The organism is Pseudochryseolinea flava (assembly GCF_003286915.1).
GTDB lineage: Bacteria > Bacteroidota > Bacteroidia > Cytophagales > Cyclobacteriaceae > Ohtaekwangia > Ohtaekwangia flava.
Genome location: NZ_QMFY01000003.1, coordinates 288,187 through 403,161, shown reverse-complemented (window position 1 = coordinate 403,161; position 114,975 = coordinate 288,187). Strand labels below are relative to the sequence as shown.

General features: G+C 42.9%; 116 protein-coding genes and 1 riboswitch (2 of these 117 cut by a window edge). Of the genes, 84 read left to right on the top strand and 32 right to left on the bottom strand.

What is annotated here, in order from left to right; genetic code table 11:
• The 6 genes from DQQ10_RS09445 to rsfS form a co-directional block, all read right to left on the bottom strand.
• Positions 1–870: the 5' portion of a sigma-54-dependent transcriptional regulator gene (locus tag DQQ10_RS09445; protein ID WP_112746650.1), read on the bottom strand. The gene continues 474 nt to the left of window position 1, outside the view; only the first 870 of its 1,344 coding nucleotides appear in the window; the start codon lies at positions 868–870; its stop codon lies off the left edge, out of view.
• 527 nt (positions 871–1,397) lie between these two features.
• On the bottom strand, positions 1,398–1,889 hold the full coding sequence (gene tnpA, locus DQQ10_RS09440) for an IS200/IS605 family transposase (RefSeq protein WP_245970350.1): 492 nt from the start codon (positions 1,887–1,889) through the stop codon (positions 1,398–1,400).
• A gap of 346 nt (positions 1,890–2,235) precedes the next feature.
• Positions 2,236–3,009: a hypothetical protein gene (locus tag DQQ10_RS09435; protein WP_112746598.1), complete on the bottom strand. Its 774-nt coding sequence runs from the start codon at positions 3,007–3,009 to the stop codon at positions 2,236–2,238.
• Entirely contained in the window at positions 3,006–3,779 is a 774-nt protein-coding gene (locus DQQ10_RS09430) for a UDP-2,3-diacylglucosamine diphosphatase (RefSeq protein WP_112746597.1), read from the bottom strand. Before DQQ10_RS09430 ends, DQQ10_RS09435 begins: the two co-directional genes overlap by 4 nt.
• Positions 3,780–3,992: 213 nt before the next feature.
• A complete protein-coding gene (ftsH, locus tag DQQ10_RS09425; protein ID WP_112746596.1) occupies positions 3,993–6,050 on the bottom strand; it encodes an ATP-dependent zinc metalloprotease FtsH in 2,058 nt (685 codons plus the stop codon).
• 63 nt (positions 6,051–6,113) lie between these two features.
• Positions 6,114–6,482 carry a ribosome silencing factor gene (gene rsfS / locus DQQ10_RS09420; RefSeq protein ID WP_112746595.1) on the bottom strand — a complete coding sequence of 123 codons (369 nt, stop codon included), beginning with the start codon at positions 6,480–6,482 and terminating at the stop codon, positions 6,114–6,116.
• A 99-nt stretch (positions 6,483–6,581) separates the two neighbouring features.
• On the opposite strand from rsfS, the gene DQQ10_RS09415 reads away from it, so the two are divergent.
• From DQQ10_RS09415 to DQQ10_RS09395, 5 genes are all read left to right on the top strand, one after another.
• A complete protein-coding gene (locus tag DQQ10_RS09415) occupies positions 6,582–7,292 on the top strand; it encodes a biotin--[acetyl-CoA-carboxylase] ligase (protein ID WP_165823869.1) in 711 nt (236 codons plus the stop codon).
• A gap of 13 nt (positions 7,293–7,305) precedes the next feature.
• Entirely contained in the window at positions 7,306–8,475 is a 1,170-nt protein-coding gene (locus DQQ10_RS09410; protein ID WP_112746593.1) for a THUMP domain-containing class I SAM-dependent RNA methyltransferase, read from the top strand.
• A 764-nt stretch (positions 8,476–9,239) separates the two neighbouring features.
• Complete coding sequence (locus DQQ10_RS09405) at positions 9,240–9,884, top strand: ABC transporter ATP-binding protein (RefSeq protein WP_112746592.1); 645 nt, start codon at positions 9,240–9,242, stop codon at positions 9,882–9,884.
• A gap of 4 nt (positions 9,885–9,888) precedes the next feature.
• On the top strand, positions 9,889–11,160 hold the full coding sequence (locus DQQ10_RS09400; protein ID WP_245970349.1) for an ABC transporter permease: 1,272 nt from the start codon (positions 9,889–9,891) through the stop codon (positions 11,158–11,160).
• Positions 11,161–11,176: 16 nt separating this feature from the next.
• The gene (locus tag DQQ10_RS09395) at positions 11,177–11,620 is read left to right on the top strand and encodes a hypothetical protein (protein ID WP_133259597.1); all 444 of its coding nucleotides are present in this window, start codon (positions 11,177–11,179) and stop codon (positions 11,618–11,620) included.
• A 38-nt stretch (positions 11,621–11,658) separates the two neighbouring features.
• Here the strand turns inward: DQQ10_RS09395 and DQQ10_RS27915 are convergent, their stop codons facing one another.
• Positions 11,659–11,826 (bottom strand): hypothetical protein, encoded by a 168-nt coding sequence (locus DQQ10_RS27915; RefSeq protein ID WP_165823845.1) that lies wholly within the window; start codon positions 11,824–11,826, stop codon positions 11,659–11,661.
• A gap of 6 nt (positions 11,827–11,832) precedes the next feature.
• Here DQQ10_RS27915 and hrpB point away from each other — a divergent pair, with 6 nt between their 5' ends.
• The 4 genes from hrpB to DQQ10_RS09375 all read left to right on the top strand — a co-directional run bounded on the left by hrpB (position 11,833) and on the right by DQQ10_RS09375 (position 17,277).
• On the top strand, positions 11,833–14,244 hold the full coding sequence (hrpB, locus tag DQQ10_RS09390) for an ATP-dependent helicase HrpB (protein ID WP_245970346.1): 2,412 nt from the start codon (positions 11,833–11,835) through the stop codon (positions 14,242–14,244).
• Between the two features lie 221 nt (positions 14,245–14,465).
• On the top strand, positions 14,466–15,254 hold the full coding sequence (locus DQQ10_RS09385) for a PhzF family phenazine biosynthesis protein (RefSeq protein ID WP_112746589.1): 789 nt from the start codon (positions 14,466–14,468) through the stop codon (positions 15,252–15,254).
• Between the two features lie 255 nt (positions 15,255–15,509).
• Complete coding sequence (locus tag DQQ10_RS09380; protein ID WP_165823868.1) at positions 15,510–16,544, top strand: tyrosine-type recombinase/integrase; 1,035 nt, start codon at positions 15,510–15,512, stop codon at positions 16,542–16,544.
• 157 nt (positions 16,545–16,701) lie between these two features.
• Entirely contained in the window at positions 16,702–17,277 is a 576-nt protein-coding gene (locus DQQ10_RS09375; RefSeq protein WP_112746587.1) for an adenylate kinase family protein, read from the top strand.
• A gap of 298 nt (positions 17,278–17,575) precedes the next feature.
• Here DQQ10_RS09375 and DQQ10_RS09370 read toward each other — a convergent pair whose 3' ends face one another.
• Both DQQ10_RS09370 and DQQ10_RS09365 read right to left on the bottom strand, forming a co-directional pair.
• The gene (locus DQQ10_RS09370) at positions 17,576–18,757 is read right to left on the bottom strand and encodes an IS91 family transposase (RefSeq protein WP_245970345.1); all 1,182 of its coding nucleotides are present in this window, start codon (positions 18,755–18,757) and stop codon (positions 17,576–17,578) included.
• A complete protein-coding gene (locus DQQ10_RS09365; RefSeq protein WP_245970353.1) occupies positions 18,754–19,593 on the bottom strand; it encodes a tyrosine-type recombinase/integrase in 840 nt (279 codons plus the stop codon). Before DQQ10_RS09365 ends, DQQ10_RS09370 begins: the two co-directional genes overlap by 4 nt.
• 559 nt (positions 19,594–20,152) lie before the next feature.
• On the opposite strand from DQQ10_RS09365, the gene DQQ10_RS09360 reads away from it, so the two are divergent.
• The 27 genes from DQQ10_RS09360 (at position 20,153) to DQQ10_RS09230 (ending at position 41,054) form a co-directional block, all read left to right on the top strand.
• On the top strand, positions 20,153–20,662 hold the full coding sequence (locus DQQ10_RS09360) for an SMI1/KNR4 family protein (protein WP_112746585.1): 510 nt from the start codon (positions 20,153–20,155) through the stop codon (positions 20,660–20,662).
• Between the two features lie 169 nt (positions 20,663–20,831).
• Positions 20,832–21,311 (top strand): hypothetical protein, encoded by a 480-nt coding sequence (locus DQQ10_RS09355; protein ID WP_133259596.1) that lies wholly within the window; start codon positions 20,832–20,834, stop codon positions 21,309–21,311.
• 178 nt (positions 21,312–21,489) lie between these two features.
• Entirely contained in the window at positions 21,490–21,840 is a 351-nt protein-coding gene (locus DQQ10_RS09350) for a hypothetical protein (RefSeq protein ID WP_112746583.1), read from the top strand.
• Between the two features lie 343 nt (positions 21,841–22,183).
• Positions 22,184–22,720, top strand: a complete 537-nt coding sequence (locus DQQ10_RS09345) for a hypothetical protein (protein ID WP_112746582.1) — start codon at positions 22,184–22,186, stop codon at positions 22,718–22,720.
• A 219-nt stretch (positions 22,721–22,939) separates the two neighbouring features.
• Entirely contained in the window at positions 22,940–23,272 is a 333-nt protein-coding gene (locus DQQ10_RS09340) for a hypothetical protein (protein ID WP_133259595.1), read from the top strand.
• 115 nt (positions 23,273–23,387) lie between these two features.
• Complete coding sequence (locus DQQ10_RS28390) at positions 23,388–23,690, top strand: CPCC family cysteine-rich protein (protein ID WP_112746580.1); 303 nt, start codon at positions 23,388–23,390, stop codon at positions 23,688–23,690.
• A 125-nt stretch (positions 23,691–23,815) separates the two neighbouring features.
• Entirely contained in the window at positions 23,816–25,717 is a 1,902-nt protein-coding gene (locus DQQ10_RS09330; protein ID WP_133259594.1) for an alpha/beta fold hydrolase, read from the top strand.
• Positions 25,718–25,763: 46 nt separating this feature from the next.
• Positions 25,764–26,315 (top strand): RNA polymerase sigma factor, encoded by a 552-nt coding sequence (locus DQQ10_RS09325; protein WP_262511765.1) that lies wholly within the window; start codon positions 25,764–25,766, stop codon positions 26,313–26,315.
• A 171-nt stretch (positions 26,316–26,486) separates the two neighbouring features.
• A complete protein-coding gene (lgt, locus tag DQQ10_RS09320; protein WP_112746577.1) occupies positions 26,487–27,314 on the top strand; it encodes a prolipoprotein diacylglyceryl transferase in 828 nt (275 codons plus the stop codon).
• 525 nt (positions 27,315–27,839) lie between these two features.
• Positions 27,840–28,415 carry a hypothetical protein gene (locus tag DQQ10_RS09315; RefSeq protein ID WP_112746576.1) on the top strand — a complete coding sequence of 192 codons (576 nt, stop codon included), beginning with the start codon at positions 27,840–27,842 and terminating at the stop codon, positions 28,413–28,415.
• Between the two features lie 176 nt (positions 28,416–28,591).
• Positions 28,592–28,918: an ArsR/SmtB family transcription factor gene (locus DQQ10_RS09310; protein ID WP_112746575.1), complete on the top strand. Its 327-nt coding sequence runs from the start codon at positions 28,592–28,594 to the stop codon at positions 28,916–28,918.
• Positions 28,919–29,103: 185 nt separating this feature from the next.
• Positions 29,104–29,604 carry an endonuclease V gene (locus DQQ10_RS09305; RefSeq protein WP_112746574.1) on the top strand — a complete coding sequence of 167 codons (501 nt, stop codon included), beginning with the start codon at positions 29,104–29,106 and terminating at the stop codon, positions 29,602–29,604.
• 92 nt (positions 29,605–29,696) lie between these two features.
• Positions 29,697–30,305, top strand: a complete 609-nt coding sequence (locus DQQ10_RS09300) for an NAD(P)H-dependent oxidoreductase (RefSeq protein WP_112746573.1) — start codon at positions 29,697–29,699, stop codon at positions 30,303–30,305.
• 182 nt (positions 30,306–30,487) lie between these two features.
• A complete protein-coding gene (locus tag DQQ10_RS09295; RefSeq protein WP_112746572.1) occupies positions 30,488–31,036 on the top strand; it encodes a hypothetical protein in 549 nt (182 codons plus the stop codon).
• A 39-nt stretch (positions 31,037–31,075) separates the two neighbouring features.
• Positions 31,076–31,732, top strand: a complete 657-nt coding sequence (locus DQQ10_RS09290; protein ID WP_112746571.1) for a hypothetical protein — start codon at positions 31,076–31,078, stop codon at positions 31,730–31,732.
• A gap of 7 nt (positions 31,733–31,739) precedes the next feature.
• Complete coding sequence (locus DQQ10_RS09285) at positions 31,740–32,111, top strand: SMI1/KNR4 family protein (protein ID WP_112746570.1); 372 nt, start codon at positions 31,740–31,742, stop codon at positions 32,109–32,111.
• Positions 32,112–32,145: 34 nt separating this feature from the next.
• On the top strand, positions 32,146–32,907 hold the full coding sequence (locus DQQ10_RS09280) for a hypothetical protein (protein WP_112746569.1): 762 nt from the start codon (positions 32,146–32,148) through the stop codon (positions 32,905–32,907).
• A gap of 73 nt (positions 32,908–32,980) precedes the next feature.
• Positions 32,981–33,520 carry a hypothetical protein gene (locus DQQ10_RS09275; RefSeq protein ID WP_112746568.1) on the top strand — a complete coding sequence of 180 codons (540 nt, stop codon included), beginning with the start codon at positions 32,981–32,983 and terminating at the stop codon, positions 33,518–33,520.
• The gene (locus DQQ10_RS09270) at positions 33,517–34,221 is read left to right on the top strand and encodes a CPBP family intramembrane glutamic endopeptidase (RefSeq protein ID WP_112746567.1); all 705 of its coding nucleotides are present in this window, start codon (positions 33,517–33,519) and stop codon (positions 34,219–34,221) included. The genes DQQ10_RS09275 and DQQ10_RS09270 overlap by 4 nt, the downstream gene beginning before the upstream one ends.
• Before the next feature lie 60 nt (positions 34,222–34,281).
• The gene (locus DQQ10_RS09265; RefSeq protein WP_165823867.1) at positions 34,282–35,157 is read left to right on the top strand and encodes a tetratricopeptide repeat protein; all 876 of its coding nucleotides are present in this window, start codon (positions 34,282–34,284) and stop codon (positions 35,155–35,157) included.
• 149 nt (positions 35,158–35,306) lie between these two features.
• Positions 35,307–35,672, top strand: a complete 366-nt coding sequence (locus DQQ10_RS09260; RefSeq protein ID WP_112746565.1) for a hypothetical protein — start codon at positions 35,307–35,309, stop codon at positions 35,670–35,672.
• Positions 35,673–35,747: 75 nt separating this feature from the next.
• Entirely contained in the window at positions 35,748–36,155 is a 408-nt protein-coding gene (locus tag DQQ10_RS09255; RefSeq protein WP_112746564.1) for an SMI1/KNR4 family protein, read from the top strand.
• Between the two features lie 171 nt (positions 36,156–36,326).
• Positions 36,327–36,713: a hypothetical protein gene (locus DQQ10_RS09250; RefSeq protein ID WP_133259593.1), complete on the top strand. Its 387-nt coding sequence runs from the start codon at positions 36,327–36,329 to the stop codon at positions 36,711–36,713.
• On the top strand, positions 36,713–37,141 hold the full coding sequence (locus tag DQQ10_RS09245; RefSeq protein ID WP_112746562.1) for a hypothetical protein: 429 nt from the start codon (positions 36,713–36,715) through the stop codon (positions 37,139–37,141). Before DQQ10_RS09250 ends, DQQ10_RS09245 begins: the two co-directional genes overlap by 1 nt.
• A gap of 17 nt (positions 37,142–37,158) precedes the next feature.
• Positions 37,159–38,145: an SRPBCC family protein gene (locus DQQ10_RS09240; RefSeq protein ID WP_112746561.1), complete on the top strand. Its 987-nt coding sequence runs from the start codon at positions 37,159–37,161 to the stop codon at positions 38,143–38,145.
• Positions 38,146–38,195: 50 nt separating this feature from the next.
• Positions 38,196–39,878, top strand: coding sequence for a tetratricopeptide repeat protein (locus DQQ10_RS09235; protein WP_133259592.1), 1,683 nt, complete (start codon positions 38,196–38,198; stop codon positions 39,876–39,878).
• A gap of 75 nt (positions 39,879–39,953) precedes the next feature.
• Positions 39,954–41,054 (top strand): DUF695 domain-containing protein, encoded by a 1,101-nt coding sequence (locus DQQ10_RS09230; RefSeq protein WP_112746559.1) that lies wholly within the window; start codon positions 39,954–39,956, stop codon positions 41,052–41,054.
• A gap of 443 nt (positions 41,055–41,497) precedes the next feature.
• Here the strand turns inward: DQQ10_RS09230 and DQQ10_RS09225 are convergent, their stop codons facing one another.
• Together DQQ10_RS09225 and DQQ10_RS09220 are read right to left on the bottom strand one after the other, a co-directional pair.
• The gene (locus tag DQQ10_RS09225) at positions 41,498–43,462 is read right to left on the bottom strand and encodes a KUP/HAK/KT family potassium transporter (protein ID WP_112746558.1); all 1,965 of its coding nucleotides are present in this window, start codon (positions 43,460–43,462) and stop codon (positions 41,498–41,500) included.
• 2 nt (positions 43,463–43,464) lie between these two features.
• Entirely contained in the window at positions 43,465–44,763 is a 1,299-nt protein-coding gene (locus tag DQQ10_RS09220) for an NAD(P)/FAD-dependent oxidoreductase (protein WP_112746557.1), read from the bottom strand.
• Positions 44,764–44,966: 203 nt separating this feature from the next.
• Between DQQ10_RS09220 and DQQ10_RS09215 the strand changes: the two genes are divergently transcribed.
• Positions 44,967–45,716 (top strand): hypothetical protein, encoded by a 750-nt coding sequence (locus DQQ10_RS09215; protein WP_133259591.1) that lies wholly within the window; start codon positions 44,967–44,969, stop codon positions 45,714–45,716.
• 213 nt (positions 45,717–45,929) lie between these two features.
• Here the strand turns inward: DQQ10_RS09215 and corA are convergent, their stop codons facing one another.
• Together corA and DQQ10_RS09205 are read right to left on the bottom strand one after the other, a co-directional pair.
• Positions 45,930–46,943, bottom strand: a complete 1,014-nt coding sequence (gene corA, locus DQQ10_RS09210) for a magnesium/cobalt transporter CorA (protein ID WP_112746555.1) — start codon at positions 46,941–46,943, stop codon at positions 45,930–45,932.
• Between the two features lie 2 nt (positions 46,944–46,945).
• Positions 46,946–47,797 (bottom strand): mechanosensitive ion channel family protein, encoded by an 852-nt coding sequence (locus DQQ10_RS09205; protein WP_245970344.1) that lies wholly within the window; start codon positions 47,795–47,797, stop codon positions 46,946–46,948.
• A gap of 184 nt (positions 47,798–47,981) precedes the next feature.
• Between DQQ10_RS09205 and DQQ10_RS09200 the strand changes: the two genes are divergently transcribed.
• Positions 47,982–48,956: a polyprenyl synthetase family protein gene (locus DQQ10_RS09200; RefSeq protein ID WP_112746648.1), complete on the top strand. Its 975-nt coding sequence runs from the start codon at positions 47,982–47,984 to the stop codon at positions 48,954–48,956.
• A 117-nt stretch (positions 48,957–49,073) separates the two neighbouring features.
• Here DQQ10_RS09200 and DQQ10_RS09195 read toward each other — a convergent pair whose 3' ends face one another.
• The 4 genes from DQQ10_RS09195 to DQQ10_RS09180 all read right to left on the bottom strand — a co-directional run bounded on the left by DQQ10_RS09195 (position 49,074) and on the right by DQQ10_RS09180 (position 52,712).
• On the bottom strand, positions 49,074–49,541 hold the full coding sequence (locus tag DQQ10_RS09195) for a hypothetical protein (RefSeq protein ID WP_112746553.1): 468 nt from the start codon (positions 49,539–49,541) through the stop codon (positions 49,074–49,076).
• A 186-nt stretch (positions 49,542–49,727) separates the two neighbouring features.
• Entirely contained in the window at positions 49,728–49,976 is a 249-nt protein-coding gene (locus DQQ10_RS09190) for a hypothetical protein (RefSeq protein ID WP_133259590.1), read from the bottom strand.
• A 43-nt stretch (positions 49,977–50,019) separates the two neighbouring features.
• Positions 50,020–51,189 (bottom strand): DUF5106 domain-containing protein, encoded by a 1,170-nt coding sequence (locus tag DQQ10_RS09185; protein WP_112746551.1) that lies wholly within the window; start codon positions 51,187–51,189, stop codon positions 50,020–50,022.
• 59 nt (positions 51,190–51,248) lie between these two features.
• Positions 51,249–52,712, bottom strand: coding sequence for a DUF5106 domain-containing protein (locus DQQ10_RS09180; protein ID WP_165823866.1), 1,464 nt, complete (start codon positions 52,710–52,712; stop codon positions 51,249–51,251).
• 175 nt (positions 52,713–52,887) lie between these two features.
• On the opposite strand from DQQ10_RS09180, the gene gldA reads away from it, so the two are divergent.
• The 6 genes from gldA to DQQ10_RS09150 all read left to right on the top strand — a co-directional run bounded on the left by gldA (position 52,888) and on the right by DQQ10_RS09150 (position 58,995).
• Positions 52,888–53,817, top strand: a complete 930-nt coding sequence (gldA, locus tag DQQ10_RS09175) for a gliding motility-associated ABC transporter ATP-binding subunit GldA (RefSeq protein ID WP_112746549.1) — start codon at positions 52,888–52,890, stop codon at positions 53,815–53,817.
• Between the two features lie 35 nt (positions 53,818–53,852).
• The gene (gldF, locus tag DQQ10_RS09170; protein ID WP_112746548.1) at positions 53,853–54,581 is read left to right on the top strand and encodes a gliding motility-associated ABC transporter permease subunit GldF; all 729 of its coding nucleotides are present in this window, start codon (positions 53,853–53,855) and stop codon (positions 54,579–54,581) included.
• The gene (gene gldG, locus DQQ10_RS09165; protein ID WP_245970343.1) at positions 54,545–56,257 is read left to right on the top strand and encodes a gliding motility-associated ABC transporter substrate-binding protein GldG; all 1,713 of its coding nucleotides are present in this window, start codon (positions 54,545–54,547) and stop codon (positions 56,255–56,257) included. Before gldF ends, gldG begins: the two co-directional genes overlap by 37 nt.
• A 2-nt stretch (positions 56,258–56,259) precedes the next feature.
• Complete coding sequence (locus tag DQQ10_RS09160) at positions 56,260–57,189, top strand: DUF4340 domain-containing protein (RefSeq protein ID WP_112746546.1); 930 nt, start codon at positions 56,260–56,262, stop codon at positions 57,187–57,189.
• 104 nt (positions 57,190–57,293) lie between these two features.
• Entirely contained in the window at positions 57,294–58,418 is a 1,125-nt protein-coding gene (gene dnaN / locus DQQ10_RS09155) for a DNA polymerase III subunit beta (RefSeq protein WP_112746545.1), read from the top strand.
• A gap of 52 nt (positions 58,419–58,470) precedes the next feature.
• Positions 58,471–58,995, top strand: coding sequence for a hypothetical protein (locus DQQ10_RS09150; RefSeq protein ID WP_112746544.1), 525 nt, complete (start codon positions 58,471–58,473; stop codon positions 58,993–58,995).
• On the opposite strand, the gene DQQ10_RS09145 is transcribed toward DQQ10_RS09150, so the two are convergent.
• The gene (locus DQQ10_RS09145) at positions 58,966–59,493 is read right to left on the bottom strand and encodes a metallophosphoesterase family protein (RefSeq protein WP_112746543.1); all 528 of its coding nucleotides are present in this window, start codon (positions 59,491–59,493) and stop codon (positions 58,966–58,968) included. The genes DQQ10_RS09150 and DQQ10_RS09145 overlap by 30 nt on opposite strands.
• An 88-nt stretch (positions 59,494–59,581) precedes the next feature.
• Here DQQ10_RS09145 and DQQ10_RS09140 point away from each other — a divergent pair, with 88 nt between their 5' ends.
• Both DQQ10_RS09140 and DQQ10_RS09135 read left to right on the top strand, forming a co-directional pair.
• Positions 59,582–61,537, top strand: a complete 1,956-nt coding sequence (locus tag DQQ10_RS09140; RefSeq protein ID WP_112746542.1) for a DUF3857 domain-containing protein — start codon at positions 59,582–59,584, stop codon at positions 61,535–61,537.
• A 139-nt stretch (positions 61,538–61,676) separates the two neighbouring features.
• Positions 61,677–62,297: a hypothetical protein gene (locus DQQ10_RS09135; protein WP_112746541.1), complete on the top strand. Its 621-nt coding sequence runs from the start codon at positions 61,677–61,679 to the stop codon at positions 62,295–62,297.
• A gap of 18 nt (positions 62,298–62,315) precedes the next feature.
• Here the strand turns inward: DQQ10_RS09135 and DQQ10_RS09130 are convergent, their stop codons facing one another.
• Both DQQ10_RS09130 and DQQ10_RS09125 read right to left on the bottom strand, forming a co-directional pair.
• Positions 62,316–63,095: a glycoside hydrolase family 16 protein gene (locus DQQ10_RS09130; protein WP_112746540.1), complete on the bottom strand. Its 780-nt coding sequence runs from the start codon at positions 63,093–63,095 to the stop codon at positions 62,316–62,318.
• 69 nt (positions 63,096–63,164) lie between these two features.
• The gene (locus DQQ10_RS09125; RefSeq protein WP_245970341.1) at positions 63,165–64,502 is read right to left on the bottom strand and encodes a glycoside hydrolase family 16 protein; all 1,338 of its coding nucleotides are present in this window, start codon (positions 64,500–64,502) and stop codon (positions 63,165–63,167) included.
• A gap of 292 nt (positions 64,503–64,794) precedes the next feature.
• Here DQQ10_RS09125 and DQQ10_RS09120 point away from each other — a divergent pair, with 292 nt between their 5' ends.
• Complete coding sequence (locus DQQ10_RS09120) at positions 64,795–67,734, top strand: ligand-binding sensor domain-containing protein (protein WP_112746539.1); 2,940 nt, start codon at positions 64,795–64,797, stop codon at positions 67,732–67,734.
• On the opposite strand, the gene DQQ10_RS09115 is transcribed toward DQQ10_RS09120, so the two are convergent.
• Positions 67,724–69,487, bottom strand: coding sequence for a sensor histidine kinase (locus DQQ10_RS09115; RefSeq protein ID WP_133259589.1), 1,764 nt, complete (start codon positions 69,485–69,487; stop codon positions 67,724–67,726). The genes DQQ10_RS09120 and DQQ10_RS09115 overlap by 11 nt on opposite strands.
• 351 nt (positions 69,488–69,838) lie before the next feature.
• On the opposite strand from DQQ10_RS09115, the gene DQQ10_RS09110 reads away from it, so the two are divergent.
• From DQQ10_RS09110 to DQQ10_RS09095, 4 genes are read left to right on the top strand one after another with little or no spacing between them, the layout of a single operon-like run.
• Positions 69,839–70,414: an RNA polymerase sigma factor gene (locus DQQ10_RS09110; RefSeq protein WP_245970339.1), complete on the top strand. Its 576-nt coding sequence runs from the start codon at positions 69,839–69,841 to the stop codon at positions 70,412–70,414.
• A gap of 14 nt (positions 70,415–70,428) precedes the next feature.
• On the top strand, positions 70,429–71,202 hold the full coding sequence (locus DQQ10_RS09105; protein ID WP_165823865.1) for a HEAT repeat domain-containing protein: 774 nt from the start codon (positions 70,429–70,431) through the stop codon (positions 71,200–71,202).
• Positions 71,203–71,207: 5 nt separating this feature from the next.
• Positions 71,208–72,080 carry a DUF4097 family beta strand repeat-containing protein gene (locus DQQ10_RS09100; RefSeq protein ID WP_112746535.1) on the top strand — a complete coding sequence of 291 codons (873 nt, stop codon included), beginning with the start codon at positions 71,208–71,210 and terminating at the stop codon, positions 72,078–72,080.
• A gap of 25 nt (positions 72,081–72,105) precedes the next feature.
• Positions 72,106–72,963, top strand: coding sequence for a DUF4097 family beta strand repeat-containing protein (locus tag DQQ10_RS09095; RefSeq protein WP_112746534.1), 858 nt, complete (start codon positions 72,106–72,108; stop codon positions 72,961–72,963).
• 57 nt (positions 72,964–73,020) lie between these two features.
• On the opposite strand, the gene DQQ10_RS09090 is transcribed toward DQQ10_RS09095, so the two are convergent.
• Both DQQ10_RS09090 and DQQ10_RS09085 read right to left on the bottom strand, forming a co-directional pair.
• Positions 73,021–73,887 carry a carboxylesterase family protein gene (locus DQQ10_RS09090; protein ID WP_112746533.1) on the bottom strand — a complete coding sequence of 289 codons (867 nt, stop codon included), beginning with the start codon at positions 73,885–73,887 and terminating at the stop codon, positions 73,021–73,023.
• Positions 73,888–74,315: 428 nt separating this feature from the next.
• Positions 74,316–74,425: riboswitch (TPP riboswitch) on the bottom strand.
• A 125-nt stretch (positions 74,426–74,550) separates the two neighbouring features.
• Positions 74,551–75,672 carry a glycosyltransferase gene (locus tag DQQ10_RS09085; protein ID WP_112746532.1) on the bottom strand — a complete coding sequence of 374 codons (1,122 nt, stop codon included), beginning with the start codon at positions 75,670–75,672 and terminating at the stop codon, positions 74,551–74,553.
• 232 nt (positions 75,673–75,904) lie between these two features.
• Here DQQ10_RS09085 and DQQ10_RS09080 point away from each other — a divergent pair, with 232 nt between their 5' ends.
• From DQQ10_RS09080 to DQQ10_RS09055, 6 genes are all read left to right on the top strand, one after another.
• Positions 75,905–77,089 (top strand): Gfo/Idh/MocA family protein, encoded by a 1,185-nt coding sequence (locus tag DQQ10_RS09080; protein WP_112746531.1) that lies wholly within the window; start codon positions 75,905–75,907, stop codon positions 77,087–77,089.
• A gap of 3 nt (positions 77,090–77,092) precedes the next feature.
• Positions 77,093–77,545 carry a hypothetical protein gene (locus DQQ10_RS28095; RefSeq protein ID WP_221409705.1) on the top strand — a complete coding sequence of 151 codons (453 nt, stop codon included), beginning with the start codon at positions 77,093–77,095 and terminating at the stop codon, positions 77,543–77,545.
• Positions 77,546–77,707: 162 nt separating this feature from the next.
• Complete coding sequence (locus tag DQQ10_RS09070) at positions 77,708–82,699, top strand: translocation/assembly module TamB domain-containing protein (protein WP_112746530.1); 4,992 nt, start codon at positions 77,708–77,710, stop codon at positions 82,697–82,699.
• Positions 82,680–85,070, top strand: coding sequence for a translocation and assembly module lipoprotein TamL (gene tamL, locus DQQ10_RS09065; protein WP_112746529.1), 2,391 nt, complete (start codon positions 82,680–82,682; stop codon positions 85,068–85,070). The genes DQQ10_RS09070 and tamL overlap by 20 nt, the downstream gene beginning before the upstream one ends.
• Positions 85,071–85,105: 35 nt before the next feature.
• The gene (locus tag DQQ10_RS09060; protein ID WP_112746528.1) at positions 85,106–86,185 is read left to right on the top strand and encodes a DNA topoisomerase IB; all 1,080 of its coding nucleotides are present in this window, start codon (positions 85,106–85,108) and stop codon (positions 86,183–86,185) included.
• A 347-nt stretch (positions 86,186–86,532) separates the two neighbouring features.
• A complete protein-coding gene (locus DQQ10_RS09055) occupies positions 86,533–86,697 on the top strand; it encodes a DUF1328 family protein (RefSeq protein WP_112746527.1) in 165 nt (54 codons plus the stop codon).
• A gap of 51 nt (positions 86,698–86,748) precedes the next feature.
• Here the strand turns inward: DQQ10_RS09055 and DQQ10_RS09050 are convergent, their stop codons facing one another.
• Entirely contained in the window at positions 86,749–87,918 is a 1,170-nt protein-coding gene (locus DQQ10_RS09050) for an AI-2E family transporter (RefSeq protein ID WP_165823864.1), read from the bottom strand.
• 164 nt (positions 87,919–88,082) lie between these two features.
• Between DQQ10_RS09050 and DQQ10_RS09045 the strand changes: the two genes are divergently transcribed.
• The 6 genes from DQQ10_RS09045 to DQQ10_RS09020 all read left to right on the top strand — a co-directional run bounded on the left by DQQ10_RS09045 (position 88,083) and on the right by DQQ10_RS09020 (position 91,195).
• Entirely contained in the window at positions 88,083–88,994 is a 912-nt protein-coding gene (locus tag DQQ10_RS09045) for a YihY/virulence factor BrkB family protein (RefSeq protein ID WP_112746525.1), read from the top strand.
• Positions 88,995–88,996: 2 nt separating this feature from the next.
• The gene (locus DQQ10_RS09040; protein ID WP_112746524.1) at positions 88,997–89,830 is read left to right on the top strand and encodes a glucose 1-dehydrogenase; all 834 of its coding nucleotides are present in this window, start codon (positions 88,997–88,999) and stop codon (positions 89,828–89,830) included.
• 170 nt (positions 89,831–90,000) lie between these two features.
• Positions 90,001–90,168 carry a DUF3606 domain-containing protein gene (locus tag DQQ10_RS28385; protein WP_112746523.1) on the top strand — a complete coding sequence of 56 codons (168 nt, stop codon included), beginning with the start codon at positions 90,001–90,003 and terminating at the stop codon, positions 90,166–90,168.
• A 1-nt stretch (position 90,169) separates the two neighbouring features.
• Positions 90,170–90,466 carry a hypothetical protein gene (locus DQQ10_RS09030; RefSeq protein WP_133259588.1) on the top strand — a complete coding sequence of 99 codons (297 nt, stop codon included), beginning with the start codon at positions 90,170–90,172 and terminating at the stop codon, positions 90,464–90,466.
• A 21-nt stretch (positions 90,467–90,487) separates the two neighbouring features.
• Entirely contained in the window at positions 90,488–90,862 is a 375-nt protein-coding gene (locus DQQ10_RS09025; protein ID WP_112746521.1) for a hypothetical protein, read from the top strand.
• A gap of 99 nt (positions 90,863–90,961) precedes the next feature.
• Entirely contained in the window at positions 90,962–91,195 is a 234-nt protein-coding gene (locus tag DQQ10_RS09020; RefSeq protein WP_112746520.1) for a hypothetical protein, read from the top strand.
• On the opposite strand, the gene DQQ10_RS09015 is transcribed toward DQQ10_RS09020, so the two are convergent.
• Complete coding sequence (locus tag DQQ10_RS09015; RefSeq protein ID WP_112746519.1) at positions 91,192–92,571, bottom strand: sensor histidine kinase; 1,380 nt, start codon at positions 92,569–92,571, stop codon at positions 91,192–91,194. The two genes, DQQ10_RS09020 and DQQ10_RS09015, sit on opposite strands and share 4 nt — an antisense overlap.
• Positions 92,572–92,746: 175 nt before the next feature.
• Between DQQ10_RS09015 and rpoN the strand changes: the two genes are divergently transcribed.
• The 4 genes from rpoN to DQQ10_RS08995 are packed head-to-tail and all read left to right on the top strand — an operon-like array spanning position 92,747 to position 98,751.
• Positions 92,747–94,183, top strand: a complete 1,437-nt coding sequence (gene rpoN, locus DQQ10_RS09010) for an RNA polymerase factor sigma-54 (RefSeq protein ID WP_112746518.1) — start codon at positions 92,747–92,749, stop codon at positions 94,181–94,183.
• 27 nt (positions 94,184–94,210) lie between these two features.
• On the top strand, positions 94,211–95,704 hold the full coding sequence (locus DQQ10_RS09005; RefSeq protein WP_112746517.1) for a sigma-54-dependent transcriptional regulator: 1,494 nt from the start codon (positions 94,211–94,213) through the stop codon (positions 95,702–95,704).
• A complete protein-coding gene (locus tag DQQ10_RS09000) occupies positions 95,701–97,275 on the top strand; it encodes a sensor histidine kinase (protein WP_112746516.1) in 1,575 nt (524 codons plus the stop codon). The genes DQQ10_RS09005 and DQQ10_RS09000 overlap by 4 nt, the downstream gene beginning before the upstream one ends.
• Before the next feature lie 3 nt (positions 97,276–97,278).
• Positions 97,279–98,751 carry a hybrid sensor histidine kinase/response regulator gene (locus tag DQQ10_RS08995; RefSeq protein WP_112746515.1) on the top strand — a complete coding sequence of 491 codons (1,473 nt, stop codon included), beginning with the start codon at positions 97,279–97,281 and terminating at the stop codon, positions 98,749–98,751.
• A gap of 6 nt (positions 98,752–98,757) precedes the next feature.
• Here the strand turns inward: DQQ10_RS08995 and DQQ10_RS27910 are convergent, their stop codons facing one another.
• The 4 genes from DQQ10_RS27910 to DQQ10_RS08980 form a co-directional block, all read right to left on the bottom strand.
• The gene (locus DQQ10_RS27910; RefSeq protein ID WP_165823863.1) at positions 98,758–98,928 is read right to left on the bottom strand and encodes a hypothetical protein; all 171 of its coding nucleotides are present in this window, start codon (positions 98,926–98,928) and stop codon (positions 98,758–98,760) included.
• 139 nt (positions 98,929–99,067) lie between these two features.
• Positions 99,068–99,460, bottom strand: a complete 393-nt coding sequence (locus tag DQQ10_RS08990) for a hypothetical protein (protein ID WP_112746514.1) — start codon at positions 99,458–99,460, stop codon at positions 99,068–99,070.
• Positions 99,453–99,815 (bottom strand): phage holin family protein, encoded by a 363-nt coding sequence (locus DQQ10_RS08985; RefSeq protein ID WP_112746513.1) that lies wholly within the window; start codon positions 99,813–99,815, stop codon positions 99,453–99,455. Before DQQ10_RS08985 ends, DQQ10_RS08990 begins: the two co-directional genes overlap by 8 nt.
• A gap of 52 nt (positions 99,816–99,867) precedes the next feature.
• Positions 99,868–100,137 carry a YtxH domain-containing protein gene (locus DQQ10_RS08980; protein WP_112746512.1) on the bottom strand — a complete coding sequence of 90 codons (270 nt, stop codon included), beginning with the start codon at positions 100,135–100,137 and terminating at the stop codon, positions 99,868–99,870.
• A gap of 139 nt (positions 100,138–100,276) precedes the next feature.
• Here DQQ10_RS08980 and DQQ10_RS08975 point away from each other — a divergent pair, with 139 nt between their 5' ends.
• The 10 genes from DQQ10_RS08975 (at position 100,277) to DQQ10_RS08930 (ending at position 105,997) form a co-directional block, all read left to right on the top strand.
• The gene (locus DQQ10_RS08975) at positions 100,277–100,612 is read left to right on the top strand and encodes a response regulator (protein ID WP_112746511.1); all 336 of its coding nucleotides are present in this window, start codon (positions 100,277–100,279) and stop codon (positions 100,610–100,612) included.
• A 154-nt stretch (positions 100,613–100,766) separates the two neighbouring features.
• Complete coding sequence (locus DQQ10_RS08970; protein ID WP_112746510.1) at positions 100,767–101,519, top strand: MlaE family ABC transporter permease; 753 nt, start codon at positions 100,767–100,769, stop codon at positions 101,517–101,519.
• Entirely contained in the window at positions 101,516–102,304 is a 789-nt protein-coding gene (locus DQQ10_RS08965; RefSeq protein ID WP_112746509.1) for an ABC transporter ATP-binding protein, read from the top strand. The genes DQQ10_RS08970 and DQQ10_RS08965 overlap by 4 nt, the downstream gene beginning before the upstream one ends.
• A gap of 10 nt (positions 102,305–102,314) precedes the next feature.
• Positions 102,315–103,325: an MlaD family protein gene (locus tag DQQ10_RS08960; RefSeq protein ID WP_112746508.1), complete on the top strand. Its 1,011-nt coding sequence runs from the start codon at positions 102,315–102,317 to the stop codon at positions 103,323–103,325.
• Between the two features lie 75 nt (positions 103,326–103,400).
• On the top strand, positions 103,401–103,547 hold the full coding sequence (locus DQQ10_RS08955) for a lmo0937 family membrane protein (RefSeq protein ID WP_112746507.1): 147 nt from the start codon (positions 103,401–103,403) through the stop codon (positions 103,545–103,547).
• Positions 103,548–103,624: 77 nt separating this feature from the next.
• Positions 103,625–104,107, top strand: a complete 483-nt coding sequence (locus DQQ10_RS08950; RefSeq protein WP_112746506.1) for a PA2169 family four-helix-bundle protein — start codon at positions 103,625–103,627, stop codon at positions 104,105–104,107.
• Positions 104,108–104,137: 30 nt separating this feature from the next.
• Entirely contained in the window at positions 104,138–104,722 is a 585-nt protein-coding gene (locus tag DQQ10_RS08945; protein WP_112746505.1) for a DUF4142 domain-containing protein, read from the top strand.
• A 36-nt stretch (positions 104,723–104,758) separates the two neighbouring features.
• Positions 104,759–105,046, top strand: a complete 288-nt coding sequence (locus DQQ10_RS08940) for a YtxH domain-containing protein (protein ID WP_112746504.1) — start codon at positions 104,759–104,761, stop codon at positions 105,044–105,046.
• Between the two features lie 11 nt (positions 105,047–105,057).
• Entirely contained in the window at positions 105,058–105,312 is a 255-nt protein-coding gene (locus tag DQQ10_RS08935) for a hypothetical protein (protein ID WP_112746503.1), read from the top strand.
• Positions 105,313–105,496: 184 nt separating this feature from the next.
• Entirely contained in the window at positions 105,497–105,997 is a 501-nt protein-coding gene (locus DQQ10_RS08930) for a low affinity iron permease family protein (RefSeq protein WP_112746502.1), read from the top strand.
• A 52-nt stretch (positions 105,998–106,049) separates the two neighbouring features.
• On the opposite strand, the gene DQQ10_RS08925 is transcribed toward DQQ10_RS08930, so the two are convergent.
• A complete protein-coding gene (locus DQQ10_RS08925) occupies positions 106,050–106,415 on the bottom strand; it encodes a hypothetical protein (protein ID WP_112746501.1) in 366 nt (121 codons plus the stop codon).
• Positions 106,416–106,645: 230 nt separating this feature from the next.
• Between DQQ10_RS08925 and DQQ10_RS08920 the strand changes: the two genes are divergently transcribed.
• The 3 genes from DQQ10_RS08920 (at position 106,646) to DQQ10_RS08910 (ending at position 109,099) form a co-directional block, all read left to right on the top strand.
• On the top strand, positions 106,646–106,876 hold the full coding sequence (locus tag DQQ10_RS08920) for a hypothetical protein (RefSeq protein ID WP_112746500.1): 231 nt from the start codon (positions 106,646–106,648) through the stop codon (positions 106,874–106,876).
• Between the two features lie 67 nt (positions 106,877–106,943).
• A complete protein-coding gene (locus tag DQQ10_RS08915) occupies positions 106,944–107,489 on the top strand; it encodes a DNA polymerase ligase N-terminal domain-containing protein (RefSeq protein WP_112746499.1) in 546 nt (181 codons plus the stop codon).
• A gap of 20 nt (positions 107,490–107,509) precedes the next feature.
• Positions 107,510–109,099 (top strand): FAD-dependent oxidoreductase, encoded by a 1,590-nt coding sequence (locus DQQ10_RS08910; protein WP_112746498.1) that lies wholly within the window; start codon positions 107,510–107,512, stop codon positions 109,097–109,099.
• 18 nt (positions 109,100–109,117) lie between these two features.
• Here the strand turns inward: DQQ10_RS08910 and DQQ10_RS08905 are convergent, their stop codons facing one another.
• Complete coding sequence (locus DQQ10_RS08905; RefSeq protein ID WP_112746497.1) at positions 109,118–109,903, bottom strand: HAD-IIA family hydrolase; 786 nt, start codon at positions 109,901–109,903, stop codon at positions 109,118–109,120.
• A gap of 100 nt (positions 109,904–110,003) precedes the next feature.
• Positions 110,004–111,029, bottom strand: a complete 1,026-nt coding sequence (locus tag DQQ10_RS08900; protein WP_112746645.1) for a LacI family DNA-binding transcriptional regulator — start codon at positions 111,027–111,029, stop codon at positions 110,004–110,006.
• Positions 111,030–111,215: 186 nt separating this feature from the next.
• On the opposite strand from DQQ10_RS08900, the gene DQQ10_RS08895 reads away from it, so the two are divergent.
• From DQQ10_RS08895 to galE, 4 genes are all read left to right on the top strand, one after another.
• Complete coding sequence (locus DQQ10_RS08895; protein WP_112746496.1) at positions 111,216–111,833, top strand: RNA polymerase sigma factor; 618 nt, start codon at positions 111,216–111,218, stop codon at positions 111,831–111,833.
• 92 nt (positions 111,834–111,925) lie between these two features.
• The gene (locus DQQ10_RS08890) at positions 111,926–113,014 is read left to right on the top strand and encodes a FecR family protein (RefSeq protein ID WP_165823862.1); all 1,089 of its coding nucleotides are present in this window, start codon (positions 111,926–111,928) and stop codon (positions 113,012–113,014) included.
• A 248-nt stretch (positions 113,015–113,262) separates the two neighbouring features.
• Entirely contained in the window at positions 113,263–114,447 is a 1,185-nt protein-coding gene (gene galK / locus DQQ10_RS08885) for a galactokinase (RefSeq protein ID WP_245970337.1), read from the top strand.
• Positions 114,448–114,457: 10 nt separating this feature from the next.
• On the top strand, positions 114,458–114,975 hold the 5' portion of the coding sequence (galE, locus tag DQQ10_RS08880; RefSeq protein WP_112746493.1) for a UDP-glucose 4-epimerase GalE. Its footprint extends 517 nt past the window's final position; the window shows 518 of its 1,035 coding nt (coding positions 1–518); its start codon is at positions 114,458–114,460; its stop codon lies off the right edge, out of view.

The following is a 114,975-nucleotide window of genomic DNA, read 5'->3' as shown; positions in this document are numbered from 1 at the left end:
CGGCATATTGGTCGCGCAAATCAAACGGATATCGACAGGGATAGCTTGATTGGCACCGACGCGTGTTACTTGTCGTGATTGCAACGCACTCAATAATTTGCTCTGCAATGCCATACTCAGATTTCCTATTTCGTCTAAGAAGAGTGTACCACCGTTGGCAAGTTCGAATCTGCCGGGTCTGTCTTCGCGCGCATCTGTAAACGCACCTTTCTTATGGCCAAATAACTCGCTCTCGAAAAGTGTTTCAGTTATCGCGCCCATATCTACCGATACAAAACTCTTGTCCTTACGGAGGGAGCGTTGATGGATAGCCCGCGCGATGAGTTCTTTACCTGTACCGTTCTCACCAAGAATCAATACGTTCGCATCGGTCTTGGCGACTTTGTCAATAAGGGTGAAAACTTCTTTTATGGTTTGGCTCTGCCCGATGATCTCAGCGAAAGGTTTGCTGATTTGCTCTTCAAGCATTTCCTTCGCTTTCTTCAGTTTGTCAACTTCATTGTACGACTGCTTCAAGCGAATCGCTGTAGAGATCGTCGCGATGAGTTTTTCATTTTGCCAAGGCTTAAGAATAAAGTCGGTTGCACCTGCTTTCAAAGCGCGTACAGCCATCTCCACGTCACCAAATGCAGTGATCATGATCACTACCGAATTCGGTTCATGCGTGAGTATTTGTTCAAGCCAATAGAAACCTTCTTTACCGCTCGTGATGTCTTTGCTGAAATTCATATCCAGCAGGATTACATCGTAGGTGTCGTTGTGGAGGAGAAAAGGAATTTTTTTTGGATTCTTTTCGATGATCACGTGATGCCCTTGCTTCTTAAGCAACATCTTGGCCGCTAATAGCACATCTTCGTCATCATCGATCATGAGAATTTTACCGCCTTCTGAATTCACGAGTAAGAGTTAATATTTAGGTGAACGCTATTGTGTATGAAATACTGTGCCAGAATAAGAAAAGTTGATTATTAGCTCAACATCGAGGTTTTCTGACATTTTAAGGTTACAAATATGTTCAAAAATGAACACTGGCGAAAGGCAATGGACAAACTTTTGATCGAAAACTGGCGGTTTCGGTCGGTCGTTCCGGGTTCACCGGGTTGAAACCCGGTGTAATGTTTTTGTTTGTTTCTTTTTTCAGTTTCACCGGATTGAAACCGGTGTAACGTTTTCGTTTGTCTCGGTTACTGTTTCACCGGGTTGGAAACCCGGTGAAACGTTTTGTTTGTTTCGTTTTCAGTTTCACCGGATTGAAACCGGTGTAAGGTTTTCGTTTGTCTCGGTTACTGTTTCACCGGGTTGGAAACCCGGTGTAACGTTTTGTTTGTTTCGTTTTCAGTTTCACCGGATTGAAACCGGTGTAACGTTTGTTTGTTTCGTTTTCAGTTTCACCGGATTCAAACCGGTGGAACGTTTTCGTTTGTCTCGGTTACTGTTTCACCGGGTTTAAACCCGGTGAAACGTTTTGCCAACGTTCCTGCGGTAAAACCTCCTCTTTTCAAAAATGTACTCAATACCCGGTGTCTATGTTTTTGCTTTTGGTTTTTTATATATCTAGTCACCACCGGTACTATCCCAGGTGACACTGTGATAGCATAATAATCCGTCTGCCATTGAAATTTGTTAGTTGTTAGCTTGTTGTTATTAATCCAGAATGCGCTCTCGCCTTTGATCTGCTTTACAACATCCGCGAGATTTTGAGTGGCGCGTAACTTGAGCAATGCATGCATATGATCAGCATATCCGTTAATACATCGCAGGTCTATTTGCTTATCATGACACATGTACTTGATATGATTGATCAGCAAGTCAATCAATGAATCAGAAAGCGTCACATTTCTGTATTTGGTAGTCCACACCACGTGAACCCAGATTTTTGTAAATGACATACAACGAAACGAATGTCATCGAAAATAATGAATCTCAGTTGACGTAGTCAATCCAATTTTCCAGACATAAATCCTTTTTTTATGTTTCCCCGGGTTTCAACCCGGGGCTTGGCTTTGCCGTGGGAAACCCGCTTTTTGTTTCACCTGGTAATCGCGGCTTTTATGTTTCCCAGGTTTCAACCCGGGGCTTTTTTTTGCCAGTGGGAAACGGCTTTTGTTTAGCCTGTTAACCAATGGCTTTTGGGTTCACCAGTAACCGCGGCGTTATCGCCGGGTTGAAACGCCGGCGAAACATTAACGATTTGATTTCGGGTTTAGCTCAGAGAGAAACATCGTAATGGAAAACCTATCGTTTCACTTCAATACTTTTATTGCCAACAACGAAGGTACGCTCATCGGTTAGTAGCAGGAATGGAGAATGGATGGGTAATTTTTCTTCTCGAGCTTCGCCATAAAAGATGTCGACGCGTTTCAGTAGATCGCCTTCTACGTAGTAGAGGTCGCTGCCCATGAAGTTGAAATAACGAATACTTTTCGAAGCAATGGTCTTCACGAGCTTACCCATACCGTTGTAAATCAAAATACCTTTTCCTTTTTCTAGAATGAACAGGAAGTTCTGGTAGTCGCGCATGTACAGAAAATTCTCTTTTGCACTCGTCGTGTTCATCGAGACATCAACAGGCACTGTGTTGGTGCGCGTGTTGATCTTCTTCAAGGTGTTATCAGCGCCATCGAGAATCCAGAAGTTTGTTTCGCCAGCAGGACAAATCAGCCAAGGCTCAATTGCAAAAGAGGCGTCGAACGTATGCGCTGCAGTCACTTCAAATGATGGATTAAAGATCCAGTATTGTTGCAGGTCGCGATAGTAAGCGAAGATTCGTGCGCCATCGCCAGGCTCAAATAGGGTAGGTCGTCGTTCTCCTTTGTAGAGTGAAAGAAGCTTCCCGTCTTGATCGAATTTTTGTATTTGATTTCCTTGCGTCAGGATATACAATTCACCGGGCCGGTCCACCGCAGCATAAACAATTGTATCGCTTATGGCGATGCTCGTGCTCTTACTGCTCTGCGCAAATGCAGACAGATTCATCAATGCGATGGTGGCAATCAAAATGACTTTCATCCTTCGAATGTCTTTAATGTTACAGCGTGTCCGTCGTATTCAGCATAGCAACACTGTGTTACCCATTCGCCCATGTTGATGTAGCGACTGTTATCGCCAATCTGCAGGTCCAGCACCAAATGACGATGACCGAAGATGTAGTAGTCGAAGTGTTCTTGTTTTTCACGATCGGTGCAATACACCCACAAGAATTCGTTCTCCTTGCTGATAAACTTGGCGTCTTCGCGTTTAATGTTGCTGATACGACTCTTCTTCGACCACAAGTTTGCAATGCCTATGCCAAGATTCGGATGAATTCTAGCAAAGAGCCACTGGCAGACCTTACTGTTGAAAAACTTCTTGAGCACTTTATAGGTACGATCGCCCGGACCAAGGCCATCGCCGTGGCCAATCAGTAGACGCTGTGTGCCTACTTGCAGCACCTGAGGATCGCGGTAGATCGGGATATCAAGCTCCTTCGTAAAGTAGTCGAACATCCACATGTCGTGATTCCCCGTGAAGAAAACAATAGGCACACCGGCATCGCGTAGCTCGGCTAACTTTCCTTGCAGACGCATATAACCCTTGGGAATAGTATGTTTGTATTCAAACCAAAAGTCAAAGATGTCGCCCATCAAATAGATTGTGTGTGCATCGTGACGGATAGATTCCAACCAGCGAACGATCTTTTTCTCGCGTGCTAAACTGCTGGCATGATCAGGAACACCGAGATGGAAATCAGAGGCAAAGTAGATTTTCTTATTGTTTAAGCTTTCAATCGGCGGAATCATTGATCAGTTATCAGTTATCCGTTATTGGTTAACGGTATTGCTATCAAATAAAAAACTCAGGCACTGGGTTGTACCTGAGTTTCAAAAATAGTTATTAGTTATCAGTTATCGGTTAATAGTGAATGCTCTTTAGCGGGTCTATTATGCAATAACTAACACCTTTGATCGCTTTAACTACACAGCTGAAGCTTGTGGCTAGTAGCCTGAAGCTTTTCAGCTTGCTTGTTCCTCGGGCTTTTCACCTTCTAATGTTGGAGTAGGATCAACGCCAGGTTGTTCTTGTTCGTGCTGTTTCTTTTCATATTTGCCCGAACCGTTTGTGAACTGTTGGTAAGTTGTTTGTCTTTCAAATGGACGCTTGCCAATGAGTCGCTCAAGATCTGCTTGGAAAAGAATCTCTTTCTCAAGAAGTTCTTTCGCGATGATATCCAGGTACTCGCGGTGAAGTGTTAACAGTTTCTTGGTGCGGTCATACGCTTCATCGATGATGTTCTTTACCTCTTGATCGATGCGTTCTGCCGTTGCATCAGAGTATGGCTTCTGGAAGGAGTAATCATTCGCCTTCGAATCGTAGAAGGAGATGTTACCGATCTTTGGATTCATACCATAAACCGAAACGATACTGTAAGCAAGCTTTGTAATTCTCTCAAGGTCACTTAACGCACCTGTAGAAATTTTGCCGAACACGATATCTTCTGCAGCGCGTCCACCGAAGGCCATACACATTTCGTCTAAGAGCTGTTCTGTCTGATAGAGGAATTGCTCTTTCGGGAGATATTGCGCATAACCGAGTGCAGCGACACCGCGTGGTACGATACTTACCTTCACCAATGGATCTGCGTGCTCCAGGAACCATCCTGCAACGGCGTGACCCGCTTCGTGAAAGGCAACGATCTTTTTCTCTTCAGGAGAAATGATTTTATTTTTCTTCTCCAAACCACCGATCACGCGATCAATGGCATCTTGGAAGTCTTGCATGTCTACAGCTTTCTTGTCGCGACGTGCGGCAATGAGTGCAGCTTCGTTACAGACATTGGCGATTTCAGCACCAGCGAATCCTGGTGTTTGTGCAGACAATTTCTTAGGGTCTACACTTGGATCAAGCTTGATCGGTTTCAAGTGTACTTTGAAGATTGCTTCACGACCAACGATATCTGGCTTATCGATACTGATCTGACGATCGAAACGACCCGGACGCAACAATGCTGAGTCGAGTACATCAGGTCTGTTGGTTGCCGCCAGGATGATAACACCCGAATCCGTTGCAAAACCATCCATCTCAACGAGGAGAGAGTTCAATGTATTTTCACGTTCGTCGTTTGCTCCCGGCAATTGACCACGTCCGCGTGAGCGACCGATAGCATCGATTTCGTCGATGAAGACGATACAAGGTGCTTTTTCTTTTGCTTGTTTAAAGAGATCGCGTACACGTGCCGCACCCACACCCACGAACATTTCGACGAAGTCGGAACCGGAAAGAGAGAAGAACGGTACACCAGCTTCACCGGCCACGGCTTTTGCGAGCAATGTTTTACCTGTTCCTGGAGGGCCGACAAGAAGGGCGCCTTTTGGAATTTTACCACCAAGTTTCGTGAACTTCGATGGGTTCTTAAGGAAGTCTACAATTTCTTTAATCTCTTCTTTTGCTTCATCGAGACCGGCAACGTCAGAGAAAGTGATCTTTACTTTATTCTCAGCATCAAACAATGCAGCTTTCGATTTGCCGATGTTAAAGATTTGTCCGCCGGGGCCACCGCCGCCAGTCATGCGCTTCATCAACATCCAGAAGCCGAAGAGTAGAAGGAAAAGCAATCCCCAATACACAATCTGACTGACGTAGCTGTCGCTTTTATCGAGATCGTACTCAGGGCGTTGTTTGCCTGATATTTTTTCGGTTTTTAAGAAATCATTGTAGTCGCGTTGAAAGCCATACGGATCAACAACATCGACGGTAAAGTGCGGGCCGCTGTTATTATTATTCCAAGCTGAATTGTTGAGCCTGCCTTTGTATTTCGCGTTTTCTACTGCATCTTTCTTCAGGGTTACTTCAACATAGCCAGCTTTGCTGAGCAACGTGATCTTGCTGACATCTCCGCTTTTTACCATTTGAAACAACTCTTCCTGGTCGATCTTCTTCAGACCAGATACGGTTTGCATATAAAATACAACGAAGATTACCGCGAGCGTCGCCAGGATAACCCACACTTGATAATTGCCGCGTGGTGGTTTGTTGGGGAGCAGCGGTTTGTTATTTTCTTTCTTGTCAGCCATTTCTTTTTATCTCTCCTTAAATTTAGCGTATTCGAAACATTAACGTGCTAATGGTTCATTAGTTTATTCAATTTCCGTTATCTCGGCATCGCCCCAAAGACGCTCTAGTGCGTAAAACTCACGGCGGTCTTTACGGAACACATGCGCGACAACATCAATATAGTCGAGAAGCATCCACTCTTTATTGTTTTTTCCTTCAACATGCCAAGGATTTTCTTTGAGCGCTTTGAACACTTGCTCATCAATAGAGTCTGCAATTGCATCCAGCTGTTTGTCTGAACTTCCAGAGCATACTACAAAAAAATCAGCTACTGCATTCTTAACTTTTCTCAGGTCCATGACAACGATGTCAGTCGCTTTCTTTTCCTGCATGCCTTTGACGATCACATCACTAAGCTTTTCTGCGCTGGCACCCTTCCTTTTTTTTGCCATTAAACTATCTTCGTTTTTGATTAACCCACAAAACTAATCAAAATTAACTTGTATAAAATCCCTGCCAGTACCCTTTTCACGGGCAAAAACCTTGTTTTCGTGCCGGAATGTCGTTCGACTAACGACCTCGCCCTGCAACTCTGCCAGCAATCATCAGTCACCGAAGGTACGCTCGTGATCACCACCAACCAAACAAAAGGTCGTGGACAACGCGGGAATTCATGGCTTTCATCGCCGGGACTGAACCTTACCTTCTCACTGATCTTTAAGCCTACTTTCCTTTCTGTCGCCAATCAGTTTTATCTCAACATCTTTACAGCGCTCGCAGTTCATGACTACCTGAAAGCGCGCATCACCAATACGGTAGCTGTAAAATGGCCCAACGACATCCTTGTCGATGATCAAAAAATATGCGGCATCCTCGTCGAGAATCAAATCCAAGGATCTCATTTTCAGGCCATCATTGCAGGAATCGGTGTAAACATCAACGAACACAATTTTTCGGCACCGGTGAAAGCGACTTCGTTGAGTCTCAAAACACAACAGACCCACGATTTGCAGGAAGAACTCGAACTTTTACTTCATAAAATAGAGATTCGCTACCTGCAATTGAAGGAAGGAAAGCTCGCACAACTGAAAGAAGACTATATTCGCGCTTTGTTTTGGCGCAATGAACAACACACGTTTGCTGCGTTCGACAAACAATTTCAGGGAAGCATTATCGACATCGACGATACCGGCCGTCTTTTGGTTGATGTCGATGGAAACGTAAGAGCGTTCGACCTGAAAGAAATTGCTTACATAAGATGATTTTCTGAACCACATGAGTGTTTTTACTACCCGCAGCCGCATTGTTATAACTTGTAACAAAAGACTTTCTCCATACTTAGAAAGTGAAGTGCGTGCACTCGGCTTCGAACCGGAACGAACTTTCATGACGGGAATCGAACTGTTTGGTACGCTTAACGACTGCATCACACTAAACTTGAATTTGCGCTGTGCCAGCCAGATTCATTACTCGTTGCAAGAGTTTAAAGTGAAGAACCCGGAGGACCTGTATGTGAAGGTGATCAACTACCCGTGGGAAAATCTGATTCAGAAGGATGGATATTTTTCGGTTACCAGTAACGTAAGTCACCCGACGGTGAATACAGAGCTTTTTGCCAATGTAAAAGTGAAAGATGCAATCGCAGATCGCTTCCGCAGACAGGTGGGCACGCGCCCGAACTCTGGACCAGAAGTAGATCAAGCGGTGATTCATTTGTATTGGAAAGATGAGCGTGCCGAGATATTTATCGATACGTCAGGAGCAACGCTAGCGAAACACGGCTATCGGAAAATTCCAGGCAAGGCGCCCATGCTAGAAGCACTCGCAACGGCTACGCTAATGGCCGGGAAGTGGGATCGTCAATCGCCTTTTGTAAACCCAATGTGTGGATCAGGAACGGTAGCCATCGAAGCTGCACTCCTGGCAACCAATCGTAAACCTGGATTGTACCGTGATAACTATGCGTTCATGCATATCATCGGCTATGATGATGCTGTTTATAAAGAAGCGCTTCGAAAAATTCGTACTGAAATAAAAGAAGTTCCAGGACTTAAGATTTATGCTTCCGATATCAGCGAAGATGCTGTTCAGGTTTCTCAGGTGAATGCCGGCATCGCTGGTATTGAACAATACATTGAATTTTCATTGTGTGATTTTGCAGAAACACCCGTACCAGAAGGTGTTAGTGGTGTGGTCTATTTCAACCCAGAATATGGTGAACGCCTTGGTGTGCTCCAAGAACTAGAACATACCTATGCGCGCATTGGCGATTTCATGAAGAAAAATTGCAAAGGTTATACAGGCTACATCTTTACCGGAAACATGGACCTCGCGAAAAAGATTGGACTGAAAGCTGCACGACGCATTGAGTTCTACAGCGCCAAGTTAGATTGCAGATTACTGGAGTATGAGTTATACGCAGGCACACGCCGCGTCGAAAAATAGTTATTGGTTATCGGTTGTCTGTTATTGGTTCAGTGAACCGTGATCCGTGAACTGAGAACCGTGAACCAAAGGACAATAAGACTTAGATAAGACCTACATAAGACCTACGATATGCCTTGAGCGGAGGGAGAGTGGAGAGAGTGTGGAGGTAGAGTGGAAGCAGGGCGGAAAAACCAACATTACTAATCTAACTTTACCAGGTTGCTGGCGCTTGCGTCGGAAGGAAAAATCCTACAAACATCGTTACCGAAGATACATCAATTTTGGCATAGCCGCATACTCAATAGCAACCCCTGCGAAACCGTGTCACAAGTTGTCATCCGATTACAGTAACATCTTCGACTTTCTTGCCTTGAGCTTTAAATTGGTTTAAAAGCGACCTGAATTTATTAATGGACAACGAATTTAGGAATGAGTAACTGCGGGGTGCCCAACTTAAACGCGGGGTAGCCCCGGCATGTGTGTGAGGCAGCATGTTTAAGTTTCCCCTTTTCTTTTGCTTCGTTTTCTTTTGGGGAAGCAAAAGAAAATGAAGGAAGATACGGATGTACGAACTTCTCGCACGAATTATTTTAGCTCTACGTACTTAGCCGAATGCGTGAGTCGGGCCATATTGTTGAATCGGTATGTGATTTACCGGATACTAGTAGTTCTGAGCTCTAAAGAGCTTTTCCCGCTCTTCCCTTCTTTCGAACGTCCGGACTCTATTCTGTTTTTTTATTTCGCTCACAACCTTAAATTGTCGCCCATCTAAACTGAGCTTCATGATTTCCATTCGAAATCTATCCTTCCAATATAACAGCAAGGCAACGATTGCGTTTCCTGATTTTACCATACCCCGTGGACAACATTGTCTACTTCTTGGTGAGTCGGGGAGTGGTAAAACGACATTACTCCACTTGTTGGGTGGACTTCTCCGTGGTTACGAAGGCTCCGTACAGGTTGATAATACAGAACTCTCTACGCTATCGGAGAAAGCCCTTGATAAATTTCGCGGACAGCATGTCGGATTTATTTTTCAGAAGAACCACCTGATCAATGCGTTCACCGTGGAGAAGAATATATTGCTCTCGCCGTTTTTGGCGGGTCTGAACCCTGATTTGGAAAGATTCAATACCATACTTTCAAGTTTGGGACTTGCCGAGAAGAAGCAATCACCAGTATCGGCGTTGAGTCACGGACAAGCGCAGCGGGTAGCCATTGCGCGGGCGGTGATTAATCATCCGTCAATCATCTTTGCTGATGAGCCAACGTCAGCGCTAGACGACAGCAATTGTAATCGCGTGATCGATCTGCTGCTGCAAGTAGCGAAAGCACAAGATACCACACTCGTTGTGGCGACGCATGATCAGCGCTTGAAAGACAAAATCAAAAATCAGATTGTTTTATCATCTCCATTAAAACGATAATTCCATGGCGATATCACTCTTTACACTTGCGTGGAACTATCTAAAGGCAAAGCCGCTCAATACCATCATCAACATTGTGTTGTTGTCGCTGGGAATTGCTGTCATCACCATTCTGCTGCTGTTCAATAAACAGCTTGAAGAAAAAATCGCCGACAACACGAAGGGTATCGACCTTGTGATTGGCGCAAAAGGATCGCCATTGCAATTGATACTCTGCAATATCTTTCATATTGATTTTCCTACGGGGAATATTTCGTTGAAAGAAGCTGAACGCTTCGCGAAGAACCGGTTGGTGAAGCAGGCAATACCGCTCGCGCTAGGGGATAGTTACAAGTCGTATCGTATCATCGGTACCAATAAAGAATATGCAGCTTTATACAATGCCGAATTAGCGTCGGGCGATTGGTGGGGAGCACCGTTGTCTGTAAACCTTGGAAGCAATGCTGCTGCGTTGTCGGGACTGAAGCTCGGCGATACATTTGCCAGCGCACACGGTTTGGCCGAAGGCGGACATTCACACAATGAACATCAATATAAAGTTGTCGGGATTTTTAAGCCCACGCATAGCGTGCTCGACAATCTTATTCTCACCAATGTAGAAAGTGTTTGGGAGATGCATGAAGAAGCTGATGAATCAGATTCTGTTCATCATCACGAGGAGCATGCCGAAGAACATCATGCGCCGCTAAAACCATCACCACTTGTAGCGTCGGTGGAGAAAGGCGACAGCACCAAACAGATTACTTCATTGTTATTGCTTTACCGTTCGCCGATGGCCGCCATACAAATGCCTAAAATGGTGAATATGCAAAGTAGTTTGCAGGCCGCATCACCCGCATTTGAAGCAGCGCGATTGTTTTCTATCATGGGCGTCGGCGTAGAAATTTTAATGGCATTTGCATACGTGCTGATTGCCATCAGTGCATTGAGTATTTTTATCGCCTTGTATAATTCATTGAAGGAACGTCGCTATGAAATGGCCGTGATGCGCTCGATGGGCGCCACACGCAGCAAGTTGTTAACGCTTGTATTGCTGGAAGGAAGTTTGCTTACACTATTGGGAAGTCTCGTGGGACTAGCCTTGGCACATGGTGTGCTGATCGTATTAACAAGTGTCTCACCTGAAATGCAGAAAGCAGGAATCAGTGGATTCGTTTTTTATTCGCAAGAGTGGATAATTTTGGTTGGAAGTTTGTTGTTGGGATTGTTATGCTCGGTTATCCCTGCCGTGCAAGCGTATAGAACAGATATTTCAAGGGTTTTGGCAGCACAATAAAATTTTAGCAGTGATCATGAAAAATATATTTTTTGTCGTAGGTCTTTTAATGATAGGTACCTCATCTTTTGCACAAGCAAAATGGGATGCGTGGAATGAATTCGCGAAAACAAAATTTGAACCCAAATACGATGAAAAACTTGAGGAGTATATTTTTTACCCGAGTTTCCCGGAAGGGTTGCTTGCGATGGTTGGGAAAGAAATAACCGTGCAAGGCTTTTATGTGCCCTTCGCACCAGAAGACGGCAATTACATTATTCTTTCAAAGTTCCCCATGAGCCAGTGCTTTTTCTGCGGTGGCGGAGGCCCCGAATCAATTGCTGAAGTTACGTTTGCCAAAGGTGCGCTTAAATTTCAAGTCGATGACCTCATCACTGTAAAAGGCAAATTGAAACTTAATAAAGATAATGTTGAACACGGTAATTTTATTCTTACAGAAGCAGTGCTAATATCGAAGTAGGGAGTAAGGAGTAAGGAGTAAGGAGTAAGAATTAAGAATTAAGAATTAAGAATTGACTTCTGACTCCTACCTTTTGACTCCTGACTTCTGTCTCCTGACTCCTGACTTCTGTCTCCTGACTTCTTACTACTTACTTCTACTTCTCCCCCTTGCGCTACCCTGTACTCGATATCGTCACTTCTCTCAAGGAGACTCTCACTAACCATCCCGTTGTGATTCTTCAAGCACCTCCCGGGGCAGGGAAATCTACGGTATTGCCTTTGCAGCTTATGGATGAACCTTGGCTTGGGGGAAAGAAGATAATTATGCTTGAGCCGCGCAGGCTTGCTGCGAAGTCGGTAGCAGAGCGTATGGCCGATCTTCTGGAAGAAGATGCTGGACAACGGATAGGCTACAGTGTACGCTTTGATTCGAAGGTGAGTAGCAAAACGAAAATTGAAGTTGTCACCGAGGGAATTCTCACGCGGATGATTCAATCTGACAACACGTTGGAAGATGTGGGGATGTTGATCTTCGACGAATTTCATGAGCGCAGTTTGCACGCTGATCTGGCGCTTGCATTGAGCTTGCAGATGCAACAAGTGCTGCGCGACGATTTGAGAATCTTGATTATGTCGGCCACACTGGACAGCGAAAATCTTTCTTCGATCTTAGGCGGCGCACCCATCATCACTTCATCTGGACGACAATATCCAGTTACCATACACTATACACCCGACGAAGACGGACCAGTCGTGCCCCGTGCTGTTCACGCGATACGAAAAGCGGTGCGCGATGAGCAGGGCGATCTCCTCGTGTTCCTTCCTGGCGCAGGCGAGATCAAACGTGTCGAAGATATTCTGCGCGAGGAATATTTTGCTGACGTAAGTATTCATCCGCTGTTCGGTGATCTTCCGTTCAAACAACAACAGCAGGCGATTCTCCCACGACAAGATGGTGGTCGAAAAATTGTACTCTCAACGTCCATAGCAGAGACGTCACTTACAATAGAGGGTGTTAGAGTCGTGATTGACGCAGGACTCGCACGTGTTCCAAGATTTGACCCACGGAGCGGTTTAACAAGATTAGAAACCATTCGCGTTACACGTGATGCCGCAGATCAACGTGCCGGACGTTCAGGTCGTCTTGGTCCTGGTGTCTGTTATCGCTTGTGGTCGGCGTCGACACAAACGGCACTTGCTGCACAGCGTAAACCGGAAATACTTGAAGCAGACCTTGCGCCACTCATGCTCGAACTTTATGCATGGGGTGTGAAAGAACCTAAAGAACTCACGTGGATTACATTGCCAACGGCAGGCGCTGTGGCTCAAGCAAAAGAATTGCTATTGCAACTTGACGCGATCACCATACAAGGCATAACACCACGCGGGAAACAGATGCTTTCCCTTCCTACACATCCACGCATTGCACATTTGCTGCTAGAAGCCAACGCTTCGGAGAAATCGTTAGCAGCCGATATTGCAGCATTGATTGAAGAGAAAGATCCATTGGCGAAAGAATCTGGCGCTGATCTCGCGTTGCGACTAGAAGCACTGCGTAAATGGCGCGGCGGACAAAAGTTTTATGCTGACAAAATCATTCTTGAGCGGATTGAAAAAATTGCGCAGCACTGGCGACGACTGCTAAAGACAGAGGTGTCGAATAACATGGTCGCCGACACGGATATCGGAAAACTTCTTGTGGCGGCGTATCCTGAACGTATTGCTCGCCAGCAAGAGAAACATAGTGAACGATTTAAGCTTGCCAATGGGAGAGTGGTGAAACTTCCACCGCATGATCCATTGATGCGGGAGCCTTGGCTTTGTGTAGCGCAATTGGACGCTGGAAGCGGTGAAGGAAAAATATTCTTAGCAGCTGCGGTATCTGAAAAAGATCTCAATGCCTTGGCGCATGAAACAAACTTGGTGCAGTGGGATGATGAACGTGGATTGTTAACCAGCGCTGTGGTAAAACGTGTCGGCAATTTGTTGTTGTCGCAGAAATCGCCCGGTAATATTACTGAAGACGAACGTGTTCAGGTTTTGTGTGAGGCCATTCAAAAACATGGTTTGAAATTACTTGGATGGAATGAGTCGCATGAGGAACTTCAAGCACGCATGTTATCCATTAAAGTCTGGCGCCCTGATGAAGCATGGCCCGATGTTACAGACGATAATCTCCTCGCGACACTCGAAAGTTGGCTGGCACCTTTTCTCACTACCGTCTCCAGGCGATCAGAATTGGAGAAACTCGATCTTGCTACCATCCTCAAAAGCATGATCCCGTGGGACCTCCAAAATAAATTTGATGCACTTGTTCCTTCGCGCATTGAAGTTCCCAGTGGGTCCATGATTCGTCTCCAATATTTTGCCGATGGACGTTCACCCATTATTGAAGTTCGTTTACAAGAAATGTTCGGTCTCACCGAAACACCTTCCATCAACGAAGGACGAAATAAAGTATTGATTCATTTGTTGTCACCGGGATATAAGCCCGTGCAAGTAACACAAGACCTAAAGAGCTTCTGGCAAACAACGTATCACGAAGTGCGTAAAGAATTGCGTATGCGTTATCCGCGCCACCATTGGCCCGAAGATCCGTGGACGGCAGAAGCTGTGCGCGGCGCGAAGCGGAGGAGTTCATAGCGCGAATTCAGGTGTTTAAGTGTTCAAGTGTTCAGGTGTTCGAGTTTTCAAGAAATGCTGGTGTTCTCGTTAATAGTTTCTGCACCGTTTTACCTTTATTTAAGAAACATCCTTCGCCCATTACTTAGTGAAACATTGCGGTATTGTATGGTTTGACATGTTGATGTTGTCTTGCCTGTCACGAAAGGATTGTAACTTGATTCCGTCATTTCACCAAGTGCATGAAATTAAATCTCTACCAAATTGATGCTTTCACCGATCGAATCTTCGGCGGTAATCCGGCATGTGTAGTTCCACTCGAGTCGTGGTTGTCGGATGAGGTTTTGCTGAACATCGCGAAAGAGAATGCTGTAGCGGAAACAGCTTTCTTCGTGAAGAAGGAAGATAAGATACATTTGCGGTGGTTTACGCCAGATATTGAAATGGACTTGTGTGGTCATGCGACACTTGCTACGGCACATTGTTTGAAAACCATTCTCAGCTATACGCGTGATCAAATTATTTTCGAAACACTCAGCGGCGATCTCATCGTTACTGTTCAAGATGATCTTTACACGATGGATTTTCCCTCACGAATGCCAACAAGCGCAGCGTTACCAGCGATAATTCAGCAGTCGTTAAATATTCAGCCGAAAGAAGTTTTGAAATCGCGAGACTACGTTTTGGTTTATGATTCAGAATCTGATGTAAAGAACATCAGGATTAATCGACAGGTTTTTGATCAAATCAATCTCGATCCGGGTGGGGTAGTGGTTACGGCTAAAGGAGATCATTGTGATTTCGTGTCGCGATATTTTACGCCGCAAGCATCAATACTGGAAGACCCAGTGACCGGATCTGCGCATTGTTCCTTGATCCCTTTTTGGTCGGCGAGGCTTCATAAGAAAACACTTCATGCGTTTCAGGTTTCAGAACGCATCGGAGAACTATTCTGTGAAGATAAAAAAGATCGCGTGGCCATCAGCGGAAAGGCACGGACCTATTCTAATGGCGCGTGTTGGATTGCTTGATGCAAATGCAGTTTAAAGGATCATGTTACGAAAGATTCTAATGTAATCGGCAAGAAGGTGCCGCGCTTTACTGTTAATGTCTTAACCGATTTATTGTCAGGTTTTCCTGTAATGGCGATACGGGCATTCTTGTAAGATCGTTGTTATCTTACAGTCATTCATATCACTGATTCAATGCGTGAAATTTCGTTGGACAAAATAGTGCATCGAGATCAAACGGTGCTGTTGATCAAATTCGAAAAGGATTTCGTTTTGATGGAAAAAGTGAAACAGTTACGGGATGTTAAGTTCAGTATCACACATCGTTGCTGGTATATTCTATTTGATGCGGGCACCATTAAAAAAGTAGTTGATTTATTTTCGGGTGTGGCGCGAGTAACGGTTGCAAATACGGTAACAACGTCACTTGTCAAAGATGATGGTGGTGCGACAACGACAACGATGGGCGACAAGCTCTTGACGCTTGTTGGTGAGAAGTTAAGTTTAAAGGGATACAGTGATCATACGCAGCGCGCTTACCAAGATCAATTGAAAGGCTTTATGCAGTATTATAAAACCGAACATCCTGCGATGTTGGGGGAGCAAGAGATAAGGCGTTATCTTCTTTATTTGATTCAGGAAAAATCGGTGAGTCGTTCTACACAAAATCAGGCCATCAACGCGATTAAATTTTTATATGAGAAAGTGTTGGGCGAGGCACGGCGCGTTTATCATTTGGAGCGTCCGCATAAGGAGCTGAAATTGCCCTCGGTGATGAACCACCATGAGCTTCAGTCTCTTTTTTCTTCATGCGCAAATCTTAAACATCGTTTGATGCTTTCCATTATCTACTCGGCAGGGTTACGACGTAGTGAGCTGTTGAATTTGCGTGTAGGCGATGTAGATCTGCATAGGTGTGTAGTTCATATACGCGGTGGAAAAGGGAGAAAAGACAGGCAGAGTATTCTTGCGAAATCCATTATTGGAGATGTAACGGAATATATTAGTACATACAAGCCGGAGCACTGGCTGTTTGAAGGCGTAGGGAAGCAACGCTATTCGGAGACAAGTTTGCAGAAAATATTTAAGCGCGCCGTAGCGCGTGCTGGTATTCGTAAGGCTGTAACGTTGCATTGCTTGCGCCATTCTTTTGCGACCCATCTTTTAGAATCTGGTGCGTCGACGCGTTACATTCAGGTTCTATTGGGGCATAATTCGGTGAAGACGACGGAGATTTACACGCATGTTGCGACCACCGATTTGACTCAGTTGGTGAGTCCATTGGATAGGTTATATTTGAAAGGAAAGTGAAGCATGTACCATAAAAAAATATCAAGCGATTTTAGTGAAAAAGGTGATTTTTATGCGATTTTCGAGGCTGCAACGGCCAAACTGATATAAAGGAAATATCAGGTAATTGCATATATTCGGACGTTGTAGGCAAGCGTTAAAAAGAAAATATAGATTGATGAAAATATTAGTGATCACAGGACCGCCTTATTCGGGCAAAGGGACACAATGCGAACTTCTGAAGCATCAACTGGGATTCAACCACATTTCAACAGGAGACAGAATTCGCTTGGAGAAAGAACAGAAAACTTCAATTGGAAAAATAATGAGTGAATATGAGGAAAAAGGCAATCTTGTTCCTGACTCAATAATGAAGGACTTGTTGGGCGAAATAATTGATGAGAATTTAGATGCTGTCGGAATAATTCTCGATGGATATCCGAGAACTGAAGTGCAGGTTGATACTTTGTTGGACTTAGTAAAGGAAAAGGGGAAAGAGATTCAAAAGGTAATAAACATTGAAGTACCAAAGGAGGAATTATTGATCAGAGCAAAGAAGAGGGCGGAGACTTCGGATAGAAAAGATGACAAGGATTCGCAAATTCATTTTAAGCGAATAGAAATATTTGAGCAATCAACAAGACCCGCAATTGAATATATGAAGAAAAGAATGAGCGTTGTTACGATTGACGGTCTTGGACAGATTGCAGACATAACCGCCAGAATCAAAAGTGAGGTGAACGCCAGCCTGTAACATTAAGCCGGGTAGATATAAGCCCCGCAAAAAAATGCCCGATGACTACAAACTCATCGGGCTTTTATTTACCCGGTGTTGACCGATCACCGCTGCAGTGTGTTTTCTCTTAGGTGTTTTTGTATGGCTTTCGGCATTTTATAAAGTGGTTTTAGTCCTTTATTTTTTTTGCCATCACCAGGAGTTTGCCATCGGTTAGTCGATTAAAGGCACACCATCCCTTACCCGTATCGACTACGTTGCGGCACAAGAATCAAAAACATTTAAACGCTACCTTCATCCAACTTCACAACATCAGTTAGGGCGCGTTGATCTTAGTGGCATAGTTTTGCTGTTGCAGAATTTTCCAATCGTATCGCGGCCGCAGCGTTTCGATCAATACCATTGTACCGCGCAGGCACTTCGGACATCGTGCAATGTCTTTTCCATAGCGCTCAAGTATTCGTAGGCGCACAGGTAATACGACCTTGGGAGGTGCTGGAGAAATGTTCATGCTTTTGCGCAGTGCATTGAGTCTGGAATTCTTGTTGAAGTGCTTGAGGAAGCCGTAGCTGCGGATCTTCACAAAACCTTTTGGCAGAATGTGTTGTTCGAAACGTCTTACGAATTCATGTTGTGATAGCGTCATCACCTTTTGTTTGTCACCATCACTGTAGTCTTTGTACCGGAAAGTAATGGAGTCTTTGTCTATACTGATCACGCGGTGATGGGTGATGGCAACTTTGTGCGTATATCGGCCCAGATATTGTATTACTTGGGCTGGTCCGCCGAAAGGCTTCTTCGCATATACGTTCCACTTTTTGTAACCGATCGTTGTGATTAGATTATGGAAGAGGTGGTAGTCGATGTTTATTTTTTTATTATTAAACATCCGCCTTAACTTTTGCAAGAAGTATCCTTTGAAGATCTTTTGCATGGCACCGACCGGGAAAACAAATTTATTATTCTTCCTTTTTTCTTCTATCCACTTGTTCTCTTTTACACCGCCGGCACTGACGATGCAATGCACGTGCGGATGAAAAGAAAGGTCCTGTCCCCAGGTGTGAAGAATGGAAGTGCATCCGATCTCAGCGCCCAGATATTTAGGATCTTTACCCAGGATGAGTAAAGTATGTGCTGATGCATCGAAGAGTAGTTTGAATAATTCTTTACGATGCACCATGATCAGCTTGTTCATTTCATGCGGTAAGGTGAACACAACATGGTAATAAGCGGTAGGAAGAAGTTCCGCCATTTTAAAATCAATCCATTGTTCTTTTTTCCACGATCCACAAGCAGGACAATGTCTGTTACCGCAGCTATGATACTGCCAGTGCAAGTGATTACAATGTTGATCATCACACTTGAGGCGATGGTATCCCAAGGCGATGGTATGACATTCTTTCAATTTACGGAACACAGCTTGCGAGTAAGTATTGAAGGAAGTGATAGCGGGATGATCGAACACAGTTTGCTGAAGCGTTGCCGGAGTTACATTCACGGTTGTAGACTATTCATGATGGTATCGAGCGGAGAGATTAGCGAAGCTCTCTTGCTCTGTTGCAGGTGTAGATAGATCATGGTAGTCTCCAGATTGGTGTGTCCGAGCAGTTCTTTGATGGAGTGAATGTCGACACCCTGGTCGAGTAAGTGAGTGGCAAAGCTATGACGCAAGGTATGTGCGGAGTATCCTTTGTTACTGAATCCAGCCACCTTCATACACTGGGTTACCATGTGACCGATGGCACGCTCGTGCATGGGCCTATCGGGAATATAGCCTTCGAAGAGATATTCTTTTGTTCTATGATTGCGATAATAAGTCCGCAGATCATCGAGTATAAATCTTGGAAGTATGGTGAATCGGTCTTTGTTACCTTTTCCTTGCACTACTTTAATCTGCATGGCATTGCTATCGATGGAGGATACTTTGAGCAGTCGTAGTTCATTGAGGCGCAGTCCAGCGCCGTAGAGTAATCCAATCATGCACCGATGCTTGACGTTTTTAACCGCCGCGAACAGTTGCAACGTTTGTTGTTGTGATAGTATCGGTGGTAATTTATGTTCCTTTCGCGGGAAGAGTTTAGAAGGGAGAACGTATGGTTTACGGAGCACATGCTTGTAGAAGAAGCTAAAGCTTTGTGCTGCCATGCGACACTTGTCACGTCCCAGGTTGAGCGAAGACTTCAGGTAATTGATGTAGAGAATGATCTCATCGCTGCCGATGGCGAGAGGATCCAAATCGTTAAAATACGAGAAGAGGAATCGTACTTCGGAGGTGTAGTTACGGACAGTTCTGTTGGAGTATCCGCCTGCTGTAAGTGTTGCAGAAAGTTTGATGAGCAGTTGTTGCGCATCCGAATTGAGCGCTTCTGTCTTTAAATTGTTTTTTTGATCATAATCTTTAATTTTAGCTGAAAGATAGGAAGAACAGATTCCCTCACCGAAGGTGTCGGTTCAACAATGTGTTCCATGAATAATCCCTTTTGCTAACGTTGAGACGAATTTAGTGTTTCTATTCTCAGGATGCATATTAAAATTCATTTTTCTACAAATGCTGTATTCGAAAAAATGAACGCGCTGTCAAGGGTGGACGCGTAATTCGCCTGTGCGATATGGAGCGTCCATTCACCATGCCCTTGAAAGGGCGTTCATCTTTTTGTAACTTTCATTTGAAGAAAAATCAAAAACTGCCATGCTTCCATTAGTGATTCACGAAACGTCGTGATCACAGTTTCCCGTAAGGTAGTTTAAGAACCCAGGCCACAAACTATAAGAAGAGATCAAGTCTCACACAGTGTTAAGTGGTCCTGGGTTTGTTTTTTGTTTCCTGGGTTACGTTGTAGACATATTGATATCTTCTTCAATTTCAGTTTATGCATATCCTAGTTGATACGGCGTGTGTTTTTTTAAGACGGCATATATTCTCCCGACATCGGTTCAACTCGCAGGAGACGGATTTGGTAACTTTTGGATTTTAGACGTCAACCAAAATGGACAATGGGGTAACGTGTTTTATGTGTGTCACGATCCGGCTGTAATTGTTAAACATTCCGACAGCTTAACTGAATTCATAAAGCACGTTGACGAATTTGGAAAAAAAGGAAAGCAATCTAATCTGGACGTAATCCATGAAGTAACAGTAATGGATATATGGACAAAGAACAATGGATTCATTGATAAATCGGCAGCCTTAGCAAGCACAGACGAGAAGCTCAAGTCTTTTGCGGAGACTCTGCCCGACAACTTTGTAATTGCAGACCTAAGGGGCAAACCAATTAAATCAGGATTTGCTTGGGGTAAGTTTGGTCCTAACATAGAGAAAGCAAAGCGACATGATACTGAGTTGATTTGGGCTGTTGAGAAGATTGAAAAGAAAGGACTTCTTTCGAGACTCTTTGGAAAATAGAGATGGTTAAGAACGCTAACAAAGCATAAAAACATGCCGGCACAGTTGATTTAAATTTTATAATTTTGGAGTGCAGGCACGTTTAATACACGGACTTTATGCACCATGCGATTTGACAGAGATGAACCCTTTGAAAATGTCGGATTTGGTCAATTTCAATAACCGAACTATGGAACAGATTTTAAGTGTCGACAACAAATTGATTCATTTCAAATTGAATGAAGGAGCAAACTGTTGGCAAACCAGAACAAGTATTAACAACGTTGATCTGGAGATAGAAATTGACTTTCAGTTCCATAAGGAAAAGGAAGTGAATTGGGACCGATTCAGAGGATTTTATGCATTTGTAAATAAAGAAGAGAGGCTTAAGAAACTGATAGATGATTCTCAGAACCTAGTTAATGAATTAGGAAAAGCATTTTATAGAGAATCTGCAAACGAAGTGTTAGACTACAAAATGGAATTTGCGAATTCAATTTTTTACAATGGCAAGACAGACGGGGCCTTTATTAAAGACGGATATTCATACTCATTGATTTTTAATTATTTCGCCAAGCGGGACAATGGGACGTATGGAGATGAGTACGGACTATATTTGGTTGACATTGAAAACCATTTTATTGTGGGAACAAGGAGATATCAATGTTGAGGAAGTTCGGCAAATCGCACGGCGTACAACAATGTGTTCCATGAATAATCCCTTTTTTCTAACGTTGAAACGAATTTACTGCACTTTGGATGATTAATTTTATATTTCGGCCACGCCTTATAGCTAGACGTTGTAGGTAACCAGTTCTGGACAATTTGAGCTTCGAACAAAAAAGACAATGGAACAGTGTCCGATATGTTTTAGTGAATTGGAAGTACGTGAATGTGCTCCATGTGACGACTGTGGTTGGAATGTGCCGACAGAGATAGAACATTTGAACGAAGGACAACATACGTACACAACTTATGAAATCTACCAAGGACTCAGATTGACGTTGTGTAACTTCTGTGCCGTGGACTTTGGATCTTACAAATCAGAATACTTTGGATTTAAGAACGACAAAAGAATAGATTTCGGTGACTTCAACTTTGTAGGACAAATAGATCATCCAGAAATTGTGAAAGATAAATATTGCCCGCAGTGTTCAGCACGACTTAAGTTCTTAAAGTTTGTAGCTGAATTAAGATAACTGAACGAAATGCAGGATTTAAAAACCGAATCTTAAAAGTTTGGTGTAAGGGCAGGCAACCTACAACAAAATGTTCCATGAATAATCCCTTTTGCTAACGTTGAGACATCACGACCGGTACCTAAAGATTACACCAAACAACCATGATTTATCATTCCCAGGTTGCGTGTCGATGCAAGCGCATCGAATGACGTTCGAGGAGGTAAGGGGATCTCGTTGACGACAATCGTAGGTCGGACGATGAAAATTTTACATTTCGTTTAGATTCTTTAACAAGCGATTAACTAAAGCTCCACATAAAGGTTTGTAGCTTCGTTGGAATCGATAATTAACCGAAAGAAATATGAAGAAAGTTATTTATGCGCTTGTCTTATCGCTGGTTGTGGTAAGCGGGCTCGTGTTTGCCAATCGTGAAATCAAAAATGAAACGCCAAAAAAATCTGCGCCGCTCTCTGCTGCTGAAAAGAAAGCTGCTTTAGAAAAATGGGAGGCGAGTCCTGACGGTATAAAGTTCAAAAAATGGAAAGCATCTCCAGAAGGCCAAAAGGTACTTGCCAGTGCGGCTAAAATAAGGAATCATACAAGGGATTCGACCAACATGGAGGCGGTTGTAACGTCACTCTTTCTTCCCGAAGGCTCACGACTAGGTTTCGGCGTGATGATCAATATTGATGGTGACGATTATATCCTCAGTTTTGGCCCGAAAGAATCTGATGAATTTCAGCAATTGCTTAGCCTGCACGTGAATGACAAAATAATTTTACGGAGCCATGCTGTATCGTATGCGCCAAAGTATGCGTATCCGATTGTGTCAGGTGACTATGTAGAACGAGATCGTGAAATCATTTATAAAAGCCCGCCTCGCAAAGGTGGATGCTAATACATCGGCAGTGTCGGAAGCATTCACCCTGCCATCAATTCCAAAGTATAAATGAAATTGACATAACGATTAAGAGCGATTTGTCAAACAGAAACCGCATAGTCTCTGCAGAATGATATTACTTGTCATTGCATGGGTTATGCGTAATTTACAGTTTGTAACTGGTGATGATTTGTATACTGATTTCTTCACGCTTGTCGATAGATGAAAGATAAAAATATGGCTGAGATCACAATAGCGGATATTCCCTTTAAAGTACTACTCTCATGCTTCGGTACTGAAAAAGTGGAGATTATGGAGCTTGGTGATACGGGGTATGGACGGGAAGGATTTGTAGATGAATCGTGGTTCAAGCGTTACAAGACAACGGATGAACTTTGTCAACAACCATATGATTTTGGTGGACTTGTGATATTTGACGGGCAAATAGGGCGCTATACAATCACGTATGTGGACGGTTATTATCAAGTTTCGTCAAGCCAAAAGGACATTGAGAAGATTCAACACGAATTGAGAAGCCGCGGTATAACCTGGCAAGAAAGACGTCGATAAGTTTTCTTTATCTTTATGAGCACCTGTCACAATTTGTTGGCGCATGATATGAATGACATGGGCGCGTTAAAATCGATTGTGTGTAGAATGGATGTAAAATTTAGCGTTAGAATTCGTGGTTGAAAACCAGTCTGAAAGATCTGTTTGTCCGTGTTGCGGCTATAAGACCCTGTCTGAAAAACCAGGGACGTTGGAAATTTGTGAAATCTGTTACTGGGAAGATGACCCGTTTCAGAGTGCTGATCCAGACACCGAAGGATGGGCTAACGGCGTGTCTCTTCGGGCAGCGCAAAGAAATTTTCAGAAGTTCGGTGCATGTAGAAGAGATTTGATCGAATACGTCAGCCCTCCAAGGGCTTCTGAATTAAGAGCGACTGATGGAAATTCCTCGACTAATTTCTCGCGCCGACCTGAATGAAAACCAACCATTTTTGAGATCGCTTTATCTTGTTAACACGGCAATAAACGCGCACTCGGTAAAACTAAAGTCACTACGCAATCATCTCAGTATTATAGTTCATCGTAGTGTAACATCTATCTTTTGTGTTGGATAAAATTTTACTCATTGTTGGGGTAGCTCTGCTGTCTTCGTTTGGCGCAATCGCCCAGGAGCACGAGTTCAAAGTTGGCTTTAAAGTAATTAGCGCTCATGATTCCAGTCGCCAGTATAAGCCAAGTACAACATCATCTCATAAGCTGCACTATCGACCGATTGAAATTGACCTTTGGTATCCTGCTGACGTTTTACCAACCGATAGCATAGTTTCTTTTTCGAATTTGATATCGTTGCTTGAAGAAAGGTGTAAATACTTTGACGATACCAAAATATATCAGGGACTCACTGAGGAGATGCTACAATATATCTGCGGGAGTTTGAACTGTTCAGATCATGATATTTTGAAAAGCGTAAATACCACAAGCTACCTAAATGCCCCGCGCGTAGATATACCATTTCCATTGATTGTCTACTTTGCCGGATTTAATGGCATGAGCTACGAAAATTATTTGCTACTAGAATTATTGGCAAAGAAAGGGTTCATTGTCGCCTCGGTGAGTTCCATCGGCAGATATCCTGGAAACATGACGATGCAACAGGAAGATATCATGGAACAAGTTAAAGACGCTGAATACGTAATTGAATATCTAACCAACGCGCATATTGCGTCGGACCAAATTGGTTTGGTCGGCTACAGCTGGGGTGGACTGGCAGCGACAATCTTGGCGATGAAAGATTCTAGTAAATTTAAAGCGATTGTTTCATTGGATGGGTCAGAACAATTCTCCTATGCAGATGCAGCGGAAAGTAGTGCGCTCAATGAATTTAGAACCGCCGATTATTTTACGCCACAATCTATTCAAGCTCCGTTTCTTTATTTGGATAGTGATATATCAACCTTGGAAACATTGCCGGACTCTATCTATAATTTGGTGGACGATATACGTGGTGATAAAACATATGTTAAAATTGACAACGCCACGCATGAAGATTTTTCGAGTCTGAGCGTTGTGTTGTCTGAAGATCGAAGCAAGACGCCGTATGCTGTTATCCAAACGCTGGCAACAAATTTCTTCCTTGATAAACTGAAAGGTGAAAACGTGTTTTTCGAAAATATTCCAAAGGATGGCGTCGCACATCAATTTTCTCCACCACAGGTGACTACTTCGAGAGCGGAAACGAAAATGACTCTTCGATTCATTGGAACGATACGCGATAACAAATCGAATGCACCACTGGCATATGCGAATATTGGTATTTTGAATAGAGAAATTGGGACGACATCCAATAGCAGTGGTGAATTTGAAATACCCTTCTTGGAATCAAATGTGAATGATACGATTAAAGTGTCGATGATAGGATACGAACCAACGTTGATTCTGCTAGACGACATTTTTAAAAAGCTGAAGACACGTATAGATATTCAACTTCAACAGCGCGATGTTGAACTGAACGAGGTCGTTGTTACTGAAAAAAAGCTGACGACCAAAATATTGGGAAACACGACCGACTCGAAATTCTTTGGTGGAAAGTTTGCCTCAGGCGATTTAGGAAGTGAGATCGCCATCAGAATTAAGGTTAAAAAGAGTCCAACCTATCTCGACGCCTTTAGCTTTAATATTTCTTACAACACCGAAGACTCGGCGATGTTTAGAGTGAATGTATATGAAGTCGTGAATGGCCTTCCAGGGAGGAATATGCTTCGTGAGAATATTTTTATAAAAGTGAAAGGGGAAACAGGGAAGATGAATGTTGACTTGCTGAAATATAATATCGTGGTTACGGGAGATTTTTTTATCGGGTTAGAATGGGTGGAGGGAGATCGCAATGCAGGTATTGTGTTTTCATCGGGTTTTATCAACAAGGGCACCTATTATCGCAAAGCGAGTCAAGGCCGTTGGAAGAAATTTCCAATGGGTGTCGGATTTAATGTTACTGCAAAATATTAACGGTGAAAGGGGATTGGCTTGATTTATAAAATATTTCCCTGGACTTGTGACAATTCATGGATTTTGGTTACTAATAGTTTTAAATAAGCAGCGTAGCCAATTGGAACTGCATAAAAGCAATTTTATTCGGATAGTAGAATCTAACCAGGGTATCATGAAGAGCCTTTGCCGTGCGTATTATGCGAGCGTTGAGGATCAGAAGGATGTTTTCCAGGATATCGTGTTGCAGTTATGGCGATCATTTGATGCCTTTCGCGGCGAGTCGGAGATCGGCACCTGGATATACCGGGTGAGCCTCAATACAATTCTCAACAAAGTTAGAAACGATAAGCGGAAGATTGTCTCGGAAGCATTGAGCAGTGCTGAATCACATCTCAGTAATGCGATGGCAGATGATGATACGGAGATTCTGCACGTAGTACTACAGTCGTTAAAAGATGTAGATAAAGCTGTTGTTATTCTTTATCTGGAAGGTTACAAGAATAAGGAGATCGCTACAATTTTGAATATCACGGCGACGAACGTGAGTACAAGATTTAATCGCATCAAGGCCGAACTCAAATCAAGATTTAAAATTCACGATCATGAAATTACATGACCTTAAGCCCGCATGGCGGAAATTTCAAGTGATAAATTCGATGGCCCACATTGATCGAAACGAATTGCTCGCGATGCTTGGCGAATCCGAATCTGTTGTGGTGAGCAAGACAAATAGAGTTCTACTGTACACGTTAGTGTTTGTGTGCTTAACGTGTTGTAGTCACGGCGGATGATTTCCTACATCACTTGGAATATCACCCCGGAAGTCGTCGATGGATTTCCGTTGCTCAGGTGGTATGGTGTGAGTTGGATCGCAGGCATGTTCTTAGCCTACAAAATCCTAACAAGGATTTACAAGTCGGAAGGAACACCGCTGGTTGAGCTTGACAGTCTAACAACGTATGTCGTGCTGTGTGTAATTGTTGGCGCGCGGCTGGGCCATATATTGTTTTATGACCCGATATACTATTGGAACAATCCCATTGAGATCCTTCCATTTAAACTTGAGCCAGAATTTGAGTTCACAGGTTTCTTAGGACTTGCAAGTCATGGCGGAATTGCTGGAGCACTCGTTGCGCTTGGCATTTACGGAAGGAAATTCAAGAAGAACTATTGGTGGCTTTTGGATCGCATCGTGATCGCTGGACCGGCGCTTGGTATTATCCGTTTGGGTAACTTAATGAATTCCGAAATAGTAGGGATACCTACAAATTTGCCTTGGGCTTTCATATTTACAAGAATTGATACAGTGCCGCGACATCCGGTGCAGTTGTATGAGGCAATATGTTATCTCGGTATTAGCGGTGTGTTATATATGCTATGGCGATCCAAGAAATTTTACGAACACAATGGATTCATTGCAGGGCTTGGTATCACGCTATTGTTCATAGAGCGTTTCTTAATAGAATTTTTGAAAGAAGATCAAGTGTCGTTTGAGCAAAATCTCTTGCTGAACATGGGGCAGCTGCTCAGTATTCCATTGATCCTTGGCGGGATCGTGCTGATGGTTACTTGCGTCCGAGGGATTTTTCGTTTTGAAAATAACTCGCGTTTCTAATCACTAATCGATCGTTTTTGATGTGCTTAAAAAAAAGGATGTTGAAAAAACAATTTTAATAGAGCGTGCGAGCGGTGGCCCAACTTAAACGCGGGGGAGTTCCGGCATGTGCGATGGGAAGCATGTTTAAGTCTCCCCTTTTTCTTTTGTTACTTTTCTATTTGGGGAAGCAAAAAGAAAAGTAAGAAGAGGATGATGCACGAACTAATCAGAGCGACTCAGTAGAACATTCAAAAAGTTGATAGGAGTAAAGTGCGATCCGGCTTGGGGTCTTTTTGAAAAAGCTTTCTACGGACACCAGTAGCTGATGGTTTGGAGCTTGAGAATTAAACGCACAGCGTTTAGGCTGGAGTAGGCTTATCCACTGTGTTTCAATTTCGGTGAATCCTTTTACAGAATACTTTCGACAGGAGAGAGGTTTCGTACTTGAATGATTGGAATTTGTGCCCCTTGTTAGATTTATCAGACAATTAATAGAAGAAGTAATTACCTTGCACAGGTACATCTATAGTGTACATAATTGACATGAGCACGCTTTATTACTTACAGTTTTATCGTGAAGACGATATGCTTTTTGATATTTCAAAACGGTTAAAAAAATCGTTAATAGAAGAGCATAGTTTGACGCGTGTGTTGGCGCTTGTGAAAGACGAATCAAAACTTGAGAACGAGACCGTTCAGGTTATCAATGCTGGCGTTCGAGGTCCGCATAGTAATGGTTATTACTGCGCGTTTAATTTTGAAGACGAGCTCGCATTTTGGAAAAGCTTGCTGGATAGATTTCCGGACAATGCTATCTTGAATATTATTTACGCGCAGTACTTGTGGCAAGTGGATAAAAATTATGACCGTGCAAAGGCATTCTATCAAAGAGCGTTCAATATTGATTTCAGGTCGATTGGATTTATTGAACCCGGTTGGTTAGATGAGTTGACGGAGGATATTTTTGAGTTTCGGATCGTTCACTTACGATCACAAAAGGAGCAATACGATGCAGAGAATTTTGCTGACGTGGTGGCGTTTTTGAAACGAAAGTATAGTGATGATCCAGACAAGATAGCAGCAATTGACCGCGTCAATATTTCGATGACAGAATTCTAGGGATTCGAAGTATACGTGCGTGCCGATGACGTGTAGTTCAAAATTTTGCGGTTCATATCCTGTGCGAGAGTTGTCTTCCCCGCGATTGCATTATGTTGATAGAATATTTTACTGAAAACATTAGAGGAAGACGGTTATTGCCTTTATATTGGCAACCATACAGTTGCGTAAGTATTATGGATACAAGACGGGATGTTTTTCAAGCTATTGCGGATCCGACGAGGCGGGCCATCATTGCGCTTATCGCGCTGCAAGCCATGACACCGAATTCACTTGCCGAACATTTTCACACCAGTAGGCAAGCCGTGTCAAAGCATATAAAAATATTGACCGAATGCGAACTTTTGAAGATGGACCATCAAGGCAGAGAAATTTATTATTCTTTGGAAATTGAAAAGATGAAGGAGATTGACAAATGGTTGAGTCAATTCAGGTCGATGTGGGAAACCAAATTCAATCAACTCGATGAGGTATTATTAGCAATGAAAAAAAAGAAGAAGTGACATGCTTCTGCTTTAAGAAACGAAATGTGGGAATGCATTTCTGACGACAAATATAACGACTCCAATTTAAAGACATGGAGATGTATATAAAGGCTGAAAATAAATACCCGCATGACTTTGACTTCAAGTAATGTTCATTACACCGTAAGGTTGTGTTCTACCTTCATTTCGATATAGCACACTAGATGATACTTGCTTTCGATACGTACTACTTCGGTAACAAAGCCAAAACAATTTGCCTTGCATTCGAGCAATGGACGCAGGTAGATAATTTTCAGGTCTATGCTGAAGTTCTTGAAGGCATTGCGGAATACACGCCAGGTGAATTCTACAAACGCGAATTGCCATGCATTCTAAGTTTATTGAAACAGATAGATTGCAGGAATGTTCAAGCTATTCTTGTTGACGGATATGTTTTTCTAGACGACGAAGGAAAACTCGGACTCGGTGGACATCTTTATCAAGCGCTGACTGTTAAAGTGCCGGTTATTGGCGTTGCTAAAACTAATTTTGCCACAATCGTGGACAATAAAACGTTTGTATTCAGAGGCGAAAGTAAAAATCCACTCTACATCACATCGATTGGTATCGATAAAGAAAAGGCGGCTGACCTTGTCAAAAGTATGGGTGGTGAATATAGAATTCCTACTTTGTTGAAGCATTTGGATATGCTTACTAAAACTTGATCATGTAGATGTTAACGCTATAAATTTCGTTGACCTGATTCTTGAATGATCTCGTAAGAATCGATATTTTTTGAGATATTTTTCAGGCACCGATGAACATCTTAATCATTTACAGTCACCCGAGCAAAGAGTCTTACACCTTTAATGTCCTGCAGCAGTTGCAACAAACCCTTGCAGCGGAGCAGTGGCACATTGAAGTCTCGGACTTATATGCAAATGATTTTCAGACTGACATGACTGAGCAGGAGTATGAGCGTGAAGGCTTTGGGAAGATTCAGCTGGCGTTGCCCGAGGATGTGATTAAGGAGCATGCAAAGATTCAACGTGCCGACTGTATCATTTTTGTATATCCGGTGTGGTGGAGTGATTGTCCAGCCAAATTAAAGGGTTGGTTCGATCGCGTGTACGCCGTTGGATATGCTTATGGCCATCAAGATAGGCCTGAGAAAATGAAAACAGTTCGGTATGGTATCGTGATTTGTACAGCGGGTCATCCCAATCACTTTTTGCTAGAGACTGGTATCGCTCAGAGTATGGAAAACGTAATGCTCGACGATCGCCTTGGGAAAAGGTTTGATCATAAAGAGATGATCATACTGGGTGGAACATTAAACATTGAGCAGGTGAGGGAAATTCACCGGAATGAAATACGTGCGTTGAATGCGAAGATAAAAATGCGCTGTAACAGTGTAGCGAATTGATAGTTCGATTTATCGAACCTCGCATTCGCCCATTTGTCAGGTAATCGGTTTAATTTGTCTAGTGGTCGACTAAAAGGCGCTGCTATTGCATCTCCTGATTTAACATTTCGTTACATTTGTCAAGCAACCCCAATATCCGGAGCATGATTCTATAATCTGGCGACGGAGGTAATTTTAAATCCATGGCGAGAGACCACATTTTTACTTTTTTATTGGCCCCGTTGTTTGGCGCGCTACTGGAATACAATCTTCCTCGGAGATATAATCTTTACATTCTAATTGCCGCGAGTATTTGCCTTACACCATTGTTGTTTAAATATCAATTCAGCATAGCGGGATTTCAGATAATTTTTTTGTTTTTGGCAATAAGTAGTGCTTATGCCTATCTGTCGGCTGACCTCAAGCCAGGGCGAAGGATAGTCAGTGCGTTGGTAACGATGGCGTGTCTGTTTTTTGTCCTTTACTTTGTTGCTTGGGCCTTCGCATTCCATGGCACTGAGAGCGTTGTAAAAGAATGGATTGTTGATGACTACAGAGTTCAATACAAAAGTGATCAGGGTTTCGCAGGGCAAGCACGTATGTTTTACGAATTGGATGTGTATGGAATGATTCCATGTTTTTTGAAAAAAGTTGATACGCAAGACGTAGATAACGATTCCGTACAAACGTGTCGTATAAAATTTAGTCGACGTGGCGTTGTATTCAACAAATGCTTAGGCACATTTGAATAGAAAATAAAATAGTACACCATTAGTAGAAGCGTAAAAGTTATGGGATTGTTTAACTCCAATAAAGCAGCGAACGCGAATAATCCATATCGCGACAGTGCAGCCAACTTAGTTTATAATTTATTATTCTGCGACAATCTCGAGCTACTGAAGCAAAACATTTCAACGCCGGTATCATACCCGTTCGATGTTCTTTTTAACGATTCGAGTACGGTCGCGGATCTTCAGAAGATAATTGACGATGAGACGTTAGAATCTCGACTAAAGATCTTTGCTTATAACCAGCAGATGTTAAAAGGTCATAAGCCTACGCAAAAAGAATTGCTGGCCGTGGTTATTGAGGTGGCGTTAGACGAGGGACTTGATGTATTGGGCTCCTTCAAAGATGGCACTGCGCGTTACATCAACTACAGTGGAAAGATGGTGGTGTGGGAGGCTACCGATGCTACATCAAATGCGCTGACATCGGCACTGTTTTCAAATAGTTTTGAAATCGTGAAACGAATCGGTGTATGGGATGAACCACGTCGACCGTTTCCGATGAAGGGTTTATTACGGATTACATTTTTGGTTTCGGATGGAATTTATTTCGGTGAAGGGCCTATCGATGCGCTTTTTAATGATCAGCTTGCAAATCCGGCGTTGATGGCGGGCACTGAACTAATGCGATACATTACAGATAAGGCAATGAATAAATGATAACGCGATGAATCAGAAGAAAGTGAAAGCGCGACTAGACGTTCTCGACCAGGTTGAAAGAATGCGAACGATTGAACTACCTGAGTTGTATAAAAACTTTTACAAGAGATGCACCACGCAAATTCCATCGAAGTGGGTCGGTGCGGATGTTCTTGCCATAGACGACTTCGCTGATTGGGCTGATGAGTTATTAAGTGAAAACAATTTGAAAAATTTCCTCGATGAAAAGGATTTTGTGTTTCTTTTTCATCAAGGCTATATCTTTTGGTATTTCAAGGCAGATGGCACTGCGGATCCAATGGTTTTCTCGTTTAGTGAAGTTGACAAGGTCTCGAAGGCGGTGAACCCGTTGTCGGAGTTTATTCGTGAAGAGCATTGATGAAGTTTGTATATTCTAGAAAGCTTTAGGAAGTATGATGCCCGAAAATCCATTTAAAGAACGCTACACCTTGCTTGATAATGCTGCGTTGCTCGATATTATCGATACAGCAGACGATTACCAGCCTCTTGCAGTCGACGCAGCGCACTTTGAAATCGGACGGCGACAACTGACAGCTGAACAGCTTTCTGAAGCAAGGGCGGAACAGATTCTGAGACGCGATAGTGAGCTGCGGAAAGCGAATCAGGTACAAATTAATCGTGATCGAATTAAATCTTTCTTTTTGAAAGCCTACAGTTCATATGACAGTTTTCAATTAGTTGCTGTGTCTACGCGAAAACATATTTATGCAATTCTAGTGTTCCTGTTAATTTCGTTTTTATACTATGTGATTAATAACTTTTTTTTGTTGGTAGATGTACTAAGTGAACCGTCGTCATGGGATGTCAGTATTGTTATGTTTTTGATCCCTTACGTGTTAGTTCTCATTGGAGGTATCTTGTTTTGGATGGGCAGAAAAATGGGATTGCTACTCATCGTGGTTCATTTTTCACTCTTAATAACGGATAATATTTTAGTAGGAATTCGCGCGTTGGGTTCAGGATCCACCTTCACGGGAGGAGTGAATGCGATATCCCCATGGCGGATGTTGATACTTGCGAGCATCCATGTGGCGCTAATCTGGCGGTTATCCAAATCTGATATTAGGCAAGTCTTTCATGTTCATGTCAAGGAAGTTCTTCAAGTAATTACTGTTGGCATTGGCCTGTTCCTATTGTTAATAGTTTTCCTTTGAGCCATATTGCTACGAACTCTTTGTTGTTATTCAATAACGTATTACAAATCCCCATACGCCAGTGAGCTCGTTTATGCATGTTTTTTTCTGTTTCATCATTGATACGCTTTTTATTGGTTTTGGCTTTTATAGTGTCGTTTATATCGTTGCTACCCTTTTCAATAAAAAGAATCGCAGGCTGACTGCGTTTGACGACAAGGCGTGTGAATTTATTGCCATTGCTGGACTGGTTTATCTGGTAATCAATATCTCATCAACTTTGATTTCGCTGAATCAATTGCGCGATGTCCGAGAGATGTATTGGTGGGCATTGATTCAACAAACATCAACCTGGACCGTTGCAACGCAAATCTTGTGGATACGTAAAGTGCGGAGCTCGCGTATTGCTCGATTCATCATTTCTTTTTTCTTGGTGTTCTCATTCGAGCGTATGGTCATTTACATCACCTCGTTTCATCGTGACTATATTCCCGCGCATTGGGAAGGTTTTGAAGAAACAGGATTTTTTACATTAGCGCTATTGCTAACGTGGCTGATAAACTCTGTGATATTCTGTGCGATGGTAGCCGGCTATTGGTTTTTACGAAATGCTGTTAAGAAGGATCGGCAGTGATCGGAATATTAGTCATACTGCTGATATCCTCGATCATACTTTATGCTGTCGAAAGAAAAACTATACTTGTATTAGGGTTCACGCCTGCGTTACGCGCGGTGAAGTATTTCTTAATTGGATTTACGCTACTCGCTACACTTTGCGCCGCTGTTCAACTTCTCACGATTTGGTCTGCCGCCGGACAATGGTCGATCAATGACGCAATATTGATATCAAGAATATTGCGCATGCTGTCGTGGGATGCAACATCAGTCCTCACCGAAGAATTGATTTTTAGAGGAGCGCTTCTGTATCTGCTCATTCGTTGGATTGGTTCTTCGAAGGCGGTATTAATTTCAGCAATTGCGTTTGGCGTTTACCATTGGTTTTCTTTCGGCATTTTAGGTTATGTCGTTCCGATGATTGTGGTATTCATTGGAACTGGTTTGATGGGATACGCATGGGCTTTATCGTATGCGAAAACTGGCTCGATCGCGCTTGCGTTCGGAATGCACCTTGGTTGGAATTTTACGCACAATACAATTTTTTCCAAAGGACCACTTGGTGATGGCTTGTTGTTGATTCGTGTTGAAGAAGTCGTGAGCAGTTGGATTTCGTTGATAGGGTTATGTGGTATTCCAATCCTCGTGGTACTTGTCGTTCAGTTCTGGATTAAAGATGAACGTCGGAAAGACGAATTTATCGAAAAGAATCGTAGTTAAGATTATAATATTGAAATGATGATAAATCAGAAAAGAATACTGGCTGTCATAGCGTGCTTCATGTTTTCTGTTAATGTGGCATTGGCATGTTTAAATGGCGAGACATTGATGTTGAAAGATGGTTTTTTCGTTTATGAGGACTACCAAGGTCGGGTTCCCCATGGGCACAACTACGCATTTGATACCACTGCGCTCGCGCGAGAATTGAGCGCGTTGGATAGCATGTACCGTCTGAACAAAGATCTCGATTATTTGTCGGACAAAGGACTCGTGTTGATCTTAATGGGAAAATATGACGAAGCCATTCAACTATACCTAAAGATCGAGGCGATGTCACCCGGGCGATATTCAACCGCTTCGAATATTGGAACGGCTTACGAACTGTACGGTAATAACGTGGATGCGTTGAAGTGGATAAGACGTGCGGTGCAGATTGATGAAGCGTCACACGACGGTTCCGAATGGATTCATATAAAAATATTAGAAGCTAAGGTTGACAACGTTCAGCGTTATGCCTCTTCGTTGCTATTGAATACAGATTTCGGAAGCAGTGCGTCGCCAGTGTCGAACAAGTCGGAAAAAGAATTGAATGCACTGGCGAATCAATTATTTTATCAGCTCAATGAACGTGTTTCTTTTGTGGATGCTCCTGATAGTTTGATTGCAGGCCTTTTATTTGATCTTGGAAATATTGAGTTCATCCTTGGTAACTACGAGAACGCGGAAGATGATTATGTACAAGCGCAGCGATACGGCATGAATAAAAGGCTATTGAATATAAGGCTAGGTAAGTTGCGCGGTGTATTAATGGCCCCAGCACGCACGATCGATAATAATGTGTTGCATTGGCGGGAGGTTGCTGTGGGTATATTGGCCAGTGGCGCACTTGTATTTACAATATTTAAGATCCGGCGCCGGCGTAGAACAAAATCTTAAATTTTAAGATTCTTTATTCTCGTTCGTAATAGGTCAAGTGCGCATAGCCCATCCGTATGTTTCAATTTTCTTTCGCAAGTACCTTCGTGTGATCAGGTAAAATCGCTAAATTTCCAATAACGCTAGAAGCCCCAAACATCAGCAACGATATGAAATCAATGACTTTTCTTCTACAAGTAGCCACGGTAACAATTCTCACGACTTTAGTCTGCACCTTGTCAGTACACGCCCAAGAAGATGAAGATTCGCTTAGTACGGCGATGTTCGATCAGTTGATTGAACTTAAAGAGTTTAAAGAAGAATTTGCTAGAATTGAAGCGCTTCAGGCACAAGGGAAAGATACTCAAATTACCTTCAGCGTGCCTGTTCAACCCGCCAACCCAGAACATAAAGCGTTAGGAATCGTAACAGTTTACATCAATGAGCGCAAAGATGGCGTTGAAGAGTACCCACTATACGAAGTACGTTTTGATAAGAAGACGGAAAAGATTCTTGAGATCGAGAAAAAATATTAGGTGAGCATCTTTAAAAATCGGGATAGGTTTTCTATAAGTTAAGAATGAAAGTTAATACGGTGAAATAAGATTGATATGAGGGAGCATGATATTCAGAAAATAGAGCAAGCGTTGCTACTGAAACTTCCCGAGCACTACGTTGCATTTATTGAGAAGTTCGAAGGATTTACGGGGGAAGATGGCATTCTGGAGGGGTTCGTTTACGCCAACGCCGATGAACTAATCACTAAAAACTTGCGCGTTGGATTCCATACAACCGAGAAGACGATTAAGCATAAACTTATTATTGGCGAAAATGGCGGTGGAGATTTTTATCTGATCGATCTACAAGATCATGGTGATGAATCCGTGTATTATTACGATCACGAAGAATCGCACGAGCATTATGATGAAGAAACACAAACGTGGGATTGGAAATCATTTGAATTCGATAAGAATTTGTCAAGTCACGTTGATAATTTGCGTGTTGTGTTTGGACTTTAGGATGTAACAAACAATATGAAAGAAAGCATTTTTTTTTTAAGGATGGGAAGTCCATTTAAATGCTAATCAACAATGCGAAAATTTTATAGCCACACAGGTAACCGACAAAGCTACCATGCTAAAATTTCACGCGGGTATTGAATTGGTGAAATGATGTTAATTAAAATCAAAATGATACGTTCATCAGTTATCGGTTTATTACTTCTTATTGGGTGTGTTCCCGAGGGCGTTAAAGATCGGATTAATGAGAATATGGAGAACGCAGAAAATCTTCTCGCTGATCAGGAATTTAAGCGCGCGATTGCGAATGTAGAGCTTCATAAGCTCAGATTTGGAAGCTATCCTGAGTCGCTGGATGACCTTAAATTCTTATCTGTGATGGATTCATCGATGCGGCATTTTGTTCAATATCACAAATTAGATTCAGGATACGCGATGAATGTCGTTGTTGAATTTCCAGCATTTGGTGGGGGAGAAGCGAATAAGATGAGCTTACGGTACCCGCAAGAATTCTGGAATGGCTTAGGATGTGTAAAGTCTAACATAAAAGAAAAGTAATGAAACTGTTCTTTGTGTCATTCATGTTCTTAGCTGCCATGCATGTAGCACGGGCGCAATCGTATGATCGATATATGTCTTATGACGATAACATTGCGTGGCTCAAGTCTGTCAATGGTATGGAACATTCTTTAAAGTGGAGCGCTGTACAAGAGCGTCTGTTTCAAGGTTCAAATTCATCGCTTGACACGATAATTACATATTGTCCGGCACTCGTCATCAATGGTGTATTTGTTACGATCCCTGATAACTTATCAGCGAAGCAGGTCGAGCAGATGAAATCAGTCGTTAATCAATCGATGAAATACGAATTAGCTATGCTGGACGATCCAGGGAAAAATTGGAATTTCTGTCGGCCTTTTTCTGGGATTATCGTGCTCACGATTGACGAGGACATCGCGAGGAAACTTGACAAGCTTTTGAAGTAGATTCACTGGGTTTTAGAATGAAAAAGATCGCCCAAAAATACAAGTTGCTAATCATCGGCATAGTCGTCGGTGTAGCATATGGTATGTTAACGCGCCTTCGTTTTGGCGAAGATGCGACACTGGCATCGATCACATACCTATTTCTTGTACCTACAATATTGGGGATTGTTCCATTAATTTTTGCAGGTGATGATCAACTTCGGTCATATCGCAACATTATCTTTATTCCTTGGATATGTACGGCAACTTTTTTTGTGGTAATGGTTGTTGCTGGCGTGGAAGGTATCTTGTGCCTACTTGTATTGGGTGGACCGTTCTTTATTCTTGGAACACTTGGCGCTTTTATTTTTAGGCTCTTTTTGTTGCGTGACCAAAAAAGAAAATTGAAAAGTATTTCGTTGCTACTACTTCCCTTTTTATTGTCGCCGTTGGAAGAATTTGTTGAAAGTCCTTCTGCGAAATTTGAAGTGAGCAGTAGTATTTTAATTAATGCTTCGTCAAATGAAGTGTGGAATCAAATTGTCGAAGTAGACAGTATCAACCATGATGAATACGATAGGGGAATCTTAAACGTGCTCGGTATTCCAAGACCGATCAATGCTACGGTGACGCACAAAGGTGTAGGAGGGGAGCGCGTCGGTAATTTTGAAGGTGGACTTCGATTTGTAGAGAGGATCACGGAATTTGAGCCGAACCGTCGTGTTTCGTTCAGCATTAAAGTTGATCCTGCTTCTGTTCGACACAATGTATTCGATCAACATGTGTTGAATGGAAACTATTTTAGATTCGTTGATGCTACGTATGAGATTGAAATTGTTGATAATCACAGGATAAAACTCAACTTGTCATCACAATATCAACTTACCTCTAAGATTAATTTTTACGGAAGGTTTTGGGGCGACTTGATGTTGAAGGATTTTCAAGATCGGCTGTTGGTTGTAATTCGACGTCGTTCGGAAGTAAATGCGCCACTCGAGATACAGCGTGCGGTAGTAATTCGATAAGAAATCTTAATTGAGTAGTTGTTATTAGCATTATTTAAACCTCTCTCGTTATGAAAAGAAAATGCACCTCCACGGTTAGCATAGTGTCGATCATTTTTTTGATGAGCTGCACAGGAAAAAAAGATGATCAATCAATCAGAAATGATTTAGCTGCTATTGAATTGTCTCGCGGCGACATCACCCTTTGCGGAGTAGGAAAAGATCAATTTGGGTCGGTGTCGTTTACATCGGCCTGCAGTGAGGATGTTCGGGATAATTTTAATTTGGCGCTAGCATTGTTGCATTCATTTGAGTATACAGAAGCGGAGAAAATGTTTGCCAAGGTTGTCGATCAAGATCCCTCATGTGCCATGGGATATTGGGGCATAGCAATGTGCAACTTTCACCCGCTTTGGTCGCCGCCGACTCAAGCTGATCTACAAAAAGGTGCGAAAGTAATTAAACTCGGGCGAGCCGTCGTAGACGAGTCATCGGCGGCATCAGATTACCTTGAGGCGATTGCTGTGATCTATGATCACGCAGATTCAATAGATCATCGAGTAAGACTTTCAAAATTTGAGAAAGCTTCTGAACGCATTTTTGATAAATATCCAGACGACGCCGAAGCTGCAATTTTCTACGCACTAGCACTTGATGCTGCCGTCGATCCTACGGATAAGTCGTTCAAGAATCAGCGAAAAGCGGGGGCAATCCTGAATAAGTTGTTTGAGGAAAAGCCCAACCATCCTGGTGTCGCACATTACTTGATTCACAACTACGATTATCCTGAACTTGCAGAAGAAGGGTTACCCGCCGCACGAAAATATGCTTCGATTGCCGCTGCCTCTGCCCATGCCCAACACATGCCCTCGCATATTTTTACGCGGCTGGGTCTTTGGGATGAATCAATTGAATCAAACATAAAATCCGTGGATGCTGCACGCTGTTATGCTGAGAAGTCGGGGCTTAAGGCTCATTGGGATGAAGAGTTACACGGTCTTGATTACTTGATCTATGCTTACCTTCAGAAAGGCGACGATGCCAAGGCACTTGAGCAACTTAAATATTTGAACTCAATTCAAACTGTCTCGCCAGTGAATTTTAAGGCGGCCTACTCACTTGCAGCAGGTTCAGCACGCTACGCACTTGAGCGTCGTGATTGGTCTTCAGCAGCAGCGCTAACGGTCACGCCAGCAGGGTTTCCGTGGGATAAATTCCTTTGGGAACAAGCCAACATTCATTTTGCAAAGGCGCTCGGCGCGGTGCACATCAACAAAATCGCAGACGCGAAAAAGGACTTACAAAAACTTGAAGCGCTGCTTGCAAAGCTTCAAGAACAAAATGAAACATATAAAGCAAACTTAGTCTCAATCCAGGTCAAAGCGGCGGGAGCGTGGATAAAATTTAAAGAAAATAAAAAATCAGAGGCAATCGCCATGATGAACGAAGCTTCATTTATGGAAGATGCGACTGCCAAACATCCGGTCACACCAGGCGAAGTTCTTCCTGCAAGAGAGTTGCTTGGTGATATGTATATGGCGATATCAGATCCAAAAAGCGCGCTGAAAGAATATGAGGCCTCCTTGAGAACGCATCCGAATAGGTTTAACGGACTTTACGGCGCGCTCGTCGCATCGCGAAGTATAAACGACATTGAAAAACTAGCTTATTATAAACAGAAGTTGGCTGCGAACAATTTCCTTGGTGATCGACCGCAGATGGAAATTTTTAAAGAGATACCCATAAAGATGTAGCTGGCAAGCTATTTTCTATTTGGGCTTTGCCAAATTTGAAATGATCAATATCTTGGAGCATAACTTTACGTTGTCATGAGTTTTTTAAAGAACATGCTTGGAAAAAAGGAAACCACAGTTGAATCCTATTATGATTTCTGGAATTGGTTTCAGGAAAATGAAAAGGCCTTTCATAATGTGATTAAAACACACAAGAATATAGAAGCGGATTTTTTTAAGAAGTTGTCGCCAAAACTTTCATCGCTCAGAGAAGGTTTTTTCTATTTGACCGGTATGATGAACGACCATACTGCAGAATTGATTTTCACAGCAGATGGAAAGATCAAAAATTTTGTCTTCATAGAAGAATTGGTAGAATCGGCGCCGGTTATTCCGGGATGGAAATTCGCTGCACACAAGCCTCCGATGGAATTCGATGGCTTCTCAATCGATATGCACGGCCTTCGTTTTGCTGAAGATAATTTGAGTTTTTATCCTGTATTACATCCGGAGTATCCTGACGAAATTGAGATTACAGTAGTGTCAACAGATTTTAATGAGCGTAATCGCGATCAGGTTACGAATGGAGTCTATATTTTTCTAGATAATTATTTGGGTGAATTAAAATTTGCTACGTTTGTCGACTATCTCAACGTGTCGGGTACACCCGATGATGATCAGGTTGAGCTAATTCCGATGAAGAAACTGAAAGATTATCTGTTGTGGCGAGAAAAGGAATTCATTGAGAAGTATAATGATGTTAGGCACAGCAGTGAGAACGATCAATATACTGCTTTCGAAGCTACCCTCGATAATGATCGTCCATTGATTGCCACCATGAACACAGACCTACTTCGTTGGGATAGTAAGTGTTCTCATCCTTGGATTTTGAGAGTAGAAATTAATTACGGCGACGCTGGAAATAATGGAATGCCCAATACCGAGACGTACGAAAATATGAACGCGTTTGAAGACCAAGTGAATGATCAACTTCGTGATGCCGATGGATATTTGAATATCGGTAGGCAAACCGCGGATGGTGTTCGCGAAGTTTACTTCGCTTGCAAAGACTTCAAGAGATCTTCAAAAGTAGTGTCGGAAATAGCAAAACAATTCGCTGATCGACTCAACATCGACTACGTGATTTACAAAGATAAATACTGGAGAAGCTTTGATCGCTTCGGTGTTCGTGCTTAGCGCTGTTCGTTCACAGTTCACCGTTGACAGTTCACGGTTGGCAGTTCACAGTTCACAGTTAACCGATAACAGTTAATCCTACTTTGTCAAGTTTAAAAAAGACGGGCGAAGTGGCATCTGACGGCTTCCTACTTAGTAAATATCTGTTAGCAGGTCAGCCACGATTCAGAAAGAAAGGCAATTATGCCAAAGATTGGAACAGCGATTTTTAATCATTCGTTAATCACTACGCCACAAAGTCTCAAAGACACGAAGGTTCGCTAATGGAAATACTGCTTTGTGGAACTTTGAGTCTTCGAGTCTTCGTGGCAAGAGAATTAGAAAAACGATGGAGGATACTAATTGCCGATCTTAATTGAGGAGATGGAACTTAACAAAATAGGATTAACGGACAACCGATAACCGATAACAGTTAACGGATAACCAATAACCGATAACTATTCTCAGTCTTCTCGTTCGCGTTTTATTTTCACTCTTGCTTGTGGGCCTACTTGTATCGGTACTTTTTCAACCTCCAAATTAGCGGCTTCAATTCCGTATAATTCTTCTGTCGACAAACTGTATTCTTTCAAGAGTCGGTAACCTTGAATAACAAGTCGATCCAATGTTGTGATCTCGCTGTCGGATGAAGCCCACGAATGGAGGATAACAAATTTGAAGTCAGCCATCATACTATACTTGTGCAACGACGGATACGGGCTTGTTAAATCGATCTCACCAGCATCGGCCATTTCGTGGATGATCTTATTGAAGATCAAGTTTACACGGTGGTTTGTTTTGAAACCGAGCTTAATCCGGATGAAGAAACATTTTCTTGGAATGATCGTGTCGACCAGGTACTTGCTGGTGAATGGACTATCTACGGTATCGACGTGCAGGAACCAGTAGACGTCAGCGCGTTTAGGTCTTTTCTTGAAAATTGAATAGATGATATTCGAGTCGATGTATCGCTTGCTATCGGCCATTGCCAAATAAACCAGGTTTGTGGCTTCCTTTGTTACGGCAGTGTCGGCTTGTAAATCCTGAATCATTCCAACATAATGTTTCAAGTCGACGAACTCGGTGTGACGATCACGCAGACGTCGCGCGCGAACAAGGGTGAACATCATGAGGAAGAATATCGAGGCCATCACGAAAGTAAACCATCCACCGTGAGCAAACTTGCTGAGGTTGGATATGAGGAACGCACCTTCGATCGCGAAGAATACAATGGCCAAAAGGATGGCACGATAAGTAGATTTTCTTGAGACAGAGAAGTAAAATACAAGGAGCGAAGTTGTCATCAACATGTCGAATGTGATGGCGAGCCCGTAAGCACCTTCCATACCCTTTACTTCTCTAAAAATCAACACAACAAGGATGCATCCGAAGAGTAGTATCCAATTGATCGCAGGAATATAGATCTGTCCTTTTACAGTACTCGGATAGCGTACGCGTGTTGCAGGCCAGAGTTTTAATTTCATCGCTTCATTAACGAGCGTGAACGTTCCTGAGATCAATGCTTGACTGGCAATAATAGTTGCCATGGTCGCGAGTATGATCCCGAAGATGAGGAACTCCTCAGGGATGATTTGGAAGAACGGAATAGTTTGTTCGTCTAATCGCTGGCCCATATGTTCCAGAAGCCATGCGCCTTGTCCAAAGTAACTCAAGAGCAAGGCTACTTTTACAAATCCCCAGCCGGCGCGAATGTTTCCTTTTCCAACGTGACCAAGATCCGAATACATAGCTTCTGCTCCGGTGGTACAAAGGAAAACAGCGCCTAAAATCCAGAATCCTCCAGGGTAAAGCGTGAGCAAATGAATCGCGTAATAAGGATTTAGTGCTTTTAGAACTTCCGGTTTATGCACCAAGTGAGAGAAACCTATTACGGCGATAAAACAAAACCACACCAACATGATGGGGCCAAAAGCGCGTCCGACGACGCCGCTTCCAAATTGTTGAAAGAGGAAAAGTATAATGAGAATAACGATCACGATGTAGATGATCGTGTCTTGCGAGATGGTAGGATCGAGTGCACGTAAACCTTCGATAGCAGAAGTCACACTGATGGCTGGTGTGATGAAACCATCGGAGATCAACGTTGCGCAGCCGATAATGGCAGGGAAAATTACCCACGTTGCTTTGTATCGACGCACCAAAGCGTAGAGCGCAAATATTCCACCTTCGCCTTTGTTATCGGCGTTGAGTGCGAGGTAAATGTATTTGATGGTGGTGATGAGCGTCAGCGTCCAGAAGACGCATGATAGTCCGCCCAGTACAAGTTCTTCAGAAATGGGTTCATGCCCAATGATGAAACGAAACGTGTATATCGGAGAAGTTCCGATATCGCCATAAATGATCCCTAGAGAGATCAGTACACCTGCGGCCGAAAGTGGGGTAAGGTGTTTGTCAACAGATGAGCCCATATTTATTGCACGCCGTCTTTCGGACGGGCGATCAGTAACCGATTACTTTTGTCGTAAGAGAAATAACTCATAAACCAGCTTATCAGAACAAAGAATTTATTCTTAAATCCGATAATGGAAACCAGGTGTATAAACATCCAGATCAGCCAGGCAATGAAGCCTTTCAATTTTAATGCTTTGAGGTCAGCCACGGCGCGGTTTCTTCCAACCGTTGCCATCGAGCCCAAATCTTTATAGCGAAAAGCTTTCATCTCTTTTTTAGAGATCAACCTTTTGATATTCTCAGCGACAAGCTTGCCCTGTTGAATGGCAGGCTGCGCCATCTGCGGATGTCCACTTGGAAATCCTGTATCACCTTCCATAATGGCGGCGTCTCCAATCGCAAAAATATTCTCATATCCTTTTACACGATTGAACTCATCTACTTTAATGCGTTGCGCGCGGCCAAATGATTCAGCAGAAAGTCCAGCAACAGGTTGTCCTTTCACACCGGCGGCCCATATCAATGTGCGCGTAATCAGTTTCTCACCTGTATTAAAGACCACGGCATATCCATCGTATGATTTCACGGCGCAGTTAAGGTGCACTTTTACGCCCATGTTTTGCAAATATTGAAGCGCTGTATTGCCAGCCTTGTCGGACATACCATTGAGAAGGCGCGGGGTCGCTTCAACCAAATGAATATCCATCTGACTGAGCTCAAGCTCGGGATAATCCTTTGGGAACACATGGTTTTTGAGTTCGCTCAGTGCTCCGGCAAGTTCAACACCGGTAGGTCCACCGCCAACAATGACGAAATCCATCAAACTATTTCGGAGCTCAGCATCGTCGGTCAATAATGCGGTCTCAAAATTTCTGATGATGGTATTTCTTAGCTTTATAGAATCGATGATGGTTTTCATGGGCATCGAATGTTCTTCGACATCCTTCATACCATAAAAGTTTGTCGCGGCGCCGTTGGCGATCACGAGGTAATCGTAAGTAACGCTGCCGATGGAAGTTTCGATCGATCTTTCTGCAGGATTGATATGGGTTACTTCGGCAAGGCGAAAGTAGAAGTCTTTCTGCGCGCTGAAGCGTTTACGAAAAGGGAAGACAATGGAACTTGATTCTAGGCCAGAAGTGGCAACTTGATAGAGCAGCGGTTGAAAGCAGTGGTGGTTAAATTTGTCGAAAAGCACAGTCTGCGCTTTAAAACCTTTGAGTTTTTTAGCGACCTCAATCCCTCCAAATCCTCCACCGATAATGATGACGCGGGGTTTCCCCAAATCAGCAATACGCGTGTTAACCAGTTGTGACATCAAATGCTTCGGAAACCATTAAACATGGCAAAGTTAAACCCGTTCCTTTAATCCAGAAAAGAAAACGGAATAATGTTCGCCCTGTCCGACCGGCGTGATTTTCGACTTCCTGGCGTAGCGAAAAATATTTTAAAGGCGCTTAACCGGTATGCATCAAAATCCACATTACTTTTGCGAACTAACCCTTTAAAATGAAACTGTTTATGACCAGAAAGCTTGTTTTTGTCCTGCCATTGGCTGCTGCGATGTTTGCCAGCTGCGATACCAAGGAAAAGGAAAAATTGCAGACGCAGGTTGACTCCCTGAAAGTGGAACTCGAAACCAGTCAGAAAATGGCCCAGACACTCACCGAAGTTGGTGTGCTTATGGATTCAATCGATCAAAGCCGCAAACTTCTTCGCGTGGATATGGTTGAAGGAACAACCGTTGCCGACTACGAAGCGAGAATGAAAGATATCAACAGCTACGTAAAAGATACTCAGCATAAAATCGAAGAGCTTGAAAAGAATCTTTCGTCTTCGAAGTCTTCTAACAGCGCTTATGCTAAGCAAATCAAAAATTTGAAGAACGATCTTCTGCAAAAAACACAAGAGATTGCTAGCCTTGAGTCTGCTGTAGAAACATTGAAGAGCCAAAACGAAAACCTCATCACGACTACAAAACTTCAAGAAGCTGACCTCGCCGACAAGCAAGCTCAGATTGAAGCAAAACAGCAAGAACTTGCGCTTATCGAAGCTCGTGTTCAGGAGTTGATGATTCAAAGCAAAATGACGGAAGCAGATGCTTACTTCGCACGTGCACAAGCGGTTGAAGAAGCTGCTAACCGCACAAAGCTTGCACCGAAGAAAAAGAAAGAAACATTGAAAGAAGCAATCGAACTCTACAAGAAAGCACTTTCTCTTGGTAAAAACGAAGCACAGGATAAAATCACTGAGCTTGAAAAAAGAATCTAGCAAAGCGTAAAGCAGAAAGCTTAAAGCTATTTTTGAAAAGCTCCTGACCAGTCAGGGGCTTTTTTTATGGGCGGCTTCCTGGCTTGATCTACTCTATTTTGACGTCGCCCCTTCAGGGCTAGTATTGAAGGCAGTACGCGGCACTACTTGCTCCTTAATTCTTACTCCTGACTCCTAAAAGCTTTAAGCTTTCCGCTTTCTGCTTTAAGCTTATCAAAACCACTTCTTGTATTTGAAGAATATTAACATCGCTACCACCACGATACCCATGATTCCCCATACTTCATAGTAGCCGTAGCGCCAATGCAGCTCAGGCATGTAATCGAAGTTCATTCCATAGACGCCCACAATAAAAGTTAACGGCATAAAGATCGTCGAGATCACAGCCAAAACTTTCATCACCTCGTTCATGCGTGTGTTCATCGCGTTGATATGGATATCCAGCAATCCGGTTGTGAGATCTTTGTAGGTATCTAGCGAATCAATGATGTGTACTACATGGTCGTAAACATCCGAGTAGAAACGAATATTTTCGTCGTGAATAAAATCGTATTCCCCCTTTACAATTTTACCAAGAGCGTCGCGCAACGGGAATAGCGCTTTGCGTAAATAGATAAGCTCTTTCTTTAAAGATTGAATTCTATTGAATGTCTTGTTGGTTGGGTTTTCATAAACAGTCTCTTCGATGTCGTCCATGATTTCACCAATCTTGTCTAATACATTGTAGTAGTTTTCAACAATAATATCGACGAGGCGATACATGAGATAGTCAGCTTTCTTTTTTCGAACTCTACCTTGATCCAAGCGAATGCGTTCGCGAAAACCATCGAATAAATCGCCTTCTTTTTCTTGAAAGGTTAGTAGAAAATCTTTTCCCAACACGAAGCTGATTTGCTCGTACTCGATCTTATGCGAGTCGAGCCGGTGAAGCATTTTTAAGGTGAGGAAAAGGTATTCGTCAAACTCTTCAACCTTCGGGCGCTGATCACTCAGTACGTCGTCGATAAGGAGCGGGTGAAGGCAAAAATGACTTTGTAATTTTTCAATGATATCCTGGTTCTCCAGGCCATCGAGGTTTACCCAGTTTACTTGATTTGCTTTCTTATGAAGCAGAAGTTCTTCCACAGACAGCGTGTCGTGCTTTTCGTAGTATTCTCGGTTATAGGTGATCAGCTCCAGGATAATGGGCTTCGCATGTCCGATGGGTTCTGAAGCTGTGGATGTCATGATTACGATTTTTTGTCGGTTGTACTTTCGCGAAGATAGACGACGCGTTGTGGAAATGCCAAAGAGATACCTTCAGCATCAAAACGAGCTTTTATAGATTTGAAAAGATCACAGCGCATTTCAAACGCGTCAGAAGGATTGGTCGCCCAAATTGAAGCGCGAAGTCTTACTGCGGTCTCGGTCAGTCCTAGCATTCTTACCACCACTTTTGGTTTGCCTTCTGCTGTTTCTTCGAACGTTCTATTGTCTTGACAGAACGGATGGTTTAGCGCTTCTTCTTGCATAATGGACATGGCCTTGTCGACGTCGGCGTCGAAGGAGACACCGATCTCAAGGAAGGTGCAGATCTTTTCGTGAGAGAGCGAAGAGTTGATGATCGTCTCATTATTGATCACAGCATTGGGGATGACTATTCGTCTGTTCTCGAAATCTTTGATGACGGTATGCCGAAGCGTGATGTCTTCTACGTCTCCGGTATAAAGTTGGCCTACTTGCACGCGGTCTCCCACGCTAAATGGCCGGAAGATCACAATGAACACTCCGCTCACAATATTCGAGAATGCCGATTGGGAGGCGAAACCGACAATGGCAGCCAAGACACCGGCGCCGGCAAAAAGCGCGGTGCCATAGGCGCGGAGTTTGGGAATCGAATTAAAGATAACGATCAGTGCGATGACGTAGATGATAAATTCTACCGCATTTTTCAGGAAGTTATATTTCGTTGGGTCGACTTTCAGTTTTGTTGAGGCGCCGGTTACGAGCCTGCCGATCACGATGCGGAGGATGCGGGCGATGACCACGCCGATACTCATCACGATAACAGCAAATAATAAGTCGTTCCAGAATGTGCCCATATAATTCATGCGCCTAAATACGGGAGTGTGCGCGCAATAATCAATAGTGGGCTGTATTAAATCGCACACTTGTGGGTTCATCCTCAATGCGTTGAACCTGGATGAACTTTTGAGAAAACAAAATCAAAGTTGGCCGAAAATCGATTCCACTGTATTTCCGACGAAATGTGTATACTTGCGGTTCATGTCTTTACGACTGGACGATATAAAGGCTCCGATTGCTGTGGAGATGCACGACTTTGAAGTGAAGTTTCGTGCGGCGATGAAAACGCGTGTTTTGTTGCTCGATAAAATCATGCATTACATTGTTAAGCGCAAGGGAAAGCAAATGCGTCCAATGTTTGTCTTCCTAAGTGCAGGAACAAGTGGTGGTATAACGGAATCGACTTTTCGTGGGGCGTCGCTCATTGAGTTACTCCATACTGCGACACTCGTTCACGACGACGTGGTGGATGAAGCGAATTATAGACGCGGTTTCTTTTCCGTCAATGCGCTGTGGAAGAACAAAGTAGCCGTTCTTGTCGGCGATTTTCTATTATCGCGCGGGTTACTACTTTCCATTCAAAATAAAGATTTCAACTTGCTCAGTATCGTAAGCGATGCTGTTCGTGAAATGAGCGAAGGGGAGTTGCTGCAATTCGAAAAATCACGACGACTTGATATCACAGAGGATGTTTATTATGAGATCATCCGCCAGAAGACTGCGTCGTTGATTTCATCATGCTGTGCAGTAGGCGCGAGCAGCAGCGGTGCAAGTGAGGAGACTGTGGCGATCATGAAGGACTTTGGTGAGAAGATTGGTATGGCCTTTCAAATTAAGGACGATCTTTTCGACTACGGAGAAGAAGAAATAGGCAAACCGTTGGGCATTGATATCAAAGAAAAGAAGATGACTTTGCCGTTGATCTATGCTTTGTCGAAAGCAGGATGGCTAGAGAAACGTCGTATCATTAGCATCGTTAAAAACGAGAGCGAGAAACCAAAGAAGGTAAAAGAAGTGATCGACTTTGTGAAGCGCTCAGGAGGGATTGAATATGCGAAGTCGATAATGACTAAATATCACCAAGAAGCGATCAAGCTTTTGCATCAATTTCCAGAATCGAGTTACCGAAAATCGTTGGAGCAATTGGTGCAGTTCACAATCGATAGAAATAATTGATCGTTGCGTTCGCAGAACATTCCCTGCCGGCACATTAATCGCTTAAAAACAGGAAAGCCCCACGTGCATATCCATGAGGCTTTCACTAACCTAAACTAACTTATATAAAAATACTTCCTACTGAAGTACAATCCGGTTGCGTCCAGCTTCCATGACAGCGTAGTCTTTCCAGTTTTGAAAAGTTTGGTTGTCGACGGTTTGGACAGCGGGTCCTGAAGATTCAGGGGTGAAGTTGCCTGCGTTAGCCCACCACTTGCGGGCGTTTTCACGAGCTTCCTTCTTATCAACATTTTCGAAAAGATTAATGCATGAATCTGATATCATCCACGGCTTATCGATGGTGCTGTATTTTTCGAAGATCATATTTCTCATTTGCGTACCACTCGAGATGTTCTTGAAGTGAGATACGGTGTATGACATTGTTTCCGGCTCAGTCATGATCATGTCCCAATATTTTTTGGAAGCCACAATCTGTGATGTAGTCAGTAAGTATCCGAACCCATTTTCGATCGGTTCCCGCGTAATCGGGCACTTTGCCTTCAATTCCGGTTTTTTCTTTCCTAGCAGTTTGTCAAAAAAGGCCATACGATTTTTGGTTTAACAGATGATACGTAACATACAGTAGATACTTCACTATTGGTTAATAGTTGCATCTAAGACTGAAAAAAGTGCCAAAAAGTTACAGCCGGCAAATTTTAATTATTTGGGGCTTTTTGAGCTGTCGGGCTATGTTGCGCTGTTCATTATCGAACTATGAATTGTCCGATTAAGCTAACGATTGGGCGTGCTCTCCACGCCTTTCACACCTTGAGCGGTATGAAACTTTTCGTAGTTCACAAAGAAATTCTCCAGGTTATCGACCGGAAACTTCTTACCAATGATTTTTTTCTGATCGTCGAGGATGAACATCGACGGGGTTAGCAGCGCATCGTAGAGTTGGCTATAGGGCTTGGTGTAAGTACGCGGACCATTCACATTGGTAAAGGCAGTCATTTTCATGTCTGTGATATACTTCTTCATGTTGACCAAAGACGAATCAGCACATACGGCATATACGCCAACGTCAAACCTTGCTTTTGTTACGATCAAGAAACGTCACGAGCTTTGGTGTCTCCTTCTTGCAATGACTGCATGCTGGATCATAAATGTAAAGTATCGTGTATTTATTTTTCATAGCATGCAGCGACTTCGGTTGATTGTTCAAATCCTGCATCACCAAGTTAGCACCGGTCTTTCCAATCAAACTTGTGCGCAGGCGCTCAGCATATTCCTTTACGTTCTTTTTATGGGATTCGTTCATCCAGAAATCCATCTCGCCGGTAGCAACATATTTGTCGTAGATATCGACATAAACGGCGTCGAGTCCCATGATCTCCGGCTCTTGGAACTTCCGCATTAATGTGAATATGAAATACTTATATGTCTCGCGATTTTTTTTAGCGACAGCCACGAGCTTATCGATAGCCCGTATCAGTGTATCGGCTTGTGGAATATAAAGCTTGTCGAGATACTCATTCAGTTTTTTACTATACACGGGTTCGGGCATTCTGACAAGGGCATCATCTGCAAGATTCAGATTGTCGAAGAAGTGCGCGCGGTACCAGCGGAGTTGAAAAGTTGAATCGGTTCTGCCATTGGCAAGTTTGGGTGGCGCGGGAATGGCTACATCCATACCAGACTTAAATAAAATAGCAGTGGTAGTTTCAGGATGTTTGGCGATGATGGCCTTTTGATAATCGCGCAGCTTCTCTTGTATCTTACTGAGACGTTCGCCGGCATCTTTGCGTTTATCCCGATAGGCAGTACTATCGTTCAATATCTTGGAATAAGGTGCAGCCTCTTTTTGGAGTGTCAGACTTTTAATCCAATGTTCGAAGAAAAGTTTGTTGTCCACGTCGCCGGTCACCTTCATGTGCTGCACGAGACTGTCTGCGGCGGTTTCCAATTTGAAGTACTTATTTTGACCAACAACAAATTCGAAGATCTTCGTGTTGTTCAACGCTAACATGTACACGCCGCGGTCTAATGTTTTTTTACCATCAAAATTGAATTCTCCTTTACTGTTTACATGTGCAGTATCGCGGATCCAATTGCTTTCGCCATAGTAATGTGCGAGGTACACTGTAGTGTCTTTCCATCCAGCAACTTTAAACTGAATGTTATACGCCAACTTGTTTTGTGCTTGGCTTACGACGGAAAGCAGCAAAAAGAAAATGAGAGGATAACGGTACATTGTTTAGGTGCATTTAATGTGCGTCGTGCTCTTGGAAGACGACGTAACTTTATGTTTTACTATGATCCTTTCGGTTTGGTGCCGCCTCCGGGTTTTGGCGCGCTAGCCGGATGATACTTCACATAGTTTGCGAAAAAATTTTCAAGGTTCTCAGTCGGAAATTTCTTTCCAATGATCTTTTTGTTTTCATCGAGAATAAACATCGATGGCGTAGTAACAGCATCATAAAGTTGGTTATAGGGTTTTGTATAGGTACGTGGACCATTTACGTTCGTAAAACCTCCCAGCTTCATCTCGGTAATGTACTTCTTCATTTTAACCAGTGAAGAATCGAGGCAAACGGCATACACGCCAACATCATACTTTGTTTTATTTTGCTCAAAGAACGATACCAACTTTGGCGTTTCTTTCTTGCAATGGCCGCAATCAGGATCGTAAATAAATAAAATTGTAAATCGATTTTTCATGGCGTGCAATGATTTGGGTTGCAGATTTAAATCTTGCATGACCAAGTTGGCGCCTACTTTTCCAATTAAGCTTGTGCGAAGTCTTTCAGCATACTCTTTCACATTCTTTTTATGTGAATCATTCATCCAAAAGTCCATTTCGCCAGTGGCCACATACTTATCATAGATGTCAACATACACCGCATCGAGACCCATGATTTCTGGTTCTTGGAATTTCCGCATCAACGTGAACACCGTGTACTTGTACGTTTCTTGATTCTTCTTCGCGACGGAGACGAGTTTATCGATCGCTTTGATCAAAGTATCAGCCTGTGGAATATAAAGTTTATCGAGATACTCATTCAGTTTTTGGCTGTAGACAGGTTGTGGCATCCGAATCAGTGCATCATCGGCTAGGTTGAAGTTATCGAAGAAATGCGCGCGGTACCAGCGTAGCTGAAATGTAGAATCAGTTTTTCCATTTGGAAGTTTCGGAGGATCCGGCACAACTACTTCTTGACTTGACTTAAAAAGTATTGCCGATGTTGTTGTAGGGTGTTTTGAAATGATGTCGCGTTGTTGAACGAGTAATTTTTCACGGATTTTGTTTACTTGTTCGCGGGCGGCGTTACGTTTGTCTGCAGCGGTGGTGCTATCCTTTAGAATTTTAGTGAATGGATCGGCCTCTTCTTGAAGGGCCATGCTTGTTCGCCAATTGGCAAAGAAAAGTTGGTTATCTATATCGCCGGTCACTTTCATGTCCTTAACGTAATTGGCCGAGTTCGTTTCCAGCTTAAAGTCTTTATCCTGGCCGACTACAAATTCAAACATCTTCACCTTGTTGAGCACGAGAAAGTATACGCCTCGGTCGAGTGTCTTCTTGCCATCGAAGAAAAATTCACCTTGACCGTTGATACGCGCCGTATCGCGCAAGTAGGTGCTTTCACTGTAATAGTGACCTAGATAGACGGTGGTGTCTTTCCAGCCATCAACCTTAAATTGGAGATTATAGGCTTTGTTCTGTGCTAGGCTGACGATGGTTATGAAAAAGAAAAACGCAAAAAAATAGCTACGCATATCATTAAAAATTCCGTTCAAAATTAAGCTTTTCGATTCAATGGCAATTAATAAGCCAGTCGGATCGTTTGTAACATGTTTTCGTTCAAAGATTGTTTTTAAAGTCCAAACTTTCGGTTTCTTGGACAAAAACTTTGAACTTTGGGCCCTCTTTAACATATCATTAACAGTATCGATGTCGCTTGTCGTTCAAGATCTTATTAAAATATATGGGCAGCAAAAAGCTGTCAACCATATCTCATTTTCGGTTTCGCCCGGAGAGATTGTCGGTTTTCTTGGACCCAATGGCGCCGGGAAATCCACGACAATGAAAATTGCTACCGGATATGTATCGCCGACGGCAGGAGAGGTGACGGTAGGTGGTCACAAGGTTTCCGAAAATCCAATGGCCGTCAAACAAATTACGGGCTACCTGCCTGAGCACAATCCCCTGTATCTCGACTTGTATGTTCACGAGTATCTTTCGTTCGTCGGAAAACTGTATGGTATTGGTGGTAGTACATTAAAAAAACGCGTGGCGGAGATGGTAGACATTTGTGGTCTTACCCGCGAACAAAACAAGAAGATCGAAACGCTTTCAAAAGGATATCGTCAACGGGTAGGATTAGCGCAAGCCCTTATTCACGATCCACAAGTACTGATATTGGACGAGCCCACTTCAGGATTGGATCCGAACCAGCTTGTGGAAATTCGTAATTTAATTAAAACGATCAGTGCGAATAAGACGGTCATCTTCTCTACGCACATTATGCAAGAAGTGCAGGCGTTATGTGATCGCGTTGTCGTGATCAACAAGGGACAAATCGTGGCCGACAGTAGCCTTGCTGCGATGCTCAGCGCGAGTGCGGATACAGTTGTTCTTGTAGCGGAATTCGGTAGTGAAACGTCGGTGGAGGTTTTTGACGGATTGACTGGCGTTAAAAATGTCGAAAAAATTTCGCCAACAACGTTTAAGATTTCGGTTTCACAAGGTGCAGATCTTCGCGCTGAGATTTTCAGGTTAGCGGCCGATAAAAACTTGTCGTTGGTCGGTCTTCGCATCGAGGAGCAGTCACTGGAACACGTTTTCCGTTCATTGACTCAAACCGAAGGTGTAGAGCATTAGAAAAAAAATCTGTTATTTGCGCCCACCTTAGCACCATGGTTCAGGTCCTTTTTAAAGAATTCAATAGCTTCCTTAATTCACTGATCGCGTATATCGTCATCGGTGTGTTTCTTACCGGCATCGGCTTGCTTATGTGGGTGTTCCCCGAGACAGCAGTACCGGATAGCGGTTACGCACAAATGGATACCTTGTTCACACTCGGACCGTTTGTGTTTATTTTCCTTGTGCCGGCCATCACCATGCGAAGCTTTGCAGAAGAAAAGAAGGGCGGCACAATGGAACTGTTGCTGACCAAACCGCTGAGTGATTGGCAGATTTTGCTGGGTAAATTTTTTGCGTGTTTCATTCTGGTGCTCTTCGCGTTGGTTCCGACGATTCTTTATTACTTCTCAATCTATCAATTGGGGAACCCCGTAGGAAATATCGATACGCCCGGTATTATGGGGTCGTATATCGGACTTGCTTTGTTAGCTGCGGTGTTTTGTGCCGCCGGTATCTTTGCTTCCTCGATTACGCCCAATCAGATCATTGCTTTCATCGTTGCCGCCTTCCTATGCTTCATTCTTTTTACAGGCTTTGATTCATTGTCAGCGTTAATTGCAACGGCAGACAATGCATTCCTCGTGAAGCAATTGGGATTGAACTTTCATTACGAATCCATGAGCAAAGGATTAATCGACAGCCGCGATATCTTGTATTTCTTGAGTGTCATCTTTTTGCTGTTGTCATGTACACGACTAACCTTGGGGAGCAGACAATGGTGAACTGGAAGAGTAAACAGCTGGGTGACTTCCTTTGGTTTGGCAACGCCATACTCGTGGTTGTGCTGATTAATTTGATTGCGTCAAATTATTTTTTCCGCATCGACCTCACAGAAGAAAATCGATATCTCATTAAAGATAAAACGAAAGAGATTCTTGAAAACCTCGATGACGATGTACATGTTGAAGTGTATCTCGAGGGTGATATGAACGCAGGATTTAAGCGTTTTCAAAAGGCGATACTTGAAACGTTACGTGAGTTTGAGGTGTATTCGGATAGAAAGGTGCACTATGCGCTCGTCAATCCATCGGCGGCTGTAGGAAAAAAGGCTCAAAGCGAATTTATGGCTGAGCTTGCTCGTCGCGGTATTCAGCCGACCAATGTGATTGATACAAAAGATGGACAACGAAAAGAGAAAATTATCTTCCCTGGCGTGATCGTTTATTTTGGTGGAGCAGAAACAGGAATCACGCTGTTAAAAGGAAATAAGGCAGCATCGCCTGACGAAGAGATTAATCAATCTATTGAGGGAATTGAATTTGAATTGGTGAGTGCGATTGAACGACTCAGTAAAACAGAACGCAAACGCATTGGACTTGTGGTTGGTCACGATGAACTCGATAGTTTGGATGTGGCCAGTTTTAATAATGAACTTCTTCAGTCGTTCGATGTGTTCAAGGTAAATCTTTCTGAATCGAAGAAACTGTCCGAATACAGCGCGCTGGTTATAGCGAAACCAACAAAGCCATTTTCTCCAACGGAAAAATATCATCTCGACCAATACATCATGGGTGGTGGCAAGGTTATGTTTTTAATTGATCGCCTGGAAGCGTCGATGGAAAATGCTTCGCGCCCTGAATACCTCGCCCTTCCTTACGACCTAAATCTCGATGATCAGTTTTTTAGGTATGGCGTGCGAATCAATCCTGACCTGGTGCAAGATCAAAGTGCGGCGTTTTATCCTGTCGTCACCGGACAGGTAAATGGCAAGTCGAAATTTCAATTGATGAACTGGCCGTTTTTTCCTTTGGTCAATCGCTATGCGGAACATCCGGTTACAAGAAATCTTGATGCGACCATTCTAAGATTTGCTAACACGATTGACACTGTTAAAGCTGCTGGTATTCGCAAAACGCCACTGCTATGGACAACGCCCGCCACGCGTAAACTCACTGCGCCGGTTCCTGTCAATGTAAACGACCTTCGGAAGTATGATCCGAAGGATTTTAATCAGGGTAGTATGATGGTGGGATGTTTGTTGGAGGGAAAATTTACGTCGCTCTATAAAAATAGATTTCTTCCAGAGGGAATGTCGAAGCAAACACATATTGATGATGGAAAGCATACCCGGTTAATTGTGATTGCAGATGGAGATATTGCACGCAACGAAATTAACCCGAGAAGTAATCAACCTCAGGCGTTGGGATTCGATCCATTTACAAACTACACGTTTGCCAACAAAGATCTATTGATGAACGCGATGATGTGGCTAACCGAGGAGGATGGCTTGATCCAAACCAGAAGTAAACAGGTGATGATCCGCCCATTGGATCGTGAGAAAATTGCTGCCGATAAATTTACCTGGCAACTGATTAACCTTGGGTTGCCCGTGTTGTTGATTGTTGGTTATGGACTGTTACGCGCATATTGGCGAAAGAAACGTTACGCTAGCTTTTAGTCATGCAAGAGAAAAAAAATAAACAAAGACTGATCTTGCTGATTGTTCTCGCAATAGCGACTGCGGGTATGATGTGGATGAATATGCGCGATGTGAAGCGGGTGGTTGAAAAAGATCATTTTAAGAAATACGATCTGAAGACCGTTGATAAGGTAATGCTCCTGCAGGGTAGCGATACCGTTGTGCTTACCACAGACGGCGGGCGCTGGAAAGTAAACGACATTTACAACGCAAATGGAGAAATGATTGACTTGCTCTTTGCGACAATGATGGCAGCCGAACCTCGCAGGCCTGTCTCGAGCGCGATGAACGATTCGATCTATGAACAACTGCAGGTCAGTGGTGTGAAGGTTTCCATGCACGCTGGTGCTACCGTTTTGACAACCTTTTTGGCGGGTGGAAATCCTGCCAAGACGCAAGCTTATTTCGCATCCGAGAGCGACAAGAAGGTCTACTACATGGTCATCCCAGGATATCGCGTATATGTTTCGGGAATCTTTGAAAATCCGGTTGGCGGATGGCGTACCACCCGCGTATTTGATTTTAACTGGCAAAACTTTCAGCGCTTGGTTACCAATTTTCCAGGTAATGAGGGGAATAATTTTTCGATTGAAATGAAAGATTTTCAGGTGAACTTGATTGGTGTAAACCCAGTAGACACCGCGAAGCTTAATACCTATTTGGATGCCGTATCCTTGTTAACCGTTGATCAATACCTTTCAAAGGACCCTTCATTGGATAGTTTGCTTTTACTGAAGCCACTCCAAACGCTGACTATCAGTGATATCGGTGATAGAAAGCATTCCTTGAGCTTTTATCCATACGGTCCAGAAGGCTATGCGGGCCTCATTGATGAAAAAGACTGGGCGTTTTTTGACCGTCGAAAAGTAGCTGAAATCGTGCATTCAAAAGATTTTTTCAAGGGACAGTAGCCTGTTTTAAAGCTTTTTCGCACATTTAGACCCCGATTTTATTTTTGGGTTTTCTTTATAACTTTACCGCCGCTTTATATCAACCACAAATTACTTTTTCAAGAATGAAGTTCATCGTTAATTCTGCTTACCTGCTTAAGCAACTTTCTAACATTAATGGCGTGATCACTACAAATCCTGTGGTACCCATTCTGGAAAACTTTCTATTTGAGCTTGAGAAAGGTAGTTTGACGGTAACTGCGTCAGACCTTCAAACATCGATTATCACTGATATTCAAGTAGAATCGAAAGAAAAGGGTAGCATTGCTGTTCCGGCAAGAATTCTCCTCGATACTTTAAAGAACCTCCCGGAGCAGCCGGTAACGTTCTCCATCGATGAGTCTACCTACAGTGTGGAGATTATTTCTGATAACGGTCGATATAAGCTTTCCGGAGAAAATGCAACGGACTTCCCTAAAGTTCCTTCAGTTTCTAACGACTTCACTGCTGAAATTTCTACAGAGGTTCTTTCAAGAGCCATCAACAATACGATTTTTGCTACAAGCAACGACGAACTTCGTCCTGCAATGACGGGGGTATACGTGAACCTTGGCGATAAGAACACGACCTTCGTAGCGACAGACGGTCACCGTTTGGTACGCTATAGAAGAACAGATGTTAAATCTGATAACGGCAACTCGATCATCGTTCCACGCAAGGCGCTTAATTTATTGAAAGCGACGCTTCCTTCGGACAATACGGATGTAAGCGTAAACTTCAACATGTCGAACGCGTTCTTCAAGTTCGGAAACATCAAAATGATCTGTCGTCTCATCGACGAGCGTTTCCCTGATTACGACAACGTCATTCCTAGCGGCAACAACATTCAGATGAAAATCGAGCGTAACGATCTACTCGGTGCGTTAAAGCGTATTTCGATCTACGCGAATAAAACGACACATCAAGTTCGTTTGAAAATTACGGGCAGTGAACTTCAAATTTCAGCAGAAGATCTTGATTTCTCGAACGAAGCAAATGAGCGCTTATCATGTGAGCACGAAGGGGAGGATATTGAGATCGGATTCAATGCGAAGTTCCTCATTGAAATGTTGACAAACCTGGATTCAGATAAAATCAAATTGACCATGTCGGCACCTAATAAGGCTGGTGTTATCCTGCCTGCAGAAAAAGATGCAAGCGAGGATATTTTGATGCTGGTAATGCCAGTAATGCTGAATCAGTATGTTTAGGCGAATAGCTTAAACGTGCCTTGACGAGCGAACCCAATTTTAAGTTACCCATATGAAAAGAACAGTTATCGCATTGGCGTGTGTATGCTTTGCATCCATTGCCTCTGCACAAGTGTCAGACTTCGCTCCGTCTTCGCCGTCTACAACGCTTCCTCAGACAGAAATAACGTATCCCGTCATCACGGAAGATGCGGTGATCGTTAGCCCTGTCATCAATCAAACAACACAAACACGTGTTCCACTTGCACCAGGTCTTAGGATGAAAAAGGCAGGGCAAACCATGACGATCATCGGCGGAATCTTGTTCGTGGGTGGAATTGTGATGGTAGCTCAGGCTGACGATGATTATTATACTTCTACGACAACCACACAATACGGTACGACCACAGAAAATGGCGACCCTAAATTTGCACTGGGTGTTGTCATGATCACCCATGGCGTTGGTTTAACGATACCTGGGATCATCCTCTGGACAAGGGGCAATAAGAAATTCAATCGCTGGACAGAGGAGCAACGTCAACAGAATCTGTCGATGGGCTTAAATCGATCAGGTGTCGGAATGCGTTATCGTTTCTAAAGCGCCGCGCTTTCCTAATTCAATTACCTCCAGATTTTTTATTTGTCCTGCAGCAATATCAAAACGCATCATGGTTTTCATATGATGGAAACCATGATTGCCAGCTGCTCCCGGATTTATAAATAGCATGTTATTTAGTGCCGGGTCGCGCGCCACACGAAGTATGTGTGAATGACCACAGATAAAAATGTCGGGTGGTGCAGCCGTTAGCATCTTGCGAACCCGTGGATTGTATTTTGGCGGAACACCGCCTATGTGTGTGATGATGATGTTCATCCCTTCGATCGAAAACAGCAGATCCTCAGGAAATCTATTCTGCATGCGTTTGTCGTCAATATTTCCAAAGACTGCGCGTATGGGTTTGAATTGCTCAAGCTGATCGATAACATGTTGATCACCAATGTCACCTGCGTGCCAGATTTCATCACAAGACTTGAAGTACTCAAATACTTTATTGTCTAGGAAACTATGTGTGTCGGAGAGTAATCCTATCTTCATGATGTGTGAATAATGACGAAGGTATAAACAGTTCCCTTAGATTAATCACCTTTTAGTTATTTTTGACGATTCAGCAAAACGTTCCCCAATGAGACATCTTTCTTTTCTTACCGTTTTTCTTCTGGCAGTACAATCTATTCTTGCACAGGAACATGGATTTAAATTCGGGGCAACCTACCGTGATCTAGCAATTGAACGCTATGCGCCAGATACAACCGCATATGCGGTCGTCGTGGATGAGTTTGGCGAAACGTTTTTTGAAAATGGTGGCGATTATAGACTAATCCACAACTATCATGTCCGAATTAAAATTCTAAAATCAGAAGGCGTTAAACTTGGTGACGTAACTATCGCGCTTCGCAAATATGAATCGGAAATAGAAACAGTTAGTGAAATTCGTGCGAGCAGTTTTAACATCGTGAACGGCTCTATGGTAGAAACTAAGCTCGAGCAGAAAAGTATTTTTACGGAGCGTGTCAATGACGACTATTCACAAAAGAAGTTTGCTATTCCAAATGTGAAAGTGGGAACCGTGATCGAGTATTCGTACGCGTTATCCTCTCCATTTACTTATAATTTTCATCCATGGAAATTTCAAGACGAGATTCCAAAAATGTCCAGCGAGTATTGGGCCAATATCCCCGCGAACTACAACTATAATATTTCTTTGCGTGGCTATTTGAAATTGACCAAGAATGAAAGTGAAGTTTCAAGGGCATGTTATCGAACTGCTGATTGTAGCCGTTTGAAATGGGGAATGAAAGATATTCCTGCCTTTGTTGAGGAACCTTACATGACAGCATCGTCGAATTACATTGCTGCTATTCGTTTTGAATTATCTGAAGTTCAATTTTTTGATGGCACCAAAAAGAAGTACACGAAAGAGTGGCGTGATGCTATTGATGAGCTTCGTAAGCGTGATGACTTTGGCGTGCAGTTGCGTCGCGGGAAAGATATACTCGATCAGCACATTGCATTAGTGATTGCTGGCGAGACCGATTCGTTGGCGAAAGCTAAACGGGTTTACGAATTCATTCAAGGTTGGTATGATTGGAATGATGAGTTTGGTTTTTTGAGTGATAAAGGCATTAAAAAGGCTTTTGATCAGAAAACAGGAAATGTTGCTGATGTTAATCTCTCATTAATTGCGGCCTTGCGTGAGGCTGGTTTCAATGCTAATCCAGTGCTATTGTCTACAAGAAAGCATGGTGCTGTAACAGAACTATTTCCCGTGTTGTCTGAGTTTAATTATGTTGTTGCGAGCGTGAAAATCAAGAATAAGATGTACATGCTTGATGCAACAGATGATATGCTTCCGTTCGGGCTAATCGCAGAGCGTTGTTTAAATGGCAAAGGGCGTTTAATTGATAATCGTGAATCGCGATGGGTGGATCTCGTGGCAGGAGAAAAGTCGAAAAAGATAAATGTTGTTGCGCTGTTAGCGAACGCAGAAGGAAAGCTTAACGGAACGATTACTACTTCTTATTTTGGCTATGAAGCATCCTATAAGCGGGCCGAGATTTTGACGGCGGGTAGCGAAGAGGAATTTATCAAAGCTGAAATCAAGAATGAAAAGAATCATAGCATCGAAAAAATAGCCATTCAAAACGCAACGGATGTTTCGAAGCCGCTGGTTATCACTTCAACGGTATCATTGGAACCGTTTGATAATTTGACAGGAGGGACGTCTTTGTTCAATCCATTCATTGCGGGAAAATGGCGTAATCCTTTTAAGTCAAAAGACAGAATTTACCCACTTGACTATGGCGCGCCGCGGGAGGAGATCTTGATTTTCTCAATGCAGATCCCACCCAACATCGATCTGGTCGATATTCCAGCAAAGGTTGGATTGTTGCTTCCAAACGGTGGAGGAAGGTTTATTTCAGAAGCCAAGCAAACAGGCAATCTGATAACAGTGAGTAGTTCAATTGCGATTTCTAAGTCATTCTACGATGCCCACGAATATCGATATGTTCGCGAACTTTATGACAACATTGTTTCCGTGCAGAACACGGATCTCGTCCTGAAGCCCGTAACTGAGTAACTCCTTGCAAAAGTTTGGTATTCAGGTTTATCGGCTCATGCGGGCCTTTTAACTGATACAGCAACGGTTAAAATGACGCGATTGGCGTTGTGATGTTTCATGTCCTAAATTGCAAGTTCTTTCAACCAGACATTTCCTTATGATGAAGAAGATTATTGCTTTCGCGATTTGCATTCTGTCCTATCAATTATCGGTCGGTCAAGCAGCGACCACAACCCCGCCTACAACTGATCCTTTACAAGGTTCATATACTTTGCGTGATCGATTTCAAATCATGAAAACGAAATCACAGACGTATCAGAATTACAAGGTCATTAAGGAAAGCGTGCTCGATGGTGTTTGGCGTATTGTGCAGGACTCCTTGCATGGAAAGCAGCAAACGATCAATCAAGCAAATCAACAGATTGCGTCGTTAAAAGCGGAAGTAAAGAAGGTTGAAGATACGATGAAACAAAAGGATGCCTCGGTTCAAGGTGTTATCCATGACAGCACTCATATTAGTGTTATTGGAGTTGATTTCTCGAAAGGTTTTTTCTTGACGCTCACGGGAATCATTCTCGCTGCCCTCGTTGGAGCACTGGTATTTGTTCTTGCGCGAATGAAAGTGCTGGATAAATCAATAAAGGAAAAGAGTTTAACGATCAGCCTCGTGAGTAATGAGTATGATGAGTACAAGAAGAAGGCGATGGAAAAACAAACGAAGCTCTCGCGTGAGTTGCAAGATGAACGCAACAGACTTCAAGAGCTCCGTCGATCATAATTCTATAGGATATACTTCCTACTGATATATTCGTACATAATCTACCATCATACGCTGCGGCCAAATTGATTCATCAACGCCTTCACGTCCTCCCCAGTTGCCACCTACGGCAATGTTGAGGATAAGATGGAAGCGTTGATCGAAAGGCCATTCTTTCCAGGTGTCTTGTTGACCACGTGTAACGGTATAATAAACTTTTCCGTCAACTAGAAAATCCATTTTGTCTTTTGTCCATTCAAGTCCGTAAATGTGAAATTCGTTGTCGACTGAATTCATTGTTACTTTGCCTTCTTTTTGAGTTTGCTTCACGTGGTTGTAGGTAAGGGTATGAATTGTTCCGTGAACGACATTCATATCATAACCGACATGTTCCATAATGTCGATCTCACCACTTTCGGGCCATCCGCCATATTTCCAATCGGTAGATAACATCCAGATTGCGGGCCAAGTACCTTTTCCGTGTGGGAGTTTTGCTCTTACTTCAACTTTTCCATAAAGCCAGTCCCCTTTCTTACGTGTTACTAATCGTGCCGACGTATAGGGCTTGCCTTGTTGCTGATCTTTACGAGCCTCAATGATGAGATGACCTTTTTCAATCCAAGCGTTTTTGCGGTCGTTGGTGTAGCATTGAAGTTCATTGTTTCCCCAACCACTAGGATTGCCAACGCCAAGGTCGTAATTCCATTTGGTAGAATCAGGTGCGCCAGGGGTATTAAACTCGTCAGACCAAACGAGCTTTTGCGCGGATGTTTGTGCTGCGCAAATTGCAATAAAGAGAAATGTGATGAAGAATTTCATAATTAAAATTGGGGTGTGATAACTTAGCCAAGCAGCGATCGCGATTATGATCGCTGCTTGGTAAAATGGTTACTTATATTGATAAACACGAACGTAGTCGACGCTCATTGTTTGGGGGAACACCGTATCGTTATTCGGTGCACCTGGCCAGTTGCCACCGACTGCGATATTGAAAATTAAGAATTGGCTTTTTCTAAATTCGTCAAAGCGCGAAGGAGAATCCGGAGGTGTGATATCGATACGATGGAATTCAACGCCATCTAAAAACCAAATGATGAAGTTCTTGTTCCATTCGATCGAGAACACATGATAAGCGTCAGCGAAAATACCGGAAGACAAATCAACATGACCACCATAGTTGGCTTTTCCTACGGGAGCAGTATCGTTGTACCAATGCGCTGTTCCGTGTACCCGGTTATCGCGCTGCGCACCGCCACCGATCATCTCCATGATGTCAATTTCACCGCAACCTGGCCAAGGCACTTCGTCAATATTAGCACCCAACATCCATAGCGCAGGCCAAATACCTTGGCCTTTCGGTAGTTTGGCTCGAATTTCAACGCGTCCAAATAGGAATTCTTGTTTGTCTTTTGTTATCATTCTTGAAGACGTGTACTGAAAACCTCCCTTGCTTTCCTTCTTAGCTACTATCTCTAGAAATCCATTTTCACCGTCCATTTTTACGGATGCGTTCTCTTCGGTGTAGTATTGCAATTCGGCATTGCCCCAACCTCCATTGTTACCGAGTTCGAATTTCCAATTGTCTGAATTTATAGTGGTAGTATTGAATTCATCAGCCCATACTAATTGCCAAGACTTGGGCGCGACAGTAATATCGATTTCTTTCATGTCGCTAATCATATCACCTGCACTGGATTCAGCTTCTACTGTGATGGTGTATGTTCCGGTTACATCGTACATATAAGTGGCGGAACCATCTTCTGTTTCATGAGGGGTATTCTCGGCATCTCCGAAGTAAATGGTAAAACGTTCCGTGTTATCAGCCGTAGCATTGACTGTTACTTCACCCGTTCCCTCACTGTTGATGTCGACGGTGAAATTTAAATTTGTTGGCGGGGCGAAGCTTACGACAATACTCTGAGTCTTACTGATCATGTCAGTATTTGTTGAATAAGCCTCAACCTTAATCGTGTACGTTCCTCCTTTTGAATAGGTGTGTGTAGCCACTCCGTTGCCACTGTTCACGGGTGTATTCGGCGTGTCACCAAAGTAGATCTTGTAGAGCTTCGTGTTTTCAGCTGTGGCAGTAACGGTGACCTCTCCATTACCTTGGTCGTTGTCCACAGTGATTACTAAATTCGTTGGAAGCAATATTTCTTCCCCTCCATCATCTCCACCGCATCCAGCCAGTAGAAAACTAAGTAAAAGCACAAAACATCTTTTCATATGAGTATTTGTTGTTGACTTATTGATCTCCGTTCCACCCACAAAACCGTATCAAATCTCGATGGTGGGTCGAAAGGTTCTCGAAAGTTAATGCAAACGTTTGGTGTGTCAGGGCAAACTTTGAAAGAACACACCTCAATTTCAACTCACAACTCCCATCTTTATTACATCGGTACCGGACTATTCAGTACGTCAAAACTACATCATGGCACCTTAAATTGCTGATCACAATGGATTGCAATCGTTATAACTCCTAGATTTGAGTACAGCAAGTACCTAAACCTGCCTCTACATGACGCATAGCCAAAGAAGCCTTGGTCGACGAAATAATTACGTATTGATCATCTGTTCCTTGATTTGCTTGATCTCCGCAACTGGACGAGCTCAATCGCCACTTTCGGGACTTCCTTTTGTAAAAAATTTCCAAACTGTCGAGTATAAAGCCGGGATTCAAAACTGGGATATCACGCAAGACAAGCGCGGTATTCTCTACATCGCAAACAACTTCGGTCTACTTGAGTTCGATGGGCAGCGTTGGAGAACTTATGGCGTAAAAACTGGTACAAAGGTGCGAAGTGTAGCCATTGATAGATCGGGAAAGATTTTTGTCGGCTGCCAGGGTGACTTCGGTTATTTTTTTCCCGACAGTCGTGGGCAGTTAACCTATGTTTCGCTTGCCGATAGCCTCGCGCCTGAGTATCGCAATTTCGATGAAGCATGGAGTATTTTTATTGACCTCGACCGCGTCTACTTCTGTACGTTCTCATTGATATATGTATATGAGAAGGGTGAACTATCCATTATTCGACCAGAAAATCCGATAGACTTATCGTTTTTAGTGAACCGTCAACTTTTTGTGAATGAACGCGACAAAGGCGTGAGTACGCTTGATGGCGATCAATTAACACTCATGAAGGGCGGTGAATTTTTCAAAGGTATTACGATATCGTCCATCCTTCCATTGCAGGTAGATCAGTATCTCATTTCCACTTCTCAGCGTGGTATGTTTAAGATGGACAATGGTAAAGTCACTCCGTGGAATGAGAAAATGCAAACATTCTATCGCGATTCTCATGTGAACTGTATGATCCGACTACGGAATGGAACATTTGCTTTAGGAACGCAGAATAGTGGTCTGTTGGTAGTTGATGCGGACGGAAATATAATAAGGCAAATGACGCGCGGTAAGGGCTTAGATAACAGAACCATCTTGTGCATCTATGAGGATGATCTGAGTAATCTTTGGCTGGGGCATAATAACGGTATTGCATACGTCGAACTAGGATCGCCATTCACATTTATCAATGAGCAATCAGGCTTACCTGGTACAGGTTACGCAGCGTTCCTCGATCGCGATCAATTATACCTCGGAACCAACACTGGCCTTTATGTAAAGTCAATCGTAGGTGATACAGATTTTTCTTTGGTGGAGAATACGGGAGGTCAGGTTTATCACATCGGCAGATATGGCGATGCGTTGATGCTAGGCCATCATCAGGGTTCATTTTATATTGATAATAAAAAGGCAACTAAAATTTCAAATGAACCTGGGGCGTGGGTTTTCCATGATGTCAAAGGCAATTCGGATAAATTAATTGGTGGGCTGTATGCGGGGTTGCAACGCTATACCTGGAGTAACGGAAGGTGGTCACTACCGAAATCGATCGGTGGTTTTGCAGAGTCATCGCGTGTGATGGAGCAAGACCAAGCGGGGAATCTGTGGGTCACGCATGGTTATAAAGGCGCTTATAAACTTGTGTTGAACGATGCTAAAGACAGTGTTATTTCAGTGAAGCACTATGGTGTAGAAAAAGGTTTTCCGACGAATCATCTCATCAACGTTTTTAAAATTAGAAATGAACTTTTGTTTACGGGTGAAGTGGGTGTTTATAAATATGATCCGAAGTCCGATTCATTTGTTCCGGACGATTTGTTTACCACGAAGTTGGGAAAGCTTGCACAGATTTGGTTCATGCAAGAAGATGCGATGGGAAATGTTTACTTCGTCGGTCGTGAGCATATTGGCGTGTTTCAGAAAAATAACATCGGCGAATACCATCTTCTTTCAACGGATTTTGCAAAGATTAGAAAATATCTCAACGATGACTTGATGAACATTGCCATTCTTAAAAACAATGAAGTGCTTTTCGGCGCGAAAGATGGTTTTATTCATTTTGATCCAGCGCACCGCATGAACAGTAATACTACTTTTAAAACCTTAATTCGAAATGTTTCGCTAACGAATAATGGCGTTGATTCAGTGTTGTTCTTCGGAAACTACAGTCAGGGAGATTCTGTTGTGATGCAACAGCAGGGTGTATTTGTACCGCGGTTGCCCTATGCGAATAACTCTGTGAATTTCACTTTCGCAGCTACGTCCTATGAAGGCGATGCAGATCTTTCGTATCAGTTTTATCTTGAGAACTACGAGAAAGAGTGGTCAGCTTGGGGGACAAAAGTTCAGAAAGAGTATACGAATTTGAAAGAAGGAACTTATGTCTTCCATGTGCGATCGAAAAATCTTAATGGAACCATCAGTGCAGAAGCGAAGTATAAATTTGTGATTCGTCCACCGTGGTATCGGTCCGTCTGGGCTTACACCTTTTACGGTATATCCGTGCTCGCCCTTCTATTTGCAGGCTTTAATCTGTTGGATAGAAAATATCAACGTGAGCAAAAATTGATGGTATTGAAGCAAGAGAAAGCGTTGAATGCTAAAGACAAAGAGTTTACAAAGTTATCGCAGCAATCTCAAGAGGAAATTACACGTCTGCAAAATGAAAAGCTAGAGTCTGAGCTTCGTCACATGAACAATGAATTGGGAACGGCGACGATGCATTTGCTCACAAAGAATGAATTTATCACCGGCATTAAGACGAATTTGAGCTCTATCGCTAAACGTGCAGAGAACGACGATGTTCGCAAGGAGCTTATTCAGATTACGAAGGACATCGAGCAAAATATCTCTGGTGATTCCGATTGGGAGAACTTTCAATTCCACTTCGATCGTGTTCATGGCGACTTTACCAATCGATTTAAAAGTGCGTTTCCTTTGCTTAGTCCGCAAGAGATTAAATTAAGCGCTTATCTACGGATGAATTTATCAACGAAGGAAATCGCACAGCTATTGAATATTTCTGTTCGCGGTGTAGAGATCAGTCGTTACAGACTCCGAAAAAAACTGCACATGGATCGCAATCAGAACTTGCAAGATTTTATTCTCAATTTTTAGCGTAGGCAACTTCTTGCGATATTATCGAATAGGGGAGTTCTATGGTGAAGGTGCTCCCTTTATCGACTTCACTATGCACATAAATTTTTCCCTTTAACAACAACACGAGCTCGCGTACGATCGATAGTCCGAGTCCGGTAGAACTTTCTCCGCCAGTTGGTTTGTTGCTAAGTTTTTTAAATTTCCCAAAGAGCAAGTTCATTTCGTCAGGACGAATGCCTGGCCCTTGGTCAGTGAAGTCGATCTGAACGTGGTTGTCGAATGCACTAACTTTAATCCACACATTCTTATTGGGCGGTGAGAACTTCAGTGCATTCGAAAGGAGGTTATCCACAATGCGCATAAAAGCATTCACGTCCGTTGTAAGCGTAATCTCATTGTTATTGTTTTCGAGCGATATACGAATGCCTTTTTTGTCTGCGTGTTCTTTCGCAATACGCATCTGTGTATCGAGTACCGTTGCGAGCGCAAAACGCGTGGGCTCTACCGTGTTTAGTCCTTGCTCAATACGGTTGATATCCAACAGATTGGTAACCATCGTTTTCATCGATGTGCAAGCACCTTCAATGTACCGAATATATTCCTGCTGCTGCGTGGAAAGCCTTTCTGATGATCCTTTTATTAAATTGATTAAACCGAGTATTCCGTTAAGCGGACTTTTTAAATCGTGTGCAGCCATGCCGAGAAAATTATTTTTTTCTTCATTCAACAGGATAAGCTTTTTGTTTGCGTCGAGAAGTTTTTCAGCGCTCTCTTCTTGTTCGGTGATGTCGATAACCGTGGCCCTGCTCATCACGTATTCGCCCTTCGTATTAAAAATTGCCGTTGCATTGAGGATGATCGGAAATACAGAGCCATCTTTTCTTTTGAAATGATGCTTCATGTTTTTAATGGAACCCTGATCCAGAAACCTTTTGAAGTTTTGAGTGAACGATTCGACCTCTTCTTCAATGATGATGTCAGATAGTTTCTTGACGTTGACAACTTCGTCGAGGGAATATCCAAGCCAAGCCAATTCCGTTTTGTTCATCCGGATAATCGTGCCGTCTTGGGCCAGTGAATGATAGCCGCAGGTAGCGTTGTCGTAGAGGAATTCAATTTCTCGAACAGTGTCTTCCGCTTTTACTTTCTTTATCTGAATCGCCTTATAGAATAATTCAAGCGTGTGAAAATTGTCGTGAAGATCGCGATTGAGCTTTTCCGCCAGCGTACTCTTTTTCTCCAGTTCTTGCGTGCGTTCATATACTTTGTGTTCGAGTGTATTATTTGGAGCATTGAGTTCTTCAATCAATGCGTCGTTTTGCTTTTGTTTTCGAATGAGTGAGATCAAAGCGATGAGCGAGGTGAGTGCGATAAGTAGTAAACTTACATAGCGAATTTTGCGCTGCACGTCGAGTGTGTATTGTAATTTGTCTAGCCGTGTATTGAGCAGTTGTTGTTCACGTTCATTAAAAAGTTTGAGGTAACGTTGGATGGTGTCGAGCTGCGCGGTTTTTTGCAGTAGGCCTTCTAGTTTATCTGCTCCGAAAATCGAAGCACTTATTTTTTCAGAATGCTTTAGATCTTCAACCTTCCTTTCAATGAGTGGTGATATTTTGTTCGCGAGCATGTCGATCTGTGATGAATCGATGAGAAGCTTTTGAAGTTGATGAAGTTTTTGTGCGGCGACCCATCCAGCAGTATCCAGCAGACTTCGACTGACAGCATCATTCGATACAAGTAATGTGCGGTAAGCGGTTTCTGTATCTTTCACAAAGTTTAGCAGCGACGCAGATTGCTCGATAATATGTTGGGTGTGTAGTACCAGTGTAGCGCGTACTTTCTTGACTCGCAAAATGCGAGATAATGCCACTCACGATCGTGAGGAGAATGGAAATAACCAGAAGGAGATTGATCCGGTTTGCTCTCATGGGCATAAGATGGGCTTACCTAATTTAAGAGTTTAATTGTCTAAAGCCTCAGGTTTAGATTCAATATTTGAAAAAGTGACGGCTGAAAAAGTGTTGTTTTACCTTTAATTATGCTTTTTTAGACTTATAACACTAAATTCTTAAAAAGATTGCGTGCCACATGTAACCTTCACTAAAAACCTGGGTTTCCCATCTTGAAAACTTTACGACCTGAATTGGAAGCACTAAGCGATAATGCGCTGATGGTAAAAGTCAGAGACGGCGACGTCGATAAACTCGGGCTGCTTTTTGAGCGCTATAAGAGGCCTTTGTATGGATTCTTCTATGGTATGAATAAGGATGCCGAATTATCGGAAGACCTGGTGCAAAATGTTTTTGTCCGAATCCTGAAATATCGCTACCTCTTCCGGGGAGATGGTGATTTTAGGACTTGGATGTTTCACATCGCGCGCAATGTGAATCACGACCATTTCAGAAAGAACAAGATCAATGCGAAAGATTCATTGGAAAGTTGGGAAGAACGACTAGGGAGTACTGAGAATCGATCTACACAATTTCAAGCGGAAGAAGAGATGCAACTCCTTTCCATGGCCATGGATCAGCTTCCCGATGATAAACGCGAAATCTTGCTCCTCAGTAAATACCAAGAAAAGAAGTACAAAGAAATTGGCGAGATGCTCGGTTGTACTGAAAGTGCCGTGAAGGTAAAGGTCTTTCGCGCCTTGCAAGAGCTAAAAGAAGTATACCGAAAATTGGAAGCTAAATATTGATGAACCGATTCGATATGAATACTATGAAGCGTGATTTGATTGAAAAATTTAGAGCTGGCTTGCTTACACAAGCAGAACAGCATATGCTCGAATCGATGATTGAGAAGGAGGAGATTACACTTGAGGAATTATCGCTAGAAAATCTTCAAGATAAACTGATCGCAATAGAACCGCCGGTGCCTTCCATGGATCTTGATCATAAGTTCTACGCGATGTTAGCAATGCAACGTAAATCGACATCTTCCTTGAATTGGTGGAGCCAGTTCAAAATTCCAACATTGGTTCCCCGCTTTGGACTAGCTGCCGCGACATTGCTGATCGGGCTTGCGGTAGGATACTTCTTGCGCCCGACAAGTGATGGAGCTGAGATGAGTAAGCTAAGCGAGGAGGTTACGTCGTTGAAAGAAATGATGATGCTGTCACTCTTGGAGAAAGAGTCGGCAACGGATAGACTCAAAGCCGTGAGCCTTACGCAAGACATGGATCAAGCGAGTCAAAAAGTAACGGCAGCTTTGATTCAGACATTAAATCATGACGACAACGTGAACGTCAGGTTAGCGGCACTCGACGCACTGCATCCTTATGTTAAAGATAGCAGCATTCGCCAAGAGCTCATTCGATCGATCGCGCAACAACGCTCACCATTAGTACAAGTTGCGTTGGCTGAGCTCATGGTTGCTATTCAGGAAAAATCTTCCGTAAAGGAACTTAAAAAGCTTCTTGATGATAAAAAGACGCCACGAGACGTCAAGAAGAAAATTGAACAAAGTATTGATGTTTTAATCTAAACAGTATGAAGAAAATTATGATAGTGCTGTTGATATTCATCAGCCAGGTTTGTCTTGCGCAAACTTTTCAGGAAACAATCACGAAGGAACTATCCTTTGAAACAAAAAATAGCAGTAACGCGCTCGTTGTCGCCAATATCAATGGGAGTATAAAAGTAATGGGATATGCAGGCGATAAAATAATTGTAGTAATGGATAAAACGATTACGGCAAAAACCGAAGCGAGGATAGAAAAAGGAAAAAAGGTTTCGCTCGGTATTATTGATCGCTCTGATTCACTGATATTGTTCGTTGATGGCCTTTGCCAACGATTTGACAAAGCATCTGACAGAGGTCATTTCAAGGCAGGGTGGGGCTATCAGTGGAACTGCGAGAATTGCAGTGATGAATTTGATCATCAGACAAATTTTACGATCAAGGTTCCCTTTGATACCCATGTGTCGGTTGCAACGATCAATAAAGGCAATGTTGTGATCGAAAATGTAAAAGGTGTTGTTTCAGCCGATAACGTGAATGGAAGCATCCGCTTGGAAAATTTGGAACGCGAAGCTGCGGCCAGTACGATCAATGGTGATCTCGATGTAACGTATGCGACAAATCCCAAGAATCCATGTCGCTTCTACAGCCTGAATGGGGATATCAATGCGCTGTTCAGGAAGGGGCTGGCGGCGAACCTCAGCTTCGAAAGTTTTAATGGTGATTTTTATACGAATATCGATCGAATCCAAAAGCTTCCGGCAAAATTGGAACAGGAACAATATAAAGAGGGTATGAAATACAAAATCGGTGGCGACCACTATCAGGTCGGTGCTGGCGGTTCTCTTCTCGATTTCGAAACATTTAACGGTAACGTCTACCTCAAAGAAAATACAAACTAGAATACAGCGATTAAAGATAACATTTATGAAAAAGCAATTCTTAATTCTTTCCATCGTATTGATGACCCTTGGACTGGTGTTGATGACGGGCGCATATGGATGGGCGCAAAATGCAAACGAGTTTACTGTTCCGCTTACAGATCCGGCGAAAAGACTAAAATTGAAAGCCGGTATAAATTATGGATCTGTTACGGTAAAAGGAACGGCGCGCAAGGACGTGCTCGTGAGATACAAAGCCGCTGAAGATAGTGAGTGTGAAGATTGTCATGACGACGACCACGCGCATGATAAGCATGCAAAATCGAAAGCTGGTCTCAAGAAAGTTGGTGGCGGCGGTATGGATCTGGAAGTAGTTGAAAACGGAAACTTCGTCAAGGTGTCATCTGATTCGTGGAATAATAAGCTTGATCTAGAAATTGAAATCCCATCCGGTGCCGACATTGAGGTGAGCACATATAACGACGGTGACCTGATGGTTACGAATGTTCAGGGGGAAGTAGAGCTAACCAACTACAACGGAGAAATTACTGCGTTGAATATTTCTGGATCTGTGGTCGCGACAACATACAATGGTGAAATCAAAGCTACCTTCGATAAAGTGACCGATGGCGCTCCCATGTCGTTTTCTACCTACAATGGCGATATTGATCTTACGTTCCCAGGAACGATGAAAGCAACAATGAAAATGAAAACAGAGCAAGGTGAAATATTCACGGGCTTTGAAATGAAGATGACAAGCACTGGTCCAGTGCAGCAGAAAAACAAAGAATCTGGTGTGTATAAAGTTACTGTTGACGATTGGAAACGTGGCGAAGTCAACGGCGGAGGGGCGGAGATAACCCTTAAGAACTACAACGGTGATATATACATTCGAAAAAAGTAAGAATGTGCCGTTTAAAAAGTCACATGCTCTCCTTAGCATGTGACTTTTTGTTGTTGGTTAGTCTTCAATGGTTCTGCTGTGCATGAGCATCCATTCATAGACATTAATACTATCTGCTTCTTGATAAGCCGGATCAAAAGACCAACGCCAGCATAGGTGCGATGAGTCTGGAAACAATGTGAGTCTTGCTAAATTTTTGTCAAAGCCATTGATCCAATTAATGTAGTTTGTCGTGCTCGTTGCCGGTACAGCCGTATCAAACTCACTATGAAAACCCCAGACGGGGAGATGTGCGTCAGCTATTACTTTTGCTTTTTCCCTTGTATGTCCCACCGACTTTCCGGCCATCGGTGTAATAGCGGCGAGGGTAGATGCGTATCCTGTATTGTCAACCGCGTAGTCCCATACAGTTCCGGCCCCGAGACTAATTCCGGTGAGATAAATTCTTGATTTGTCGACACGATAATTCGCTTTAGCAAACTCGATCAATGCGTGAATATCATCGGGAAGCGCACGTCGATCTGTTCTCATTTGCACCGATAAAACAATAAATGCGTAGTATCTTCCATTGATGAGGAAATCTTTTGGGAATTGTTTTGCTTGTATCAACTTGGCGGGCGTGTAAGGACGCAGTACAGATCCGAGTTGCTCAAGTGAACCATCACCTCGTTCACCTGCTCCAAGTATGTTAATCAGCAGTGGATATTTTTTTGAGCTGCGAAATAAATAACTGGCAGGCAGCGCTTCGTAATATCCAACAATCGAACTGCCGAACGTCATTTGAACAGGCCGTTGTATCGGTGGTCCTGGTTCCGGTTCATTGATGTCCTCATATGATGGTCCCTCTTCTTGATTAAAGAGCCCATCCTCGCAAGAGGAAAAGACAAGGGTTAAACAAAGTATGAGGAGTAGTTTAATTCTCATAGACGACAATATTTTTTGCAACTGTTAAAAAATATATGCCGCTCGTATCCATAAAAAAAGCTAACCCGGGTTGGGGTTAGCTAAACCTTAAAAGAGTGTACTAAAAAATGCTTGGGGTAATTCTGGTTAAAGGCCCGGTGGCTTGTTTAGTAGATGATCAAACCTCTGGTGTTAAATGTCGTCGAGTTTAAAAAGTAATCAAAGCAGTTAAAAAAATGGTAGCACCAGAGGTTGATCATCAAAACACCCACTCACTAAATCCATTAACGATACAAAGATGCACGATGAAATTTTTCTATTCTCTCGATCTTTTCAATTCGCGTGTCGCGCGTAATGTTTTGAGAGTATTGTAAGATTTGAAATAGTCGTCCACAAACTGCCCTTAATTTTCTACACAAAAAAATAGGGCTAACATGATTCATGTTAGCCCCGTTCTTTTTTCACTTGCTTCCGCCAGCATTACCTGGTTCAAGTGGTGAGGGTATAATCTCAGCTTGTCTATTTTGCAATACACTTTTTAGCACCCCTTGTGAAAAAAGTTGATATTAATACAAGCTTAAACATGATGCCATTGACGCTTGCTTGGGGAATTTCTTTTCGAAATTGTTGCCTGATAGTTAGGACGCATCATGCTTGTTAATACGACAGAATGATGTTGCAATCTTACGCGGAAGCTGGTTCAACTTTATGTGAATCGGAAAGCTTGCAAGTGGATTCAAATTTATAATGGGTACGAAAATGAAATTGAACACTTTCAAGAGAGTTGTGAAGTGATCTTTCATTTAAAAAATCCTTCACATTGTTATACCATTGCACGCGGTCTCGTTGCTTGAGCTCCTCTTGGATCATCATGATCATCTGAGCACTTGTGCCAGCGATTCTGACAAGTTTATTTTGACCGAATGTGCGCAGAACATCAGTCATCGACGTACTGACGACGGGTTTACCGGCTGCCAACAGCTGTGTAATTTCCTTTGGATTTTGAAATCGTCTTTTGTTTTCATCTCCATAGGGAATGATCCCGACGTCCCAATTACTGATGTATTCAGCGAGTTTTGATTCACCTCTCCATCCCAGCAAATGGATATTGTTAAACTTCGAAAGTAGTTCTAAATCTTGTGTGTCTGCAATTACAACGAACTGCCAATGTGGGCGTGTTTCCGCCAAGGTTTTTATCAACTCAACATCAAATAAATGCCCGTCGCCGAAGCACCCAATGCGGGGATAGGGAATATTTACCTGGCCTATGGGATCTTTTTTATAGTAACGTGCTTCGTAGAAATTTTCAAGGTCGACTCTCGACTTAAGAAGGTATACATTCGAAAACTTCGTTTTTAAATATTCGTGTGCGCTTAGCCCATCCGTTAGAATGGTAGATGCGCGCTGCAATAACATTTGTTGACTGGCGTTTTCGGTGGCTACCAGATCAGTACAATGGTAAACCGTTGCTGATGGAAGAAGGTGATCGGTCCAGCCATAAGCGGCCGAAGTGTCGTACCACAGCATATAGCGGTCAATGTTGAAGTCGTAGAATATCTTAGAAATCGTTTCGCGCAGCGCTTCATTTGCGGCCTCTGAATTAGCGCAAGTATAAAGTTGAATATGGACCAAGCGCTCTTCAACAGAAATTGAGTAGCCTTCGTGGTCTTGCTGATAATGGGGGTAGTGAATCATAAAGACACGGCTACTTTCGCATTTTACGCGCTCGAGCGATTGGAATGTTTCTGGAAACGAATACTGCTGCTTGTTGAGTAGGCAAACAATGTCTCGAATTACCGTTGTCATAATGGGTATTGTAATAATGTGTGATCACATATTTTCATGCCAGGAGTGCGAGCGACAAAACGGTATCACAAATTTACATGCGCAAACTAATACTCATTATTGTCAGAAGGGTTTGGTGTCCCGCAAAACGATATCGTCATTTCAAATTTGCGTTCGTGTTCGTCGTGAACGTTGAACCGAATGGCATTCCTTTTTTAACGTCCTGAAAAAATGCCGTGGACAGCGGATTAATATGACGAATACCACACGAAGAAATTTTATAAAACACTTTGGACAAGTGGCACTGACCATTCCCGGAATTCATATGATGACGGCATCTGCAGCAACGCGAAGTTCTGCATCGCCTGGCGCTGATGTATTAGAACGAGAGCGACCAGCGACGAAACCAGTAGCACAGCAACCGTTGGGTGTAGCACTCGTCGGACTTGGAAAATATAGTACGGAACAGCTAGCCCCTGCGTTGCAAGAGACCAAGAAATGCAAACTGAAAGCGATCGTAACAGGTTCTCCTGAGAAAGCTGAGAAGTGGCGTCAGCAATACAATATACCGCAGCAGAATATTTATAATTATGAGAATTTCGATTCGATTAAGAATAATCCTGACATCGATATTGTCTACATCGTGCTTCCCAATTCCATGCATGCGGAGTATAGTATTCGCGCAGCGCAAGCGGGAAAACACGTGATCTGCGAAAAGCCGATGGCGCCTACGATTCAAGAATGCGAAGCAATGATTGCAGCCAGTGCAAAGGCAAACAAATTGTTGTCAATTGGTTATCGCCTACATTTTGAACCTTATAATCTTGCTATGGCGGAGTTTGGTCAGAACAAAACATTTGGTGATGTCAAGAAGATCATTGCTCGTGACGGGATGGATATCGAACCTAATGTTTGGCGGCTCAATAAAAAGCTTGCAGGTGGAGGGCCGCTGGTTGACGTAGGAATTTACTGTGTGCAAGGCGCGCTTTATACTTCAGGAGAGCTTCCCGTTGCCGTCACTGCTAAAGAAGGACCGAAGACAGACCTTGTAAAATTTAAAGAGGTGGAGCAGTCTATGAAATGGACCATGGAATTTCCAAGTGGACTAATCGCGGAATGCGAGACGTCGTATGCGCAGGAGATGAATTTGCTGCGTGCAGAAGCTGAAGAGGGATGGTTCGAGCTGGACCCAGCCTACGAGTACGATGGAAAAAAGGGTCGTGCAAGTGATGGTCCCTTCGAATTTCCACAAGTTCGTGAACAGGCTTTGCAGATGGATGATTTCGCGAACTGCATCATGAATAACAAGAAGAGTAAGGTTCCTGGAGAAATGGGCCTTCGGGATGTTAAGATATTGACGGCGATCTACGAGGCCGCGCGAACAGGAAAGAAAATACGTTTGTCGGAATCAAAACATTACAAACCACAAAATCAATAAATCATGTCAAAGCAGAATAAGCAGGATAAACCTAAAGGCAGTGAAAAATTCCCAGGGTATCCGAAGTATCCCGGTAAGGAAGATATCACCATTCAAAATAACCGCTTGAGCATAAACGATGAAGGTTTAGCAACAAAGCCAGAGAAGCTTGCGTCGAAAATTGGCGACGACGATAATTTGATAGTGCCTTCGTCGCGAAAGCGAGAGTCTGATGTGACGAAGGAGGATCTGGAAGCATTAGGGCCCCGCGACTTAAGTATGGATATGGGAGAAGATGAAGCGCTGTTGAAACACCGTGCGCATCCAGTGGATTTTGCTGGGAACGACCTCGATATACCTGGGGCAGAGTTGGATGACGACAACGAAGCAATTGGTAAGGAGGACGAAGAAAATAATCCCTATAGCTTGGGCAGCGATAAACATGAAGATCTTGATGAACGTCACAGCCTTGAATAACCGACGTATTTTTCGTCAATTTCTCCGCGAGTTGTAGATTTACATCCACAACGCCGAGCGCATTAACAGTATAAAACCGTTGCGTTTTAAGATCAAAACTGGCATAGCATTGTTAATCGTCCGGCATAGCGCGGGTAATCTTTGCCCCGTGACAAATTCCTCATGGAAAACGGAAGCGTAAAACGGATCTTCATCAAGGTTCTGAAAATAGTTGGTTGGATAAGCTTGTCGATAGTTGCGCTGTTGATTGCAGTTTCTCTTGCTATTCAAATTCCGAGCGTTCAGAACAAGATCGTGCAAAAGGCCGTAACATTTCTGAAAGATAAGATCGGAACCGAGGTCCGCCTTGCTCATATTAGTATAAGCTTTCCAAAGACAATTGTTTTGGATGGACTTTATCTTGAGGATCAATCCAAAGATACATTGTTGTATGTCGGCGAACTGTCGGTTAATACTGACTTGTGGGCGCTTACCCAAAAACGTATTCAGCTAAATGATGTCACTTTTGACACGCTTGCAGGTTTCGTTAACCGAAATAAACGCGACAGTAGTTTTAATTTCGATTACATTGTCAAAGCCTTTGCTGATACAACAGCCGTTCAGGAACCAACGGATACAACGGCCAGTCCCTGGGATTTTTCCATCGGAAATGTAGAACTTAGACATACACGCGTCGTTTATTTTGATCCCATCGCCGGCAATGACCTGAAACTCCAGCTTGGCGAACTTGATCTCGATGTCAATACATTTGATCTAAATCGATCGGTCATCGATGTGAATGAAATTAACCTTTCGAACGTGATTGCTTCATTCGAGCAAACGAAGAATCCATTGACTGATCAAGTAGTTGATTCCGCACAAACGAAAGACGAACCTTTTCCATATGATTTGGGGCTAGCCAGCCTCAATCTTCATAACATCCGTGCTAGTTATGCACACTACGGATCTGGTCAAACGATGAAGTTAAATCTTCGTGATGCTTCCGTCTCTGCTGAAAAATTTGATCTTCGGAATCAAATCATAGCGCTGGATGAAGTTTCTTTGTCTGATGTTTTTCTGATGTATCATCAACAACAGCTTGCGCAAGCGCCAACACAAACTACACTGGCAAAATCTTCAGCGGCTAAACCTAAGCCATGGAATATAAGCGTTGACGAAATAGATCTAGAAAAGAATATTATCCAGTATCACGATTTTAATAAACCGACGCAGGCAGGTGGGATGGATTTTAGTCATCTATGGATAACGGAACTCATGCTTGATGCTGGTGATCTTCAATGGGATGGTGTAAACGCGCGCGGCGTGATTGACAAGCTTTCATTTAAAGACAGAAGTGGATTTAGTTTGACAAACTTTACCAGCGAATTTGCACTCGATGCAAAGTCAATGCGCGTAGAAGATTTTGAGTTTCAAACACCCTACAGCCATGTTGCGCTGACAGCGGAAGTTACCGGCGATTCGATTAGCACCTTAGGAAAAACATACCCCGACGCAAACGTGAACGTAGACGTAGCACGTTCACATCTTTCGTTCAAAGATGTTGCTTTTTTTGCACCGACGCTTTTGAAAGATATTCCTATTAAACTTCCCGCGACGGAACGCGTTACATTCGAACTCGCCTGCGCTGGAAAAGTCAACGACTTGCGTGTTGACCAATTTGTTGTTGAATCATTATCCAATACAAAACTAGATTTAAAGGGGACGGTAGCCGGACTTCCTGAGCCGAAGCAACTTCAAATGAACTTAGATTTAAAGAAGTTGTATACAACGCGGAATGACTTGAAAGCACTCCTTGCAGATACTTTAATTCCTAAATCGATACGTCTTCCTTCTTGGATCAATCTTTCCGGTGATGTAAAAGGTAGTTTAGTCAAACCACAAGTCGCTGCAACGATGACAAGTGATTTTGGCAAGGTTTCGCTGAAGGCAAGATTGAACCTGGATTCTACTGTTACAAAAGAAAATTACTCCGCTACGGTGGACGTTGATCAATTTAATCTCGGTAAACTTTTGTTGCAAGAGAAAACAATTGGCGTTCTTGATTTACAGGCATCAATTCATGGCGCGGGTGTGAAAATAAATGAGCTTGCGGCGGGCGTCGATGTGAAAGTAAATGAATTTGTATATAACAATTATCGCTACAAAGATTTTAAGCTCAATGGAAAAGTAAACCAGTACTTCTTCTCAGGTGAAGCAAAGCTTGCAGATAAAAATTTAGACTTTGTGTTAAAAGGCGATCTCGATTATAACGGCGATGTGCCTTATTACAAGTTAGACTTCGATTTAAAGAATGCAGACCTTCACGCACTTCATTTGACGGAACGTGAACTACGCGCGCGACTTAAATTAGGTGTGGACATGAAGACCACTGATTTCAAAGTGATGAATGGAAATCTTGACATTCGCGAAGTCGCAGTTTATAATGGCAAGACGCTGTATGCAGTTGACTCGCTATTGTTTGCATCACTTGACCAGGAAGGAAGAAGTGAATTGTCAATACGCTCTGATATTATCACTGGTCATTTTAAAGGAACGTTGAACTTGTTCAGTTTACCCGACGCCATTAGCCGACATTTCAATCAATATTTTTCGCTGCATGATACGACTTATAATAAGCCGATAGCACCGCAGAATTTTGAATTTTCACTAGTCTTGAAAAATACAGACTTGCTCACGGAAGTCCTCGTTCCAGATCTTGAACCATTTGTTCCAGGAAAGATTGCGGGGCGGTTCGATAGTAAATCTCACAAGCTCGATCTAACCTTTGGTATTGCAGACCTTCAGTACAGTAACATCAGTGTTGACTCCGTAACGTTGAAGGTTGATTCAGATGAAGATAAACTTTGGTTTAACTTCGGCATTAGAAATGTGTTGATGGATACTTTACAAGTTTCTGCATTGCGTTTTAAAGGTACAGTTGCGAATGATTCGATGCATACCGTGTTCAGTGTATTGGACAAAAAGGAGGAGGATAAATACTTGATTGGTGGAGTAATCAGAAGTTTTGAAAATTCCCTTCGGTTCCGTCTCTTAAACGAAGAACTAAAACTAAACTACGAGGATTGGCAAACGCCGGATGGTAATTATCTCGCATTCGGTAAGACTGGGATTTTACCGCACCAGTTCGAACTTTCTAAGGGAAATGAGAAGCTTGCCGTGAGCCGTACCAATGACAGAGACTCTACGGTGGCGATTGAATTCACGGCGTTTGACCTCGCTAATCTCACGCACTTTGTTGAAGGAACAACGCCCGCGGCAGGAACGATGGATGGCGATGTGAATATTTCAGTTGCAGAGCAAGGCGCTTTTAATTCTTATCTCGTCATTCATGATTTTAATTTGATGGAACAAGAATGGGGAGACCTTGAGCTAGCCTTAGGAAGAACATCTACTGGTCCTTTTAATATTGATGTCCGTGTTGAAGGAGAAAATGCAGAACTAAAAGCGGCTGGGTATATCGTTACGAAGTCGGCGGATCCAGAAATACATTTTCAGGTTGATATCAACAAGTTCAACCTCGGCATAGTAGAACCATTATCGATGGGCCAATTAAAAAATGTGAGTGGTCAATTGCTTGCGAATGTAAAAATTGATGGGAGTACACGGAAGCCGAACATCGATGGCTCGGTCAATTTTAAAGAAGCGAAGTTTATCGTGACATCCTTGAACAATCAATTTGTATTACAGGAAGAATCTATATCTGTAAATCGTGAAGGACTTAGTCTCGATGAGTTTACTATCCGCGATTCGAAGAACAATGAAGCTGTTATAGACGGAACCATTAGCTCGTCGACATTCACAACATTTGATTTGGACCTCACCGTTAACACGGAAGATTTTCAGCTTTTGAATTCAACTATTGACGATAACGACCTTTTCTTTGGCAAAGTAGGATTGAACATGCGCGCACGGATTAAAGGAACGTCTGATCTCCCGCGTGTTACGATGAATGCGAGTCTCACAAAAGAGAGTGATTTTACCTATGTAGTTCCACAGTCGGAAAAAGGGATTTTAGAGCAGCAAGGTATTGTGGTTTTCGTTGACCGCGATGCGAAGCAGGATCCGTTCTTAGCGTCGATAAATCCGCACGACACAGCGTCAACAGGTTTTAAGGGTTTTGAACTGACGGCCAATATCGAGCTTTCGGAGTTCGAGACGTTTAACATTGTGATAGATCCGGTTACTGGAGATAAACTTTCTGTGAATGGAAATTCAACGTTGACCTTGCATATGGATCCCACGGGAGACATGCAGTTGTCGGGCAGATATGAAGTTGTAAAAGGATCTTATGACATGTCGTTTTACAAATTAGTGAAACGTAAGTTCTTGTTGGAGAAAGGTGGAACGATTACGTGGTCAGGTGATCCTTTGAACGCCTTGATGGATCTCCGTGCGATATATGAGGTAGAGACTTCGCCGATGGAACTTGTGTCGAATCAAATTGATCCGAGTAATCAAGCGGAGATGGAAATGTACCGACAGCAACTTCCATTTTTGGTTTATTTACAGATACGCGGAGAATTGCTTACGCCGGAAATCAGTTTTCAACTCGATATGCCTGAACGCGAACGAAACGCATTTGGTGGTAACATCTATGCCAAGATTCAGGACATTAACACCCGAGAGTCAGACTTAAACAAACAAGTGTTTTCCCTGCTCGTATTGAAGCGTTTTATGTCTGATAATCCTTTTGAAAGCCAAGGCGGAGACGTGGCAAGTACTGCACGTAGAAGTGTTAGCAAACTGCTCACCGAACAGCTTAATAGATTATCACAAAATGTAAAGGGCGTCGAGTTGTCTGTCGATGTAAAATCGTATGAAGATTTTTCGTCGGGCAGTGCACAAGGCCAAACCGAATTACAGTTAGGTGTTTCAAAGTCATTGCTAAACGATAGACTCGTGGTAAAGATTTCTGGAAATGTAGATGTTGAAGGAGACGCTTCGCAGCAAAGCGATTTTGCAGATTACATTGGGGATCTGGCGTTGGAATATAAACTCACCGAAGACGGCAGGTTTAGAATTGTTGGGTTCAGAAATAGCAACTACGATATGATCGACGGTGAACTCATCGAAACCGGTGCAGGGCTGATTTATATTAAGGATTATAATTCATTACGCGAATTGTTTAAGGCAAATGTCAAGGAAGAAAACTAACATAGTCGCTAAGGAGAATTTTTGCTGGCATCGCCTCGCGGTAGTGATAATTTCATTCACCATAGTTTCCTGTACTGGTACGAAATATCTGAAAGACGGAGAATCGTTTTATGATGGTTCAGAAATCGTAGTTCATCAACAACAAGGTAAGGTGGGACGGAAGAATACGCTGCGTAAGGAATTGGATACCTATATTACCCCGAAACGAAATACGAAAGTTTTGGGGATGCGTCCTGGCGTTTGGATCTACTACGCAACGGGAACACCAAAAAAGAAGAAGGGACTTCGAAGTTTTTTGAAGCGTAAATTCGGACAAGAGCCGGTCTTGATAGACGACGTTACGCCTGAGCGCACAGCTAAAATTCTGGCTGGATATCTCAATAATGAGGGGTATTTTAAGTCTGACGCAGATGCATCTATTAAAACAAAGGGTACAAAGAGTACGGTTATCTATGATATTAAATTGTATAGGCCATACCGCTTACGGGAAGTACAATATCCGAAAGGAAGAGATAGTACCTATGCTGCCATTTTAAGTACACTGCACGAAGAATCGCTATTGAAACCAAAGCAGCGATATCAACTCGATATGCTTCAAGCGGAACAGGCGCGTATCGAAGCCGTTGTCGAAAATTATGGATTCTACTTTTTCGATGATAAGTATTTAATCTTTGAAGCCGATAGTACCGAAGGCGATCATGAGGTTGACTTGAAACTGCGTTTAGAACCAGGCATTCCGCGCAAAGCGCGGAAAATTTATCGAATGGCTGACGTTAATATTTATCCTAACTATTCGCTTTCACGTGATTCTACTTTACAAAAGGTCGACGTCGTGAAAGTGGATAGTTTCAATTACTTTGACGACGCGAAGATGTTTCGTCCAGAGATCTTAACGCGCGTGGTGAACTTACGGAAAGGCAATGTCTATACGCGCGAAGATCAAGAACTCACGCTAAGTCATTTGATGGGGTTAGGAACATTTAAATTCGTGAACATCAAATTCACAGAGGTGACGGATACTGCGTTACTTCGTGCAGAGATTTTTCTCACCCCTTTAAAGAAAAAATCCATTCGTGTTGAGACGCAAGCTGTTTCGAAGTCGAATAACTTTGTTGGTCCAGGGCTCGAATTTACCTTCCGCAATAGAAATTTCCTTCGCGGAGCAGAGTTGTTTCAGTTGAAGTTGAACTCAGCTTATGAGGTACAGATTAATAGAAACGTGAATCAACCGCTCAATTCATTTGAGCTTGGCATGGAAACAAGCTTGACAGTGCCTCGTTTTATATCGCCAATCAAGATTGATTACTCGTCAAAGCGCTACCTTCCGAAGACTGTCTTTAAGCTTGGATTTAACTTGCAAAATCGCGTCGGTTTTTTCCGACTTAATTCATTCAACGTAGGGTATGGTTACAATTGGAAAGAATCTCTGTCACGCGTACATGAGCTGTATCCAGTAGATCTGAATTTTGTGCGCACGGATAAAAAGTCAGATGCATTTGTTGAACAATTGAGTCGTAATCGCGTGATCGCGAATTCTTTTGAAGATCAATTTATTTTTGGAACGCGTTATTCCTTCACGTTAAATACTCAGTTAACCGAAGAGCAACCGATTGATCGCTTTAGAACACGGCAGATTGCTGAACATAATTTTTATTTCAATGGCAATATTGATGTCGCTGGAAATCTTTTGCATACCATACAAAAAGCGGTTAAAGATGAAGGCGATAGTACGCTAAGAATTTTTGGGTCTCCTTATTCGCAATACATCAAGACGGACGTTGACTTTCGACACTACTGGCAGTTTGACAAGCATAATAAACTTGTTACGCGGGTGGCTATGGGGATCGGAAAAGCATTTGGAAATTCTTCGACCATGCCGTACATAAAACAATTTTCAATCGGTGGTTCTAATAGCATCCGTGCATTTCCCGCGCGCTCACTCGGGCCCGGTACATACAACATTCGTTATGATTCTGTGGCTCTTGGAAATGGGTTATTCATAGACCAACGTGGTGATATTAAACTGGAGGGTAACATTGAGTACAGATTTGATATTATCAAATCGTTCAAGGGGGCCATCTTCGTCGACGCCGGTAATATTTGGCTTCTCGATGCCGAAGACAGTGATAGCCGTGGCGAGAAAGGTAATTTCAAAAGGAATAGATTTTATAATGAGTTTGCAGTAGGAACAGGATTCGGTTTTCGATTTGATTTTAGCTTCTTCGTCCTTCGCCTTGACATAGCCATGCCGTTGCGAAAGCCATTTCTTCCTGAAGGACAACGCTGGGTTGCAAAGGACATCGCACTTGGAAGCTCTGAATGGAGAAAAGATAATTTGATGTTTAACATCGCCATCGGATATCCATTTTAGCATCGCTGGTATCATTTTGTTTCTGCAACGCTTATATGTTGCTGAAGCTCCCACATGACGAAATCGTAAAAATCGAAAAGGATTACGAGAAGATTGCCCGTATCGTTCGCCTCGTTTATGTGAACGACGGAATGCCTGGTATAAGACGCATGAAGAAAGGCAAAGGCTTTCGTTATACATCGTCAGACAAAAAGTCGGTAACTTCAGAGACTTTAACTAGAATCAAAAAACTCGCGATTCCTCCCGCATGGACTTCCGTGTGGATCTGTGCGCTCGACAACGGTCACATTCAAGCGACAGGATTCGATTTGAGAAAACGAAAGCAGTATCGCTACCATTCCCTATGGAACGAAGCACGAAGTGAAACGAAATTTCATAAGTTATTGGAATTTGGAAAGGTACTTCCTGCTATTCGCGCGAAACTGGAGGATGACATTGCGTGTAATAGACTATCGCGTGAGAAGGTACTCGCAACGATAATCAGTTTAATGGAGCGCACGTACATCCGGGTAGGTAACGAAGATTACGAGAAGCTATACGGTTCCTACGGCGTGACCACGTTGAAAGATAATCATGTTGCCATATCAGGGTCCGAAATCAAATTCTCTTTCACCGGCAAGAAGCAGGTTACGCACAACATATCCATTAAAAATAAGCGCCTTGCACGTATTGTGAAGCAATGCAGGGATATTCCTGGAAAAGAACTATTTCAGTATTACGACGAATTGGGCAATAGGCACACCGTTGATTCGGGTATGGTGAATGATTACATTAAAGAAGCGTCAGGAGGAGAATATAGCGCTAAGGATTTTCGAACTTGGGCTGGTACGCTGAACATACTGCGGTCTCTTAAATCATTGGGCGACGCTGTAACAGTTTCAGCCTCTAAAAAGAATGTGATCGCAGCGTTGGATGAAGTCAGTAAAAAACTTGGAAACACCCGAGCTGTTTGTAAGAAGTACTATGTTCATCCCTCAATCATCAAATTGTACGAAGAAAACAATCTTAAAAAATATCTGAAAGAATTAGACAACATCGAGGAACCAGATGAACGAACAGGATTGGCGCATGATGAGAAGGTCTTGATGAAGATCTTAAAATCTCTCCATGCGTAGTATTTGTCCGAAATTGTAGGAACCCGTTTTAAGGAAAGCCTATAAAAAAGGAAAGGCCGTTACTCGTTTGTAACGACCTTTAACCGGAACCCCAATTTACACCTCTACGGATCAACGGTATTTATATGCTCGATATAAATATTTGTCGATTACTGTTCTTACTTAAATAGCGATGCCAGGCATACCATGCATTATTTCTAAGGTTTTAATGTTTCTATGTGGTAAACATTCCCCAAAAAGCGGCGTATAATTTCACACGTTGTGGAGATGTTACATGTTATCTATCTGTATCAAGATTGTTGTAGGTTGGCATGACATTCGGAAACAATTGATAAAACCTTATCATTATGTTACGTTGGACCATCATATTTCTAGTCATCGCCATTGTTGCAGCCATCTTTGGTTTCGGCGGTATAGCAGCAGGCGCTGCTGGAATTGCTAAAATACTTTTCTTTCTTTTTCTAGTGCTCTTTGTTGTTTCATTACTCGCAGGCACTGCAAAAAGAAGTTAGACGCTTTGTTTTTGTTTTTTGGGAAAGCCGTTGCAGCAAGCAGCGGTTTTTTTATTTGTGAACGGTGGTGGCAGAACGCTTACGACGAATTTTTGGACGCTTCTTTTCTAGTTTATCTTTCGTGTCGTCAAGTTGCATTTCTATCGCAGATCGGTTTTGTAGATGTTCGTTGCCGGGCTCGCCTAATACAAAACCATAGGGACTCATACCTGGCACAGCATCAAAAATAATTTTACACATGGCGGTGACGGGAAGTGCTAGAATCAAGCCACTAATACCCCACAATTTTCCAAACAGAATTAACACAAGGATAGCAATCATCGGATTGATACTGATCTTTGATCCAACCACATAAGGTGTGATGATATTGGCCTCCAGTACTTGAATTACCCAGAATACGCCGACGACACCGACCGCATACCAATATGAATCTTTTGTAATCAACGCCATCACGACAGGTAAGAACGAGCCAAAGATAATTCCGATGAACGGCACAACGAGTAAAGCCGAGGCAAGGAAACCAAAGAATGCCGCATATGGGATGCCGAGGATCAATAAGCCAACCGTGTTCAGAATGCCCACAATCAACATGACCACAACCACGCCGGTGAACCAACTTTGAATGATGTCATACATCTTAGAGATGATTTCATCGATGATCTTGTTCTCTGCAGAAAATGCGCGGTGAAAGAATTCGAGCAGGAAGTCTCTGAAATAAAGAAAGAAAAAAACAAAGAGCGGTATAAGCGTCATATCACGCAAGAAATTGGCGACGGCGGTAATAATGGCGGCAACAATCTTACCACCATTCTCTTTTACTTGTGTTACTTGATTTTCGATTTGCTCAACTTGCTCCGATTGTTTAATTCCGAAGTGCGATGATATGTATGCTTGAACGTCTTTCGTTAGCACCTTCAACTTGGTGAGTAGTTGTTCACTTTCACCACCCAGCTCTGCCATTTGTGTTCCTAGAAAGTAGAAGGTTGTGCCGATAAATATGGCTGCGATAAGAATCGATGTTATGGCTGCCAACCCTCTCGGAAAGCGCCAACGCTCTAGTCGACAGGTGAGGGGATAGAGCATCACCGCGAAAATGGTGGAGAAAATCAATGGAACGACTACAGCTTGGAGTTGCGCACTGATGTAGATTAATCCTATAATACAGATGAGCACCGCCGCGAAACGAAAGGGAAATTGATCTTTGAAAAAATCCGTTGACATGATTTTGAATATGTATCTATCAATTGAAATCTTATACCGCTTCCCTGCATGGTTTCTGTCCAAATGTTTCCACAGATTGGCCCTGTACCGAACGACATTTGATGCATAGTGAGGCATCACAGGATGGAGTGTCATTTTAGGTTCTACCGATAGTAAACCTTATCATGATTGCATTCTGGAGAATATTGAAACAAGCTGCGATCGATTTTATCAATGATCACGGAATAAAATTCAGTGCTGCATTGTCTTATTACACCATATTTTCAATGGGCCCAATTCTGATCATCATTATTTCGCTGACTGGAATTTTCTTCGGTCGTGAAGCGGTGCAGGGTAAAGTGTACGAGCAGATAAATCAAGTCGTCGGAAATAGCGCAGCACTACAAATACAGAATATCATACAAAATATTGAGCAATCGCAGTTAAGCACTTCTGGCGCAGTAGTTGGAATTGTGATTTTGTTGGTTGGCGCTACCGGTATATTTACGGAGATTCAAGACTCTATCAATTTTATTTGGTCCATAAAAGCAAAACCCAAAAAGGGCTTTATCAAACTTTTAATCAATAGATTAATTTCATTTTCGCTGATCATCAGTGTTGGATTTCTATTGTTGGTTTCGCTCATTATTAATGCGATGGTTGAACTTTTGCATGATAGGTTGCTCAAGATATTTGATGATGCATCGGTATATATATTTCATGCGATCAACTACGGCATTCTGTTAACAGTAATCACCATATTGTTCGCCATTATTTTCCGCGTGTTACCAGATGCAACCATTCGCTGGAAGGATGCATTGCTGGGGGCATTATTCACGGCTGTACTTTTCTTGATCGGTAAATTCCTGATCGGTTTTTATTTGAGCTGGTCTTCAATTGGTGTAACGTACGGAGCAGCAGCATCTATTGTGTTGATTTTGATTTGGGTATACTACACATCAATCATCGTGTACTTCGGCGCCGAATTCACAAAAGTATATGCCCTGCGACACGGCTCTGGTATTGAACCCAACGACACAGCTGTGTTTATCATCAAACAAGAGTCGAAAGAATTTGTCTACAACGAAACCGACTAACCATGGCGAAAAAGAAGTCTGCACAAAAGAGTATCAAATCCGTCGATAACCACGAGATGACGATTCGTGATCAATATCATAGCGGATTAAAGCTGTTAGACAAGGTAGCGATCATCACAGGCGGCGATAGTGGGATCGGTCGATCGGTAGCGATGCATTACGCGCTTGAGGGCGCGCATGTTGTTATTGTCTATCACAAAAGCGACAACGATGCCCATGAGACGAAAGCGATGGTAGAAAAAGTGAATCAAACCTGCTTGCTATTCAAAGGTGATATTAGCAAAGAAGCATTTTGTAAGCGCGTGGTTCGCGAGACACACAAGAAATTAAAACGTATTGATATTCTCGTTAACAACGCAGGTACGCATGTACCTGCCGACGAGTTACACGAAATCGCCACCAAACAATTTAAGCGTACGTTTGAAGTGAACATGTTTTCGTTTTATTATTTCACGCAAGAGGTATTGAAAAAAATATCTGCTGATGGCTGCATCATTAACACAGCCTCCGTTGTAGCCTTTAGAGGGAGCGAACACCTGATCGACTATGCTGCCACGAAAGGGGCAGTAGTTTCCTTTACAAGATCCTTAGCCAAAAATCTTGCGGCCGATGGAATTCGGGTGAATGCTGTTGCGCCTGGACCGATATGGACTCCGTTGGTGACGGAATCTTTTGATAAAGCTCACTTGAAAACATTTGGAAAAAAAACACCGATGGGAAGAGCCGGATACCCTTACGAAGTTGCACCGGCTTATGTGTTCTTGGCGTCGCAGGATGCTTCCTACATTACAGGGCAAGTCATTCACGTGAATGGCGGGGAAGTAGTCGCCGGATAGTGCTGGCACTGCTTTTGTCAAGAATTTTCTGACTATTATTAGTCATACTTCTTAAAGTGAGTCTGTCTTGAGAAACGACCATTACACACGCGTTGTGTTTAGAAGATGTAAGGGCTCTCGTAAGGGAGCCTTTATTGTTTGTGGCTGGTAAGGAAAGGAGGGTGGTAACAATGAATGAAAAAAGAAGACCTCAGGATATTAGTAGAATCAATGTTCAAGAACAGGAAGAAGTTCGCTGGTGGTGCTCACAACTAAGTTGTAACGAGATGAGACTGAAGAATGCAGTGAAAGCTGTAGGTCAATCTGCCGACGCTGTTCGGAAATACCTGCATCGGTAAAATGCGGAGAACGGTCCTCAATTCGGAGCCCCAACCGTTTATTGACGCTCCTTCGTACCGTGGCACGCTATTTTCTAATGTACATGAAAAGATTTCAATTATGGGATATATCATGTTTATTATGGCTTTCATCATCGGGTATCCGCTATTTATGATTGCTGCATATTTGCTTGGCAAAATGTTGTTTGTCAAGATCGAAGAAGACGAAGAAACTGAAAAACTTCGTACGGAATCTCGAATGATTAGAGAGAATCGACTTCGCTTTAAATTAAAGAAGCAAAGACTGTTACACGCTTAATAGTACAATATTACTATAAATATGAAAGTGGCTGTTGGGGTACTATTTTGTTTGATCAACGCGGCGCTTACATGTAACGCCCAAACCGATCAAATTGTGACGGGTTCTCGAGAAGCAATTTCGCGTGACATAATCGTGTTGAGGGATTCTGTAAACAATACGCTCAACATTCTGCAGAAAAATTCTACAATGGCTGCGGATCAACATCACAGCAAGGTTATTCAAGATTTGACGCAGAATAAGGTTAAATTGGATAAAGCAATTGACGAGATTGTAAATGCGAAAACCTGGAACAAAGAACTCGGTGATCGCACGGTTCATGTTATCGACGATGTGCGAAAAGAATATCGGCGTATAAAAGATGATTTGAAGAGCGATGATTTAAAAGATAATTAATTTATTTCAACCAAACCCGAGAGACCGTCGAACCACCGACGGTCTTTTTTTTATGGTATTGTATTTTTAATCGTAGCGTGTAAAAAACATTTGTCAATTATGAAAAAATATAGCAATCCATACGCTGCCAATACGCAGAAGGGAGAAGATAAGCCCGAGGATCCCCAAAATCTTCATCAAGGTCAAGGACCGGACTTTATTACACAAGATAAAACGGCGCGAAAAAAGAACGACGCACTCGGTGAAACGCCAGAAGGAACAGATTTCGTTGACCACCATAATGTGGGGGAGGGCGATGCCGAACTTCCGCCTGGTGGACGCGATCAAAACTAATCGTTAGGAAAATACAGCGCGAAGGCCGAGCCATGTTCGGGCACACCATGCGCCGACACAAAACCATTGTGGTTGCTCATCACCCGTTTCACGATGGCTAGGCCAACGCCTTTTCCTTCTATCTCCTCGTCGCGATGCAGCCGTTGAAAGATGGAAAATATTTGCTCTGAAAATTGGTTGTCGAATCCTATTCCATTATCGCGATATAGAATTTTCACAAATCCGTTGTGCGCTGTTTTTGATTTTATGGTTTCAAACTCTTCACGATCAATGTCAGACTTTGAGATACTAATTTGTAGCGGCACACCGTGTTGGCTGTATTTGATACTGTTTTCAATCAAACAAGAAAACAACAATTTTACTTGTGTGTCGTATCCAATAATTTTGGGTAGACTTTCCAATTGAATCGTGGTTTGCTTAGCGCGAAGGTTCGTTTGAAAATCTGTCCTCACTTCATCGACAATTGAATTGATATCTACGAGCGACTTTTCCTTCTTCGCAGTGATGAGCGATGTATAAGCCGATACAGTTCCGACAAGATCGCGTGCGCGGATCGAAAGATTTCCAATCTTTGACACCAATTGTTTTCCATCGTCGTCGATAGTGTTACTGTGTTTGATCATAAGACGTTCGCAGAAGATGGCCATTTTACGAAGAGGTTCTTGAAGGTCATGCGACGAGATGTGAGCGATTTGCTCGAGCTCCTGATACGATTGATTCAATGCGACAATTTTTTGCTCAAGGTCTTTTTGGTATTTGAGGCGCCCCGTGTATTCACGTAGAATCACATAAAATGAAATTACAAATGCGATGGCTGTTACACCCATCAAGATTAAAAATAGTCCCGGTGTTACTACTTGGTAAAAATTTTGATTTCTCTCACTAGCCTGCAAATTAAAATTCGCATAGGCATTCATCTCAAGAATTAACTCACGGCATTCATTCATTTTCTTTTTGCCACGCAGTAGAATTGCTTCGAAATCATCGCGATCTAAATTATACAACAGCATACTGTGGCTGATCATGGTTAACCTTTCATTGAACAAAATATTGAGCTGTTGTAATCTGGTTTGTAGTGGAGAATCATTTGGTACCAAGGCGGCAATACGTTTATAGCTTGGACGCAAGCTATCCATGGCTAGGTTGTATGGGCCAAGATATGCGCTGTCACCAGACAGTAGAAAGCCGCGTGATCCAGTCTCAGCGTCTTTCAGATAACTCATTAAGGTGTTCAGTTCGATGATGACTTTATGGGTGTTTTCGACTTGATCGGTGTACTTAATCAAGGCTCGAAAACGCTGAGTGTAAATGATCGATAAGCCGACCAGAATGGCCAACGATGCGATGAAAACAATGTATGCTATGGAAATCCGCATGTGTTTTAATTCCTCAAAGTGGGGAAAATGTTGCTCAAAAGATCTAATTTTAATGTGTGGAAAATTTCAGTGAAATTTGTCAATGTGTTAATTATCAGTTTGTTACATACATCCGAAATTTTTGGTTCTTAGGTTGTTGTATGGCTGGTGCATAAACCTCAAAACCAGCCTATTTATGCTATACCAAAATATTACCCAGAAGCAACAACTGAAGATTCATCCACAGCAATTACAGATGCTTCATTTGTTCCATCTAAATACGATAGAACTTGAACAAAGAATACAAAACGAGCTAGAAGATAATCCGCTTATCGAGCAAAATACTGATCCAGATTTAGCGACGTCGAAAAACGACAAAGAAGATATTCAAGATTATCAGGATTGGGATGAATTCGCTTACGACGATTCTCCAAGCTATCACGCAAAGTATTCGCAGCAAGAGCAGATGCCTGAGAAACCTATTGTTGAATCTATCGACTTTAGAACGGAAGCTTTAACGCAGTTGAGCTGGCTGCAACTCCCCGTCGATGAAGCAGAGCTGGCAGAGTTCATCATTCATAGCTTGAACGAAGAAGGTTTCCTCGAGGGTAATGCAGAGACGGTCGCCGATGATTATTCGATGAAGCGTCTCAAGATTGTCGACGCCGTGATGGTCGATAAGGTTATCAAGCTGGTACAATCATTCGAACCGGTGGGACTCGCCGCTACTTCTATCCAAGAATGTTTAGCGATTCAATTGAAGCGTATGGACACGAAACGTCCAGACGTAAAGTACGCGATACGTTTTATGGAAGAGTTCTATCAAGATCTTAAAGCCCGTAATTTCAATCGCATCATGGATGTGTTGAACATCGATGAAGAAGATATTAAAATAATTCTTGACCTACTTGGTACATTGAAGTTAAAGCCTGTTCCAAAAGGTGATAGTACGCCTGTACAGTACGATACAATCATCCCTGATTTTATTGTAACGCAAGAGGATGAGACGCTTCATGTTTCCTTGTATAAGGAAAAAGCTTCTTCGCTTAAAATCAGCAATTCCTGGAAAGCGAAGGTTAAAAACATGGAGAAAGGTCAGGGAACAGGTGATCAAGCAACATCAAAATATCTTTCCAATAAATTGAACGCAGCAGAATGGTTCGTGAATGCGATCAAACAACGCGAATCGACCATGTTGAAAGTAATGAAAGCAATCGTGAAAGTTCAGTTTGATTATTTCAACACCGGTGACGAGCTGCAAATCAAACCAATGATTCTGAAAAATATTGCTGACATGGTTGGTGTAGATATCTCAACAGTATCGCGCATTACCTGCAATAAATATGTTCAAACGCCATCAGGGAATGTGCTTATAAAAAATCTCTTCAATGAAGGTATTGCCAACCAAGAAGGTGTGGCGGTGAGTGTGAGAAAAGTGCAGGAGACCATTCAGCAGGTGATCCAGGAAGAAGATAAGACGTCACCATATTCCGATCAGCAGATTGCAGAACTTTTAGCACGCAAAGGCTTCAAGATCGCGAGACGTACCGTGGCAAAATATCGCGATGAACTTCGCATTCCTGCGGCACAAATGAGATGGAACACAATTCACCACCGCAGCGCTGCGGCATAACTTACGTAATCCGACTAACATTCCAATATGGCAAAAATTCTGATTGTTGATGACGAGAAAGACCTGTGCCTTGTCCTCAATCGTTTTCTCTCTAAACATGGCTTCCAAGTAATTGAAGCTAACAAGGGAAAAAAAGCACTGGAGCTCTTGAGTGAAGATGCTCCAGACTTGATCCTTTGCGACTTTAAACTTGATGACATGGATGGTACCTCTGTGTTGAAGGCTATCAAGGAAGTCAATCCGTCGATCCCCGTCATTATCATCACGGGTTACAGTAATATTAAAACTGCAGTAGAAGTAATGCGTTTGGGTGCGGTCGATTATGTTACAAAACCACTTATCCCAGATGAAATTTTAATGACAATCAGACGGGCTCTCGAAGGTGGTAAAAATGGTGACGCTGCTGTAACGACGCATGGGACCAATGGTTCTGCCGACGTAAAACATAACAATACAACAAAGCGCGTAGCAGGAAAAGCCGATCCATACATTTTCGGTGACAGCCCTTACTTTAAAAATATTTTAAAGCAGATCGACCTCGTCGCACCGACAAATTATAGTGTGATTATCTACGGCGAAAGTGGTAGCGGTAAGGAAGCGATTGCGCAGGAGATACATAAACGAAGCAAACGTCATAACAAACCTTTCGTAGCAATTGACTGCGGTGTGTTGTCGAAAGAATTGGCGGGTAGTGAATTGTTTGGTCATGAGAAAGGTGCCTTTACCGGGGCGCTTAACCAAAAAATCGGAAGCTTCGAGATCGCCAATGAAGGTACGATCTTCTTGGATGAAATTGCGAACTTGTCATACGATGTTCAAATTTCTCTTCTCCGTGTTGTGCAGGAGAGAAAAATGCGACGTGTGGGCGGTACAAAAGACATTGATTTAGATGTGCGTATCATTGTGGCGAGTAACGAAAAACTTTGGGATACTTCCGGTAGAGGAAAACTTCGTGAAGATTTATATCATCGCTTTAACGAATTTACAATCAACGTTGCGCCATTGCGCGAGCGTCAAGGCGATATCATGGTTTTTGCGAGCCACTTCCTGAAGTTGGCCAATAACGAACTCAATAAGAATATAACAGGCTTCCATCCAGAGGTTGAGAAAACTTTCCGAAACTACGTATGGTACGGAAACCTGCGCGAACTTAAAAACGTGGTGAAGCGTGCCACGCTGTTGTGTGACGAAGACGTTATCGATGTGAAAAGCATTCCTTTCGAATTATCGAACTTCAGCAAATTGCAATTCGAACCTGCGAGTGAGCCCGTTGCTGTAAGAGAAGCGCAGGAGGAACCACAGCAGCAGAATATGCCTGTGAAAAAGATGCCGTTTAAAGAACCCTCATTAAAAAGCGTTGGATTGGACGCCGAGTATGAGGTAATTCTAGAGGCGCTCAAAAAAGTGAACTTCAACAAGAGCAAAGCAGCAAAGGTGTTGCAAATAGATCGAAAGACGCTTTACAATAAAATCAAGCAATATCACGAGCTTAAGGGCGAACCTTATGAGCCTGAATTATGAGTGGTCAAATTGACGATCTCAAAAAAATATCTGACGCCGACCCCGTAGGAATTTCTGCTGTGGATAAAATCCAAGATTTTTATCCCGCAATTGTTTACACCTATGATGTAAAAAGGCAAAAGATCAAGTTCATTAATCAAAAAGTTAGTGACTTGTTGGGCTATTCTATAAAAGATGCCAATGGGCTTCCAGATTCGCTGCTGAACATTGTTTATCAAGACGATGCTACGTTAGTTCAAGCGGCGTTGGAAAAGTTCTGTGCACTAACGGAAGGGAAATCACACGCTTTCGACGCACGCCTAAATCATAAGGAAGGATCTTGGCGGTATTTCAGAACAACCGGTAACGTAATAAAGCGTGATGCTGAGGGGGCACCCGAGGTGGTGTTGTGTATCGCGCAAGAGGTGACCGACGAAATGAAAGGCCAGGAAGAGGTTCGTGCCACACGCGCGTTAATCGAAGGCACCGAAAGCCTGCTTCAATTTGGCAGCTGGCGATGGGACGTGAACAGCTGGGATATCGTTGCAACGGACGGGCTATTGCGCCTGTTAGGATATTCAGAAGCCGATAAAGTTTCGCTCAATGGGAACATTTACCTTAGCCATGTTATCGAGGAACAGCGTGAAAAATTTAAGGAAGTTATTCTCCGGGCGATAGCCGATAATTCTGAATTCGAGTTCGAATACATTTTGCGTACACGTGATGGTGCGCAGAAAGTGGTTTCGTCGAAAGGAAAGGTTATTACTGACACCACCGGCAGAGCGCTTCACATTCTTGGGATCACGCGAGATGTCACGCAGGTAAAAGGATTTGAAAAAGAAAGAGACCGGAATATCAGGGAACTCAATCGGTCTAATCGCGACCTTGAAGAATTTGCATACATCGCATCACACGATTTACAGGAACCACTTCGAAAGATTTCCACTTTCGGTGAGCGCTTGAAAACGCAGTATGGTTCATCGTTCGATAAGGATGCATCTTTGTACTTAAATCGAATTCTTGTTTCCACCGAAAACATGCGGATGCTTATCGATAGCTTACTAGAATTCTCGCGTATGACAAGGAGTTCACGTGCTTATGTGCCGTGCGATCTGAACAGCGTGTTACAAGATGTAGGATCAGACCAGGAACTTAAAATCGAAGAGACGCATACAACGATTGTACGTGAATCTTTACCAACCATTGATGCAGTGCCGTTGGAGATGCGACAATTGTTCAACAATCTCGTTAGCAACTCTCTGAAATTTCGAAGGAAAGACGTCGCGCCAATAATCCGTATAACGGGGTCGGTATTAAACGACGCCGATAAAATGAAATATGGCATCGCGCTCGATCGAAAATTTTATCGTGTAGAATTCTCCGACAATGGTATTGGCTTTGAGCAAGAGTACGCGGAAAAAATATTTCAAATCTTTCAGCGCTTGCATGGCAAAGCGGAATATCCTGGTGCAGGCATAGGCCTGTCCATTTGTAAGAAAATTGTTGACAACCACGAAGGTATCATTTACGCCACCAGCGATGGAAATGGTTCCACCTTTAGCATACTTCTCCCGCAAAAACAATATTTTTGATCTATGCCAACTTCGACGCAGCCGGTTCGCGTTCTCGTTATCGATGACGATGAAGACGATTTCTTTATCATCAGTGATTACATTAAATCAATTGCGCTTGGAAATTTTGTACTTGAATGGTGCTACAATTATCAGGACGCTGTCGTAACGCTAGGCAAACGTGTTCATGACATCTATTTCGTTGATTATCGTTTGGGTATTAAGACGGGCTTGGATTTGTTGAGAGATGCCATGGCGATGAAATGCGATGCGCCCATTATTCTTTTGACCGGTAAGGGTAATCCGGAGGTTGATCGCGAAGCAATGCGTATCGGTGCAATGGATTATCTGGTGAAATCGGAACTCAATACGGAGAAGCTAGAGCGTTGTATTCGATATTCATTGGGTAGATCGGCCACGATGAAAGCCATGCGTGAAAGTGAACGCAAATACCGCAGCATTTTCGAGAGTTCGAAAGATGCCGTGTTTATTACTGATGAAGCACTACGCTTCAAAGATATGAATGCTGCAACCTCGGAAATTCTTAGCTATACCAAAGAAGAATTACTGACGTTCACGCTGTTCGACCTCATTGATGGTGATGATCTGAAAAATAGAATCTACACACGACTTGTGGAAGAGGGCGAAGTTGTGGATTTGGAAATCGTTGTGTTGGACAATCAACACGAAAAGAAGATTTGTATTCTTTCCGCTTCGCGGCAGGTAGATAATGACGGTGACGTTACTTTTCAAGGACTAATCCACGACATCACAAATTTAAAGCGCGCAGAAAAAGCGGCTATGTATGCAGAGAAACTCGCCGCAGCAGGACGACTCGTGAGAATGTTAGCGCATGAGGTGAGAAATCCGCTTAATAATATCCAGATGTCTGTGGAACATCTTGACTCCACAAATATTCCTGAAGACGACAAGGTGTTTTATGACATTATCAAACGCAATGTAAAGCGCATTGATGATATCATCGCTGAGCTATTGGATTCATACAGACCAACAGAGAAGTCGTTTAAAGCGAATGATTTGAAGCAGGTTCTTGCTCAAGCCGTTCAGATTGCGCAGGATCGCATTACACTCAAAGGTATTTCTATTGAAGAGCAGTACGGGGAGAAGGTATTCATTATGCCTGTGGATGAAGAGAAGTTGAAGATTGCTTTTTTGAATATTTTGGTGAATGCAACAGAGGCCATTCAATCAACGGACGGTCGGATTTCGGTGTTGCTCGATGAACGTGAAGGAGACTTCGTGGTAGAAATAACGGACAATGGTGGCGGTATCCCGCCGGAGATTCTGTCGAAACTGTTCGAGCCCTATTTTACCTCTAAGCGCAACGGAATGGGCTTAGGACTCGCGACGACGTTAAACATTATTCAGTCGCACAAAGGTACTGTAGATGTGAAGTCGAAAGTGAACGTGGGAACTACCTTTACGATACGATTCCCGCAAACTGCCACTGTCGACGCATTCAGCGAAGATGACTAGTGCTGTTTACTGCCAATAGTCTATACGTTGATAAGCGCGGATACGTCTTCTTGGGCGTAAAGCTCCGCTATCCGGTGCGGTAGTGTTATTGGTGTCGCGTTTCCCCTCAGCTAAAGGAGTTTGCTCATCTTTTGCCCCACGTCCATTTTTCTCTTGATGATTGAACTCTTTTTCCATACCTATTTTTCATTCTTTCTCTGTATGGTATTTTAAAAGCGAATGCCACGCTGCATGGGTGTTTGTTGGCTTCGTTTGTGGAAGTGGTGCCACACGCTGGCCCTCTTTACTACTAACGCTCTACAGTTGGCTACGCATCCTATTTGCGAGCCGTCTCTGTAAGCTTATTCCCAAATTTGCGTAACGCGGGCGCGGCAGAATCCACGGCCTTATCTACATAGTGTGATGTATAGTTTTTGACTAGACGAGGAAGAAGATTTTGAAGTAAAAATCCGGACTTCGGAAATAATTTCTTCGCAATCCAGTCGATAGTCATGTTTGTACCTACTTTCGCAACTACATGTTTCTGTTCTTCTGGTGCAATCATTTTACCGATCACTTTTGCCACCTTGATAACAGGTTTCACCTCCTCTTTCAACGCCTGGAGATCTTCTCGAATTTTCTCACGCTTCACAAGAAGTAATTCTTTTAAGCGAGCCTCTTCTGCTTTAAGGTCGTCGTGATTGGTGATCGCGCGTATAGTATTATCCATAAGTTTTTTTGATAATAGAGTTTCTAATGAATGGTTGCACTACATTTTTTCTCAAACCAATGACGATCAACGCAAGTAGCGCATAAGCACCGGCAACAATAGCGAATCCTGCTACCATATTGTTTAGCGATTCACCGATCCAAAGGCCAAGTGCGATACCAAGAAATAAAAACATAAAAGTCATCAATACGATTACGGCCAGAGAAGCCATACTGATTGACGCAACGTTCGCCGCCTTGTCCGTGATCTGCAGAACTTTTAGTTGATAATACGTTTCTAGATAGTCGCCAATATCTTCGGTGAGATCCTCGGCTTTATCCTTCAGGTTTGCTTTATCGTTGAGATTATTTTCCATAACAGCTAAAAAAGGGCAGGAGTAACCTGCCCGTGATACATTTGATTAAGACTTAAGAGAAACTCTCTTGAACGTTTCTAACGCGTTGCTTCGCGTCGTTCTTCAATCCTTCAGCTTCTTCCGAAACAACGTCACTCGCGTCTGCAAGTTGTTGTTTTCCACTTTGCAAAACATTCGCAGCATCAATAGCAAGTTTACCAATTGACTCTACGAGTTTTTTTCTTGTGTCACTTCCTTTTTCAGGTGCAATGAGCAGTCCTACTACGGTGCCTGCAGCTGCTGCGCCCAGGACGCCGAGTATAAATTTACCGGTTGAATTCATAGCTATATCTTTTTGTTAAAGCAGTACGGTAAAAATGTGTGCCGCGAACAGCAATATGCTCATGGATGTATCGTGAGTATTTTTGTCTACACGAACAAGGGCTTTACTTTTTCTTATTCGATGATGAACTAAAAATGTTATGGCCCGTAAAGTAGTAATCATCGACGATGAACAAGATTTGTGTCTACTCATAAAATCGTTTTTGCTTCAACGCGATCTTCTTGTGTTCACAGCACATTCGCTTGTTGACGGTTTGAAAATGATCAGGGATATTGTTCCAGATATTCTTATTATGGATAACAACCTCCCAGATGGATCGGGATGGGATAATCTGAATCTTGTTCGAGGCATCATTCCAAATTGTAAAATTATTTTGATCAGCGCTTTTAATGCGAAGTTTCCGTCGCTGGTCAAAGACGTTTCCATTCTCGAAAAACCAGTGAGTCTTTTGAAGCTTCAAACGTACATCGCATAGACTGTAGAAACACGTCCACATTCGACACGTGTGGCTGCTCTTTCGAATGCTCGATTGCTCTATGTTAAGTGAATTCCTGTACGGTAGGTTGTGATTTATGAAATGGCATTCGTTTTTCTTCTACCTCTTTTGAAATCACATCAGTTGAACATCAATGAAGAAGTTTTTAATTCAGTTGGCAGCGATCTCGCGATTCGTAGGTGATACCATTAGATATGTGTTTAAAGGCCCTTTCGAATTTCGAGAACTCACTCGGCAGTGTTACCTGATCGGTTACAGATCGTTTTTTTTGATCGGCTTTACATCGTTTATCGCCGGCATTGTTTTCACGCGTCAATCACGTCCATCATTAGCATCATTTGGTGCAGAGTCGTGGTTGCCCTCGCTCGTGTCGCAAGCCGTCGTGAGATCTTTAGGACCGCTGATCACGGCGTTGATTTGCGCAGGTAAGTTGGGGTCTAACATTGGTGCTGAACTTGGAAGCATGCGTGTATCGGAACAGATCGATGCGATGGAAGTTTCCGGAACACGACCCTTCTCATATCTCGTTGTTACACGTGTAATTGCTGCTACCATGATGCTTCCCATTCTCGTAATGTATGCAGATACGATTGCATTACTTGGCTCGTACATGATGGTGAACATGATCAATAAGTCGAGCTTTCAGTTATTCGTAAATGAGGTTGCTGTATCGGTCACCTATCTCGATATATTTTCGTCTCTAGTGAAGTCTGCCATCTTTGGATTTGCCATCGGTATCGTCGGCTGTTATGCAGGCTATAATACATCAGGTGGAACCACCGGTGTCGGTAGAGCGGCAAACACAGCGGTCGTAGTATCCATGGTATTCATTTTCGTAATCGATCTCGTGAGCCTTCAATTCATCAATCTATTCAGAACGACATGAACGCAATTGTTGAACATAGCCAAACCAAAAAACGCGTTGCAGCCGACAACGGACGTGAATCTGTCGTCACCATACGCGATCTTGAAAAGTCGTTTGGCGATCGCGACATTCTAAAGAAAGTCAATCTGGATTTATTCAAAGGAGAAAACTTAGTTATCATCGGTAAGTCGGGAACAGGGAAGTCGGTACTTATCAAATGTATGGTTGGCCTTATCAAGCCCGATGCAGGACATATCAATATTCTCGGGTATGATGTACCGTATCTCAATGAAGCGGAGTTAAATGAGCTGCGTCTTCAAGTGGGTTTTTCTTTTCAAGGGAGCGCCCTCTATGACTCAATGACGGTGCGTGAGAATTTAGAATTTCCTTTGAAGAGAAATATGAAATTGTTTGATCGGAATAAGTTGAATGATTTGATAATCGAAGCGCTCGAAGACGTGGGCCTGGCGCACGCCGTTGATCAGTTCCCATCTGAACTTTCAGGTGGAATGAAAAAAAGAATCGGTATAGCCCGAACGCTGATCCTTAAACCAAAGATCATGCTTTACGATGAACCAACGGCGGGGCTTGATCCGATAACGTCACGCGAAATTAATGAACTCATCAACAGCGTACGGGAAAAGTATCATACTTCCTCGATAATCATTACACATGATCTTACTTGTGCAAAGCAAACTGGAGACAGACTGGTTGCACTATTTAATGGACAAATTCAAGTAGAGGGATCGTTTAAGGAAATGAGCCAGGTAGATGATCCTGAAATAAAAGCGTTTTTTAATTATTAAGAATACTTTGATGAAAACAGAAGATGCAAAACAAAATATTAAGCTGGGCCTGTTCGTGCTGATCGGACTCGTCTTATTTCTACTGACGGTGTTTTTTATTGGCAGTGAAAATAATGTATTCAGCAAAACATTCACCGTGCACGCCATATTTAAAAATGTGGAAGGTCTGAAGAAAGGTGACAATGTGTGGTTGTCCGGTGTAAAAATTGGAACTGTACACGACGTGAAGATCGTGTCTGAAGGAAAGGTAATCGTTACGCTTTCTCTTAAGGACAAACAAAATGAGTTCATCAAAACGGATGCAACCGCATCAATTGGTTCCGACGGTCTGGTAGGTAATAAGATCGTTGTTATTCGGCCGGGCGTTGCGCAGAACATCTTGCAGGATGAAGATACACTTGGTGCCTTTTCACCTGCCGATACACAAGAGTTGATCAACATCGCAAAAGATGTGGGAGAAAATACACGTTCGTTAACGAATGATCTCAAAACCTTGTCGAAACGTATTGTGGATGGACAAGGAATAGTCGGCGAGTTAATGAAGGATGGCGAGATCGCACAGGAATTGCGAATGGCGGTTGATGGGTTTAAAGCAACATCGTTACACACCGCGCGAGCTTCGAACGAATTAGCGTCGATGGTTTACAAGCTTAATCATGGAGATGGTTTGGTGAACACACTCGCCTCTGATACAACACTGCCTGTTGTGTTTGATGAGACACTTAAGAATGTTAAGCAGGTTAGTCTTAACTCCGCAAAGATGTCGGAGAATTTGCAAGCGCTCATAGCCAAGATGAATAGCGGTGACAATGCGCTCGGGTTATTGTTAGCAGACTCTCTCTTCGCAAATCGTATGATGAATACGATGGAGAATGCGCAGTCGGCTTCAGCGAAGCTTGATGAGAATATGGAAGCATTAAAACACAATTTCCTGTTCAGAGGGTACTTCAGAAAAAAGGCTAAACAAGACAAAAAGAAAAAAGAGGAAGCGGAGCAATCTGCGTTGTCGAAAGCGGAATGAGCTGGCAAATGATTTTATGTGATAGATGAAAATTATTGTTACACATTTTAAATAACACAACTAAATAAAACGATTATGAGAAGCTTATTATATCTCATCGCAGTAATTCTAATCATTGGATGGCTGCTTGGAGTATTTTACTACAGTGCTACAGGACTTATTCATATCTTGATTGTCCTGGCTATCATTTCACTACTTGTTGGGATTATTCGCCGAGCCTGACGGTGAGGTGAAATGTCCCCAGTGGAAAAAGCTTAGTGGAATAAGTTTTTTAATAGCTACCGAAAAAATAAAGTGCTATGGAACAAGCGAAAGAGATAGAACGGGTAATTGGGGTTTTGAATGATCTTATCAAGATCAATCAAGACAGAATTTCAGGGTACGAAAAAGCTGCATCCGAAATTCAGGACACGATGGAAGCGGAAATTAAAAGCATGTACTTCCAACACTCGGAAGAGAGTAGGGGCTTTAAGGATAGCCTTACTGAATCTGTTACACGTTTGGGAGGAAGGCCTGCTGACAATAGTACGATCGCAGGAACAATCTACCGTGCTTGGATGGACGTGAAGGCCACGTTTTCTGGCGACGATACCGTAGCGTCATTGCAATCTTGCGAGTTTGGAGAAGATGCTGCCCTGAAGGCTTACCGCGAGGCACTCGATGAAAAATCTGCTATGCCCGCAGGTGTCCGCTCCCTGGTTGAGTCCCAATATGAATCATTAAAAGCATCACATAATCGTGTTAAACGATATCGTGACGAGTATGCTGCAGCTCACAAGTAGTGCAGCTAGGTTTAAAATATAATTAATCTTATGAGAAAGTTATTGTATGTAATTCCAGTTGTGGCGACGATGATGTTCGCTGCATGTGAAAATAAAAAAGATCAAAGTACAGAAGATTCGAACGAAGCTGCGACAGAAGCAAACGATGAAAAGTTTCAAACCAATGAAGCTGAAAAAGATGCTGACTTCATAGCCGAAGCTGTTGCTAGCAACATTGCTGAGATAGAACTTGCGCAACTTGGTGTTCAGCGTTCAGACAACGCCGACATTAAAGAGATTGGTAAGACCCTTGAAAATGAACACAACAAATTGCTCAAGAATCTTCAAGATCTAGCGGCGAAAAAAACGATTAGTATTCCAGCTGCTGGTGAAGACAATGATCGTAAAAAGATCGAGAATCTGAACAAGGAAGACGATATCAAGGACTTCAATAAAGAATGGTGCAAAGAACTTGTCGATAGACATGAAAGCACAATTGAAAAATTTGAGAAACGATTGCAAGACACGGCCGATCCGGATATCAAGGCTTTCATCAATGAATCATTGCCGGAACTAAGATCTCACTTGGCAAAAGTGAAAGCCTGCCATGAACGAATGGCCGACGCGAGTAAGTAACGTTCAATTTTTTTTAAACCCTTAAAACAAACAATTATGACTACTTCAAAATTATTATTAGGAATTCTAGGCGCAGCTGCAGCCGGTGTAATCGTAGGTATTCTTATCGCACCGGAAAAAGGTTCTGACCTACGCGAGAGCATTAAGAAAACTGCTGGCGATTGGGCTGATGATGTGAACGACTGGATGGGTAAAGGCAAAGAGTATTTGAGCGAGCTTAAAGGAAAAGTAAGTAGCCAAGCTGAAGATCTTCGTGAGGAAGGTGAAGATGCCGTAAACTCACTCAAAGGAAATCTCCGTAAGAGATCAAGTTATCAAGGTTAGTTTCATTTCTTATGGGAAAGTCTAAAGATCCAAAGTACGGTGCGCACAAGGTCACTAATACTGATGAACAAGAGGTTGTTGTAAATCAGTCTTCGACACAGGAAGGCGGATACGATGAACCATTGAATCAGCAAATAGAGAATAACAGCACCGCGGAGAAGGAAGGGCCTGCCCCGCAAAAATCTGCGCCGTCGAAGCGAGATCTTCAACGTCCTGGTTCGAAAGGCGAGCGGAAACGACCGTACCAAGAGGAAGAGACTGAATAAAGAAAATCCCTGCTACTGCAGTTGATTACTAGTTGGCTGAAATCTATTGCTAGTTTACAGGTTGTTCTTTCCTTCCGCTTTCCAGGAATTTTGACTTGGTCCCTGGAAAGGTTCTGAACTCGGAGAAGAAAAGGACGAGGGCTCTTCGGAGCCCTTTTTTATTTTCCATTATGTACCTTCGCGCATGAACAAAACAAATGACAACAAACGCAAGCGTAGAAGTAAGCAAGGCCTTAGCTTTTATTTCGATCGATTTTCTTCCACGGCTACCAAAGTCACAGGAAGTTCCTCAGCATTCATCATTGCATTTGCTGTAATTATTGTATGGGCCATTACAGGACCTTTATTCAACTATTCCGACACATGGCAACTCGTAATCAATACGTCAACAACCATCGTTACTTTTCTCATGGTCTTCATTATACAGCAATCTCAAAATAAAGATACGATGGCGCTGCAGTTGAAACTCAATGAGCTAATTGCTGCAACGAAGGGCGCTAGTAACAGGCTTATTGACATTGAAGATCTAACGGAAGAAGAGCTGCGTGTGATTAAGAAGTTTTATGTTAAGCTTGCGGCGCTGTCTCAACATGAGGCTAATTTACTGGTGACACATTCTATAGACGAGGCGAATGATAATCATCGAAGTAAAATCACTGCAAAAAAGAAAGACAAAAAAAAATGACCTCATGTTTTTGAGGCCATTTCTTGTAAACGTTTCTATTGCTTGTTATCGCTTAGCTTTCGTCGGAAAGATTTTCGCGATTTCCACGATTCTTTAAACTTAGATCTTCGAGATTTTCTTCACGTTGTTCGTTGCGAGACGTTTGTTCTGCGTTTCGATCAGTCCGTTGTGATAATTGTTCTCTGTTTTGAATTCCCTGATTTTCCTCACGACCACCTGCGCGAAGCTGATCACTATGTGCGCCCTGCTGTTTGTCCTGACGCTGCTGGCCCTGACCAGTCTGCTGCGACATGTTCTCACGTTGTTGATTTTGATCTTTGTTTGTAGGCTGTGTACCGGTTGTACGCTTATTCTCCTCAGACTGTTGACCTGGGCGTTGTGAGGATTGAGATGTGGGATTATTCTTTTGATTTTTCATAACACATATTGTTTGTTCTTGCTCAATAGGCTAAAAGGGCATGCCTTACTTGGTTGACTGTCTGTGCAAAAAGCCTCCATGCGTGTTAATCAATCGATTGAAACAAATGTACCCAAAATCTGTAGAGCAATATACTCACGCACCTGCGCACGATGTACTTCTCCGTCACATCTTCGCTCATGCATAGAAAAGGCATCGCTTTTTTATCTAAAAAGAAAAATTGAAATCATATGAGCACATCAAAATTGTTACTCTGTGTTCTTGGGGCTGCCGCTGCAGGACTAGTCGTTGGGAAGCTTTTGACATCCGGAAAAGTGGGCAACGTTGCGGATACACTTCGAGATGCAGCGGGCGATTTGTTTGGGAAAAATAATCAGGATGTCGATCGCGCTACAGGAGCAAATCTGCGGCAACGTGCTGAATTTGATCAAGCCAATACATCATCGCCTGGACATGCTTAATTGAATATTCCTTGTAAAGGATTCCAATAGGCGCAGGGAAATTTGCGTCTTCATTTAGATCAATGTTATGAATCTCTTAGGCTACAAGAAAAAAGCGCTCGTGAGTCGGCGCGCAAAAACAATCAGCGATAAAATTGCAAAGGATCATAAACCTATCTTCGTCGTTCAACGGCATGACGCCGCAATGCTACATTATGACTTACGGATTGAAATAGGAGGCGTCTTGAAATGCTGGGCAATACCAAAAGGTCCATCTTTAAACGCACATGAAAGACGTCTCGCGATAATGGTTGAAGACCAACCTGTTTCATATGCATCGTTTAAAGGAATAATTCCCGCAGGACATTATGAGTCTGGCAACGTGGAAATTTGGGATAAAGGAACTTTCGTTCCTGCTGGACTGACACTATCCGATAACAGAGACAAAGTGTTGCTAAAACAAATACGAGAAGGCAATCTGAAGATTGTTCTAGTTGGCAAGAAGCTCAAAGGAACGTTTAGACTCTTACGCATTCGCGAAAAAGGTGATAACCTTTGGCTTCTTATCAAGGGAAATGATTCCTTCGCTGTTGATTATCCATACGATAGCGAAGACTACAGGAGGAGTGCATAATATTTACTAAACGACGAAGTATGGAAAGTACTCAAGGAGAGGAGTCATCCCTTACGACAGTCTACCACGCATCATGTTGGGTGGATTCCGTCAAAACACTATTGTACGATGCCCTGCGCACAAATGCGTCTACTCAGGTCGTTGTAGTCGGCGCAGGTATTGCAGGATTATCCACGGCATATTGTCTTAGCAAAGCTGGTTACGACGTAATCGTCTTGGAAGATAAGAATGTAGGAAGCGGAGAGACAGGTCGCACAACAGCGCACCTTACCAATGCACTTGATGATCGCTATTTTGAAATCGAAAATCTTTTCGGGGAAGAAACAGCACGGCTAGTTGCAGATAGTCACACAACTGCGATTAAATTTATCGAAGACACTGTAACTGAAGAGAACATTGCCTGCGATTTCAAGCGTGTAAACGGATACTTGTTTCTACATCCGACAGACAAAATTAAAACATTGGAAGATGAACTTGCTGCGACGCGACGTGCTGGTATTGATACATCCCTCACGCGTGACACGCCATGTTTTCCTAAATACGGAGGACCTTGTCTGCGCTTTACAGGTCAGGCGCAATTTCATCCACTGAAATATATTGAAGGACTTGCGAAAGCGATTACGCGTTTTGGAGGAAAAATATTTACCAGTACACACGTCACAAGGATTGTAAAGGAAGGTGTGGAAGCGAATGGATTTTTTGTGAAGGCTGATCACGTTGTTGTCGCGACGAACACGCCGATTAATGATATGGTAACCATGCATACCAAGCAGTTTGCATATCGGACCTATGTGATTGCTGCAAGGATTCCAAAAGATGTGTTGCCACATTCGTTGTGGTGGGATACAGGAGATCAACAATCACCTTGGCAAACAAAACCCTACCATTACATTCGTACGCAGCCTTTCGATAACGACTACGATTTACTGATATGCGGTGGTGAAGATCACAAAACAGGCCAAGCAGCGAAGGAAAATATTCCTGAAGAAGATCGCTACACAATACTTGAGTACTGGGCGCGTGAACGATTCCCATTTATTCACTCCATTGCATATCGATGGTCAGGACAAGTTATGGAGCCGTTAGACTTTCTTGGATTCATTGGTAAAAATCCAAATGATGAAAATATTTACATCGTAACCGGTGATTCAGGCAATGGAATGACACACGGAACGATTGCCGGTATGTTAATCAGTGATTTGATCAAGGGAAAACATAACCGATGGCAAAAAATTTACGACCCTGCGCGGGTTAATCTAAGAAAGACAGGTGATTACCTGAAAGAGGTTGGAAGTATGGCCGCGCAATACTTAGACTATTTGCTGCCGGGTGATATTACATCGATACAAGATCTTCGTCCAAATGATGGAGCGATTGTAAGGTCGGGCGTAAAAAAACTTGCCGTCTACAAGGATGTACAAGGACGTATACATGCGTTCTCTGCCACATGCCCACACTTGGGTTGCAATGTGCGTTGGAATAAAGATGAGCAGTCTTTCGATTGCCCTTGCCATGGATCGCGATTCTCAGCGATGGGAAAAGTAATCAATGGTCCCGCGCTTGAAGACCTAAAACCGGTAGAGGTGCCGTTGGCAGAACTACTGAAATAACCAACGGCATCGCTTGAGTTACTTTGCACTTTCCCACCAAGGTAAAGGAAGCTTGATGTCGTTAATTGAATTGACGATCAAATCGGGTTTAAATGCATACTTTTTAAATTCCTCCGGCTTCGTAATACCACTGAGTACTAAAATCGTTTTATATCCCATCTGCACGCCGCCCTGTATGTCAGTATCCATCGTGTCGCCTATAATGGTGGTCTCTGCAGTTTCAAGTCCAAGGGCTTTTCGTGCGGAGCGCATCATCACAGGTCCAGGTTTGCCAATCACAAAAGCCCTAACCCCAGAAGCTTCTTCAATCATCGCTGTAGTCGCTGCTATGCCCAAATTGTTCCATCCTTTTTTCTTAGGCGATGGGTCGCGATTCGTCGTGATGAATTTTGCACCCGCGAGAATCATATCAACAGCACGTTGAACCATTTCGAGCGTGAAATTTCTTCCTTCTCCAAGCACAACATACTCGGGATCGGTATCTACCAGTGTAATGCCATTGTCATGAAGACTTGTAAGCAAACCTCCTTCGCCTAACACGAAGGCCGTTCCATTAGGTATTTGGGTCGCGAGGAATTTTCCCGTTGCCATCGCACTTGTATAAACATGCTTTTCTGTGACTTCAATGCCAAGCTTCTTCAACTTGCGAACAACTTCCAACGGTGTGCGTTGACTATTATTCGTCATGAACATGAATGGAACATCGTTTTTCAGGAGGCGGCCAATGAATTGATCTGCGCCGGGAATGAGTGTATCGCCGCCATAGATAACGCCATCCATGTCGATTAACAGTCCTTGTGCCATAAGGTGTAAATTGTTAAGGGTCTAAAATCAAGAAGCAAATAACGAAGTGAAGATGAAGAAACAAAGAGTGCGCGCTTGTGCGAGCGATAAAACGAGAACGTTATTTTTTTAACGCGCGTGTGGATTCACGAACGATCAATTCCGTGTGGAGGACTTTTGTAACAGGAACAAAACCTTCTTTATTGTTGATTTGTTGCATCAGCAATTTTGCCGCTTCTTGCCCTATGGTGTACGATGGTTGTGCTACCGTTGTTAATGCTGGGTGCATAAATTGAGAAACCGGTTCGTCAGTGAAACCAACCAATGAAATTTCATCCGGCACGGCAACATGCGCTTGACGCAGCACTTGTAATACGGCAATTGCTATCGGATCGTTCATCGCAAAAATTGCATCAGGCCTGTCTTTGCGATCGAGAAGTGAACGCGTCGCTTCCCCAACATCCGCACGAAGATCCTTACAATGCAAGATCAATGATTCATCAATCGGTAAATTGTGTTTTCGGAGCGCATCCATATAGCCATTCATGCGTTCGTTGCTCACATATAAATTGTCCGGACCGCCCACGTAGGCAATCTTAGTACAACCCGTGTGAATAAGATGTTCCACCGCCTTAAAAGCACCAGCGCGATCATCCACCACAACTTTCGAAACATCAAGCGAATTGTCGATGCGATCGAATAGTACAATCGGAATTTTTTTCTCAATCAACTGCTGCAAGTGATCGACATTTTTCGTTTGTGTCGAGAGTGATATCAGCAAGCCATCCACACGATTTGATACCAACATGTGAATGTTAGATTTCTCCATGCGCAATGTCTCCATCGATTGGCAGATCATAATGCTATACTGATGTTTCGCGGTATACTCTTGAATAGCACCGATCGCGGACGAGAAAAAATGCATGGCAATCTCTGGCACAACAACACCAATCGTATTCGTTTTTTTGATGCGAAGACTTTGTGCCACACGATTGGGCTCATAATTGAGTTTTTTTGCCAATTCACGGACCGCCTTTTTTGTTTCAGGATTGACGTCAGGTGCATTGCGAAGTGCACGCGACACGGTTGAAATTGAAATATTCAACTTTAACGCAAGGTCACGGATGGTTGCCTGGGAGTTCTTCATGGATGGAACTAACAATAATACGAGGACCGTGGCGATTATCAAAAAACAATCGTTTCCGAAAATATTATTGCGTTTATAATCAGCCATTTGTCGTCGCTAACGATGGCATTTATTATTTTTTTAGAATTTTATTCTGCGTTCTTGCTGATTTTTGCCTAATTCGTATTGATAATCCGACCTGAAGCCATGGCAAACACTCTTCATCATCAATCGCAGGCCCATGCTCATAGCACTTTTATGTTTAAGCATGGAACACCGCAAGCGGATATGGAGCGAGCTGTTTGGGCCGAATTCAGAAGCAGTAATCGAAAAGCCCTGGATTATCTCTACGAAAAATATGTTCGTCTGCTGTATGTGTACGGCGGAAAGATTTCGCGCAATCATGCGATGGTTGAGGATTGCATTCACGATTTATTTGTAGAACTCTGGAATAAAAGAAAGATTCTCGGCGATACTGAAAACGTTAAATTTTATCTCTTTAAAACACTTCGCAAAAAAATCGTTAGTAAGATCTCTACAGCAGCTGCCGAAGCACCTATTGTACGTGAAGCTGAAGTAGATTTTCCCATTGAATTTAACATCATCCAAGAACAACTGGTCAGTGAACGTCAAACCCAAATGAGACGAGCATTGGCTTCCCTTTCTGAAAGCCAACGCGAGGCAATCTATCTGAAGTTCTATGAGAAGCTTCCGTATCAACAAATTGCTAACGTAATGGACCTCGATTTGAAATCTGCTTATAAAGTAATCGGAAAGGCTATCGATACGCTACGCAAGGCGGTTCACAATATCTATCACATCTAGGCATTTTTTTGCCGACATCATCTTCGAAATTTTTTCATAGAAATGTGTAAAATCTTCGTGGCATTGGCTTTACTTGTATGCCCACTGAACCCATGAAGTACACGGACTACTCTGCCGACGACCTTATTAAGGATGAATTCTTCCAGCAATGGGTTTTTTCACCCACGGAGGAGAGTAATCGCTTTTGGCTAGATTTTCTTCAGAACTATCCAGACCATCGTGAGAAAGTAGATGAGGCCCGACAATTCCTTTCTTTTTTTCATGTTAAAGAGAACGATGTATTTGAGGCGCGTGTCGGAAACCTGAAGAAGCGCATCAACCATTCCGTTGACGATCCTAAGCCGATTGAAGATCCGCTCCCGAAACAACCCCAGGCTAATCCCGTAGCGCCGAAGGTATCTAAGATAAAAACATCGCGACTTGTTATTCTGGCAACCGTATTTCTTGCAGGTGTACTCGCCATTATTTATGCTTTTCTTCCTGATCATACTTCATCGCCAGCCCCGATGCATACTTCATCCGAGGAAGTTGTGTTCGCACGAAAGGGGAAGCGGAATGTGGTAGCGCTCCCCGACGGAACAAAAGTGTGGCTCAATGCAGAAAGTCAATTAATTTACCCGAAGAACATTGACAGTTTAACATCCAGAATTGTTACGCTTAGTGGAGAAGCTTTTTTTCAGGTGAGTGAGAATTTACAGAGGCCGTTCGTGGTACGTGTCGGCGATGTTACCATCACGGGCTACGCTGCATCATTTGATGTGAAAGCACATCCTTCGACAAAAACAATAGAAGCATTTGTGCTAGCAGGCCGCGTGCGAATAGAACACAAGGATCATCCGTTGATCAAAACGACGATCTCACCCGAACAAAGCGCAACACTGGATCTGTTGACCAATAGCCTGTCCGTTGACAATAACGTAAATGCTGAGCTATCATCGGCTTGGCGGGTTGGTGTTTTATACTTCCGCGAACAACCCTTCTCTCAAATCCTCATCTCACTCGAACGGTGGTATGATGTGAACATACAGTTGGAAGATTCTACATCGTACACTTGCCATTTTACCGGCGAGCTTAACAATAAAACACTTCGCGAGACGCTCGACTTATTTGTGAAGGACAAACCCGCCAGCTACCTCGTTAATGGTAGTGACGTTGTCATCAAGGGAAAACTCTGTCCCTAACGCATTTATCCTAATGATATTAATACTGATCACACCGCGGCATGTTTTGGTGTGATAAAATGGCAACGTTCCCGGAACCGTTATTTCATAAGCGCTTGATTGCGTGTATTTTGATTGTGATCAACTATCGCGTTCTTCGTAGCTCATTTACCAATTTTGGGTTAAATGGATTGGTTATTAGAGCCGGGGTCTGGAAAGGTGTTCTGGTCCCCGGTTTTACTTTCTACTACTTTAAAAATTTACTAGACGTGGACTTTATAGCACAAGATGTCATCAGCAAATTCGACGCCCTATATGCTGAAGAGCCGTTGATCATTCGCGCACCTGGGCGGATTAATTTGATCGGCGAACACACTGACTACAACGATGGATTTGTAATGCCTGCGGCAATCGACAAAGAAATTGTGTTTGCAATCGCTCCGTCACCAGATGAAACCTCGTCTATTTATTCGCTTTCTTACAGTGAATTCTTTTATCCAAATCTTAAAGAGCCAGCACCCGTAACGGCACCGAAGTGGGCAAATTACCTACTCGGGGTTATGCGTCAGTTGGTGGACAATGGTCATACATTGAAACCATTCCGCTGCGTATTCGGTGGAAATATTCCTGCTGGTTCCGGATTGTCGTCATCGGCGGCGCTCGAGACAGGGTTTGCGTTCGCATTAAACGAACTCAACAAGCTGAATATCCCTACTCAGAAAATGATCCACATGGCGCAATGGGCCGAGCATAACTATGTCGGTGTGAAGTGTGGTATCATGGATCAATTCGCGAGTATGATGGGCGCTGATAACAAAGTGATTCTGCTCGATTGCCGTTCTTTGGAATACAAATATTCACCCTTAAAGCTTGATAACTACAGCATTGTGCTTTGTAACACGGGTGTGAAACACTCGCTGGTGGATTCTGAGTACAACACGCGACGTGCAGAATGCGAACAAGGTGTTGCAATACTGCAACGTCATTATCCAGAAGTGAAAAGCCTGCGGGATGTAACGCCAGAGATGGTAGACAAGCACAAATCGGAGATGCCCGGCAAAGTTTATCAGCGTTGTTTCTACGTTACGAGTGAAATCAAACGTGTGCAAGCCGCCGCGTTTGATTTAACAAACGATGATCTTGAAGCATTTGGACGAAAAATGTATGAAACTCACGAAGGACTGTCATCGCTCTATGAGGTGAGCTGTCCTGAGCTAGACTTTTTGGTCGGCCAAGCGAAGAATGCCCAAATTTTGGGATCCCGCATGATGGGCGGTGGCTTCGGTGGATGCACGATCAATATAGTTCCTAATCAACAGGTAGAATCTTTTATTTCATCCGCGACTGCAGCCTATAAGAAAGCCTTTAATCTTGATTTGATTGCCTATATTGTGCACGTAAAATCAGGAACCGGTTTATTAAAAAAATCGGAGAAGTCTGCTGTAGGAAGCTAAATCGTATCGGATGAAAAAAATTTTGGTAACAGGGGGAACTGGCTACATTGGTTCTCACACTGTTGTGGAACTTATCAATGAAGGATTTGAAGTTTTAATTATTGACGATCTCTCAAATTCCCAGCGCGACGTGCTGGATGGAATAGAAAAAATTACCGGCGTAAGACCAGCGTTTTTCGATTTCGACCTGTGTGATCAGCAAAAGCTAGATCAGTTTTTTCAGACAAACCCAGGGATTAACGGAATCATTCATTTCGCGGCAAGTAAAGCGGTAGGAGAGTCGGTTCTGAAACCACTGCTCTATTACCGAAACAATGTTTCTGCATTGGTTTTGTTACTTGAGAAGATGAAACAGTACAGCGTCGCAGAAATTGTATTTTCATCGTCTTGTACGGTATATGGTCAGCCCGATAAACTTCCGGTAACGGAACAATCACCCTTCAAGCCTGCAGAGTCGCCGTATGGAAATACGAAACAAATAGGTGAAGAAATTCTTCGCGATACCTGCAAGGCAGAAAAAGATATTCA

What these genes read in the sequence shown, in the direction of transcription:
- tnpA (WP_245970350.1), bottom strand. Translation starts at nt 1,889, where the DNA reads ATGTCATTTACAAAAATCTGGGTTCACGTGGTGTGGACTACCAAATAC.
- DQQ10_RS09435 (WP_112746598.1), bottom strand. Translation starts at nt 3,009, where the DNA reads ATGAAAGTCATTTTGATTGCCACCATCGCATTGATGAATCTGTCTGCA.
- DQQ10_RS09430 (WP_112746597.1), bottom strand. Translation starts at nt 3,779, where the DNA reads ATGATTCCGCCGATTGAAAGCTTAAACAATAAGAAAATCTACTTTGCC.
- ftsH (WP_112746596.1), bottom strand. Translation starts at nt 6,050, where the DNA reads ATGGCTGACAAGAAAGAAAATAACAAACCGCTGCTCCCCAACAAACCA.
- rsfS (WP_112746595.1), bottom strand. Translation starts at nt 6,482, where the DNA reads ATGGCAAAAAAAAGGAAGGGTGCCAGCGCAGAAAAGCTTAGTGATGTG.
- DQQ10_RS09410 (WP_112746593.1), top strand. Translation starts at nt 7,306, where the DNA reads ATGAGTGTTTTTACTACCCGCAGCCGCATTGTTATAACTTGTAACAAA.
- DQQ10_RS09405 (WP_112746592.1), top strand. Translation starts at nt 9,240, where the DNA reads ATGATTTCCATTCGAAATCTATCCTTCCAATATAACAGCAAGGCAACG.
- DQQ10_RS09400 (WP_245970349.1), top strand. Translation starts at nt 9,889, where the DNA reads ATGGCGATATCACTCTTTACACTTGCGTGGAACTATCTAAAGGCAAAG.
- DQQ10_RS09395 (WP_133259597.1), top strand. Translation starts at nt 11,177, where the DNA reads ATGAAAAATATATTTTTTGTCGTAGGTCTTTTAATGATAGGTACCTCA.
- DQQ10_RS27915 (WP_165823845.1), bottom strand. Translation starts at nt 11,826, where the DNA reads ATGGTTAGTGAGAGTCTCCTTGAGAGAAGTGACGATATCGAGTACAGG.
- DQQ10_RS09385 (WP_112746589.1), top strand. Translation starts at nt 14,466, where the DNA reads ATGAAATTAAATCTCTACCAAATTGATGCTTTCACCGATCGAATCTTC.
- DQQ10_RS09380 (WP_165823868.1), top strand. Translation starts at nt 15,510, where the DNA reads ATGGAAAAAGTGAAACAGTTACGGGATGTTAAGTTCAGTATCACACAT.
- DQQ10_RS09375 (WP_112746587.1), top strand. Translation starts at nt 16,702, where the DNA reads ATGAAAATATTAGTGATCACAGGACCGCCTTATTCGGGCAAAGGGACA.
- DQQ10_RS09355 (WP_133259596.1), top strand. Translation starts at nt 20,832, where the DNA reads ATGGAACAGATTTTAAGTGTCGACAACAAATTGATTCATTTCAAATTG.
- DQQ10_RS09350 (WP_112746583.1), top strand. Translation starts at nt 21,490, where the DNA reads ATGGAACAGTGTCCGATATGTTTTAGTGAATTGGAAGTACGTGAATGT.
- DQQ10_RS09345 (WP_112746582.1), top strand. Translation starts at nt 22,184, where the DNA reads ATGAAGAAAGTTATTTATGCGCTTGTCTTATCGCTGGTTGTGGTAAGC.
- DQQ10_RS09340 (WP_133259595.1), top strand. Translation starts at nt 22,940, where the DNA reads ATGGCTGAGATCACAATAGCGGATATTCCCTTTAAAGTACTACTCTCA.
- lgt (WP_112746577.1), top strand. Translation starts at nt 26,487, where the DNA reads ATGATTTCCTACATCACTTGGAATATCACCCCGGAAGTCGTCGATGGA.
- DQQ10_RS09315 (WP_112746576.1), top strand. Translation starts at nt 27,840, where the DNA reads ATGAGCACGCTTTATTACTTACAGTTTTATCGTGAAGACGATATGCTT.
- DQQ10_RS09310 (WP_112746575.1), top strand. Translation starts at nt 28,592, where the DNA reads ATGGATACAAGACGGGATGTTTTTCAAGCTATTGCGGATCCGACGAGG.
- DQQ10_RS09305 (WP_112746574.1), top strand. Translation starts at nt 29,104, where the DNA reads ATGATACTTGCTTTCGATACGTACTACTTCGGTAACAAAGCCAAAACA.
- DQQ10_RS09300 (WP_112746573.1), top strand. Translation starts at nt 29,697, where the DNA reads ATGAACATCTTAATCATTTACAGTCACCCGAGCAAAGAGTCTTACACC.
- DQQ10_RS09295 (WP_112746572.1), top strand. Translation starts at nt 30,488, where the DNA reads ATGGCGAGAGACCACATTTTTACTTTTTTATTGGCCCCGTTGTTTGGC.
- DQQ10_RS09290 (WP_112746571.1), top strand. Translation starts at nt 31,076, where the DNA reads ATGGGATTGTTTAACTCCAATAAAGCAGCGAACGCGAATAATCCATAT.
- DQQ10_RS09285 (WP_112746570.1), top strand. Translation starts at nt 31,740, where the DNA reads ATGAATCAGAAGAAAGTGAAAGCGCGACTAGACGTTCTCGACCAGGTT.
- DQQ10_RS09280 (WP_112746569.1), top strand. Translation starts at nt 32,146, where the DNA reads ATGATGCCCGAAAATCCATTTAAAGAACGCTACACCTTGCTTGATAAT.
- DQQ10_RS09275 (WP_112746568.1), top strand. Translation starts at nt 32,981, where the DNA reads ATGCATGTTTTTTTCTGTTTCATCATTGATACGCTTTTTATTGGTTTT.
- DQQ10_RS09265 (WP_165823867.1), top strand. Translation starts at nt 34,282, where the DNA reads ATGTTTTCTGTTAATGTGGCATTGGCATGTTTAAATGGCGAGACATTG.
- DQQ10_RS09260 (WP_112746565.1), top strand. Translation starts at nt 35,307, where the DNA reads ATGAAATCAATGACTTTTCTTCTACAAGTAGCCACGGTAACAATTCTC.
- DQQ10_RS09255 (WP_112746564.1), top strand. Translation starts at nt 35,748, where the DNA reads ATGAGGGAGCATGATATTCAGAAAATAGAGCAAGCGTTGCTACTGAAA.
- DQQ10_RS09250 (WP_133259593.1), top strand. Translation starts at nt 36,327, where the DNA reads ATGATACGTTCATCAGTTATCGGTTTATTACTTCTTATTGGGTGTGTT.
- DQQ10_RS09245 (WP_112746562.1), top strand. Translation starts at nt 36,713, where the DNA reads ATGAAACTGTTCTTTGTGTCATTCATGTTCTTAGCTGCCATGCATGTA.
- DQQ10_RS09240 (WP_112746561.1), top strand. Translation starts at nt 37,159, where the DNA reads ATGAAAAAGATCGCCCAAAAATACAAGTTGCTAATCATCGGCATAGTC.
- DQQ10_RS09235 (WP_133259592.1), top strand. Translation starts at nt 38,196, where the DNA reads ATGAAAAGAAAATGCACCTCCACGGTTAGCATAGTGTCGATCATTTTT.
- DQQ10_RS09230 (WP_112746559.1), top strand. Translation starts at nt 39,954, where the DNA reads ATGAGTTTTTTAAAGAACATGCTTGGAAAAAAGGAAACCACAGTTGAA.
- DQQ10_RS09225 (WP_112746558.1), bottom strand. Translation starts at nt 43,462, where the DNA reads ATGGGCTCATCTGTTGACAAACACCTTACCCCACTTTCGGCCGCAGGT.
- DQQ10_RS09220 (WP_112746557.1), bottom strand. Translation starts at nt 44,763, where the DNA reads ATGTCACAACTGGTTAACACGCGTATTGCTGATTTGGGGAAACCCCGC.
- DQQ10_RS09215 (WP_133259591.1), top strand. Translation starts at nt 44,967, where the DNA reads ATGACCAGAAAGCTTGTTTTTGTCCTGCCATTGGCTGCTGCGATGTTT.
- corA (WP_112746555.1), bottom strand. Translation starts at nt 46,943, where the DNA reads ATGACATCCACAGCTTCAGAACCCATCGGACATGCGAAGCCCATTATC.
- DQQ10_RS09205 (WP_245970344.1), bottom strand. Translation starts at nt 47,797, where the DNA reads ATGGGCACATTCTGGAACGACTTATTATTTGCTGTTATCGTGATGAGT.
- DQQ10_RS09200 (WP_112746648.1), top strand. Translation starts at nt 47,982, where the DNA reads ATGTCTTTACGACTGGACGATATAAAGGCTCCGATTGCTGTGGAGATG.
- DQQ10_RS09195 (WP_112746553.1), bottom strand. Translation starts at nt 49,541, where the DNA reads ATGGCCTTTTTTGACAAACTGCTAGGAAAGAAAAAACCGGAATTGAAG.
- DQQ10_RS09190 (WP_133259590.1), bottom strand. Translation starts at nt 49,976, where the DNA reads ATGAAGAAGTATATCACAGACATGAAAATGACTGCCTTTACCAATGTG.
- DQQ10_RS09185 (WP_112746551.1), bottom strand. Translation starts at nt 51,189, where the DNA reads ATGTACCGTTATCCTCTCATTTTCTTTTTGCTGCTTTCCGTCGTAAGC.
- DQQ10_RS09180 (WP_165823866.1), bottom strand. Translation starts at nt 52,712, where the DNA reads ATGCGTAGCTATTTTTTTGCGTTTTTCTTTTTCATAACCATCGTCAGC.
- gldA (WP_112746549.1), top strand. Translation starts at nt 52,888, where the DNA reads ATGTCGCTTGTCGTTCAAGATCTTATTAAAATATATGGGCAGCAAAAA.
- gldF (WP_112746548.1), top strand. Translation starts at nt 53,853, where the DNA reads ATGGTTCAGGTCCTTTTTAAAGAATTCAATAGCTTCCTTAATTCACTG.
- gldG (WP_245970343.1), top strand. Translation starts at nt 54,545, where the DNA reads ATGTACACGACTAACCTTGGGGAGCAGACAATGGTGAACTGGAAGAGT.
- DQQ10_RS09160 (WP_112746546.1), top strand. Translation starts at nt 56,260, where the DNA reads ATGCAAGAGAAAAAAAATAAACAAAGACTGATCTTGCTGATTGTTCTC.
- dnaN (WP_112746545.1), top strand. Translation starts at nt 57,294, where the DNA reads ATGAAGTTCATCGTTAATTCTGCTTACCTGCTTAAGCAACTTTCTAAC.
- DQQ10_RS09150 (WP_112746544.1), top strand. Translation starts at nt 58,471, where the DNA reads ATGAAAAGAACAGTTATCGCATTGGCGTGTGTATGCTTTGCATCCATT.
- DQQ10_RS09145 (WP_112746543.1), bottom strand. Translation starts at nt 59,493, where the DNA reads ATGAAGATAGGATTACTCTCCGACACACATAGTTTCCTAGACAATAAA.
- DQQ10_RS09140 (WP_112746542.1), top strand. Translation starts at nt 59,582, where the DNA reads ATGAGACATCTTTCTTTTCTTACCGTTTTTCTTCTGGCAGTACAATCT.
- DQQ10_RS09135 (WP_112746541.1), top strand. Translation starts at nt 61,677, where the DNA reads ATGATGAAGAAGATTATTGCTTTCGCGATTTGCATTCTGTCCTATCAA.
- DQQ10_RS09130 (WP_112746540.1), bottom strand. Translation starts at nt 63,095, where the DNA reads ATGAAATTCTTCATCACATTTCTCTTTATTGCAATTTGCGCAGCACAA.
- DQQ10_RS09125 (WP_245970341.1), bottom strand. Translation starts at nt 64,502, where the DNA reads ATGAAAAGATGTTTTGTGCTTTTACTTAGTTTTCTACTGGCTGGATGC.
- DQQ10_RS09120 (WP_112746539.1), top strand. Translation starts at nt 64,795, where the DNA reads ATGACGCATAGCCAAAGAAGCCTTGGTCGACGAAATAATTACGTATTG.
- DQQ10_RS09105 (WP_165823865.1), top strand. Translation starts at nt 70,429, where the DNA reads ATGAATACTATGAAGCGTGATTTGATTGAAAAATTTAGAGCTGGCTTG.
- DQQ10_RS09100 (WP_112746535.1), top strand. Translation starts at nt 71,208, where the DNA reads ATGAAGAAAATTATGATAGTGCTGTTGATATTCATCAGCCAGGTTTGT.
- DQQ10_RS09095 (WP_112746534.1), top strand. Translation starts at nt 72,106, where the DNA reads ATGAAAAAGCAATTCTTAATTCTTTCCATCGTATTGATGACCCTTGGA.
- DQQ10_RS09090 (WP_112746533.1), bottom strand. Translation starts at nt 73,887, where the DNA reads ATGAGAATTAAACTACTCCTCATACTTTGTTTAACCCTTGTCTTTTCC.
- DQQ10_RS09085 (WP_112746532.1), bottom strand. Translation starts at nt 75,672, where the DNA reads ATGACAACGGTAATTCGAGACATTGTTTGCCTACTCAACAAGCAGCAG.
- DQQ10_RS09080 (WP_112746531.1), top strand. Translation starts at nt 75,905, where the DNA reads ATGACGAATACCACACGAAGAAATTTTATAAAACACTTTGGACAAGTG.
- DQQ10_RS28095 (WP_221409705.1), top strand. Translation starts at nt 77,093, where the DNA reads ATGTCAAAGCAGAATAAGCAGGATAAACCTAAAGGCAGTGAAAAATTC.
- DQQ10_RS09070 (WP_112746530.1), top strand. Translation starts at nt 77,708, where the DNA reads ATGGAAAACGGAAGCGTAAAACGGATCTTCATCAAGGTTCTGAAAATA.
- tamL (WP_112746529.1), top strand. Translation starts at nt 82,680, where the DNA reads ATGTCAAGGAAGAAAACTAACATAGTCGCTAAGGAGAATTTTTGCTGG.
- DQQ10_RS09060 (WP_112746528.1), top strand. Translation starts at nt 85,106, where the DNA reads ATGTTGCTGAAGCTCCCACATGACGAAATCGTAAAAATCGAAAAGGAT.
- DQQ10_RS09055 (WP_112746527.1), top strand. Translation starts at nt 86,533, where the DNA reads ATGTTACGTTGGACCATCATATTTCTAGTCATCGCCATTGTTGCAGCC.
- DQQ10_RS09050 (WP_165823864.1), bottom strand. Translation starts at nt 87,918, where the DNA reads ATGTCAACGGATTTTTTCAAAGATCAATTTCCCTTTCGTTTCGCGGCG.
- DQQ10_RS09045 (WP_112746525.1), top strand. Translation starts at nt 88,083, where the DNA reads ATGATTGCATTCTGGAGAATATTGAAACAAGCTGCGATCGATTTTATC.
- DQQ10_RS09040 (WP_112746524.1), top strand. Translation starts at nt 88,997, where the DNA reads ATGGCGAAAAAGAAGTCTGCACAAAAGAGTATCAAATCCGTCGATAAC.
- DQQ10_RS28385 (WP_112746523.1), top strand. Translation starts at nt 90,001, where the DNA reads ATGAATGAAAAAAGAAGACCTCAGGATATTAGTAGAATCAATGTTCAA.
- DQQ10_RS09030 (WP_133259588.1), top strand. Translation starts at nt 90,170, where the DNA reads ATGCGGAGAACGGTCCTCAATTCGGAGCCCCAACCGTTTATTGACGCT.
- DQQ10_RS09025 (WP_112746521.1), top strand. Translation starts at nt 90,488, where the DNA reads ATGAAAGTGGCTGTTGGGGTACTATTTTGTTTGATCAACGCGGCGCTT.
- DQQ10_RS09020 (WP_112746520.1), top strand. Translation starts at nt 90,962, where the DNA reads ATGAAAAAATATAGCAATCCATACGCTGCCAATACGCAGAAGGGAGAA.
- DQQ10_RS09015 (WP_112746519.1), bottom strand. Translation starts at nt 92,571, where the DNA reads ATGCGGATTTCCATAGCATACATTGTTTTCATCGCATCGTTGGCCATT.
- rpoN (WP_112746518.1), top strand. Translation starts at nt 92,747, where the DNA reads ATGCTATACCAAAATATTACCCAGAAGCAACAACTGAAGATTCATCCA.
- DQQ10_RS09005 (WP_112746517.1), top strand. Translation starts at nt 94,211, where the DNA reads ATGGCAAAAATTCTGATTGTTGATGACGAGAAAGACCTGTGCCTTGTC.
- DQQ10_RS09000 (WP_112746516.1), top strand. Translation starts at nt 95,701, where the DNA reads ATGAGTGGTCAAATTGACGATCTCAAAAAAATATCTGACGCCGACCCC.
- DQQ10_RS08995 (WP_112746515.1), top strand. Translation starts at nt 97,279, where the DNA reads ATGCCAACTTCGACGCAGCCGGTTCGCGTTCTCGTTATCGATGACGAT.
- DQQ10_RS27910 (WP_165823863.1), bottom strand. Translation starts at nt 98,928, where the DNA reads ATGGAAAAAGAGTTCAATCATCAAGAGAAAAATGGACGTGGGGCAAAA.
- DQQ10_RS08990 (WP_112746514.1), bottom strand. Translation starts at nt 99,460, where the DNA reads ATGGATAATACTATACGCGCGATCACCAATCACGACGACCTTAAAGCA.
- DQQ10_RS08985 (WP_112746513.1), bottom strand. Translation starts at nt 99,815, where the DNA reads ATGGAAAATAATCTCAACGATAAAGCAAACCTGAAGGATAAAGCCGAG.
- DQQ10_RS08980 (WP_112746512.1), bottom strand. Translation starts at nt 100,137, where the DNA reads ATGAATTCAACCGGTAAATTTATACTCGGCGTCCTGGGCGCAGCAGCT.
- DQQ10_RS08975 (WP_112746511.1), top strand. Translation starts at nt 100,277, where the DNA reads ATGGCCCGTAAAGTAGTAATCATCGACGATGAACAAGATTTGTGTCTA.
- DQQ10_RS08970 (WP_112746510.1), top strand. Translation starts at nt 100,767, where the DNA reads ATGAAGAAGTTTTTAATTCAGTTGGCAGCGATCTCGCGATTCGTAGGT.
- DQQ10_RS08965 (WP_112746509.1), top strand. Translation starts at nt 101,516, where the DNA reads ATGAACGCAATTGTTGAACATAGCCAAACCAAAAAACGCGTTGCAGCC.
- DQQ10_RS08960 (WP_112746508.1), top strand. Translation starts at nt 102,315, where the DNA reads ATGAAAACAGAAGATGCAAAACAAAATATTAAGCTGGGCCTGTTCGTG.
- DQQ10_RS08955 (WP_112746507.1), top strand. Translation starts at nt 103,401, where the DNA reads ATGAGAAGCTTATTATATCTCATCGCAGTAATTCTAATCATTGGATGG.
- DQQ10_RS08950 (WP_112746506.1), top strand. Translation starts at nt 103,625, where the DNA reads ATGGAACAAGCGAAAGAGATAGAACGGGTAATTGGGGTTTTGAATGAT.
- DQQ10_RS08945 (WP_112746505.1), top strand. Translation starts at nt 104,138, where the DNA reads ATGAGAAAGTTATTGTATGTAATTCCAGTTGTGGCGACGATGATGTTC.
- DQQ10_RS08940 (WP_112746504.1), top strand. Translation starts at nt 104,759, where the DNA reads ATGACTACTTCAAAATTATTATTAGGAATTCTAGGCGCAGCTGCAGCC.
- DQQ10_RS08935 (WP_112746503.1), top strand. Translation starts at nt 105,058, where the DNA reads ATGGGAAAGTCTAAAGATCCAAAGTACGGTGCGCACAAGGTCACTAAT.
- DQQ10_RS08930 (WP_112746502.1), top strand. Translation starts at nt 105,497, where the DNA reads ATGAACAAAACAAATGACAACAAACGCAAGCGTAGAAGTAAGCAAGGC.
- DQQ10_RS08925 (WP_112746501.1), bottom strand. Translation starts at nt 106,415, where the DNA reads ATGAAAAATCAAAAGAATAATCCCACATCTCAATCCTCACAACGCCCA.
- DQQ10_RS08920 (WP_112746500.1), top strand. Translation starts at nt 106,646, where the DNA reads ATGAGCACATCAAAATTGTTACTCTGTGTTCTTGGGGCTGCCGCTGCA.
- DQQ10_RS08915 (WP_112746499.1), top strand. Translation starts at nt 106,944, where the DNA reads ATGAATCTCTTAGGCTACAAGAAAAAAGCGCTCGTGAGTCGGCGCGCA.
- DQQ10_RS08910 (WP_112746498.1), top strand. Translation starts at nt 107,510, where the DNA reads ATGGAAAGTACTCAAGGAGAGGAGTCATCCCTTACGACAGTCTACCAC.
- DQQ10_RS08905 (WP_112746497.1), bottom strand. Translation starts at nt 109,903, where the DNA reads ATGGCACAAGGACTGTTAATCGACATGGATGGCGTTATCTATGGCGGC.
- DQQ10_RS08900 (WP_112746645.1), bottom strand. Translation starts at nt 111,029, where the DNA reads ATGAAGAACTCCCAGGCAACCATCCGTGACCTTGCGTTAAAGTTGAAT.
- DQQ10_RS08895 (WP_112746496.1), top strand. Translation starts at nt 111,216, where the DNA reads ATGGCAAACACTCTTCATCATCAATCGCAGGCCCATGCTCATAGCACT.
- DQQ10_RS08890 (WP_165823862.1), top strand. Translation starts at nt 111,926, where the DNA reads ATGAAGTACACGGACTACTCTGCCGACGACCTTATTAAGGATGAATTC.